At 32.5% G+C, this 115,343-nt stretch carries 83 protein-coding genes and 1 pseudogene (2 of these 84 cut by a window edge); 53 read left to right on the plus strand and 31 right to left on the minus strand.

The window, feature by feature from the left end:
* From QZV12_RS00220 to QZV12_RS00230, 3 genes are all read left to right on the plus strand, one after another.
* On the plus strand, positions 1–1,452 hold the 3' end of the coding sequence (locus QZV12_RS00220; RefSeq protein WP_295615663.1) for a hypothetical protein. The gene continues 1,500 nt to the left of window position 1, outside the view; only the last 1,452 of its 2,952 coding nucleotides appear in the window; its start codon lies off the left edge, out of view; it ends in the stop codon at positions 1,450–1,452.
* 323 nt (positions 1,453–1,775) lie between these two features.
* Positions 1,776–2,903, plus strand: a complete 1,128-nt coding sequence (locus QZV12_RS00225; RefSeq protein ID WP_295615459.1) for an oligosaccharide repeat unit polymerase family protein — start codon at positions 1,776–1,778, stop codon at positions 2,901–2,903.
* Positions 2,893–4,014, plus strand: coding sequence for a hypothetical protein (locus QZV12_RS00230; protein WP_295615461.1), 1,122 nt, complete (start codon positions 2,893–2,895; stop codon positions 4,012–4,014). The genes QZV12_RS00225 and QZV12_RS00230 overlap by 11 nt, the downstream gene beginning before the upstream one ends.
* 218 nt (positions 4,015–4,232) lie before the next feature.
* On the opposite strand, the gene QZV12_RS00235 is transcribed toward QZV12_RS00230, so the two are convergent.
* Entirely contained in the window at positions 4,233–4,547 is a 315-nt protein-coding gene (locus QZV12_RS00235; protein ID WP_295615463.1) for a TIGR04076 family protein, read from the minus strand.
* 170 nt (positions 4,548–4,717) lie between these two features.
* Here QZV12_RS00235 and QZV12_RS00240 point away from each other — a divergent pair, with 170 nt between their 5' ends.
* The gene (locus QZV12_RS00240; protein ID WP_295615465.1) at positions 4,718–5,359 is read left to right on the plus strand and encodes a YitT family protein; all 642 of its coding nucleotides are present in this window, start codon (positions 4,718–4,720) and stop codon (positions 5,357–5,359) included.
* 364 nt (positions 5,360–5,723) lie between these two features.
* Complete coding sequence (locus QZV12_RS00245) at positions 5,724–6,566, plus strand: F420-dependent methylenetetrahydromethanopterin dehydrogenase (RefSeq protein WP_295615467.1); 843 nt, start codon at positions 5,724–5,726, stop codon at positions 6,564–6,566.
* Positions 6,567–7,008: 442 nt separating this feature from the next.
* On the opposite strand, the gene hisB is transcribed toward QZV12_RS00245, so the two are convergent.
* The 5 genes from hisB to QZV12_RS00270 all read right to left on the minus strand — a co-directional run bounded on the left by hisB (position 7,009) and on the right by QZV12_RS00270 (position 11,822).
* Positions 7,009–7,587: an imidazoleglycerol-phosphate dehydratase HisB gene (gene hisB / locus QZV12_RS00250; protein ID WP_295615469.1), complete on the minus strand. Its 579-nt coding sequence runs from the start codon at positions 7,585–7,587 to the stop codon at positions 7,009–7,011.
* 99 nt (positions 7,588–7,686) lie between these two features.
* A complete protein-coding gene (locus QZV12_RS00255; RefSeq protein WP_366925511.1) occupies positions 7,687–7,908 on the minus strand; it encodes a 4Fe-4S binding protein in 222 nt (73 codons plus the stop codon).
* A gap of 279 nt (positions 7,909–8,187) precedes the next feature.
* A complete protein-coding gene (locus QZV12_RS00260; protein WP_295615471.1) occupies positions 8,188–8,880 on the minus strand; it encodes a TOBE domain-containing protein in 693 nt (230 codons plus the stop codon).
* 472 nt (positions 8,881–9,352) lie between these two features.
* Positions 9,353–10,915, minus strand: coding sequence for a flippase (locus QZV12_RS00265; RefSeq protein ID WP_295615473.1), 1,563 nt, complete (start codon positions 10,913–10,915; stop codon positions 9,353–9,355).
* A gap of 307 nt (positions 10,916–11,222) precedes the next feature.
* Positions 11,223–11,822 carry a flavodoxin family protein gene (locus QZV12_RS00270; protein ID WP_295615475.1) on the minus strand — a complete coding sequence of 200 codons (600 nt, stop codon included), beginning with the start codon at positions 11,820–11,822 and terminating at the stop codon, positions 11,223–11,225.
* Positions 11,823–12,829: 1,007 nt separating this feature from the next.
* On the opposite strand from QZV12_RS00270, the gene QZV12_RS00275 reads away from it, so the two are divergent.
* Both QZV12_RS00275 and QZV12_RS00280 read left to right on the plus strand, forming a co-directional pair.
* A complete protein-coding gene (locus tag QZV12_RS00275; RefSeq protein ID WP_295615477.1) occupies positions 12,830–21,901 on the plus strand; it encodes a Cna B-type domain-containing protein in 9,072 nt (3,023 codons plus the stop codon).
* Positions 21,902–22,779: 878 nt separating this feature from the next.
* Positions 22,780–23,562 carry a hypothetical protein gene (locus QZV12_RS00280; RefSeq protein WP_295615479.1) on the plus strand — a complete coding sequence of 261 codons (783 nt, stop codon included), beginning with the start codon at positions 22,780–22,782 and terminating at the stop codon, positions 23,560–23,562.
* A gap of 211 nt (positions 23,563–23,773) precedes the next feature.
* Here QZV12_RS00280 and QZV12_RS00285 read toward each other — a convergent pair whose 3' ends face one another.
* The 10 genes from QZV12_RS00285 to QZV12_RS00325 form a co-directional block, all read right to left on the minus strand.
* The gene (locus tag QZV12_RS00285; protein ID WP_295615481.1) at positions 23,774–24,364 is read right to left on the minus strand and encodes a hypothetical protein; all 591 of its coding nucleotides are present in this window, start codon (positions 24,362–24,364) and stop codon (positions 23,774–23,776) included.
* Positions 24,330–25,196: a hypothetical protein gene (locus QZV12_RS00290; protein WP_295615482.1), complete on the minus strand. Its 867-nt coding sequence runs from the start codon at positions 25,194–25,196 to the stop codon at positions 24,330–24,332. Before QZV12_RS00290 ends, QZV12_RS00285 begins: the two co-directional genes overlap by 35 nt.
* 107 nt (positions 25,197–25,303) lie before the next feature.
* Entirely contained in the window at positions 25,304–26,251 is a 948-nt protein-coding gene (locus QZV12_RS00295) for a hypothetical protein (RefSeq protein ID WP_366925512.1), read from the minus strand.
* A complete protein-coding gene (locus QZV12_RS00300; RefSeq protein ID WP_366925513.1) occupies positions 26,233–27,201 on the minus strand; it encodes a right-handed parallel beta-helix repeat-containing protein in 969 nt (322 codons plus the stop codon). The genes QZV12_RS00295 and QZV12_RS00300 overlap by 19 nt, the downstream gene beginning before the upstream one ends.
* Positions 27,158–27,322 carry a hypothetical protein gene (locus QZV12_RS13595; protein WP_366925514.1) on the minus strand — a complete coding sequence of 55 codons (165 nt, stop codon included), beginning with the start codon at positions 27,320–27,322 and terminating at the stop codon, positions 27,158–27,160. Before QZV12_RS13595 ends, QZV12_RS00300 begins: the two co-directional genes overlap by 44 nt.
* A gap of 10 nt (positions 27,323–27,332) precedes the next feature.
* Positions 27,333–27,689 (minus strand): hypothetical protein, encoded by a 357-nt coding sequence (locus tag QZV12_RS00305; RefSeq protein WP_295615486.1) that lies wholly within the window; start codon positions 27,687–27,689, stop codon positions 27,333–27,335.
* Between the two features lie 870 nt (positions 27,690–28,559).
* A complete protein-coding gene (locus tag QZV12_RS00310; RefSeq protein WP_295615488.1) occupies positions 28,560–28,886 on the minus strand; it encodes a zinc ribbon domain-containing protein in 327 nt (108 codons plus the stop codon).
* 174 nt (positions 28,887–29,060) lie between these two features.
* Complete coding sequence (locus tag QZV12_RS00315) at positions 29,061–30,191, minus strand: bifunctional 5,6,7,8-tetrahydromethanopterin hydro-lyase/3-hexulose-6-phosphate synthase (protein WP_394350708.1); 1,131 nt, start codon at positions 30,189–30,191, stop codon at positions 29,061–29,063.
* Between the two features lie 334 nt (positions 30,192–30,525).
* Positions 30,526–31,320 (minus strand): amino acid ABC transporter substrate-binding protein, encoded by a 795-nt coding sequence (locus QZV12_RS00320; RefSeq protein WP_295615490.1) that lies wholly within the window; start codon positions 31,318–31,320, stop codon positions 30,526–30,528.
* Between the two features lie 357 nt (positions 31,321–31,677).
* The gene (locus QZV12_RS00325; protein ID WP_295615492.1) at positions 31,678–33,507 is read right to left on the minus strand and encodes a threonine--tRNA ligase; all 1,830 of its coding nucleotides are present in this window, start codon (positions 33,505–33,507) and stop codon (positions 31,678–31,680) included.
* A 361-nt stretch (positions 33,508–33,868) separates the two neighbouring features.
* Between QZV12_RS00325 and QZV12_RS00330 the strand changes: the two genes are divergently transcribed.
* Complete coding sequence (locus QZV12_RS00330; RefSeq protein WP_295615495.1) at positions 33,869–35,371, plus strand: right-handed parallel beta-helix repeat-containing protein; 1,503 nt, start codon at positions 33,869–33,871, stop codon at positions 35,369–35,371.
* A 231-nt stretch (positions 35,372–35,602) separates the two neighbouring features.
* Here QZV12_RS00330 and QZV12_RS00335 read toward each other — a convergent pair whose 3' ends face one another.
* A complete protein-coding gene (locus QZV12_RS00335; protein ID WP_295615496.1) occupies positions 35,603–35,935 on the minus strand; it encodes a barstar family protein in 333 nt (110 codons plus the stop codon).
* A gap of 4 nt (positions 35,936–35,939) precedes the next feature.
* Positions 35,940–36,398: a ribonuclease domain-containing protein gene (locus QZV12_RS00340; protein WP_295615498.1), complete on the minus strand. Its 459-nt coding sequence runs from the start codon at positions 36,396–36,398 to the stop codon at positions 35,940–35,942.
* 295 nt (positions 36,399–36,693) lie between these two features.
* Between QZV12_RS00340 and QZV12_RS00345 the strand changes: the two genes are divergently transcribed.
* From QZV12_RS00345 to QZV12_RS00365, 5 genes are all read left to right on the plus strand, one after another.
* On the plus strand, positions 36,694–37,785 hold the full coding sequence (locus QZV12_RS00345; RefSeq protein WP_295615500.1) for a glycosyltransferase family 1 protein: 1,092 nt from the start codon (positions 36,694–36,696) through the stop codon (positions 37,783–37,785).
* A 1,067-nt stretch (positions 37,786–38,852) separates the two neighbouring features.
* The gene (locus QZV12_RS00350) at positions 38,853–40,457 is read left to right on the plus strand and encodes a hypothetical protein (RefSeq protein WP_295615502.1); all 1,605 of its coding nucleotides are present in this window, start codon (positions 38,853–38,855) and stop codon (positions 40,455–40,457) included.
* A 32-nt stretch (positions 40,458–40,489) separates the two neighbouring features.
* Positions 40,490–41,635, plus strand: coding sequence for a hypothetical protein (locus QZV12_RS00355; RefSeq protein WP_295615504.1), 1,146 nt, complete (start codon positions 40,490–40,492; stop codon positions 41,633–41,635).
* A gap of 90 nt (positions 41,636–41,725) precedes the next feature.
* Complete coding sequence (locus tag QZV12_RS00360; protein ID WP_295615506.1) at positions 41,726–43,441, plus strand: hypothetical protein; 1,716 nt, start codon at positions 41,726–41,728, stop codon at positions 43,439–43,441.
* 50 nt (positions 43,442–43,491) lie between these two features.
* A complete protein-coding gene (locus QZV12_RS00365) occupies positions 43,492–44,439 on the plus strand; it encodes a hypothetical protein (RefSeq protein ID WP_295615508.1) in 948 nt (315 codons plus the stop codon).
* A 209-nt stretch (positions 44,440–44,648) separates the two neighbouring features.
* On the opposite strand, the gene QZV12_RS00370 is transcribed toward QZV12_RS00365, so the two are convergent.
* Entirely contained in the window at positions 44,649–45,017 is a 369-nt protein-coding gene (locus QZV12_RS00370; RefSeq protein ID WP_295615510.1) for a helix-turn-helix domain-containing protein, read from the minus strand.
* 240 nt (positions 45,018–45,257) lie between these two features.
* Between QZV12_RS00370 and QZV12_RS00375 the strand changes: the two genes are divergently transcribed.
* Together QZV12_RS00375 and QZV12_RS00380 are read left to right on the plus strand one after the other, a co-directional pair.
* A complete protein-coding gene (locus tag QZV12_RS00375) occupies positions 45,258–45,446 on the plus strand; it encodes a tautomerase family protein (RefSeq protein WP_295615512.1) in 189 nt (62 codons plus the stop codon).
* 68 nt (positions 45,447–45,514) lie between these two features.
* Positions 45,515–46,720 (plus strand): MFS transporter, encoded by a 1,206-nt coding sequence (locus QZV12_RS00380; RefSeq protein WP_295615514.1) that lies wholly within the window; start codon positions 45,515–45,517, stop codon positions 46,718–46,720.
* A 63-nt stretch (positions 46,721–46,783) separates the two neighbouring features.
* Here the strand turns inward: QZV12_RS00380 and QZV12_RS00385 are convergent, their stop codons facing one another.
* Positions 46,784–47,605, minus strand: coding sequence for a TrmB family transcriptional regulator (locus QZV12_RS00385; protein WP_295615516.1), 822 nt, complete (start codon positions 47,603–47,605; stop codon positions 46,784–46,786).
* 426 nt (positions 47,606–48,031) lie between these two features.
* On the opposite strand from QZV12_RS00385, the gene hcp reads away from it, so the two are divergent.
* From hcp to QZV12_RS00470, 18 genes and pseudogenes are all read left to right on the plus strand, one after another.
* Positions 48,032–49,330, plus strand: a complete 1,299-nt coding sequence (gene hcp, locus QZV12_RS00390) for a hydroxylamine reductase (protein WP_295615518.1) — start codon at positions 48,032–48,034, stop codon at positions 49,328–49,330.
* Between the two features lie 121 nt (positions 49,331–49,451).
* Positions 49,452–49,781, plus strand: a complete 330-nt coding sequence (locus QZV12_RS00395) for a cupin domain-containing protein (RefSeq protein ID WP_292786388.1) — start codon at positions 49,452–49,454, stop codon at positions 49,779–49,781.
* A gap of 423 nt (positions 49,782–50,204) precedes the next feature.
* Complete coding sequence (locus QZV12_RS00400) at positions 50,205–50,435, plus strand: AbrB/MazE/SpoVT family DNA-binding domain-containing protein (RefSeq protein WP_295615520.1); 231 nt, start codon at positions 50,205–50,207, stop codon at positions 50,433–50,435.
* A complete protein-coding gene (locus tag QZV12_RS00405) occupies positions 50,432–50,848 on the plus strand; it encodes a type II toxin-antitoxin system VapC family toxin (RefSeq protein ID WP_295615522.1) in 417 nt (138 codons plus the stop codon). The genes QZV12_RS00400 and QZV12_RS00405 overlap by 4 nt, the downstream gene beginning before the upstream one ends.
* Before the next feature lie 98 nt (positions 50,849–50,946).
* Positions 50,947–52,602, plus strand: coding sequence for a dihydroxy-acid dehydratase (gene ilvD / locus QZV12_RS00410; RefSeq protein ID WP_295615524.1), 1,656 nt, complete (start codon positions 50,947–50,949; stop codon positions 52,600–52,602).
* A 137-nt stretch (positions 52,603–52,739) separates the two neighbouring features.
* Complete coding sequence (locus QZV12_RS00415; protein ID WP_295615526.1) at positions 52,740–53,888, plus strand: aldo/keto reductase; 1,149 nt, start codon at positions 52,740–52,742, stop codon at positions 53,886–53,888.
* Positions 53,889–54,290: 402 nt separating this feature from the next.
* A complete protein-coding gene (locus QZV12_RS00420) occupies positions 54,291–55,736 on the plus strand; it encodes a hypothetical protein (RefSeq protein WP_295615528.1) in 1,446 nt (481 codons plus the stop codon).
* Between the two features lie 427 nt (positions 55,737–56,163).
* Positions 56,164–56,547: a hypothetical protein gene (locus QZV12_RS00425; RefSeq protein ID WP_295615530.1), complete on the plus strand. Its 384-nt coding sequence runs from the start codon at positions 56,164–56,166 to the stop codon at positions 56,545–56,547.
* A 29-nt stretch (positions 56,548–56,576) separates the two neighbouring features.
* Positions 56,577–57,773, plus strand: a complete 1,197-nt coding sequence (locus QZV12_RS00430) for a hypothetical protein (protein WP_295615532.1) — start codon at positions 56,577–56,579, stop codon at positions 57,771–57,773.
* Between the two features lie 12 nt (positions 57,774–57,785).
* Positions 57,786–58,292 carry a hypothetical protein gene (locus QZV12_RS00435; protein ID WP_295615534.1) on the plus strand — a complete coding sequence of 169 codons (507 nt, stop codon included), beginning with the start codon at positions 57,786–57,788 and terminating at the stop codon, positions 58,290–58,292.
* Between the two features lie 494 nt (positions 58,293–58,786).
* Positions 58,787–59,365, plus strand: coding sequence for a hypothetical protein (locus QZV12_RS00440; RefSeq protein ID WP_295615535.1), 579 nt, complete (start codon positions 58,787–58,789; stop codon positions 59,363–59,365).
* 160 nt (positions 59,366–59,525) lie between these two features.
* Positions 59,526–59,798, plus strand: a complete 273-nt coding sequence (locus QZV12_RS00445; RefSeq protein ID WP_295615537.1) for a hypothetical protein — start codon at positions 59,526–59,528, stop codon at positions 59,796–59,798.
* A 74-nt stretch (positions 59,799–59,872) separates the two neighbouring features.
* The gene (locus QZV12_RS00450; RefSeq protein WP_295615539.1) at positions 59,873–61,021 is read left to right on the plus strand and encodes a hypothetical protein; all 1,149 of its coding nucleotides are present in this window, start codon (positions 59,873–59,875) and stop codon (positions 61,019–61,021) included.
* Positions 61,022–61,531: 510 nt separating this feature from the next.
* The gene (locus QZV12_RS00455; protein ID WP_295615541.1) at positions 61,532–62,626 is read left to right on the plus strand and encodes a hypothetical protein; all 1,095 of its coding nucleotides are present in this window, start codon (positions 61,532–61,534) and stop codon (positions 62,624–62,626) included.
* A gap of 3 nt (positions 62,627–62,629) precedes the next feature.
* Positions 62,630–62,833 (plus strand): annotated as a pseudogene (locus QZV12_RS13600) (hypothetical protein); the annotation flags it as partial.
* A 405-nt stretch (positions 62,834–63,238) separates the two neighbouring features.
* On the plus strand, positions 63,239–63,943 hold the full coding sequence (locus tag QZV12_RS00460) for a hypothetical protein (RefSeq protein ID WP_295615543.1): 705 nt from the start codon (positions 63,239–63,241) through the stop codon (positions 63,941–63,943).
* Positions 63,940–64,809, plus strand: a complete 870-nt coding sequence (locus QZV12_RS00465) for a hypothetical protein (protein ID WP_366925515.1) — start codon at positions 63,940–63,942, stop codon at positions 64,807–64,809. Before QZV12_RS00460 ends, QZV12_RS00465 begins: the two co-directional genes overlap by 4 nt.
* A complete protein-coding gene (locus QZV12_RS00470; protein ID WP_295615546.1) occupies positions 64,793–65,005 on the plus strand; it encodes a hypothetical protein in 213 nt (70 codons plus the stop codon). Before QZV12_RS00465 ends, QZV12_RS00470 begins: the two co-directional genes overlap by 17 nt.
* Before the next feature lie 515 nt (positions 65,006–65,520).
* On the opposite strand, the gene QZV12_RS00475 is transcribed toward QZV12_RS00470, so the two are convergent.
* From QZV12_RS00475 to QZV12_RS00485, 3 genes are read right to left on the minus strand one after another with little or no spacing between them, the layout of a single operon-like run.
* Positions 65,521–66,390 carry a hypothetical protein gene (locus tag QZV12_RS00475; RefSeq protein ID WP_295615548.1) on the minus strand — a complete coding sequence of 290 codons (870 nt, stop codon included), beginning with the start codon at positions 66,388–66,390 and terminating at the stop codon, positions 65,521–65,523.
* A 58-nt stretch (positions 66,391–66,448) separates the two neighbouring features.
* On the minus strand, positions 66,449–67,378 hold the full coding sequence (locus tag QZV12_RS00480) for a pectate lyase-like adhesive domain-containing protein (protein WP_295615550.1): 930 nt from the start codon (positions 67,376–67,378) through the stop codon (positions 66,449–66,451).
* Positions 67,371–69,320, minus strand: coding sequence for a hypothetical protein (locus QZV12_RS00485; protein ID WP_295615551.1), 1,950 nt, complete (start codon positions 69,318–69,320; stop codon positions 67,371–67,373). Before QZV12_RS00485 ends, QZV12_RS00480 begins: the two co-directional genes overlap by 8 nt.
* Before the next feature lie 615 nt (positions 69,321–69,935).
* Between QZV12_RS00485 and QZV12_RS00490 the strand changes: the two genes are divergently transcribed.
* The 5 genes from QZV12_RS00490 to QZV12_RS00510 all read left to right on the plus strand — a co-directional run bounded on the left by QZV12_RS00490 (position 69,936) and on the right by QZV12_RS00510 (position 76,477).
* Positions 69,936–71,591: a hypothetical protein gene (locus QZV12_RS00490; RefSeq protein ID WP_295615553.1), complete on the plus strand. Its 1,656-nt coding sequence runs from the start codon at positions 69,936–69,938 to the stop codon at positions 71,589–71,591.
* A gap of 307 nt (positions 71,592–71,898) precedes the next feature.
* The gene (locus QZV12_RS00495) at positions 71,899–72,324 is read left to right on the plus strand and encodes a signal peptidase I (RefSeq protein ID WP_295615555.1); all 426 of its coding nucleotides are present in this window, start codon (positions 71,899–71,901) and stop codon (positions 72,322–72,324) included.
* 273 nt (positions 72,325–72,597) lie between these two features.
* Positions 72,598–74,319, plus strand: a complete 1,722-nt coding sequence (argS, locus tag QZV12_RS00500) for an arginine--tRNA ligase (RefSeq protein ID WP_295615556.1) — start codon at positions 72,598–72,600, stop codon at positions 74,317–74,319.
* A 379-nt stretch (positions 74,320–74,698) separates the two neighbouring features.
* Entirely contained in the window at positions 74,699–74,884 is a 186-nt protein-coding gene (locus QZV12_RS00505) for a hypothetical protein (RefSeq protein WP_295615558.1), read from the plus strand.
* A gap of 3 nt (positions 74,885–74,887) precedes the next feature.
* Positions 74,888–76,477 carry a hypothetical protein gene (locus tag QZV12_RS00510; protein WP_295615560.1) on the plus strand — a complete coding sequence of 530 codons (1,590 nt, stop codon included), beginning with the start codon at positions 74,888–74,890 and terminating at the stop codon, positions 76,475–76,477.
* A 467-nt stretch (positions 76,478–76,944) separates the two neighbouring features.
* Here QZV12_RS00510 and QZV12_RS00515 read toward each other — a convergent pair whose 3' ends face one another.
* From QZV12_RS00515 to purD, 5 genes are all read right to left on the minus strand, one after another.
* Complete coding sequence (locus QZV12_RS00515) at positions 76,945–77,601, minus strand: queuosine precursor transporter (RefSeq protein ID WP_295615561.1); 657 nt, start codon at positions 77,599–77,601, stop codon at positions 76,945–76,947.
* Positions 77,602–77,926: 325 nt separating this feature from the next.
* Positions 77,927–78,934, minus strand: coding sequence for a tetratricopeptide repeat protein (locus QZV12_RS00520; protein WP_295615563.1), 1,008 nt, complete (start codon positions 78,932–78,934; stop codon positions 77,927–77,929).
* A 109-nt stretch (positions 78,935–79,043) separates the two neighbouring features.
* Entirely contained in the window at positions 79,044–79,955 is a 912-nt protein-coding gene (argF, locus tag QZV12_RS00525) for an ornithine carbamoyltransferase (protein ID WP_295615565.1), read from the minus strand.
* Positions 79,956–80,355: 400 nt separating this feature from the next.
* Positions 80,356–81,405 carry a hypothetical protein gene (locus tag QZV12_RS00530; protein ID WP_295615567.1) on the minus strand — a complete coding sequence of 350 codons (1,050 nt, stop codon included), beginning with the start codon at positions 81,403–81,405 and terminating at the stop codon, positions 80,356–80,358.
* A gap of 125 nt (positions 81,406–81,530) precedes the next feature.
* Entirely contained in the window at positions 81,531–82,844 is a 1,314-nt protein-coding gene (gene purD / locus QZV12_RS00535) for a phosphoribosylamine--glycine ligase (RefSeq protein ID WP_295615569.1), read from the minus strand.
* A 406-nt stretch (positions 82,845–83,250) separates the two neighbouring features.
* Here purD and QZV12_RS00540 point away from each other — a divergent pair, with 406 nt between their 5' ends.
* Both QZV12_RS00540 and ilvN read left to right on the plus strand, forming a co-directional pair.
* Positions 83,251–84,948 (plus strand): acetolactate synthase large subunit, encoded by a 1,698-nt coding sequence (locus QZV12_RS00540; RefSeq protein WP_295615571.1) that lies wholly within the window; start codon positions 83,251–83,253, stop codon positions 84,946–84,948.
* Position 84,949: 1 nt separating this feature from the next.
* On the plus strand, positions 84,950–85,441 hold the full coding sequence (ilvN, locus tag QZV12_RS00545; RefSeq protein ID WP_295615573.1) for an acetolactate synthase small subunit: 492 nt from the start codon (positions 84,950–84,952) through the stop codon (positions 85,439–85,441).
* Positions 85,442–85,763: 322 nt separating this feature from the next.
* On the opposite strand, the gene QZV12_RS00550 is transcribed toward ilvN, so the two are convergent.
* Both QZV12_RS00550 and QZV12_RS00555 read right to left on the minus strand, forming a co-directional pair.
* Positions 85,764–87,161: an MATE family efflux transporter gene (locus QZV12_RS00550; RefSeq protein WP_394350711.1), complete on the minus strand. Its 1,398-nt coding sequence runs from the start codon at positions 87,159–87,161 to the stop codon at positions 85,764–85,766.
* A 383-nt stretch (positions 87,162–87,544) separates the two neighbouring features.
* Positions 87,545–88,885 carry an MATE family efflux transporter gene (locus tag QZV12_RS00555; protein ID WP_295615577.1) on the minus strand — a complete coding sequence of 447 codons (1,341 nt, stop codon included), beginning with the start codon at positions 88,883–88,885 and terminating at the stop codon, positions 87,545–87,547.
* Positions 88,886–89,339: 454 nt separating this feature from the next.
* On the opposite strand from QZV12_RS00555, the gene ilvC reads away from it, so the two are divergent.
* The 13 genes from ilvC to QZV12_RS00620 all read left to right on the plus strand — a co-directional run bounded on the left by ilvC (position 89,340) and on the right by QZV12_RS00620 (position 114,431).
* Positions 89,340–90,332, plus strand: a complete 993-nt coding sequence (ilvC, locus tag QZV12_RS00560) for a ketol-acid reductoisomerase (RefSeq protein ID WP_295615579.1) — start codon at positions 89,340–89,342, stop codon at positions 90,330–90,332.
* A 410-nt stretch (positions 90,333–90,742) separates the two neighbouring features.
* A complete protein-coding gene (locus QZV12_RS00565; RefSeq protein WP_295615581.1) occupies positions 90,743–92,113 on the plus strand; it encodes a right-handed parallel beta-helix repeat-containing protein in 1,371 nt (456 codons plus the stop codon).
* Positions 92,114–92,361: 248 nt separating this feature from the next.
* On the plus strand, positions 92,362–93,183 hold the full coding sequence (locus tag QZV12_RS00570; protein ID WP_295615583.1) for a hypothetical protein: 822 nt from the start codon (positions 92,362–92,364) through the stop codon (positions 93,181–93,183).
* The gene (locus tag QZV12_RS00575; RefSeq protein ID WP_295615585.1) at positions 93,122–96,343 is read left to right on the plus strand and encodes an Ig-like domain-containing protein; all 3,222 of its coding nucleotides are present in this window, start codon (positions 93,122–93,124) and stop codon (positions 96,341–96,343) included. The genes QZV12_RS00570 and QZV12_RS00575 overlap by 62 nt, the downstream gene beginning before the upstream one ends.
* 395 nt (positions 96,344–96,738) lie before the next feature.
* On the plus strand, positions 96,739–98,514 hold the full coding sequence (locus QZV12_RS00580; RefSeq protein WP_295615587.1) for a hypothetical protein: 1,776 nt from the start codon (positions 96,739–96,741) through the stop codon (positions 98,512–98,514).
* A complete protein-coding gene (locus QZV12_RS00585; RefSeq protein ID WP_295615589.1) occupies positions 98,441–99,631 on the plus strand; it encodes an Ig-like domain-containing protein in 1,191 nt (396 codons plus the stop codon). The genes QZV12_RS00580 and QZV12_RS00585 overlap by 74 nt, the downstream gene beginning before the upstream one ends.
* 137 nt (positions 99,632–99,768) lie before the next feature.
* Entirely contained in the window at positions 99,769–103,170 is a 3,402-nt protein-coding gene (locus QZV12_RS00590; RefSeq protein WP_295615591.1) for a right-handed parallel beta-helix repeat-containing protein, read from the plus strand.
* Positions 103,121–104,041 carry a hypothetical protein gene (locus QZV12_RS00595; RefSeq protein WP_295615593.1) on the plus strand — a complete coding sequence of 307 codons (921 nt, stop codon included), beginning with the start codon at positions 103,121–103,123 and terminating at the stop codon, positions 104,039–104,041. Before QZV12_RS00590 ends, QZV12_RS00595 begins: the two co-directional genes overlap by 50 nt.
* A complete protein-coding gene (locus QZV12_RS00600; RefSeq protein ID WP_295615595.1) occupies positions 104,028–104,297 on the plus strand; it encodes an Ig-like domain-containing protein in 270 nt (89 codons plus the stop codon). The genes QZV12_RS00595 and QZV12_RS00600 overlap by 14 nt, the downstream gene beginning before the upstream one ends.
* 420 nt (positions 104,298–104,717) lie before the next feature.
* Positions 104,718–106,346 (plus strand): hypothetical protein, encoded by a 1,629-nt coding sequence (locus tag QZV12_RS00605; RefSeq protein WP_295615597.1) that lies wholly within the window; start codon positions 104,718–104,720, stop codon positions 106,344–106,346.
* Positions 106,306–109,635, plus strand: a complete 3,330-nt coding sequence (locus QZV12_RS00610) for a right-handed parallel beta-helix repeat-containing protein (RefSeq protein WP_295615599.1) — start codon at positions 106,306–106,308, stop codon at positions 109,633–109,635. The genes QZV12_RS00605 and QZV12_RS00610 overlap by 41 nt, the downstream gene beginning before the upstream one ends.
* A 94-nt stretch (positions 109,636–109,729) precedes the next feature.
* Entirely contained in the window at positions 109,730–111,625 is a 1,896-nt protein-coding gene (locus QZV12_RS00615; RefSeq protein WP_295615601.1) for a hypothetical protein, read from the plus strand.
* Positions 111,555–114,431, plus strand: a complete 2,877-nt coding sequence (locus tag QZV12_RS00620; protein WP_295615602.1) for a hypothetical protein — start codon at positions 111,555–111,557, stop codon at positions 114,429–114,431. The genes QZV12_RS00615 and QZV12_RS00620 overlap by 71 nt, the downstream gene beginning before the upstream one ends.
* A gap of 847 nt (positions 114,432–115,278) precedes the next feature.
* Here QZV12_RS00620 and QZV12_RS00625 read toward each other — a convergent pair.
* Positions 115,279–115,343 carry the final stretch of a hypothetical protein gene (locus QZV12_RS00625; protein ID WP_295615604.1) on the minus strand. 313 nt of this gene lie beyond the right edge of the window, so only the last 65 of its 378 coding nucleotides appear in the window; its start codon lies off the right edge, out of view; it ends in the stop codon at positions 115,279–115,281.

The following is a 115,343-nucleotide window of genomic DNA, read 5'->3' on the forward strand; positions in this document are numbered from 1 at the left end:
GGCTATGTCAACACTACTGGCAGTTGGGATAAGGAAGGAGATAAATGGACTTATGTTGGTACTTTATCTGCTGGTGATTCAGTAGCATTTGAAGTAATCTATAACACAACCGTATCCATGAACATTGATAACGTTGTTGTTGCTGGTTCTAATGAGACTGGTAATGAAACAACCAATAATAACACTACTAATGTATACACTCCTAAATTCGATATTGTCAAAGTGGCAAGCGATGAGATCGTTTATGCTGGTAACACTACTAGTTACACTATTGAGGTAACTAACACTGGTGATTGTGATCTTACTGGAATCTTTGTTGAAGAGCAAGCTCCTGAAGGTCTTGTATATGTTGGTTATGTGGACAGAATTGGCAGCTGGGACAATGAAGGTAATGTATGGACTTATGTCGGTACTTTAGCTCCTGGTGAATCTGGTTCATTCGTAGTAATCTATAACACTACCAAGTCCATGAACATTGATAACATTGTTGTTGCAGGTACTGATATTACTGGCAATGAAACTGCTAACAATAACACTACAAACGTATACAGTCCTAAATTCGAAATTGTCAAAGTAGCAAGCGGAGATGTTGTCTATGTTGGAAATGTAACCTCATACACTATCCGTGTAACAAACACTGGTGACTGTGACCTTACTGGAATATTTGTAGAAGAAAAGATTCCTGACGGAACCATTTACTTAAGATACACAAATAAAACAGGTGAATGGTCATTTGATGGTGAAAACAAATGGACTTTAGTAGGCAGCCTTGCTCCAGGTGAAAATGCAGAATTTGAAATATTCTTCAATACAACCAAATCCTGTAATATTGACAACGTAGTTGTTGCTGGTTCTGATGAAACCGGTAACGAAACTGCCTACAATAATACAACTAATGTTTACAGCCCAAGCTTAAAAGTAGAAAAGATCGCTTTAAACAAAACAGTATACTCCGGACAAAAAACACAATTCATAATTCGTGTAACCAATACTGGAGACTGTGGTCTTACTGGTGTTTATGTCATTGAAAAATCATTCCCAGGTCTTAAATATGCAAGCTATATTGCTAATGGTAAATGGTCATTTGATGGCGTAAATAAATGGACCTACAAAGGAACCTTAGGCATTGGTGAATCTGCTGAATTTAGAGTAATATTTGACACTGATAAAGTCGGCAACTTTACCAACACTGTTGAAGCAGGATCAAATGAAACAGGTTCAGATGAAGCTGTTAACTCAACTGAAGTAATTAAGAAACCTGTTCCTCCTGTAAAACCAGATTATAATGGTTCTGACATGTCTGATCTTGGATATGATGAATCCCATGGTTCTAATGGCAAAGGTGTAAACGCAAGTGATTTATCTGACATAAAAGCAGGTAATCCATTATTCGCTTTACTAGTTGTATTGGCAATTTTAGGATTAGTTCCTTTTGGAAGAAAAAGAGAATAATTGAATTCTAATCAATTCCTTCTTTTTCTTTTTCATTTTTAAAATTATTTTATTTTTATTTCTTTTTTTTCTCACATTTTCTCTATTTTTTTAATATTTCTTCACTATTTTTCTAATTGTTTTCATACTGGATTTAACTATTTTTTCTAATATTTTTCATACTAGATTTAAACTATTTTTTCTAATATTTTTCATACAAGAGTTAAACTGTTTTTTTCTGTTTGTTTTTACATTGGATTTAACTATTTTTTCTAATTGTTTTTATACTAGATTTAACAAACTTTTATATGATTATAAAGATAGTCTATAAAGGCAGTGATTTTATGAACTTAAAAAATATAAAATTTGATCTATTCCATCCATTGATTATTGTAGTTATGGTAATCCTATTTTTAGCTATTGCCATGCCTATGTGGTATTATTATGGCGAATTGCCAGCTCCTAATTTAGATTTATACCTTTATATTGGATTAGGTCTTTTATTTTTTATATGTGGAATCTATATAGCCAATCATTTATTGAAAAACAAGTTCCTATCTAACGATGGATTCTATTCAAACACTAAAAAGCTATCCTTGTTTGAGTCATATTCCAAAGATGAATTGATTATAGGCTCCCTTGTTTTGCTTGGAATTGTATTGCAAATAATAAACATAGCATTATTAGGTGGCATACCTCTTTTTTCAGCTACCTTAAAGGCTCAGGCAGCAAGCAAAATATGGCTTTTGTCTTATATTATATTCCTGCCTTCCATAAATGTGCTCCTTGCAAGATACAATAGAAAGTCTCATTATATCCTGCTATTGGCAGGTTTGGCTTTATTTGTCTTAACCGGCTATAGAACAACACCTATAGCAATCATGCTATCTGCATTGATAACTTTATATTATACAAGGGATGTGGATTTGAAATACATAGCTTTAGCTGTTTTAGCTATTGGATTGGTTCTTCTTGCTGTAGGGTTCATTGCTGTTCAGGTAATAAGCTGGCAGCACTGGCATTTGAACCCAATTGAACTTGTATCCTATAGGGCTGCATTTACATTGAATATACTGGCTGCAGCTATTGAAAAGCAGTTTTCCACTATGGGCAATCTGTTTTATGCCACACTTACAGGATTTTTCACACATACAGATCCAAGGGTTTTGGTTGGTGTTGCAACAATAAACAGAAACCATTCAATAACTTCAACCATATTCGGTCCGGCATTGCTCGACTTTGGAATTATCGGAATGATTGTGCAAATGTTTTTAATAGGAATTATACTCAAGACTTCACACACATTGCAAAATCACAAAAAAAGCATATTTGCAGCATTCTATGGCATATTGCTTGCACAAACCATTATATGGATTGAAACAGGTCCAACTGATGTTGTGGTTTGGCTGTTTTACCTGATTGCAATTATTCTCATGATACATTCATTAAGAGGTGAAGGGAATGGAATCTAAAAACATTGCCATTGCAGGGGAAATCACTCCATCAAAAACCATCATCCCAATCATTCAAAAGCTGAGGGAATATGAAAAGGAAGAGAAGCTAAGCTTTAAAATCAATAAGATAATAGGCCTTTATCATGGGGAATCTTCAAAGGATTTCCTGAAACCTTATTGTGATGAAGTCCATTCCATTGGAGAAGGCAGAAGAGGCAAAAAAAATTCCAAAGGAAAATTGGCATACCTTATTTCAAAGGATATCCTAAAGTCATTCAATGCACTTAAGGGAAAGGGCATTGATCTATTGATCACTGCAGGTAATGCAGGAGATGTTAGAAAAGCTATTGTAGCAGCAAATGTCTTAAGGATTCCTATCTTGCATATAGAACAGGACATTTATAATCCGATTGAAGTCATTTCACAAGCAAATCTGGTAACTGTTCCAACTGAGGAGTATAAGGAATATCTTGAAAAGAATTATGGTCTTCAGAATGTAGTTAACATTAATGGATATCCTATGGCCAAATATGTTGATAACCATATCAAAGAAGGCAATTTAATAGACAAGGATGAAATCTATGGCGAATATGGCATGAAGGAATTTGTTCTGGTTGTTCTTGGAGGAGACTTAAAGGATGAGGACATTGAGCCATTGATAAGGTCAGTAGAAGAGCTTAATCTTAAGGCATTGATTGCTCCTTATAGGTTTGACAGAAATATTGTTCAGGATTTGGTGCTGTCTCCAAACATTAAGGTTTTGCCACAGTATGTTGATCTGCTCAGCTTTATGGATGCAGCATCTCACTTGATTTATGCTGCAGGAATGGGAATGACCATTGAAGCAGGAGTGTTTAATATTCCGTCACTAAAGATAGAAGGGTTCCATAAGACTCATGGCAGTGTCGATTTGGCAAAATCATTGAACATTCCAATCGTAAAAATAGAAGAGATTCCAAAGGCATTTGAAAACCTTGAAGAGCAAAAGAGTACCGATCTTGTAAAAAACAGTGAAATTGCAATAGAAAAGGTAGTGGATTTGATAAATGAATTTGATGATATGGACCTTGATAAAAGCGGTCTTAAATCCACTAAAAAAATTTGGGACAGTCGTAAGGTATTTAGATAATTTCCGTATGTTTGATTAAATAGATTAATGATAAAATGGATTAATTGGATATTTAGCATCAATGGATTAAGTCAATAGATAAATAATAAACTATTTTTGAATATTTAGCATCAATGGATTAAGTCAATAGATAAATAATAAACTATTTTATACTATATACTAGAATGTTTATTTGGTTTGATTTTTGAAGCATGCAATGAATAGAATCATAATTGAACTTAATCAGCATCTTCATCCATGGTTTCAAGCAAAAAGCTTACTGGACGAAATCCATCATTGCAGGATATCATAGCAGATTTTTTGTTTTTCATCCATCCATCATAGAAGTCACTTGCACCATTTGCCAAAGCCATTACAAATGGGGACAAGCTTTCCCATGCGCTGTCACAGAAATTTTCAGGCTTTTCCCATCCGTTTGCTATAAAGACATCTCCACATTCAACATCACATTCATGCTCTAATGGATTTTCATACTTTTCAATAAGGTCATCATGTCTGACTTTTCTCATAACAGTAATTTTTACCTTTTTCATTTCTTCACCATATGAAAATTTGTTATCTTAATATTTTATTATTCATTCATATTAAAGTATTTTAACCTTTTTTCAAAAATATTCTCTTCAAAAAATTAATGCCATTATCAAAAAATTTTAAATACTAAAATTTATTTATATTTATATGGATTATTGAAGGAATGTTTTAAATGGATAAAAAATTAGTTATTAGATATTTTATGCTTATTGTTGGTGTATTTATAATGTCTTTAGGTATTTCCCTATCCATTAAAGCTACTTTAGGAACCTCTCCAATTTCATGTGTTCCAGCTGTTTTATCCATTGCTTTTCCATGGACTGTAGGTGAATTTACAATCCTTTTCAATGTTCTTCTTGTTTTGTTCCAAATGATTCTGCTTCGAAAGGTCACCTTATCTCAAATTGCACAAATGGCAATCTGCATTTTATTTGGATATATGACTGATTTCAATTTATATCTGCTTAATTTTTTAAATCCAACTGATTACATAAGTCAATGGATCTTGTGCATAATAAGCTGTTTTGTGCTTGCCTTCGGATTGACTATTGAGGTAAAGTCAGACATTGCCATGCTTCCAGGAGATGGTGCTGTGGTGGCAATTGCAGAAGTTTTGAATAAGGATTTCGGTAAAGTAAAGCCATTTTTTGATTTGACCATTGTATCCATAGGAGTCGTATTGGCATTGTTGTTTTTGGGTCACCTTGAAGGTGTTCGTGAAGGAACTATCTTTGCAGCTATTGTAGTCGGTTTCATAATTCAATTCTACAATAAGATATTCGGATATAAGATTGATGCATATTTGGTTGATTAGATTTTTGGGTATAAATTTGATGGGTATTTGGCTGTTTAGATTTTTGGGTATAAATTTGATGGGTATTTGGTTGATTAGATTTTTGGATATAAGTATGATGAGTATTTATAATTCATAAAAATTCATTCCTGGACCTTAAATTTTTTTAGTAATTTATTTTTCATAAAACATGAAAATTCTTGTTTTTCATAAATTTTCCTTATTTTTTTCTAATACTTTTTATTTGTTCTTTATTTATTTCCTATTATATTCAATAATTTTTTAAAATTTTGCAAAAAAATTATTCTATTATTTAAATGTTTTTATTTGATTTTTTACAATTAACTTTATAATAAGTAAAAACTATAAATATACATGTGATATTATGGTAGTTAAAATTGGTATCGTAAAAAGTGGTAATATTGGTACTTCACCAGTATTAGATTTATTATTAGACGAAAGAGCAGACAGACCAAACATCGATGTAAGAGTATTTGGATCTGGAGCAAAAATGAACCCTGAACAAGTTGAAGACGTCGTACCTAAACTCGACCAATTCGACCCAGACTTCTGTATTTTCATTAGCCCAAACCCAGGAGCACCTGGTCCAGCTAGAGCAAGAGAATTATTATCTGAAAAAGATCTCCCTGCTATTATCATTGGTGACGCACCTGGTAAAGGTAAAAAAGATGAAATGGATGAACAAGGTTTAGGTTACATTATTGTAATGTCCGACCCAATGATCGGTGCAAAAAGAGAATGGTTAGACCCAACGGAAATGGCTATCTTTAACGCTGACATCTTAAAAGTATTAGCAGAAACTGGTGCTTTAAGATTAGTACAAAAAACCATTGACGGTGTAATCGCAGCTGTTGACGAAGGAAAAGAAATCGAATTACCTAAACTCATTATTACTGCTGAAAAAGCTGTAGAAGCTGCTAAATTCCAAAACCCATACGCAAAAGCAAAAGCTATCGCTGCATACGAAATGGCTGGCGCTGTAGCAGGTTTAGACATGAAAGGATGTTTCATGACCAAAGGTTACGAAAACTTCATCCCATTAGTAGCTGCTGCTCACGAAATTGCTGCTGCTGCTGCAAAATTAGCTGCTGAAGCAAGAGAAATTGAAAAATCCAACGACACTGTATTAAGAACCCCTCACATGAAAGAAGGTAACGTTGGTTGCAAACTCGATTTAATCAGCAAACCCTCACATGAAAGAAGGTAACGTTGGTTGCAAACTCGATTTAATCAGCAAACCAGAATAAGTGTATTGGATTTAAGTAGCTTTTTAGCTACTTATTTTCTTTTTTCTTTTTTAAAACAAATCAAATCAAATCAAAAATAAATCAAATCTCAAATCAAAACAAAATTTACTTTTTTTCTATTTTTTATTATACTCCACTTTTAATTCTATAATGCAAATTTTATTTCGTTAAAATACAAACAATATATTGGGATATTATAATTTAGCTATTTTTAATATAATAAAAATAAATGAGAAATAGGAAAGTTAGATTATTTTTAAAAAACTTAATAAAAAAAAGAAAATGGTTAAGGCTTATTTCCTAACCAATGATAATTTGTATTCGATTTTGTTAAGGCATATTTCCTTAGCAATGATAATTTTTAGTCAACTTTTGCGAGCCAAAGGCGAGAAAAAGTTTGGGTTATAAAACGCCTTTTGTACTTAATATTTCATCATGCTCTATTTTACATGCATCATACATTGATTTTGCAAATGCCTTAAAGATGGCTTCTGCTTTGTGGTGATCATTTGCACCTTCGCATGTTCCATAGATATTGATTTTTCCACTGGAAGCAAATGATTCAAAGAAGTGAACAATAATATCAGAAGTCAAGTCACCGATTTTCTCATTCTTAAAATCAAGCTTCATATTGCAGTAGCTTCTGCCGCTGATGTCTATAGCTACAGTTGCAACTGAATCATCCATTGGGATAATTGCATGACCCATTCTTCTTATTCCTTTCTTATCTCCTATAGCTTCTGCAAAAGCTTCTCCCAACAATATTCCAACATCTTCTACAGTATGGTGATCATCTATTTCAACATCGCCTGTTGCCTTGATTTTCAAATCAATGAAACTGTGTTTGGAAAAGGATTCTAACATATGATTGAAGAAATTTACTCCTGTATCAATTTCATATTTTCCTGTTCCATCAATATTTAATTCTATTTCAATATCTGTTTCAGATGTTTTTCTGGAAACTTTAGCTATTCTAGTCATCGAATCACTCACTTGATTTAAGTATTAATAAGCATAATTTGGTTAACAAATTATGGAAAAAATTTTAACCATAATTTAATTAAAGAAACGATTAATTATTTATTCATCTGGTGCATTTCTCATAATTTTAATTGCATCTGGACCGCATTTCATAGCACATAAAGTACAAACATGACAATAATCTAGGTTTGATACATGTGCAACGGTATCGATAGTCCAAATATATCCACCTTTCGGACAAATTTCCTTACAATTTCCACATGCAGTACATTTGTCCTCGTCAACTATAATCTTTAAAATGATATCACCTATTGAATAAATCTGTAATTATTTTTTTTAATTTAGTTAAATTTAATTTTATAAAATTATTTTTTTTTTTTTAATTTAGTAAAATTTTATTTTATAAAATTATTTTTTTATTTTTTTATTTTCTTCTATGATTTGCAGATCATATCCTATTTTTTCACACGATTTGCATAATCTTAAATAACCTTAAATAATCTTATTTTATTCTTAATATATAAAACTATTTGATAAAATAGTGTAAAAAAATAGATTATTAAAATTAAATGATATTATTATTTTTTAAAAGAAATAATTCTATAATTTAAGTGTAGCTATTGACAATGCTTTAAAGCCAATGTAAACATCTTTGCCTAAACCTAAATCCAAGTCCTTTCCAGCAGATAAGGTAATGTCTGAGAAAATGTCCACTCCATTTACATCGATTCTGACACGAACCATTTCATCCTGAAGTTTCATTTCAGTAACCTTTCCCTTAAAGATATTTCTGATACTGGATGTTTGAGGCTCAAGCATTATAAAGATATTATCATAGCTTATCAAAGCAAGAATCTTATCACCAACAGCATATTCTTTTTTCAAAGGGATTGTCAAGATCAATTCATTCATTTTAATTTTCATGACTCCTTTTGATTTGTCTATTTCAAGAATCTCTGCCTCGAGTTCATTGGTTTCCCTATGAAGTTCCATAATTGCATTGATCTTCTTGCATTCCTTTAGGATTTGCAAACCCTCTTCAGTAAGGGTGGTGCTTCCTCCACCGCCGCTTCCTCCTTTTTTGGTGTTTACAATCGCTATGTCTAATGTGGATTCGATTTTATCAATATAGTTTAGAGCAGTTCTATAGGAAATTTTACAAGATTTAGCAGCTTCTGTAATGGATTCGCTTTCATTAATGAAAGTCAATAGATCGAATTTTTTCTTATCGAGCAGAAAGGAATTCCCATCAATATTAATTTTATATTCTACACCGGCATGTACTTCTGTCATTTTAATCGTCCCTTTTACCTTTTTTAACTTATTATTAAAAAAATTACCTATTCTGGTTTATAGTTTATACCTTTTATTAATTAAAATTTTTTGTTTTTCCTTTCGATGTAAATATGTTCAATTTTGAAAAATTTTTATGGTATATTTCCATGTAAAATTTCTTAAAATTAATTTTAAGCTATTTTTAATACGTTATGTATAATTTTTGTAATCGAAAAATATATGCAGATAAATCAATATTTTTCCTATCGATATGAAATAAAAAATAGCATGATCAATTCATCATTTTTTTTTAAATTTATTGCATAAAAAACATAAAAAACATGATAAATATGAAAAAAATTTTTAAAAAGAACTGTTAAAAAATTACTAAAAAAATTGTTTTTTAGGGAGAACCCTAACAAACATTGAAAATATTTTTGGTCAAGGTTTTTGAGCCGTAGGCTCAAAAAGCTTGGTCGTAAGCTTGGGATTAACTATGTTTCTCAACAAAGTCTAAGAACCTGTTTGCAATTTTTCTCATTGGTCCTAATTTACTTGCATATTTTCTGAATTGAACAATGTCTTCTGGTGCCAATGTCTTAAGAAGAACAATCATAGCTATGTATATGAATGGACAGATAATTATTCCTGTAATCAATCCGATAACATTGTTAGGAACGGCTATTGATGTTATTCCCATAACCAATGATGCTACAGTAACTTTTGTCAAGAAAGCATATGGAGCCTGTGTTTTTGTCATTCTGAATTGAATCAGGAACATAGGTATCATCATAATAAATGAGGATATTGTTGTAGCTAAAGCTCCACCTTCTATTCCAAAAAGCGGAATCAAGTACAATCCAAGTCCTAAAGTCACTATACATCCAAATATTAGAATATACATTGGAACTCTTGGATTTCCAATTCCTTGAACTATACTTGCTGAAATTGTATATACTGAATAAAAGGTCATTCCAATAACCAATATTGCAAGGGATACTGCCCCATTCATATATGCAGCATTTGTAAAGTATACAAGCCCCATCACTCCACGAGCGAATACAGCTATTCCAACACACATTGGAATAACGAAAAACATTCCATACTTATATGATGCAGTTACGTATTTTTCAAGCAATGCCTGATTTTTCAATGCATATGCTTCAGATGTTGCAGGCAGGATTGTTGTAGCAAGAGAGTTTGACACTACAAGAGGAAGCCTTGCTATAGGATCTGCAGCTGTAAAGTAACCGATTGCCATTGCAGGTAGGAATGCTCCCATAAGCAATGTGCAGATACTATAGATACCCATTTCAGCAAGTGCTGCAACAGTTACAGGAATTGAAAAGAAAATCAATGTCTTTGCAAGTCCAAGCTCCTGTCTGATTGAAAACTTAAAGTCAGGATTTGCAGGAGGTATGTATTTTCCCATATATCTCTTGAAGATGTATACAGCAGATATTGCTGATGCTACAAAACCTAAGACAGAACCTAAAACTGCACCTAATGTAGATAGGCCAAGAAGGACAAGTGTTGTTGCCATCAGAATCATGAATATCTGTTCAATGGCTCTGGTATACAAAATGTATTCCATTTTATATACTCCTTGGAAAGCACCTCTGAATGCACCTACAATTACACTGAAATGAGTTATAAGACCTACTGCTTGAAGTGGAAGCAATGCTTCAGGCTTATGATAATAGTTTGTAATAATAGGAGCTGCTACAAAGACCATTATGAATCCAAAAAAGAGTCCTAAAAAGACCATGATCTTCAAGGCCGTAAAGATGGTTTGTCTAGCAAGGTCATCTTCATTAAGGGCCTTGTATTCAGATACGTATTTAGCTATTGCCGGAGGAAGCCCTGCTGCAGACAATACTTGAAATATTCCTTGAAATGGAGTTGTCAAACCAAGAATTCCATATGCAGCTGGTCCGAGAAGAGAAGCCATAAGGAAACGATAGATATATCCTCCTACACGGAAGATAATATTTCCCACTAATATCACTACACTTCCTTTTGCTACTTTCGCACTTCCACTTTCCTCAGCCATCTTCACACCACTATAATAAAAAAGAGTAAGGGATTTAATTCAAAACATTATTTAAAAAGCTTGAATTAAATGTTTTAAGAATAGTTTTCTTATTTAATTTACTTTTATTATATAAATTTTCAGTTATATATCTTTTTGTAAAATTTAGACTTTTTTTGATATGCACTGAATTTTAAAGATTTTTTTAAAATTGCTTTTTCATAGTCTAATCCAATTGAAACTATTTATTATGATTTTTCTACTTGATTTGAATTCAATTGAAACTATTTGGATTTGAATTTCAATTGGGATTCTTTAGATTCTTTTTCTATTTGGATTTGAATTCCAATAGAAACTCTTTAAAATTTTCAATTGTCATATCCAATGTTTTAAGTCCATATTCATCATTTTTCACTCCTTCGGCACCACCATCCTGTGACCAAAGGCAGGCACCTAAATTAGCTCCAAATGATCCTCCGCTTAATGGAATTATCTTGTTCAATAAGTAGAAAGTATTGATTTGTTGTATGGCTAGCTCTTGACCTCCAGCACGATCTCCACCAACGACTATAGAGATTCCCACCTTGTTTTTAAAGATGTCTAAATCTTCCATGATCATTGCTTGGCATCTGTCTATGACGGCCTTTAATTGAGCGGATATGCTTCCAAAATGTATTGGACTTGCAAGTATTATTCCATCGGCCTCTTTAAGTGCATCATAAATCTCTTTCATGTCGTCATCGATTGCACATTTTCCTTTAGTTTTCACACAGGTATTGCAATGACGGCAAGGAGAAATGTCTTTTCCCATAACTGTAATGAATTTGGTTTCAAAGGATTCCTCTTTTTCAAGATCATTCAATGCCTTCCTTAATAAAAAATCACTTGCACCTTTTCGTGGACTTCCACAAATTCCAAGAATTTTCATACTTTTACCCCAGTTTAATTTTTTAGATATTTTTTAAAAATTTCTCATTTTTATAATATATTTTCTCACAATATTGATTATATTTTTTTGTGAAGTTTTCTTAATTTTTTGCAAAAATTTTGTAGATTTTCATGAAAAAAAACAATCATAATTTTTTTATGTATCCTATTACATTTTTTTTGCTTTATTTCGTTATATTTTTGTTAACTTCGTTATATATCAATTTTTATAAAAAATAATTTTTTTTATTATTTTATTCAGTTTTTTTTAAATATTTTTGTATTCTGATTAATAATTTTTTAATATTGTTGTTTATTTATTCATATATGGTAATTATTAATATACATTCATTTATCATCAAACAAAAATTGATATAACAATGTTTAAATATAAGATTTTTATTAATATATATTACTTGATAACGTTAAAGTTTTGAAGCTAATGTAAAATAATATCAATAAAAATATAAAATTTTGGTAACTAGTGATTTGATAATTTCTTATATTTCAATAATTCATATTTCATAATAATTTATGATTTTCTTATATTAATGTTGGGGATGAACATTCTTTATTTTTTTAAAGACCGGTCAAACTTTATTTAAATATGGTCCCCTCGCTCAATTTTTGAGCATTTTTATATAATTTAATATAAAAAACTCAATAAGATTTTATTACTTTCGCTATTTTCACAAAATTTTAATTGCTTAATTTAATCAATTTTTAACATTATCAAGCATTTTGGACTAGATTTAAACTAGATATAAATGTAATGGAGTGAAAAGCTTAGCTATTTGTCTTTATTGCATCTATATCTGGTTTTTAACTAGATACCACGGTATGATAAACTTTGTTTACCATATCGTTTTTAATATTAATTTATTAAAAAAAGGAGGACATTTTATCAATACTAAAATAATTAATTCGATCTTAATTATTTTGATATTATTCTGTTTAATATCTTTAGTTGGGACCGCTTCGGCGGAAGATATTTCAAATAATCAAATAATGAATTATGATGATACGATTGATATATCGACGGAAAGTTCTAATCTGCAAGAAGTTTCCAATTCTGCTTCAAATGATATATCAACTGAGATTTCGAACGCCGATGATTCTGCTGATGATTCATCTTTGGATGATGTCAATGGTAGTTCATCAAAAGATAAACTGGGTGCAAATAGGCTTTTTGCAAGCCATACTTTCACCGGTACAACCTTCGATGATCTTCAAACATTTTTGAATTCTGGTGAGATTCAAGATGGAGATACAGTTTATCTAGGAAATAGTACTCTTACAAGCAATTGGCAACAATGGGATAATCCAGAAAAAGCTATAGAAGTTAATATTCCTAACTTGATTATTTCTGGTGGAACCTCAGACAATCCAAATGCTTTCTCTACTTTAAGTGCTTCTGCAGGTATTTTTAATATCGTAGCTCCAGGAGTTACTTTATCTAATTTAATTTTGTTAAATGGAAAAGTAGGTAACAGTAGAGTTTCCCCTACTACAATTGACGCACAAGGTACAACCTTTGAGAATTGTATTTTTGAGGGTAATGGTGGTAAATCTGGTGCGGCTCTTTATGGAACCACACAAGCTTCAGGAACCACTTTTACTAATTGTAATTTTACAAATAACAGAGGTGATTGGGGTGGAGACGGTGGTGGTGCCGTTTATTTAGAAAGTTCTGGCAACATATTTACTGATTGTAATTTCAATGGTAATAATGCTGGAAATGCTATTGGTGCACTTCGTTCCGGTTCAAATACCTTAATTGAAAATTGTAATTTTACAGGTAACAGTGCTCAAAGTTCTGGTGCTGTATATTTAGATGGTGGAACATCAACTATCACTAATTGTAATTTCAACAACAACCAAGGTTCAAATGGTCCTGGAGGAGCTGTTTATTTCAATGGTGATGAGTTAAAAGTTTCTAATTCCATTTTTAATGGAAATCAAGGAAATTTCGCTGGTGCTATTTACAGTTCTGGAATTACTAATTTAGACAATTGTAATTTCACTCAAAATACTGCTGGCACAGTTTTCAGTGGTGCCGATACTAAAATGACTGACTGTAATTTTGACAATAACCTTAGTCAGAATACTGTTACTGTTGTTACCAACGGTGTTGCTACTGTGGATAATTGTAATTTCACCAATAATGAAGGTGCTGGAATTTACAGTGCTTCAAATACTGATATTAGCAACAGTAATTTCATAAATAACGGTGCTGGATTTTATAATAATGTTAATGTTTGTGCCGTTTACAGTGGTGGAACTACAAGAGCTGAAAATTCCAGATTTGAAAAGAACAATGCTTCAAACACTGGTCGTGGAGGTATTAACAGTGCAGGTGACATTACTGCAATTAACTGTAACTTTACAGAAAACCTTGGTGGAGCTATTTACGGTGATGCAAATGCAGAAATTACTAACTGTATCATTGAAAACCATGAAGGTGGAAATTATGCAGTAAATATTTATGGCACTGCAACTGTTTCTAACTCTAATTTCACTAATAACACCAAAACCGGATATTCTCATGGTGGTGCCCTATATGTTGGTGGTGATAATTCTCAAATAACCAATTCTAATTTTGAGGATAACCATGCCGGAAGTAGTGGTGCTATTTATACTAGCGGTGCAAACACTAAAATACAAAACTGTAATTTCACTGACAATAGTGCTACAACTGACTATGGTGTAGGTGGAGCTGTTGAAGTTATTGGTCAAAACGCTCAGATCATAGATTCTACCTTTAAAGGAAACAAAGCACCTAATGGTGGAGCAATTATGGATAGTGCTTCTGGATTAACCATTACAGACTGTGATTTTGAAGATAATACTGCTAATTATGGTGGTGCTGTTAACGTCTATGCTGATGACGCTAAAATATCTGGCTCTAATTTCACAAGTAATGATGCTTCCAGTCAAGGTGGAGCTATTTACATTGGTGCTGATTGTTACAATTGTGACATGACTGAATGTAATTTCACAGACAATACTGCAACAATTGGTACTGCAATTTATTGTGGAGAAGGTGGTAATGGTAAGGTTACCGATTGTAATTTCGGTATAGAACCTGATTTATCTGTTGATAACGCTTATCCATCATTAATCTTAACTTTAGCACGTGACTATTCAAATGTTGTAGTAGGTGATATTGAAGGAGCATCTGGTGGATCTACAGTTCCTGTAGTAGGTGAACCAATTACCATAGAAGTGTTTGATACTAACGGTCAATTAGTTGACACATTTAGCGGTGTAACTGATGCAAATGGTCAAGTTGTCTATGATTATGGCGATTTACCACGTGCAAATTACACATATAAGGCTCACTATTTGGATGATAAAACCAAAGAAGGCCCTATAACCATGGCTGAAGTTGAAGGTAATAATTTTTCATCTATTCAAGCTGCAATTGATAGTGCAGAACCAGGTGGAGTTATTTTCCTTAAAGGAATCACTTACCTTAATGATATTCAAGGTAATATGGTAATTGACAAACCTATAACAATTATCGGTTCCGAAGGCACCGTTTTAGATGCTGAAGGATTATCTAGAATATTTGCAGTAAATGATAATGTTAATAATGTAAATCTTGATAACATTACATTTATTAATGGTCGTGCTGATGAAGGTGGTGCTATTTATGGTGGTTACCATACCGAAAACCTAGTTATCACCAATTGTGATTTCATTAACAACACTGCAAATATTGCTGGTGGTGCTATTAAACACCATTCCAACTGGACATTTGTTGACAGTGCATTCATCAATAACTCTGCAAATCCAAATAATGATCCAGCATATGTAAGTGATGAAATTTCATATGGTGGAGGAGCACTTTGGTGTTGTGATGGTATTACTAATTTAGTCAATACCGATTTCATCCACAATAATGCAACCTTTGGTGGTGCTATCAGAGGTGCAGTAAATGCAAGAGAATGTTTAGTAGAAAACAATACCGCTTTCAATGGTAATGGTGGTGGTATTGACATGACTATTGATTCAGTTCTTTTTGATGATGTAACATTCATGACATCTGTAAGAGTGGAAAATTCCACTTTCATCAACAACAGTGCTCAAGGAAATTACCAACCTAGTGAAGAAGCTAAAGGTGGTAAAGCGCAAGGTGGTGCTATTCACATCTACAGAGTAGATGGTATGAATATTAACAATATTACATGTATTGACAACTCTGCTTACAGAGGAGGTGCTCTTGACCTCTATGTAATGAACTATACTACTATTGCTAACTCTACTATTTTAAACAACACAGCTACTTTAGGTGGTGGTGTTGCTGTAGTAGGTAACCACACTCGCTTTGACAACGTTACCATGACTGAAAATGATGCTGTCGTAAACGGTAGTCAAGACGGTCAAGGTGGTGGAATATGGGTTATTGGAGAAGACTGTAGAATCTTAAACTCTACCATTGACCATAACATTGCAGAAGGTCAAGGTGGTGGAGCATGGATTAACGGATCCGATGTTCAACTAAATAACACTGTTCTAGACTCAAATGTAGCTGAAGCAGAAATGCTAGCTATGGGTGGTGGATTGTTTGTAGAAGGTAATGGTTGTATCTTTAATAACAACACTATCATAAACAACAATTGTACCAGTGATGCTGGAACCGGTGGTGGAATATGTGTCACTGGTGAAAATTGTATTTTTACAAACAACACAGTCGACTATAATTTTGCTACTTATGGTGGTGGTGTATCTGTTGATGGTGTAAATACTAATTTCACCTATAACAATATGTCATACAATAGAGCAGAAACCGGTGGTGGATTCTTTGTACAAGGTGAAAATTTATATGTTGATGATTTATATGCATTTAACAACACTGCTGAAAATGGTGGTGCTGCAGCTACTATGATGGCTGATCATATAATATTTAAAAATTCCACTTTTGAGAACAACACTGTTGTCGGTAATATATCTAATGATAGAGGTGAAGGAGGAGCAATTCATATATCTGCTTCTTCAAATGTGCTAGTACAAGCAGATTTCATAAATAACACTGCTTGTAATGGTTCTGCTATTTATGTAGATAATTTCTGGGGTTTACCTTCAGATGTAAAAGTCATAAATAGTACTTTCTTTGAAAACCAAGCATGGTCTTACCTATTGAACATCACTCCGGAAAACAACACATATCTTGAGGAAAATCAAGAATTCAATATAAGTGTTAGCCACCAAGGTGGAGACAATATTATAAACGCAATCTACAACGATGAAGATTGTGAAACAATTTTAAACAATGTAACTTATCCATTCATGACATGGGATGGACAATTAATTAACAAAACTACCCCAACTGAAGATATTCGACCTGTAATGGGTGCGGAAAACAGTGATTATGGTAATTTATTATACCAAGATGATTTCGAAAATAATCAAATCATTAATGTTCTAGTTAAAGATAAAAATGGAAATGTAGTTGTCGACAAAAACGGAACAACCTTAAGTTTCGAAGGTTTAAAAACAGATATTTTCGGTGATATTTTCATTGTACAAGATGGAGAAATCATTAGATGCATACCTGTTGCTGGTTTAGAACCTGGAAGATACTATGTGGAAGCTACTCACCCTGAAGACAGATATTATAAACAAATTTATAATTTCACTGTTCTCAGAGTAGGCCCTACCGATTTAGAGATCAACAAAACTGTTAGCAACGCAAGCTGTGATGTTAACGATATTGTAGATTGGAATGTTACTACTGGAAACATTGGACCAATTGATGCTGAAAATGTTACTGTTAAGGATATCTTACCTGAAGGTCTTGATTTACTTGATTTAACTTTCAAATTCATTGATTCAATTAACGGAAACTGGTGTAATGGTAAACTTAATATAAGTACTAATACTTTAACTTATGAAGTTTACAATGCAACTGCAGGTACTTGGACCCAAGCTGAAGCAAGCTATGATGGATCTGGCACTTGGACTATCGTTATTCCAGACATTGATGGAAATGACGATATCTTAAAACCAGTTACAATAAAATTAAGCTTAAATAAAGCTTCAACCACTGCAGCTACTTTATTTGTCAGTGACTTATTAGAACAATCAAGTGTTGTAATGAACCTAGTTACTAAAGTAGCTACTGAAGGTGAATTCACTAACATTGCTAATGTAACTACTGACACTCCAGAAACCAATTACACTAACAACAATGCTAGTAACACTACCAGTACTTCTATTGAACTTATTAATATTACAGTAGTTAAGTTCTGGGATGATGAAAACAATCAAGATGGTATCAGACCTGATAATGTAACTATTTACCTGTTAGCTAATGGTGTAAAAGTCAATGAAACAGTTTTAACTCTGGAAAAAGACTGGAGATACACTTTCGAAGATTTACCTGTTAAATCTAATGGTCAAGTGATTAATTATACCATTGCTGAACTTAATATTACAGGTTATGATAGTGTAATTGAAAATCGTTCAGCTAATTATTGGGTTGTTACTAACAATCACACTCCTGAAGTGACTGAATTAAATGTTACTAAGGTTTGGGATGACAACAACAATCAAGATGGTTTAAGACCTGTTTCTGTAATTGTTGAATTATTCGCTGATGGTGTAAAAGTCAATGAAACCACTTTAAGTGCAGATAACAATTGGAAATTTACTTTCCCTAACTTACCTGTCAAGAAAGAAGGTAAAGTGATTGTATATACCATTAATGAACTCAGCATTGAAGCTTATGATGTCGTTGTTGCTAATGAGACTGCTTATGATTGGTATGTTACTAACAATCACACTCCTGAAGTAACTGAATTAAACGTTACTAAGGTTTGGGATGACAATGATGACCAAGATGGCATCAGACCTGTTTCTGTAATTGTTGAATTGTATGCTGATGGTGTAAAAGTCAATGAAACCACTTTAAGTGCAGATAATGATTGGAAATTCACTTTCCCTAACTTACCTGTCAATAAAGATGGTAAAGTGATTGTCTATACCATTGTTGAAGTTCCTGTAGAAGGATATACTGTGAATATCACAAATGCCACTGCTTATGATTGGACTGTTACAAATAATCATACTCATATTAACATACCTAATATGACTGTTCAGAAAATCGCTAACGATAATCTTGTTTATGTTGGAAATACTACCAGTTTCACTATTGTTGTTACTAACAACGGTGAATGTAACTTATCCAATGTAATAGTCAATGATACTGATTACAGTCAAGGTTTAGTATATGCTGATAAGTATGATAACAGTACTCGTGAATGGACTTATGATGGCAATAGTCATTGGACTTTAGTTGGTGACCTTGAAGTTGGTCAATCTGCAGAATTCACTGTTTACTTCAATGTAACCTTAAACGGTACTTTAGTAAACAATGTTACTGCTACTTCCAATTTAACCAATGAAACTAACAGTTCTAACAATACCACTGCATACTTACCTAACATGACTGTACAAAAAATCACTATTGATCAAGTGGTTTATGTTGGTAACACTACCAGCTTTAAAGTTGTTGTTACTAACACTGGTGACTGCAGCTTATCTGATGTTGTTGTTACTGATGTTGATTACAGTGAAGGTTTAGTATATGCTGACAAGTATGATAACAGTAGTCGTGAGTGGACTTATGATAATGGTAAATGGACTTTAGTTGGCGACCTTGCAGTTGGTGAATCTGCTGACTTTACAGTTTACTTCAATGTTACCAAAAACGGTACTTTAGTAAACAATGTTACTGCAGTTTCCAATTTAACCAACGAAACCAATGGTACCAATAAAACTAGAGCTTACTTACCTAACATGACTGTTCAAAAACTCATCTATGAAGATGTGGTTTATGTTGGTGAACAAGCAATATTTACCATATTTATTAAAAATACTGGTGACTGTGACTTGTCTAATTTGACTGTTACTGAAACTTGGTTTAGTGATGGTTTAGTATTTGATGATTGGGTTTCTAATGGTGACTGTCATTGGAATTATGATGAGGCTACAAGAACCTGGACTTTAGTTGATGATTTAACTGTAGGTCGCAGCGTTAGCTTTATTGTATACTTCAATGTAACTAAGAATGGTACCTTACATAACAATATAAGTGCCAAAACCAATTTAACAAATGAAACCAATGCTACAAATGAAACCAAAGTTTACTTGCCAAACATGACTGTTCAAAAGGTAACTCTCGATGAGGAAGTTTATGTCGGAGACACTACTAGATTTACTATTGTAGTAGAAAACACAGGTGACTGTGAATTAGATAAAGTTTATGTTGTTGATACAGATTATGATCATTCAGCATTATCTTATATCAAATACGAAAATGGTAGTCGTGACTGGAATTATGATGATAATGGCAATTGGACTTTAATAGGTACTCTTGCTGTAGGTGAAAAAGCTTACTTTACAGTATGGTTTGAAGTATTGACTAATGGTACTTTTGTAAACAATGTTACCTCTGGTTCTAATTTAACCAACGAAACAAACAATACCAATAACACTACTGGTAAACCTATTTGTGATTTAGCTATAACTAAAATTGTTAACACTACTGATTGTTTAGTCGGTGATCTTGTAGAATGGAATATTACCGTTGTTAATCGCGGCCCAAGCACTGCTTTAGACGTTATTGTAAAAGATGTTTTACCTGAAGGTCTTCAATTAGTGGATGTTAGAGGTGGAGAATTCATTAATGAAACCCATGAATGGATTGTTGGTGAATTAGGCAAAGATGCTATCGCATCTATTGTTTTAGTAACCAAAGTTCTTATTAATGGAACCATTAAAAACCCTGCTTCTGTTAACACTACTATAGAAGAATCTAACTACACAAATAATAACGCAAGCAATACAACTAACGCTAAATTACTCTGTGATTTAGTTATTACTAAAGTTGTCAATTGTACAAACTGCTATGTTTCAGACGTTGTGGAATGGAACATTACAGTTGTCAATGTTGGTCCACATAACGCAACTAATGTCATTGTAAAAGATATCTTACCGAAAGGTATGGAATTAATTGATTATAGAGTTAGTGTTGGTAATTTTAATGAGGTTATTAGTGAGTGGTCTATTGGTACTTTAGACAAGGATACTCCTGTATCTCTTATCTTAGTTACTAAAGTCCTTATTGATGGTACTTTTATTAATATTGCTACTGTTAATACAACTACTCCAGAGTCAAATTATACTAATAACAAAGCTAATAACACTACAAGAGCTGATCCAATTTGTGATTTAGTCATAAGTAAGTCTGTTAATGCTACTAAAGTTATTAAAGGTGACTATGTCAGATGGACCCTTAAAGTTGTGAATAAAGGTCCAAGTACAGCATTAAATGTAAAAGTTAAAGATATTTTACCTAAAGGCCTTAAATTAACTAGTTACAAGGCATCTATTGGTAAGTATCAAAACGGCGTATGGGCCATTGGTAAATTAGCCAAAGGTGCTAGCGCAACCATAACTTTCATTACAAAAACCACAAAAGCTGGAAAAATTACAAATATTGCATCTGTAAGTACTACAACCCATGAGTCTAATTATACTAATAATAAGGCTAATAATACTACAAATGTAATAGAAGAGCCAGCTTGTGACTTAGTGCTTTACAAATCTTCTGATAAACCTAAATATAATTTGAATGATACAATGCATTGGAGTATAAAAGTCGTTAACAAAGGACCTAATGGTGCAATTGATGCTTACGTAAAAGATGTATTGCCACACGCAACCAAATTTGTAAGTTACACTTCATCTAAAGGATCTTTCGATGTGACTAAAGGTGTATGGACTATTGGCGATTTAGCAAAAGGCGAAGAAGCATATCTTGACATATGCTGCAAAGTCCTTTCTACTGGAAGCATTACTAATGAAGCGGTAGTTAACAATAAAGTTAAAGACCTTAACACTTCAAATAATAGGGATAATGCTACCATAATTGTCGCTGAACCTCCGATGCCTAATCCACCTGAGCCTAACAAACCTAACCTTAGCTTGAAAACAGGTAACCCATTCGTGGTTCTTTTACTTGCTTTCATTTCTATGTGCGGTTGCCTCGGGCTCAGATGCAGGAAAGAATAATCAAAATAACAATAAATAACTAGAATTTTTCTAGTTATTACTTTGTTTTTGTTTTCGATAACTAGATTTTTATCTAGTTATTTTTTATTTTTTCTTATAAAACAATATCAAATCTGTATTAAAATTACTGAGCGCTTTTTATTGAGGATGTCGTCGTTATTTAATAAGTTTTTATATATTAAAAATCCATTTAATTTGGTTTATTAAAGCTTGAATTTAATAAATTGAATCTAAATAAGTTTTTATTAAATTTTTTAAAAAATTTTTATTCCTTTATTGGATCTTAAAGGTTTTTTAAAAAATTTTTATTTTCTTTATTTAGGGATTTTAAAGATTTTTTTAAATTTTTGTTTCCTTTATTGGTTCTTAAAGGTTTTTTAAAAAATTTTTATTTTCTTTATTTAGGGATTTTAAAGATTTTTTTAAATTTTTGTTTCCTTTATTTAGGGATTTTAAAGATTTTTTTAAATTTTTGTTTCCTTTAATGAATTTTAAAGATTTTTTTAATTTTTTTCATTTAAGAGGTCTTAAAGATTTCAAAAACTTATTTCCTTATCTTATCAGATAGTAAAGATTTTTTTAAAAAATTTATATAATATAAATCATATAAATAAAAATATAATGTTATTTTTTTGACAGTTTTTTTACTGTTCTTTAAAATAATGATGCGATTAATTGTTTAAATGATATTGAGGAGTGTCATTTAAATTTCTTTAGGAAAAATTCTATTATTGGGATTATTGTTTAAAATTTTTTAATATGATTTTTTAGATGATATTGAGGAAATTATCTAAGATCATTCATATTGTGCTTATTGATTCAGTTTTATCAATAAACTGTATTCTTATGGTTCATTCTTTAATTCAGATGGTGTTTTTATGGATTTCGTAAAAGGTATTGTTAAAAAATATTTTAGGTCTTATAACAGGACATTAAAAGATGGTACTAAAAAGACCTATAAGACAGAACAGGTTCAGGTCACCGTATCTAAATCTGACAATATCTTTGAAGATAAGGAAGAAGTCCTGATTTTACCATACTCTCAAGCTGAAGAATTAGAGAATATTGAAGAAATGCAATCTGCTTATGAGTTGTATAATGTCATGCTGGAAAATGACAAGAAAAAATTGACTCAAGATTTGAGTGATGTTAAAGCTGAATTAAATGAAAGCTTGGCTAAAGCAGAAGAACTTTCTAAAAAATTGGAAGAAAGTGAAGTTGAATTGGAGGAATCCAAGAAAAGATTGCATATCATAAAAGAAGATTGTTCAAACTTAAAAGGTCAACTTGAAGAAAACAAAAATACCATTTCCAGTTTGAGAAAACAGCTTGATGATAAGAACTTCATCATCTCCGATTTGAACGATGATTTAAATTTATTAAACGATAAATTAAATTCACAGAATAATGATAACTTTGTAAATAATGATAGCTTTGTTACAAATAATGATAGCAATAGTCAAGTTGGTGCTAATGATCAGTTCACACATACCTCATCTAACTATTCTTTTGATGATTATGTAAATTTACAAAAAGAATACATCTCATTACTTAAGAAATATGAAAGATCTCAAGAAGATTTATACAATGAAAAAGTTAAGGTCATTCACTATAAGAATCTCTTGGATAAATTCAAGAGTTTCATTTTAAGAATTCAATAAACTATTTTTTTCACCGATAATTATAGTGCTTTTTTTTTAATTAATTTTTTTTTTAAAAATAGTTTATTTAAGAGTTTTATTTTAATGGGCTGATTATCTGTTTTTTATATTTATAATTATAAATCCTCTTTTTTCAGTTAATTTTTTTTAAAAATGGTTTTTAGCTTTTTAATAATAAAAAATAAAAAATTAAGATAAGTTAATGTATAAATTAACTTATCCTAGTTTGGTTGAAATCCAAATCATTGAAGTCGTAAGGACAAGGGGTATTGAAATCGAAACGTGGAATAACTTCAGTTAATACTTCTCCTGTAAGTTCGAGACCTGAAGCGATTATAGGAAATACTTTAGAAACTTTAGATGCAGCTATAGTTCCAACTTTAAAGCATGCTTTACCTATAAAACTGCTTATTCCAGTACTTACTCCATCAAAAATACCTGCAATTACTGTCATTGCGATAAAATTGCCAAGGTGGAAATCATGGTCAAAATAAACGTTTTCTATAATCTCTTCTCCTCCTGCAAGAAGACCACCTGCAACAAAACCAATAAATCCTGCTGAAACTTCACTTAATCCAGTATATGATAGACCGACACATATTGCCATACAACAACAAACTTCAAGGAATCTAAAACTCCACCTAAGAACTTCATTAGGTTTATCTGATTTGATTTTAACAACTTTAAGGCTTGTTGCACCATCGACATTTTGAATTAGATAGGAATCACCAATCATGGCTATTTTTGCATCTTGAATTACATAGGAATCACCAATCATGGTTATTTTTTGCATCTTTACCATAGTTAAACACATAGTCCTTTTCACTTTTTGATCCTGTAAAGTTGCAGTTTTCCATAGATGCTTCACCAAAATCATTATAAATTGCATCACCATCATCTCCCTTATTGCCATTGAAGATGGAAGAGGTGATGTTCATCACTCCATAATGACAACAGATGGCTCCTCCATTGTCATCAGCCTTATTATTATTGAAATGGCAGTTATTATAAATTGCAAGACCCTTTTCATCATATACAGCGCCGCCGTCATCATCAGCATGATTTTGATTGAAATTACATCCAAAGCAACTTAAGGTTCCAATATAATTATAAATGGCACCACCGCTTTCATCTGCCTTATTTGATGTGAAATTGAGGAGGGGTAGTTTCACTTCTTCACCATTATCCAAGCTTTCATCTGCCTTATTTGATGTGAAATTGCAAAAATCACAGATTAGAATTCCTCTATGGTTATATATTGCACCTCCATTTTGCCCATAGCTGTCTTCAAAGCTTGAATGGGATATGTATACATATCCTCCTTCATTATATATTGCACCGACTTCATTTTTCCATGCAGCACTATCCCATTTACAGTGATTGAAAGTTAAATTCATCGCTGATATTGTTCCTTCATTGTGTATTGCCATATTAAATCCAACTAAATTTAAGTTGTTTATCACACAATATTGTTCAGGGGAAACTACTAAAAAATGAGCTTCGTAAGAACTGTCTCTATTTCTAACATTAACTGTTGCACCATTTCCATTAATGTATATGTTTTCCGCTTCAGTGCAATTAATGTAATTGGTGACATCATAAGTATCAATTGTTACTCCTTCTGCAAAATTCAAGATTAAAATTTTCACGTGATTTAAGGGGGATATCATTTGCATGCAAGATTTATAGCTTTCCAAATCTTTAATGCTCAAAGAGCTAATTATGTCATCATCATTAAAAACTAGACAGGATGCTCCAATGGATGTATGAATATTTTTCTCATCATTATTATCAAATCGCTTTTGCTTGATTTGGAAGCTTCATTGTCCTTAAATATGCAATAAAGCAAAGTGCTTTGACTTCCTTGTTCATTATATATTGCACCTCCACTTTTGGCACTATTTTTAATGAAGGAACAATTTACACAGTTAAGTCTAGCATTATTTGTTATTGCACCGCCTAATTTGTCCTTTGCCCTATTTTCTTCAAAGGTGACATTTGTAAATTGGCAGGATCCTTGATTGCATATGGCAGTATTAAAACCTTTTATGCTAATGTTGTTCATAGTTAGGCTAACGCCTTGGCTAATGTTAAATAAGTGTTTTTCACCATTATCAGATGCATTGATTGCTATTGTTGCTCCGTGTCCTCTAATGATAATGTTTTTGGTTTTATTAAGTGTTATCACTTCGCTTGCAGATGAATCAAGCTGAAGATATAGGTTGTCTTCAAAATCAAGAATCACTTCACTGTCATTTGGCAGTGATTCTTTTGAAATAATTCTTGTTGCATTTTTAAAGTTTTCCAAATCGGAAATAGGCAAAACATATACAGTTTGCTTGGTATTATTGAAGAATGTCACTATAAATTCGTTTTCTGATTTTTTTTCAATAGTGTAATTTGTTGCATTGATTATATCTTCCATGCTAATGTCATTTTCTCCGTTTATGACTTCACCATCATCATCTTTTGTTGCATTATCCTTTTCCTTATTGTCATTGCTTGAGCTTAGAGTCAAATCTCCAAGGGTGTAAACATCCACTCCAAAATACTTATTTCCATGTACAATATTATTTTCAAATCCGCAATTGCTTAAAGTCAATTTATCCTGTGAATAGATTGCAGCACCATTGCCGTCAGCTTCATTCCCTTCAAAATAACAGTTTTCGATTATTGCATTTTTCTTAATCCAATCGCTCCACCTGCATCATCACTTGCTTTATTATTAAGGAAATTTGAGTCTTTTACAGTAAGTGTCTTTCCATTTGTAACTGCTATTGCTCCTCCTTTATTTTCTGCCCAACAGTTTTCAAAGCTACAGTTGATTACTGTACATGGTGATGAACTTTTAAAGAGGATTGCTCCACCATCGTCGTCATATTTGTTGTATCCGTTTATGAATTTGATGTTTTTGAATGTTACTGCTCCATCAGTGACTTTGAAATAATGGTCATGCTTGCTGCTTCCAGCTAAATCGATGGTATGGCCATGGCCATCTATAATCAGGTCTTTAGAAACTTTGAGTATCATCTTATCCTTGATAGTTGCATAATCGGAAAAGAGGTCTATAGTTGAGCCTTCTGGAGCACTGTCAATTAAGAGTTTAAGCAGATATAGATTGGTAGGGCTGATGTCAGAGTTACTTAACTTCATGATTCCATTGCATACAATTGGACGTCTGTCTTCACAATCAGTGTAAGAAACAGAGGAGTCATTTAAAATCAAGTTTCCTCCAGCATATATTGCACCTGCAGAATCATCAGCACGGTTGTCTTGGATTATTGTGTTTTGGATGTTTGCATTGCCCTTGGCCCATAGTGCTCCTCCATCATCTTTTGCATGGTTATTTTCAAATGTGCAGCCGTATATTTCTGCTTTGGATCCTTCAACATCCATAGCTCCGCCGCAGTCTTCAGCGCTATTGTCTTTAAATACGGAATTCTTAGCAATAAGATTGTCCTTGGCCCATAGTGCTCCTTCATCGTCTTTTGCATGGTTATTTTCAAATGTGCAGCCGTATATTTCTGCTTTGGATCCTTCAACATCCACAGCTCCGCTGCAGTCATCAGCACTGTTGTCTTTAAGTGTTGAGTTTTCAAGAATCAAATTGCCTTCTGCATACACGGCTCCTCCAATCATCTTCAACACTGTTTTTTAAGAATGTAGAGTTATATATGCGTAATTCTCCAGTGGAATAAATTGCACCACCCTTCTTTTCTGCCCAACCGTTTTCAAAGCTACAATTGATTATTGTACAGATTCCTGAACTTTTAAAAGGATTGCGCCTCCCTCATCATCATCCTTATTGTATCCATTGAGGAATCTGATATTTTTAAAGGTGACAGACCATTTGTGATTTTGAAGTAGTGGTCATGCTTGCTGCTTCCAGTCAAATCAATTGTATGGCCATGGCCATCGATTATGATGTCTTTAGAAACTTTGATTATCAACTTATTATTGATGGTATAAAAATCATGAAAAAAATCAAAGGTTGACCCTGCAGATGTATCATCGATGTGCCCTTGAAGACCTTTCAAATCTGGGTCATAGACATGTATATTGATGTCAGTTTTCAAAAGATTTTTAGATTCAATTTTTGCTAGGTCATCGTCAATGTCATTTGTCATTTGATTGTTGCTACAGTCATCGCTAGCGATATTTTCACTGTTGATGTATTCATTCGCTTGATTAACATCATTAGCTGATGTTTCAACTTTTAAGTTTTCAGAATTATCTATTGAATCCGGACTATTATGTTGAATTAGGGTGTCATTATTCTCACTTGCACTGACACAACTTAAACTTAATATAATAATCCCAAATAATATTAAAAAAAATAAGCATATTTCGTTTCATATAGTCTTCCCCATAAAAATTCTTTTTTATTATTTGGGTATGCCTAATATATATTTTTAGAATATTTATATCTTTTTGCAAGTATGTGCTTGCTTACATAGGTTATTACTGTCTTTTAATGGATTAAAATTGTAATTATAAATAGATTAGGTCTAATTGAATTGATTAGGTATAGAATGGGCGAATAAAATTTGATATAATGCTAAAATAATTTTTCATCAAATTTTTTGTAAAATATGAAATTTTAAAAAAAGATTTTTAAAAAATGGTTTTATGAAGTTTTACTTTGTATTTTTTTTATGATTTTTTGATAAAAGGAGTTTTTAAAATGGTTTTATGAAGTTTTAGCTTATTAATTTTAAAAAATAGTAAATGTATTTTAGAAGTATAAGTTTTTGGCTTTTTTATGAGTTTTGAGAAGTAGTGGATGTGTTTTAGATGTATAAGTTTTTGGCTTTATTTTGAGTTTTGAGAAGTAGTGGATGTGTTTTAGATGTATAAGTTTTTGGCTTTATTTTGAGTTTTGAGAAGTAGTGGATGTGTTTTAGATGTATGACTTTTTGGCTTTATTTTGAGTTTTAAAAAATAGAAATTATAGAAGTAAAACTTTAAGAAAAACTTCTATAAAAAATTGCTTTTAATTAGAACATGTCTCTTGCATTTCCTCTGTAACCCATTACAGGTTCCTCATCCTCATCGATTTCATCATCAGGATTTGGATTCCATCTTTTCAAGTTAGGCAAGAAGTTACAAAGCAAACCAGTTGCTTCCTCTTCACGTAAGTCTGGGTTTCTCTTCATCATTCTTTTAGCATGTCTAATGATCATTTCATTTATGGTTATGTCCGGTTCTGTAAACTCTCCGTTTTGGAAACAGTCTTTACAGTAATCCATATTTGGACTTCCATCTTCATTGGTTCCATAATCGTTTCTTCCCATAGGTCTGCCGCAAGAATTGCAAAATGCCATATTTTCACCTAAATTAGATATTTATTTTCAAATCAATTTTTATTAAAATCAATTATCTTTTTAGTATTTTAAACAAAATTTATTGGTTTTTCAAAAATCATTTAAAAAAAATAGCTAATTAGAATTAATCTAATTAGCTTATCTTATGATTTTAATCAAACAGTTACTGACTGCTTAAATTTGTTCGTCATCTTCCATAACCACTCTCATGTGGTTTGGATCTACAGGCATGTGAGCTAAGAAGTCTTCTGCAGCTCTTCTTGGGTCACCAGAACCAATGATGTATCTACCTCCGATGATGATGTCTGCACCTTTATCAAATGCTTCTTCTGCTTTTTCTGGAGTTACTCCTCCAGCTACAGCAACTAATCCGCCAGTAATGTCTTTAATTTCTTTAATGTTACCCCAAGCACTTACGTCATCAAGGTTTTTGCCTTCTGCTCTAAGTTTACTTTCTAAGTCAACATTTCTGTGGAGAAGAACAATATTAGGCATGAACTCTGGATTGATTTGTTCGAGTTTTCCAGAGAAGTCATCTACGTTCATCATATCAAGGATGGAGTAGATACCTTGTTTTTGACATTCGTGGATTGCCTTTTCAATGGATTCAATAGTACCGAGTCCAGAAATTGCAATAGCATCAGCAGTTTCATCTGCTGCCATTTTAACTTCCACTCTTCCTACGTCCAAGGTTTTCAAGTCAGCAATAATGAATCCGCTTGGTGCCAATTCTCTGATTTTGCCTACTACGCCAACACCGAATTTTTTAACGAGAGGAGTTCCTGCTTCAAGGAGGATTCTTTCTCTGTTAGGGAGTTGTTTAATGATTCTTTCCATAACATCTAAGTTGTCAAGGTCAAGAGCAACTTGCAAGTAAGGTGGTTCGTAAAGCTTGATTGCTTTGAATCCCATAATTGCGTGGGTTCCACGATCTTTTTCGTATAATAATACGCTTGCATTGATTACCCATTCTTCTGCTTTGTCTTTAGGAATGATTCCTTCTTCTACTGCATCAGCTACTGCTCTACCTACAGCAGTTTGAGCTGGTCCAAAGATTTTGCTTGCATCATCTAAGTCACCAACGGTTACTTTAGGGATGATGATAGTAGCTGGTTTGGTTATTAAGTTAGGTCTGATTACACTGAGCAATGGAGTGTGTCCAACAGATAATTGGCTTAATCCATTAGCAAAAGCATTTCCTACAGGACCATCTTTTGAACCGATAAGTAAATCAACGTGTGCTAATTCGTCTCCGTCTCCAATGAGAGCTTCTCCTATATACATAGTATCATCTTTTTTTACCATTTCAAATCCTCCAAATTAAGGAAAAAACTGATTAAATTAATTATATAATTTTTTAAATATTACATTATTTTTTTGTGAAAAATTAAAAAATGCAATTGTTCTTATAATGTAATTATTTATACAATATAAGTTATGATTTTAATAGAATATATAGTTAAGTAATATATTTTTTTTTAATTATTGAAATTATATTGTTTAGAAAAACAGGATTTATTTTTTGCTTAATCATTTAAAAAATATTGTTTTTTTAATACGAATTTTATAAAAAAAGAGTAATTATGGATAAGTTGCCTGTTTAGGGATTCCATAATTTATATTATAAAAAAAAGAGTAATTATGGATAAATTATCCCTTCAGGGACTCCATAATCTTTATATTTTTTAGCAATCTTATCAATAGTTCCATCTTCATACATTTCATCCAATGTTTTTTGGACTTGGTCTCTCAATTCGGTCTTGTCTTGTGCAAATCCAATACCATATTCTTCAAAGGATAATGGAGGCTCTAATATTTTGTATTTGGTATTATTGAATTTTGTAGATATTTTATATTGCATAACTACACAATCACCAAGAACTGCATCACAAGTTCCAGATTCCAAGTCCATAAATGCTGTATCATATTCTTTCACTGCATTGACGTTTGCAAAGTTTTCATTTAAAGTTTTGTTTTTTGATATGGTATCAAGTGCACTGGTTCCCATTCCAACATCAATGGATTTTCCTTTCAAATCTTCAATTGATGAAATGTTGGAACTTTCTTTTACAACAAATACTTGTGAATTGTTGAAATATGGCTTGCTCCAAGCATAATTATCTTCTCTACCGTTGATTGATAAACCGCTCCAAATACAATCTATGGCACCATATTTAAGCTCAACTTCTTTAGTATCCCAATCAATCACTTGCTGTTTTACCAATGTCCAATTGTTTCTATCACAGACTTCCTGAGCTAAATCTATGTCAAAACCTGTTACTTCACCATTGTCATCTGTGTATTCGAATGGTGGAAATTCAAGATTAAATCCAACAACAAAATTTGTATCATTATTTTCAGTAAATGGATGGTCCAATAAAAAATCAAACCAGTCTGCACTAGCTGAACTTATTATTAAAAATGTAAAAAGCAAAGCAGCTAAAATTAAAAAGATTCTTTTAGTATTAATCTTAAGCCCTCCATAAAATATTTAAAAGTATCACTTAATTATTAACATTTTTAAGAATGGTTATATTTATTTTTTATGCAAATAAATATTTAAATTTAAGATGATTGCAATAATATGATGATATCATTTTACAATTGAAACAAGAGTGTGTATTTAAATTTTAAAAGAATCTCAAAAGTTCATTATTTTAAAAATTATCTAACAAAGTTGTTTATCAATTAAAATAGTTTTAAATTTTAAAAATAATCAAAAAAAGCAGTTTAAATTAAAAATCAATAATCTAATAAAATAAAAAAAGAAATATAAGTTGATTTAATCAACTTATTTAAAATTAATTCTATCTGCAGTTGTTCTTGGCAATGGAAGTCTTCTGAAAGGCATTCCTTCGGTTTCTTCCTTAATTGCGTTAATAAGTTCATCTGCAGTCATGTCAACCTTTTCACCAGTTTTTCTAACTGTTACAGAGTAGCTGTCGCTTTCCACTTCATTGTCACCAATTACAACAATGTATGGGACCCATTCCTTGGAAGCGTTTCTGATTTTCTTACCGACTCTGTCATCGCTGTTGTCTACATCTACACGGATGTTTGCTGCAGCAATCTTATCAGCTAATTCGTTAGAGTAATCTAAGTGCTTTTCACCGATAGGCAAGATTCTGACTTGTGATGGACTTAACCAAACTGGTAGCATTGGAGCTTTTCCATCTTCTTTTGCAGTGTTTTCAAGTAAGCTGCAGATAACCCTTTCTACACTTCCAGTTGGTGAACAGTGTAAAATGATTGGGTTTTGAGGGTTTTCATCTTCGTCAACATATTCAATGCCGAATCTTCTACCACTTTCTACATCAATTTGTACAGTAGGGTTTTCAATAGGTCTTCCTAAGTAGTCAATTGCTGCAAAGTCGATTTTACAGGACCAGTAGTGTTTTCTTTCAGGCAAGATTTCAAGCAATAATGGTTTGCCTATTCTTTTAGCGGTTGCTTCCATCCAGTCCTTATGTTCTTCGTAGAAGTCTTTTGTTGCTCTGAAGATTGCTTCATAGTTAACGTCAAGGTCTACACCGGTTTGCACACACATGTCAACTTGTGCATCAAATTCCTCTAAAGCTTGTGGCATGTCAGCACAGAAGCTGTGCATATCAGGCATGGTAAATGCTCTGAGTCTTTTAAGACCTACAACTTCTCCTCTTTTCTCAAATCTGAAACTGTAAGTGGATAATTCATAAACCTTTGCAGGTAAGTTTTTCCAGGTGAGGAAAGATCCACCAAGAACTCTGAATGCACCGAAACAGCATGCAAATCTAAGCATTATGTCCTTTTTGGTAGCAGTTTTGTATTGTCTTTCACCAAATTTAGCTGCATGCTCTCTGATTGCATCATTTGCAAGGTCATAGAAGATTGGAGTTTCAATAGGCATTGCACCTAAATCAACAACAAAGTTATAAACATAATCTGCAAGCAAGTCACGTACTAATCTACCTTTAGGATACCATTTAAGGTTACCGATATCTGAAGCAAGCTCATAATCACATAATTCCTTTTCTCTCATGATTTTTACATGTGGAGGTTCTCCTTCGTCACTTGCTCCTTCTCCTAATTCATATGCAACCAATTTTTCCAAGTCTTCGCTTTCATAGTTGTATTCCTTAGGATCAAAGGTTTCCCCATCTTTGAATATTAACCAGGTAGATGGTTTCTTTTCTTCTTTTTCTTCCTCTTCTTCAGAAGCTTCTGCAGTTATAGTTCTTGAAAGTTCAGATAATGGGTGTCCTTTACAGGAAATTTCAAATGCCTTATACCAACCGAATGGTACTCTAAATACGTCATAACCTTCTTCTTTAAGTGCTTCTTCTGCATCTTTCAATATTTGTACAGCTACTTTAGGAGCACCAAGGGATGAAGAAAGGTGAGCATATGGGTATAAAACGATTTTTTCTGCATTTACTTCTTCATTGGTTTTTTTAACTTCAGCAACTAAATTTTTAACAACAGCATTTGGGTTTGCTTCATCTTCTTTTTCAATAGATGAGAAAACAACCAATGCTTCATCAAAAGCTCCATCTTTTTGAGCTTCTTCAATTTCTTCAGCTACTGGAGTTTTATTTTTTACTTGATATTTTATATAATCAGAGTGAATAAGTAAAACGCTCATATTTTCACCGTTTTCATTTTAAAAATAATTTTTTTGATAAATATAATGAATCTTATTATGAATTTAAGATACAATATAATATTATAATTATATTTTTTATTATATTTAACAATTAGTAATTATAAAGTATTTATTTCGTATTTATTTAGTAATTTTTTTAATTTTTTATATTTTCTAAAATCGAAATTAGGTTTTTCATTATCATTTTTTTATATTTTTTATATTTTTTTAGATAGGAAAGGATTTCATTGAAATGGTGATAAATCAAAATGGAAATTGTTTAATATAGTTATTTATAAAATATTAATTAGGTTAACTTAATATATAGTTTAAACTACATTCTAATGTTATGAGGGATAATATGAAACTTGAAAATAAATTTACGATATTCATTATTTTTTTAATCTTATTCCTTTCCATTGGTTCAATATCGGCTAATGAAGATTCAGATAGCTATTCATTAGGCCTTAGCGAAAATGGAGATATTGGATTAAGCGATAATGGGGATACAGAAGATATTGCTTTGTTTGATTCAATTTCTGCTTCTGATGGAAATGATGATTTAAAGAGTTCAATTGAGGAAAGTGCAAGTTCAGATAAGCTTGAAGATTCCAGCAAAACTTTAGATGAAATACAATCTATGGTTGAGTCTGCAAATGATGGAGATACAATTTATTTAAGCGGTAATTATACCGGCTCTGAAAAATCCGTTAACATAAGCAAATCCATAACAATTGATGGTAATGGCTCAACTACAATAGATGGAAAAGCTGCAATGTCAAATAACCTATTTTACATTAATTTGAATGATGGCAATGTGACAATTAAAGGCATTACATTTGTAAATGCTAATTATCTAGCTATTTGTGCTATTTCCGCTAATTCCATATCAATTGAAAAGTGTGCTTTCAAAAACAACAATGCTGCTGTTTACATTGAGTCTGCTAATTCTACATTAATCAGGAATTGTGTCTTTAACAAGAACCAAGATAGCTTTATAGGTGCAGGAGGAGCTGCAATTTTTGTCCAATCAGTTAAGTCTAGAATATTGAATTGCAGGTTTGTGAACAATTCTGTAGACTTGTATATTGATTCATCATATAGCTGTGGTCAAGGAGGTGCAATATATTCCAATTGTAACTATTCTGAAATAAACAACTGTTCATTTACTTCCAATAGGGCTGTAGAATATGGTGGTGCAATTTATGAGGTTTCTAATCTATCTAAAATATTGAATTGCGTATTCAAAAACAATACTGTCAGATTCTTCCAGGAAGACTTTTATAATTATGGTCCTGGAGGAGCCATATACTGCACTTCTAAAAGATCTGCAATAGTAAATTGTTCCTTCACTTCAAATAGGGGAAGCCATGGTGGAGCTGTTTACTATAATGGAAAGAATTGCACAATCACCAATTGCGTTTTCAATAAGAATATTGCAACTAAAGGTGGAGCTATTTACAAACCTTCAAAAACCCTTGCACAAAAACAGCAATTAAGAATAAGCAGATCTAATTTCACTGATAATAAGGCATCTTTAGGTAGGGATGTATTTGGTGGAGTCTGTTCAAATTGCATTTTCAACTACGTAAAATTAACTGCAAACAATAGGACTATAAAGAAATCTGCTAAACACTTTGTCTTATCCGTAAAGCTTACAAAAGGAAAAACTTTACTTAAAGGTCAAAGAGTTAAAGTCATATTTAGAGGCAGAACATATATTGCAAAAACCAATTATAAGGGAATTGCAAGAGTCACTATTAAAAGGGCTGTTATTAAAAAGCTAAAAGCAGGTAAAAAATACGCAGTAAAATTTACTTACAGCAAGTATAGCATAAAAAGAGTTGTAAAAGTTAGACATTAGAGAGAATACTCTCTAACTTTTTATTATTTTTGTATTTCTATTTTTTTATCAAGTTTCTAAATCCAAGCAAAGTTGATTTTAGAAAGCTTTTTTTTTAAATTTTAAATTAAAAAGACATCTGTTTTTGAGTGATTTGACTCTTATTTTTAGATTAAGAAACATCTAATTTTTAAGCTATTGCTCTTATTTTTAATTAAAAAGACATCTAAAATTAAGTTTAATCAATCCTATTTAATCTAAAATTAATTTCAAATCAGGATTTTCAACAGATGCATCCTTAAAGGTGTCTATCATATCTTCTTCAAGAAGGGAACTGTCCTTAATAATGATTATTTTATTAGACAATTCAGTTAAGCAATCATACAATGCATCAAGATTTTCACCATAGTAATCTGGAAAATCCAATTTCTCTCTAATGTATTCATGGGGATTCTCTTTCATTTCCTCTCCATACAAGACTACTTCATTCATGTTATCTATCATCTTTCTCAGTTTTTTTCTAAGTCGTCTGTTTTCCAATAGTTTATTTGACATAATTTCTTTCCTTTCAATTAAGATTGCCAAGTCATTAAGTCAAGTGCTCAAAGCTTGCATAGTGATCTCCAGTATAATACACTTCATAATCATCTGTAGAGAAGACTATTCTTTTCGGACCTCTGCTGCTTGCACCTAAGGTGTCGATATCACATTCCTTGTACTCATGGTTAATAGGCAAGATTGATTGACGATTTGTAAAGATGTCTCCACCTATGCATTTTCCAGGAGCGTATTTTTCCACGCTACCTCCATGCCATCCAAGGGCTTTTGCCTCTTTTTTAGTGATATAGTTAGAAGGAAGCTTGTGATATGTGTCGATATATGCTGCAACCTCTTCCTTTGAGTCATAAGTGCCATTTTCGCTTATGCCAAGTTTATCAGCATCAAGTGTTGGAGCATCAGAGGATGAATCATCTCCAATGCATCCGCTTACTGCTACCACTGCAAGCAGAATGACCATTATTAATCCAATAATTTTCCAGTTTTTCATTTTAATCCCTTATTTAATTTATTGAAATAATTGATATTCTTACTTTATTTTTTATTTTTAATAAAATTTTTTAAGTTTTTTTAATTATTTTTTCAATGGCTTTTTAATCAGTTTAATTTTTCTTTTTTTTTTAATTATTTTTTCATTGACTTTTTAATCAGTTTAATTTTTCTTTTTTTAATTATTTTTTTTAAATCTTCTTAAGCAGTTTAATTCTTAAAGTATATAAAATATTATGAATATAAATTTAATAGTATAAATTTTATTTTTTATTATAATCTTTAGAGGAATCTTTGTGGATAAGAAAAAGATATTGATCATTGTAACAGGAAGAGGCATAGGAGGAGATGCTGGTACAGCATTGAATGTTTACAATGCACTTGAAAAAAGAGGATATGATTGTGAAATCGCTTTGGATGAGTCCGCTCCAGGCTTATTATTTAAAAAGAACAATATAGGATGGAATAAGGTAATCATACCACAAGCTGGAGGTCACTCTGCAACAATCATGACCACTATAAAGGCAGGTATCCGTGCTATTAGAGGTGTTTTCCAAACAAGAAGTCTTTTGAAATCCAAGAAATTCGATTTGGAATTAGGAATTCTTGGAGGAGGAGCTATTGTCGGTGCCCTTGGAGCAAAATTAGCAGGAATTCCTACTGTAAGTCTTTTGATTACTCCACTTGACACTAAAGTATGCAGCCATATTGGAACTCCAATCATACTCCCTGAAAACAACTTGTTTTTAGCTGAAGACATTCCAGAGAATATGGTAAAGTCTTTCTCCCCAGTTAACGATAACATTACCCATGGAGATAAGAACAAGGCGTTGGAAAAATTAATCCAACACTCTAAAGAAGCTAAAGAGAGAAATCCTGATGCGATTGAATTTGATGAAAACAAGCCTACAATCGTCTTTTCATCTGGCTCTTCATTATTTGAAAAGACCGCTCAGGCAATCAATCAATTCTCTAAATACTCTGATAAATACAATCTTGTTTTATGCGGTGATCCTTTAGACGATTCTATCATTCAGTATATTGATGAAAGCAAAATGATCAATGTCGGCTTTATCGATTGGGTAAATGATTTATTATGCCTTGCAGACCTTGCAGTACTCACAAATGACGGATTGATGCTTCATGAAGCTATGGTATGCAATTTGCCTGTTGTAATATTAAAAAGAGTAAAATGGGGCAGATACCACGATATGGTTTCAATCTTCAAAGGTGCAACTGTAGAATGTGACCTTGAAGACTTGGATGAAAAGATCTTTGAAGTCATGGACAACTATGATGAATTTGCAAAAAGAACAGATGAGTATAGAACAGCTATTTTAAATGTAGGAGACAACATTTGCGATATAGTTGATGGATATTTAAAATAAATGGTCTATTTTTTTAGCTTTTGTGTTACTTTATCAAAAACATGATTCTATTTTTTTCAAAACTTTTGCATCTAAAGTTGTTTCTATTTTTTTTCATAACTTTTGCATCTAAAGTTGTTTCTATTTTTTTTCATAACTTTTGCATCTAAAGTTGTTTCTCATAACTTTTGCATCTAAAGTTGTTTCTATTTTTTTTCATAACTTTTGCATCTAAAGTTGTTTCTATTTTTTTTCATAACTTTTTTCATTTTTGATTAATTTTTTCCTTTATTTACCTAATTCTTGGAGGGGATGACATTTTCTAATTATGCCTTGTTTATCATTATCTTTAGGAAATGAAATCCTGATGTATTTAGCTTGTATAACTATAAAACCTTTTTCCATTGAAATATAGTGCAAGTAAGCACTTACATTCGGAAATATATATAAGACAATTTATATACATTATATTGTAATTTGAATGAGAATAATATCTTTTCATTTAAAAAGTGGAAATTATTAAGATTTGGTTGAAATCTTTATTTTTGATTTAATTTATTCATAAGTAATGTTATGCATAAGATTTAAATTTTATTTCATTTAATAACTCAGGTTTCTAATTGAGTTTTTTCTAATGATTTGTTTTTTTGATTACTTATGGGGTTTTTTTTTTTAACATTGTAATGCCTTTAAGTTCTTGGGCTGAAACATATTTGTTTCTATTTTGATCTTTTTTGACATTTTTTTTTAGTTTGAAATCATGTCAAAATCATTTATGATTGTCTAATGCTTTAATGTTGGTAGATTTTAAATGAAATAAAGATTTCAATTAACCTTATTTAAATGAGTAAAATTATAAATTATTTTTTTGAGGAAAATGGTGGTAATGTGGTTATTAATAAACATACGGTTTATTCAAAACTTGTTGTATTGTTTATAGTTATTTTTATTTCTTTTTTAATTAGCATTTCTCCGACTTGTGCATATGAGATTGATGACAATTCAACTTGTTTGAGTAATGTGGTTGATGGCTCTGCGCATCAGGATGGTTTTGATATGCATCATAGACTTCCCATGGAACATAGAATGTGGTTGATGGCTCTGCGCATCAGGATATTGGTTTGAATAATGTTCAAGTCTCAAGTACACATAGCCAGGGTGCTTCATTTGCAAATGATGATGATTTTGGTCTTAATTTATCTGATGAACCTTCAGTAACACCTTATGTTAAAAAGAAAAGCAAGGATAAATTTAAGGAAGAGGATTATGTTGCTGTTGGCAATTTCAGTTTATTGAATAGTGAGCTTATGGATTTTATTGACAATAGGAATTATAATATAACCATTCTTGATGATAATGAGGTTCGTAAGGTTTTTGATCCTGAAAAAAGTCAGAAAGTCCAGACTTTTTATTTGACTAGGGATTATGTTTATGATGATGCTACTGATAAGGAGTTTATTCATGGTATTACCCTTTTAAAATCTCCGAATAAAAATACATTTCATAATATAATCATAAATGGTAATGGTCATTTTATTGATGGTGCTGGCCTTGCCAACATTTTTAGGGTTGGAGGTTCTAATATTCAGATTTGCAATTTGACTTTTAGGAATATGTCTTCCATTCATGATTATTATCTTAATGAGATTTTTGGAAATAAGTATCCAAGCAATACGTTAAGTGATAATGCGCCTATAGTTTGGACTGGAATTGATGGTTCACTTTTTAATTGTACTTTTACTGACAATATTGGTTATTCTGGCGGTTCAATCCTTTGGAGAGGAAATAATGGGTATATTGGTCATAATAAGTTCGTTAACAATTTTGCTCGGTATCTTGGCGGTTTTGCTTATGTTGAAGGTAAAAATGTTACAATCACTGACAATTTGGTTGCCAATTGTGAGGCGAGATTGGATGGGGATGCCTTATATGTCAAAGACTTGTCTTCCTGTATTGTGGAGAATATGAATTTCATTAAACTTAATCTTACTAATTCAAGTTTTGTTGCTCCGGATATTGTGGATGGTTCATTGATGGATGTTGATATTGATATATTGCGCGCTACCTATTTGCGATTTGCTAATACTCTCATTGATACATTCCCTATTGCATATGGCACTTTATTCTATGGTTATGATTTTTATAATTTAAGTGATGATATTGTTGCATTTACCAGTTATGATGATTCTGAGAATCTTTTGACTTTGACTTTAAGCAGGTATGTTTCACCTAGTCTTGAAATTCGTAAGATGTTGAATATTGAAATTGATAAGAATGATTTTTCAAGTTCCTTTATGAATCTTGTCTTTGAAGATGCTTCATTTCAGCTTATTAATCATTATACTGTAAATAATGCTGTGTATTATAGTAATGCTGTGGGCCTTGAGGCTTCTGTAGTGAAATCCATGTATAATCAGTTTAAGAATGAAATGGGATATAATGATACAGAGAGGCTTATGGTGATGTTGGATGTTAAATTCGATCATGCCATGTCCATATCCAGTGATTTGACTTGGACTCCTAATGGTTTTGATGTTATTAATATTGATGGAAATGGTTCTCTTATTTCTATTACAAATCATGAGCGTGATGAGAAGAAATTTGTTGATTGGAGTGGCGATGCCATTTTTGTTGCATCTAATTTAAGGGTTTCCGGTTTTAACAATGCTTTTATGAATGATCAGGGCAGATGATTTTAAGGAATCTTGAGATTTTTGGCAATAAGATGGAGTATATTGTTGATCGTGATTATGGTACTGGTATTTTGAATACTGGGGTTGTATATTCTATAAATTGCACATTCCATGATAATAAGGCTAAATATGGTGGTGCAATCTATAACCAAGGCTTATTGATTCTTACTAACAGTTCCTTTTATTCCAATAATGGATATAGCAAAGGTAAGGATATTGTTAATGTTGATAAGGGTGTTGTTTCTATTGATGGTGAGACTTTTGAGGCTTGCGGCGGCAAGAATATTGTGTATATAGAGAGTTTGAGTTCTGATTGGCAGACTGCTATCAAGATTACTTGTTATGCAGGGTCTTTTATTCTTGGTGCGGTTGCAGGCTTTTTCACTGCTAACCCTCTTATAGCTATGGCTGTGGGCGCTGCTATAGGTTCTGCTGTTGGTGGTGTTGGAAGTGCTGTTATTTGCAGTAATGTTTATGATATTAATTTTTGTAGGTGGTCTTGTGCTTTGACTTTGGTTCTTGGTTCTGCTGGTGCTGGTGCTGCTGGAGGAGGAATAGGAAGCCTCATTCGTTATTATGTTACTTATAGTGCAGCTCAAGCACAAATTCAAGCTGCAAGTCAAGCAACTGCTAGTAGTTCAGCGGCTACAGACACTCTTCCAGAAGCTACTTTTGAAGAGGCTGTTAATTTGAATAATCAACTCGCCCAACAACAAAATACGTTTCTATCTATGAATACTGCTCAACAACAGATTGAAGGTCTTAGAGCAGCGGTTTTTCAAACTTTTCGGACTTGTAAGCTTGCTCTTATTGATGCTAAAGTAGCTTTACATACTTTGATATTATCATCAGCCAAAGCTGTGATGATTTCTACTATTGCTACTACATTGATTTCTTATGGTCTTGTAGCTGCTGGAACTACTGTTCCTGGTGCGATATTAAGTTCTACTGTTGTTTATGTTGATTCGGATGATGTGGATAGGTTATTGCCTGCAGATTCCAATTCAATCCTAGTGGCTTCTGATTTGATTCATAGCATTAAATTTGATAAGGATGGGGATATTCAAGTAGTCAAAGCATTTATTAATTTGACTAAATCTTTTAGTGAAGATGAAGTATTGGATGCTATCTCCTCTATAGATTTAAAAAGAGAAGGACTTGACTCTATCTTATATTAATTGATTGGAAATTGAGGGGGTATGATTAATGGTCTTAATTCATATCCCAATATATATTTTTATAGGTTATAATGAAATGATTTAGGAAAAATGGTGGTAATGGCGGGTACTGACAATAAGTGCATTGTTTTTTTATTAGGTATTTTTATTTGTTTTTTATTGTGTGTTTCTCCTGTTTGTGCTAATGGAGATTTAGTTAATTCAACTGGTTTGGGTTATGTGGCTGATAATTCTGCATATCCGGATATTGATTTGAATCATGATCATATCTTAAGTGAGGGTAGTTCAGATGTCTCAAATGGGGATGATGATAAATCAAATATTAATTCATCCAATGAAAAGTTAGAAAAGAGTCCTATTAAAAATGAAAATAATGTTAAATTTGAGGTTGTAGATTCTGTTGAGGTAGGTAATTTCAGTTCTTTGAATAGGGAGCTTAATGTTTTTATTGATAATAAGGATTATAAAATTGTTGACTATGGGACTAAGGATGTTCGTAAGGTCATTGATGTTGAGAAGTCAGGTAAAGTTCAGACTTTTTATTTGAATCGGGATTATGTTTATGATGATGCTACAGATAGGGAGTTTATTCATGGTATTGTCCTTAAAAAATCTGAGAATAATAATGTGTTTAAGGATATTGTCATCAATGGTAATGGTCATTTCATTGATGGCTGTGGTCTTGCCAGCATTTTTAAAGTTCAAGGGCCTAATATTAAGATTTGCAATTTGATTTTTAGGAATATGTCTACCATTCATGATTTTTATCTTAATGATACCTTTGGTAATAAGTATCCTAAACGTGTTTCTGAAGATAATGCACCTATTGTTTTGACTGGTCTATATGGTTCAATTTTTAATTGTATTTTCATTAATAATATTGGTTATTCTGGTGGTTCAATCCTTTGGAGGGGAGATGACGGTTATATAGGGCATAATATGTTTGTTAACAATTTTGCTAGGTATCTTGGTGGATTTACTTATGTTGAAGGTCGAAATGTCACTATTGCACATAATCTGGTTGCCAACTGTGAAGCAAGACTGGATGCGGATGCTTTATATGTTAGGAACTTGTCTTCCTGCATTGTTGAGAATAATAATTTCATTAAAGTGAATCTCACCAATTCCTCCTTTGTTGCTCCTGATGTTGTGGATGGTTCATTAATGGATGTTGATAGCGCTGTATTGCGTGCCACCTACATGCCATTTGGTTACACTATCGTTGATACTTTTCCTATAGTGTATGGTACTTTATTCTATAATAAATGTTATTATAATCTTAGTGATGGCATTGTGGTTTTTACTAGTTATGATGATGTGGAGAATGTTTTGTCTTTGACTTTAAGCAAGTTTGTTTCACCAAGTCTTGAAATGCGTAAAGTGTTGAATATTAAAATTGATAAAAATGATTTTTCAGGGTCTTTCCTTAATCTTACCTTTGAAGAGGCTGCATTTCAGCTAATTAAGCATTACACTGTTTATGATGTAGTGGATTACAGAGATGCTATAGCTCTTCAATCTTCAACAGTGAAAGAGGAGTATGATCATTTTAAGGAGGAAATGGGATTAAAAGATTTGGAAAAGCTTATGGTTGTGCTGGATGTTAAATTTTATAGTGCATTGATTATTAAATTTGGTTTTATATGGAATCCTAATGGGTTTGATGTTATTAATATTAATGGTGCCGGTTCCAGTATTTCCACTTCTAATGATGAGCATGCTGAGAAGAAATTTGTTAATTGGAGTGGTGATGGGATTTTTGTTGCATCTAACTTAAAGATTTCGGATTTAACCATGCATTCATAAATAATATGGGGCAGATGATTTTAAGGAATATTGAGATTTTTGGAAATAAGATGGAGTATATTGTTGACTGTGATTATGGTGCTGGTATTTTGAATACTGGGGTTGTATATTGCATGAATTGCACATTCCATGATAATAAGGCTAAATATGGTGGTGCAATCTATAATCAAGGATTGTTGGTAGTTACCAACAGTTCTTTTTATTCCAATAATGGATATGGCAAAGGTGATGATATTGTTAATGTGGATCATGGTATTGTTTCTGTTGATGGTGAGAACTTTGAGGCTTGTGGCGGTAAGAACATTGTGTATCTTGAGGGTTTGAGTTCTGCATGGCAGACTGGTATTAAGATTGCTTGTTATGCTGGGTCTTTTGTATTAGGGGCGGTTGCAGGTATTTTCACTGCTAATCCTTTTGTAGGTATTGCTGTTGGTGCTGCTATTGGTTCTGCTGTTGGTGGTGTTGGCAGTTCTGTTATTTGTAGTAATGTTTATGATATTAACTTTTGCAGGTGGTCTTGTGCATTGACATTAACTCTTGGTTCTGCAGGTGCCGGTGCTATTGGAGGTCAAATTGGAGGAGTTTTAGGCTCATGTATGGCTCGTGCTGCTGCTTATAATAGCTTTTTGTGTGAATTGCAAATTGCAGATATACTTGATAGTCACTCAATTGAGGCTATGGTTCGTTCTACTGTTTTCAGTCTAGTGTTAGGAGAAAATATGGCGATTGCTGCGCATTCTATTCCTGATGCTATATTGACTCCTACTGTTGCTTATACTAATCCTGATGATTTAAAAAAGGTATTGTCTTCAGATTCCAATACTATCATTGTGTCTTCTGATTTGATTCATAGCATTAAATTGGATAAGGATAATGGTATTCAAGTAGTGAATGCTTTTATTAATGCGACTAAGTCTTCTTTTAGTGAAGATGAAGTATTGGATGTAATCTCCACAATAGATTCAAAGAAAGAAGGACTTGATTCTATCTTGTATTAGCTCCACAATAGATTCAAAGAAAGAAGGACTTGATTCTATCTTGTATTAGTTTGATTGGAATATTGGGGGTGAATAATAATCTTTTCATCATCCCCTATCTATTGTGATATCGTTGACAACTATTTAAAATAACAAATTTTCCTTTTTAAAAATTTTTCATTGCTTTTTTTTTATTTGATTTTCAGTATTTCCTTATACATTTCCTTTAATTAATTTTTAGCATGTTCTGAATAGTGCTCGTTGTCCTTATCGTTTTCTATTGCAAATAATAACAATTCATAAAAGACCTTATTGAATGATCTCCCTTTTTCTGTCAGGAAATATTCTGTATTTTTAGGCTCTTTTTCATTTATTTTCTTATAAATCAAGCCATTTGTTTCCAGGGTCTTAAGACATCTGGTTAATGATTTATTGTCTATGGTTTTTCTATTGGTTTTAAATTCATTGAAGTGACTTTTACCTAAAAACAAGTCTCGCAATATATGCAATGTCCATTTGTTGCTTAGATATTTGACTGCATCTTCAACTGGATTTCGTTCATATTTCCTTTCATAATAGCTTAGTTTTCTTTCATCCATATTTAACTATTGGTTTTTAAATGCTAATAAGTTTTTCATGAAGTTATAAAATCAAACATACATTATTTTAAAAGTTTTCATGAAGTTATAAAATCAAACATACATTATTTTAAACGAATCGGATTGTAAATTCATTTATTTTTAAAAAGTGGCATTGATGCCACATTAAAGATTTATATGTTGCATTTTAAATTTTTAATTGCAATTAACTTATATTGACTTATTTATGGAGATGAAAAAATGCCAGTAATTAGTTTTGATATTGTAGAATTAGAAAAAGAACAAAAAGAAATTTTAGCAAAAGAATTCTCAGAATCCGCTTCAAGAGTAACAGCTTTACCAGTTGACATGTTTTATGTGCTTTTTAATGAGAGAAAAGCAGATAATGTTGGTGTAGGCGGAGTTCTTTTAAGCAATCAAGAATTTTAATTTTTTTTTTTAAATGGATTTTACATAATCTAGCTTTAAAGATATATTTGAATTTAGGAGATTAGTTGATGAATAGTGAAAAAACAGTTCAGATGACAACATTCTTAGCAGGATTGTTTGCAATATGTTCAGGTCTTGCAATAGGCAATTTATATTGGGTTCAGCCATTGCTTGTGCAAATCACTAACGGATTTGGACTTTCTGCAGCAAGCGGTGGATTATTGGTTACTGCAACTCAAATAGGATATGCCTTAGGTATCTTATTCCTTGTGCCACTTGGGGACTTTGTACGCAGAAAAAGATTGATAAGCATCGTTATGACATTATCTGTTTTTGCATTGCTGTCCTGTGCTTTATCTCCTTCTTTCATAATATTGTCCTTATCCTTATTTAGTATGGGGATTGTAACAGTCTCTGGACAGATCATATTGCCTCTTGCCGGTGATTTGAGCAAAGAGGAGGAACGTGGACATATAGTTGGAATCGTTTCCTCTGGAATTACTGCAGGAATTCTGTTTTCAAGATTTGTAAGTGGTATCATTGCAGGATTTTGGGGATGGAGATCAGTATATATAATCGCAGCCATCCTAAACTTGATAATGGCATTGGTCATAATATATGTCTTGCCTGAAATTCCAAGGAAAAACAAGCTTGAATCATATAAGGGGCTCATATTCAGTGTATTCACTACATTTAAACGTCATAAGACATTAGTGAGAATCTTGTTGCACAGCGGTTTGATATTCGGTTTGGTCTTTAATATATTCTGGACTTCCTTTACATTCCTATTGTCTGATGCACCTTTCAATTACAACACATTTCAAATAGGCCTTGTCAGTTTGGCAGGTCTTGTTGCTGCAGTGGTAGGATTAGGTCTTGGAAAATTGCAGGATAAAGGTTTAAGCGTACCTGCATTAGGTGTGTTCATAATCTTAAGCATTATATCTATGGTTGGAGGATTGCTATTTTCCGATTCAATTATAGCTATTGTGATCATTGCAGCTGTATTTTCAATTGCTGTTCAGGGAATATCAGTTTTATCTCAGGCAAGATTATTTGCCTTATCCAATGAAGAGCGCAGTCGATTGAATACAGTATTTGTAGTTAACAATTTCCTCTTTGGTGCTGTGGGAAGTGCTTTGGCATCATTCCTATGGTCACAAGGTGGATGGTCTTATGTAATGATTGGTGCAATCGTGATTTCATTAATGGCTTTAATTGTATGGCTATCTTCACGAAATCCGTTTTATGAAATAGATAGGAATATTTTATAATCCATTAATAGTCCTTAATTAAGAATTAATTTATTTTTTATTTTAATTTCCATATTCATTTTCCTATTTTTTCTTATTTTCCTTATTTTCCTTATTTTCCTTATTTTCCTTATTTTTTAGTTTATTGAACTGATTCAAAAATCTCTCATCAAAGTTTTGACAAATGTTCGCATATCTGTTCTGCACTCCAACAGATGTTTCAGGAAGGACTGATTTCTCTTCTCCAGTAAATTTTACAATTGTACGGAAAAGCTCCTTTCCATCTCTTATAACTATCTTAACAAATTTGATGTCTGTTTCAATAATTTCCATATTGTCTAAATTGGCATCTCTAAACATTTTGATGATTTCCAGCTTTTCTCCATTGATGTAACATTCTGGGGTTGCAAGGATCCTTATTGGAATGCCTCTTGGAAGCTCTTTAAATGCTTTGATAAGTGCCTCCCCTTCCCCTTCAAGGAGGAATCCTATTCTCATATTGATTGATTTTCGAGCTCTTTTTATGATTTCAATCTCTTTATTGATAATATTCTCACTTGTTTTAATCAGCCAAACTGGAGCCTGGATTTCGGATATTTGATCATTATAGATTTCATCCAATTTCTCTTCGGAATTCTCCAGTTCCTTAATCAATTCCTCCTTTTTCATTTTGAATATTTCACTTGGAGGAACTACGTGATATTTAAGAGGCCTTGTATGGGTTATTGTAATGAATCCTTTCTTGTCCAACTGCCTTAAGGTATCGTAAATCTTAGAGCGAGGTATTTCAGATGCCTTAGCTATTTCTTCTGCCTTTCCTGAGATTATATTGGTCATTCCTATGTATGCCTTTGCCTCGTATCTTGTAAGGCCAAATTTCTCTAAAGATTCAATAATTGATTCCATTTTAATTGCCTCTTGAAGTTCAAATAAAGATTTAAATTAGGGATTTCTCTATTCTGTTAATTAATTATAATATTCTAATCAGAATTAGGGACTTCTCTATTCTGTTAATTATTTTATAATATTCTAATCGTTTTATAAATATATTTTGTTACTTTTTACCCTACAATAGTTACAAAATCTTTATATGTCTATAAAAAATATCTTTACTTACAATAAGAATAAAAATAGAAAAAAATTTCTTGTATAGTTCAAGCTATTTTATATAAAAAGCTTGATTATTAAAATTCTTATTTAGGCCTATTTATTGATTTTAATAAAACTATGTTGCAATTGGAATTTCTATTTTCTAGTCTTAGAGAGAAGTTAAATTATATCTAAAAATAAGATTTAAAATTTTATTTAATATTAGAAAAAGGATGTGTGTTTATGAGTGATTTCAACATGTTTTGTTATCAATGTTCCCAAACTGCAAGAGGCAGTGCATGTACAAATGCGGGGGTATGCGGTAAAAATGCTACAGTTGCAAGACTTCAAGACAATTTGATCTTTGCAATGAAAGGTATTTCTGCCTACAACTACCACTGCAATGAATTAGGAGTTCACGATGACTCTGTAGATGAATTTTTGACCAAAGGATTATACTCAACATTAACAAACGTAAACTTTGATGTTGGCGATTTGGTACAGTTAGGGCTTGATGCTGGTGAAGCTAACTTTAAGGTTATGAAGATGCTTAAGGAAGCTCATATCAAGAACTTTGGTGAACCGGTTCCTACTGAAGTAAAGGTAGGGGCTCAAGAAGGTCCAGCCATCATCGTAACCGGTCACGACTTAAAGGCTTTAGAAGAATTATTAAAGCAAACTGAAGGAACCGATGTAAAGGTTTACACCCACAGTGAAATGTTGCCTGCTCACGGATATCCTGAGTTAAGCAAATATGAATCCTTAGCTGGCCAAATAGGTGGAGCATGGATTGACCAAAAGAAAATATTTGCAGAATACAATGCAGCTATTTTAGGTACAACAAACTGTGTGCTCTTGCCAAAGCCGGAGTATGCTGAAAGATTATTCACTATGGATATTGTAAAGATTCCTGATGCACAAGTTATAGAAGATTACGATTTCAAGCCACTAATCGACAAAGCCATTGAATTAGGCGGATTAAAAGCTGAAGAAACTAGCACAATAACAACTGGTTTCGGACTAAGCACTATTTTATCTTTAGCACCTCAAATCAAGGAATTAGTCCTTGCTGGAAAAATAAAAAGATTCTTCCTTGTACCTGGTTGTGACACTCCAAACCCAAGAATGAGCTATTACAGAGAGTTTGTACAAGAATTGCCAGAAGACACAATTGTATTAACTCTTGCTTGTAACAAGTTTAGATTCAACGATCTTGACCTTGGAGACATTGAAGGAATTCCAAGACTATTGGACTTAGGTCAATGTAACGATGCTATCGTAGCTATTGATCTTGCTGTAGCATTGTGTGACTTGTTTGAAATGGAATTGAATGAATTGCCTCTTACAATTGTATTAAGCTGGATGGAACAAAAGGCAGCTGCTATCCTCTGGACCTTATTATATCTTGGAAAAACCGATATGTTCATTGGACCGATTCTTCCTGCATGGGCTAATGAGGATATCTTGAATGTCTTGGTTGAAAACTTCAACTTGACTCCAATATCCACTCCAAAAGAGGATATCAAAAAGATTATGGGATAAATCCCATAATTTTATTTTCAAAATTTGAAAAGATGTTAAAATCGTATAAATTCATTTTCAAAATTTAAAAAAAGGTTAAAATCATATAAAAAATTTAACATAATAATAATTAAAAGGAGAAATGACTATGGATTTAAAAGGAAAACCAATTGAAATGGAAAGCTTGATAGAATATCAGGAAGGCTCTGTTGTGAGCATGGAAGTAATCAAAAAGGAACTTGGTACTGTAACTGTCTTTGCATTTGATAAAGGACAAGGATTAAGTGAACATAGTGCTCCTTTTGATGCTATGGTTCAAATAATCGATGGTGAAGCGGAAATCACACTTGCAGGAGAACCTCACACAGTTAAAAAAGGGGAATTCCTTATAATGCCTGCAAATGTTCCACATGCTTTGCAAGCAGTTAATGGACCATATAAAATGGTTTTAACTATGATTAAATCAGATTAGATTTAATTTCTTTTTTATTTCTTTTTGGAAACTGTAAAATTTTATAGGCTTATTTTAATTTTATCAGATTTCTTTAAAAGTAAAAATCAGTATTCTGATTTTAAGCCTAAACTTTTTTACAAACTCTTTTTTTTGACTATTTTTTATTTTTACATTTTAATTATAATATTGCTTTAATTTCATTAAAACTCTTCTAATTTTTCTATAATGGTTATATAATAAAAATTAAATAGTTTTCTATAATCAATCAGTTTAATTTAGTTTTATGTTAAATCACTCTCCTTCTTTAATAATTTTTATTTATTTTTGATAGGTAATTATTAATTTGAAAGTTAATTTTAAATATAACTGTTAATACATATTTTAGTAGTTATAATATATTTAATAGTTAATAAAAATTAATGAATTGTATTTGGTGATATTATGATTTATGCAGATACAAAAATTTATAAGAATAATCAAACAGCTATCCCTGCTAAAATACGCAAAGAATGTAATATTGGTCCAGATGATATTATAGAGTGGATTTTAGATGATGATGGTAAAGTAACATTAAATTTTAGAAAAAAAGTAACTTTTAAAGAGATGAGAGGTTCTATTGATTTGGGATATAAAACTAATTCTGTAAATTTAGAAAAGGAGCTTTACAAATGAAAATATTATTTGATACAAATTTTATTGTAGCTTATATCTTAATATCTGATGAATCTCATCAAAGAGCTATTCTTTTAGAGGATGATAAAAATATATTTGATAATGAACGTTTTATTACAAATCATATTGTAGATGAAGTTGTCACTATTATTGGCCAAAAATCAAATCCTGAAGTCGCATTAAAAACTTATAGATTTTTAAAAGATAATTTCACTATAATCAATGAATATGATTGTTTTGATTTTAATGATAGGGTAATGGCAAGATATAATAAAATGAACAATTCCAATAACCAAAAGATTGGGTTTACAGATTCTTCGATTATTGAAACAGCAAAACTATTTGAATTAGATGGGATAGTGACATTTGATAAGGAATTTCAAAGAAATGATGAAGTGGATATAATAAGTTAAATAATTAAATAGGTATTGACGTATATTAGAATATTATAACAATTAGCAATAAAATATTTTTTTATGTATTAAATTTTAATTTTAATTGGATGATTATTATGAATAGTGATAAGGTAAAATCAGGAGTGCAAAGAGCACCACATAGATCATTGCTACGTGCTTGTGGATTAAAGGATGACGATTTTGATAAGCCATTCATTGGAATAGCAAACAGTTACACAGATATTGTACCTGGACATATTCACCTAAGGGAATTGGTGGAATATGTAAAGCAAGGTATAAGAGAAGCTGGAGGAATTCCATTTGAATTTGACACCATGGCTATCTGTGATGGTATTGCTATGAACCATGAAGGTATGAAATACTCTCTTGCTTCACGTGAAATTGTAGTAAGCACTGTAGAGAGCATGACAATGGGTCATTGCTTTGATGGTCTTGTAATGATTCCAAGCTGTGATAAGGTTGTTCCAGGTATGCTGATGGCAGCTGCAAGATTGGATGTTCCTTCCATATTTGTAACTGGGGGACCTATGGCACCTGGAAGCTATAAAGGTAAAAATGCAGATTTGATTACTGTATTTGAAGCGGTAGGAGAGTTGTCTTCAGGAAAAATCACTGAAGAGGAATTATATGAAATGGAATGCTCTGCATGTTCTGGAGCTGGAAGCTGTTCTGGATTATTTACAGCAAATACAATGGCTTGCATAACTGAAACCCTTGGTATGAGCTTACCTACCTGTGCCACTGCCCTTGCTTTAAGTGATGAAAAGAAGGAATTGGCTGTAGCAAGCGGTAAAAGAATTGTGGAAATGGTTAAGGAAGACTTAAAGCCATCTGAGATTATGACTCAAGAAGCCTTTGAAAATGCAATTGCAATGGATATGGCTCTTGGTGGTTCAAGCAATACTGCACTTCATATTCCAGCTATTGCATATGAGCTTGAAGAAAAGGGAGTTCATGCAGACTTAGACTTATTTGATGAAATCAGTGATAAGGTTGCTCACATTGCACTTTTATCCCCTGCAGGTGAAGACACTATGGCAGATTTGCATGCAGATGGTGGTATTCCTGCTGTATTAAAGACAATAGAGTCAAAATTAGACACAGGGGTTATGACCTGTACTGGAAAGACCTTGGAAGAAAACTTAAAAGATGCAAAAGTCACTGGAAATGGAGTTATTCACTCACTTGATGATCCTTTTCATGAAGCTGGTGGACTTACAGTCCTTAAAGGAAATCTTGCTCCAAATGGTTCCATTGTAAAATCTGCAGCAGTGCCTGAAGATATGATGCATCTTAAAGGACCTGCAAAAGTCTACAATAGTGAAGAGGATGCTGTAGAAGCTATTTTCAATCATGAACTTAATGAAGGAGACATTCTTGTAATCAGATGTGAAGGACCAAAAGGAGGTCCTGGAATGAGAGAGATGCTAAACCCAACTTCAGCTATTATGGGAATGGGCATTAAAAATGTAGGTCTCATTACAGACGGACGTTTCTCTGGTGGTACAAGAGGTCCTTGCATAGGTCACGTATCTCCTGAAGCCATGAGCGGTGGTCCAATAGCAGCATTGAAGGATGGAGACATTATTGAAATTGACATCACTAATGGAAAATTAAGTGTTGAATTGTCTGATGAGGAAATCAAGGAAAGAATTGCAAATGCAGATCTTCCTGAAAAGAAAGTCAAAGGATGGTTAAACATCTACAGACGTTCAGTATCTTCAGCTGATGAAGGAGCTATTTTAAGATAGCTCTTTTAATTTTTTATTTTTTCTTTATTTTTTTTATGAAATTTTCAATTATTCGTAATTAATAGAAAAGTATTATCGGTTAAGTTTAATCGATGGAACATATTCTTACTTTATAAAATGTATTGTGGAGTTAATTAATGAAATATAGAAAATTAGGTAAAACTGGCATTAAAGTCAGTGAAATAGGTCTAGGAGCTGAATGGCTTCAAGGAAAAACATTAGATGAATCAAAGGACATAATTGATTATTGTCACAAAGAGGGCATAAACTTCCTTGACTGCTGGATGAGCGAACCTAATGTCAGAACCAATATTGGAATATCAATTAAGGACACAAGAGAGGATTGGATTATTCAAGGCCATTTTGGTTCAACCTGGCAGGATGAGCAGTATGTTCGCACTCGTGAAATGGATAAGGTGATTCCTGCATTTGAAGACTTTATGGAACGCCTTCAATTAGATTATCTTGATTTTGGAATGATTCATTTTGTTGATGAAATCGAGGATTTTGAAGAAATAATGAATGGGGAATTCATCAAATATGTAAGACAGCAAAAGGAAAATGGTGTAATTAAACATATTGGATTAAGCACACACAGTCCAACTGTAGCCCTTTTGGCTACTGAAGTGGAAGATATTGAACTCATCATGTTTAGCATAAATCCCGCTTTTGACATGTTGGCATCCATTAATAATATAGAAGTTTATATTGAAGATGACACCTATAATGATAAGGAACTTGAAGGTTTAGCTCCTGAACGGGCAGAGCTATATCAAATCTGCAAGGAAAAGAACATTCCTCTTGTAGTGATGAAGGGATACTTTGGTGGAAGGCTTTTGTCTGCTGAAGATTCTCCATTTGGGGTGGCATTGACTCCTGTTCATTGTATTGAATATTGCCTTAGCCGACCTGCAGTTGCTTCAATCATGGTTGGTGTAAAGGATGTGGGAGAAGTGGAAGCGGCAATTGCATATGAAAGTGCAAGCCTTAAGGAAAAAGACTATGCTTCAGTCCTTGTAAATGCACCTAAAAACTCTTATGAAGGTCAATGCACTTACTGCGGTCATTGTGCACCATGCACTGCAAACATTGACATAGCAAAGGTAAACAAGTTTTATGATCTTGCAAAACACCATGATGAGGTTCCGGAATCAATCAGGGCTCATCATAATGATTTGGCTTACAATGCCTCTGATTGCATAGCATGTGGCAGTTGTGAAGACCGTTGTCCTTTCCATGTAGGAATTGTTGAAATCATGGAAAAGGCTAAAAAGCTATTTGAATGATATTTCATTCATTCAAACTTGTTAATCTTTAAACTCTTTCATGTCTATTTCTTTTTTATTTATTTTCATTTCTTCTTTTTAGCTTTTATTCTTTTTTTATTTTTTATTTTTTCCTTTTTTAGTTTTTATTCTTTTTTTATCTATCATTATTTTTTTATTTTTATTAAAATACTTTCAAATGTAAGTTTTAGTATTTAGTTTTTAAATCATTTGATGCCTTTAAATTTATTTTAAAGTTTATACATTGCTTAAACATATAAAACATATTTTTTATGCTCTATTATTAAAATTTAAGATGTATGTAAGCACTTACATGCGAAAATCTTTATATATTCTCTTTTTTAAATTAAAACATGTAGTATATGATTGTTAAAATCAAATTAAATAATGGTAGGGAGACTTATGAATAAAAAAATTATGCTTTTTTTAATTTTATTAGTTTCAATTGTAAGTATTCGCTGTGTTTCAGCAGCTAATATGACTGATGTTGATTTAACTGTTTTGTCTGATTCTGATGATTCTTTGGATATTGAGGATTCCATTTCAGTCTCAGACAATAGGAATGATGGTGGGGAAAGACCAATGATGGAACTTCCTAGAGATTATGATAAAAAGAAGAATAAGACTATAGAGATTATTGGTCCTAAGATTCCTGCTAATTATTCTAATACTGAAATTATAGCTCCTAAAATAAACAGATCAGGTACTTTTGAAGAACTTCAGTCTTTGATTGATAATGCCGAATCATGGGACACTGTAGTTTTAAACAAAGATTATTATGGAAAAAAGAAAGCTAAGATTATAGTGAACAAGAATTTAACCATTGATGGTAGAGGCCATACTATAGATTGTAAGTCTGCAGAAGACTGTATTGCATTTTATTCCACTATGGGACAGGTCACCTTAATGAATCTCTACATAACCAATGGTTATAATGACGACAATTATAAGGGCGGTGCAATATTCATTGGAAAAGAGGCTAAGTATTCTATCATAAACTGTAAGTTCATTAACAATTGGGCTGATGATTATGGTGGTGCAATATATAACGCGGGTCCTAACGCTTTATTCATAAGGGATAGCCTATTCAGTGGAAATGAAGCAGATGATGATGACGGTGGAGCAATCTTTTCAAATGGGGCTGTGGAAGCTATAAATACCACCTTTAAATATAATAATGCAAATGATTATTGTGGAGCAGTCTATATAAATTGCAACAAATACTCATCTTTCAAGGATTGTTTGTTCAAATTCAATGAAGCATGTGATGACAGTGGTGGTGCAATCTATTCAAAAGGCGAATTGTATCTTAAATATTGTACATTAGAGTCTAATGAGGCTAAAGTTGATGGTGGAGCGGTATATGCCGAAAATGTATGTATAAACAGATATTCCTCCAAATCAGAACCTTCAGTCTTTCTGTATAATGAGGCAGAAGATAATGATGGCGGGGCGGTGTATGCTGATAACACTGTAAAAGTATTTGGCACAGAATTTTGGCATAATAGTGCATATGAAAATGGTGGAGCAATGTACTGTGATAACGCTTATGTGTCTAATAGTAATTTTGGAAATAATAAAGCAATGGGAGCAAAAATCGAAGAATGTGAAGGTGGAGCAATATATGCAGATTCTGATGTATATTTATATGAAAATTGTAGTTTTATGAGTAATGAAGCTGAGCATCATGGAGGAATAGATGCTGAAGATTTATATTTATGTCACCCTAGTGTTAAATTTTTGGGCAATAGGGCGGTTAAGGATCTTCCTTATGGATATTTTTGGTATGGAAACAGTTCTTTAGCATTAAATCATGATGTTGATGCAGATATTCATATTAGATTTTAAATTTTAACTTTTTTATTTTTCTTTTTTATTTCTATCAGACTGTAAAGATTAATCACAATATGTCTATTTTCATTTAAAAAATCTTTATTTTTTTATTTTATTTATATTTAGTATTGATGATTAATTTTCTTTTTTTCTTTTTTAATTTAATTTATTTTTAAGGTTTGATTTTCTTTTTTTTTTGGCTTGTCAATATTCCATTTTTTTAAAATTTAAAATGCTAAACTGTTTTTTAACTTTATTTTTAAGATTAATCTTTTAAAAATTTAAATAAAGATTAATTTATCTTTTATTTAAAATTTAGAGATGTAAGTGAGTACTTACATGCGAAAATCTTTAAATATGGTCTTGTTTAAACATTTAATAAGATATTTAGTTATTAATTAAATAAATTGGGATAATTATGAATAAAATACTAATGCTTTTTTTGGTTTTATTAATTTCTATTGTAAGTGTCAGCTGTGTATCTGCAGCTGATATGAACAATGAGGGAACAGATTTTTCGGGATATGAAGAATCTTTGGATGTTGATGATTCAGTTTCTGAGGACTTAATTTCTCAAAATGCTGATTACGAAAAGCCGAAGATGGAACTTCCTAAGGATTATGATATAAAATCAGCAGAAATAAATGATGATGATACTGATTCTGATTCTTTTATTTCTGATGATGAGGATGTAAATGATTCTACCTCTTCTGATACTGGAAATGTGGAAATAGTTGAAGATTCTAATGCTATTATTCCAACCAGCTTATATGCAGAGGATAAAATTGCATACAGTATGGATTATGATTCTCTTGTAATCACATAAGGGATTGTAATGGCAATCCTTTAAGCGGTTTGCCATTAAATGTTCAATTGAATGGGGATGCTGTTTACATAACTGATGTGAAAGGCCAAGTAAAGGTTCCTATTATGGGACTTGGTTCAGGAGTACATTTTGCAATCATAACATTTTTAGGAAACAAGCAATATGGTGCATCTGTTACAACAGCAAGAGTTGAATTATTCAAAGTTCCATCTCTAATCATTGTATCTAATGTGACTGCTGACTGGAAGGATGATGATTATCTTGTGCTTAGTTTAATCGATTCTGATGCTAATCCTTTAACTGATGTCCTTGTGTCTGTTGACTTGAATGGTAAAGCAAATTATACAACAGACAAAAATGGTCAAATCAAAGTTCCTACCAAGGAACTTCACCCAGGAACCTATGATGCAAAAATCACATTTGGTGGAAATGAGAGATGCTATGGGTGCTCTGCAACAGCAAAAGTTAAGATTAACTCATTTGATGTAATCTGTGATGCCCAGAACCTTATGGCACTTAAATCATACATAGACGCTATGGGGGCAAAAATCGAAGAAGGCTATAATAATGTTCTTCACCTACAAAACGACATCCAAACAATTAATGATAAGCTTATCATAACCATCAATCAAAATAAAGACATTATCATTGACGGACAAGGACACACCATTGACTTGAATGGAAGCAACAAGCATGACCATTACTTTGTAGTCAAATCAGGACATCTGATCTTTAGAAACATAAACTTCATCAATGGATACAATAAGGCCGGCGACAAAGGAGGAGCAATATCCTTTGAAGACAATGCTATTGGTACAATAATCAACTGTACCTTCAGGAACTGCTGGGCTGAAGACCACGGTGGAGCAATAGCAGACAGAACTGGAAACACATTAACACTCATAAATTCTACTTTCATAGGCAATAAGGCAAGCGATGACAATGGTGGAGCAATCTTTTGTAAAGGCCCTTTATATGTTGAAGACTGTTTGTTTGAATCAAATAATGCTAAAGTGGATGGAGGAGCTATTTTCTGCGAAAACGATATGGATGTAATAAGATCTGTATTCAATTTCAATAAGGCATCTGGCGCTAAGGCTCATCAGTGTTATGGTGGTGCTATATGTGCTAAGGGAACTGTTTACATTGACAATTCCACCTTTGAAAACAACACTTCTAAGGATTATGGTGGGGCAGTATATGCTAAAAACATTTATGTAAACTAAAATTCATCTAATTTGACATCCGCGACTTCTTTATTCATAGGCAATGTTGCAAAGGATAATGATGGCGGTGCTTTGTATGCTGAGGATGATGTAAAAATATCATATGCTAATCTATTTTTAAATACTGCATATGAAGATGGTGGTGCAATATTCTGTAAAAATGCATTTTTAGACAACTGTGTTTGTGAGGATAATAGTGCATCTGGAGCAACATTTTCACAATGTGAAGGAGGGGGACTATATGCAAAAGATGATGTGTACTTATATAAAAATTGTCTATTTCATTTCAATTCGGCGGAGTATGGAGCAGGAATAGAATGTGGATGTGCATATATTTATGATATTTCTGTTGAATTCATAGTTAATGAGGCTCATGTTGGTCAAATGGGCGCTGTATACTATCGTGACGAGTCTTCAGGAATAGAAAAATCTTTTTGGACACAGGAAGATATTAGAGGTAGCATCGGTTTTAGAAATTCAAATCTTACTTATTGGGGAGGTTATGTTTCTTTTAAATAATTCTCAACCTTATTTTTTTTTAAAATTGGGACTGTCCAAAAGGTCTTTTAAAAACAAAATTTTTGTTTTATTTATAGAGAACTCGCCAAAAATATATTTTTATAAGAATCTCTTTCTTTATTCTTAAAATAAAGGGCTTTTTGAAGTTTTTTTTTTTTGAAATGATTTTTATTCTTTTGGTGAACACTCGTTCATTCTTTATTTTTATTTTTTTAAATTTTGCATCAATCTAAAATTTTAGGTTTTTGATTATTTTATTTTTCCAATGATTTTTGATTGAAAAGAATTCAATTTTTTTAAGTATTTAATCTGAATATATACTTTAATTCTTATTTTAAGATTAATTCATATGTAGTAATTTAAATAAAGACTAATTTAAACTCTTTTTGTTATTTAAAGGTGCAAGTGAGTACTTACATGCGAAAATCTTTAAATATGGTCTTGTTTAAATATTTGATAAGATAACTTAATTAATTTTTAAACGGGGATACTTTATGAATAAAATACTAATGCTTTTTTTGGTTTTATTAATTTCTATTGTAAGTGTTAGCTGTGTTTCTGCAGCTGATATGAGTGATGAAGGAACAGATTTTTCAGGATATGATGAATCAATGGATGTTGATGATTCAGTTTCTGAGGACTTAATTTCTCAAAATGATGATTCCAATAGGCCGATGATGGAACTTCCTAGAGATTATGATAAAAGATCAGCAGAAATAAATGGAAATGCTAATGATTCCGAGTCTTTAATTTCTGATGATGAGGTTGTAAATGATTCTGAGTCTTTTGTTTCTGATGATGGGGATGTTAATGATTCTGAGTCTTTTGTTTCTGATGATGAGGTTGTAAATGATTCTACCTCTTCTGATACTGGAAATGTGGAAATAGTTGAAGATTCTAAGTCTATGATTCCAACTCGCTTATATGCAGAGGATAAAAGTGCATACCTTATAGATGATGATTTTCTTGTAATCACTTTAAGGGATTGTGATGGAAATCCTTTAAGCGATTTGCCATTATATGTTCAATTGGAAGCAAAGACAACTAATAATTTGAACAGCAATGTAAAATAGATTTGCCATTATATGTTCAATTGGAAGGGGATGCTTATTACACTACTGATGTGAATGGCCAAGCAAAGGTTCCGATTAAGGAACTTGGTTCAGGCATACATTTTGCAGCCATCACATTTTAGGAAACGATAAATATTTGTCATCTTTTACAAGTGCAAGAGTGGAATTATTAAAATTTCCTGCCTTAATAATTGTATCTGATTTGACTTTAGACTGGAAGAATGATGCTTATCTTAGGATTACTTTAAGGGATGAGGATGGCAATCCTTTAGATGCTATGCCGATTTCTGTTGACTTGAAGGGCAAAGCAAATTATACAACAGACAAAAATGGTCAAATCAAAGTCCCTGTTAAGGGATTTCACCCAGAACCTATGATGCAAAAATCACATTTGAAGGAGATGAGAGATATTATGGGAACTCTGCTACAGTAAAAGTTAATGTTAACTCATATAATGTAATCTGTGATGCAGAGGATCTTAAGGGACTTAAATCATGTATAGATGGTATGGGGGCAAAAATCGATGAGGGATATTATAACGTTCTTTGTCTACAAAACGACATCCAAACAATTAAAGATAAGCTTATCATAACCATCAATCAAAAGAAAGACATTATCATTGACGGACAAGGACACACTATTGACTTGAAGGGAAGCGGCAGTCATGACCATTACTTTGTAGTCAAATCAGGACATGTGACCTTTAGAAACATAAACTTCATCAACGGTTACAATAAGGCCGGCGACAAAGGAGGAGCAATATCCTTTGAAGACAAAGCTGTTGGTACAATAATCAACTGTGGATTCAGGGATTGTTGGGCTGAAGACCACGGTGGTGCGGTGGCAGACAGAACCAAAAATAAATTAACTGTGATCAATTCCACTTTCATAGGCAATAAAGCAAAAGCTAACAATGGTGGGGCAATCTTTTGTAAAGGTCCATTGTATGTTGAAGGCTGTTTGTTTGATTCAAATAATGCTAAAGTAGATGGTGGAGCTATTTATTGTGAAAAAGGTGTGAATGTAATCGGATCTGTATTCAAATTCAATAAGGCATCTGGTATATTTTCCGCTCAATGTTACGGTGGTGCAATACGCACTAAAGAAAATGCTTACATTGACAATTCAACCTTTGAAAACAACACTTCTGAGGATTATGGTGGGGCTGTATATGCTAAAAACATTTATGTTAACCAAAAATCATCTAATTTAACAGACATGACCTCTTTCTTCCGCGGCAATAAGGCCGGGGATAATAATGGCGGTGCATTGTATGCAGAGAAGGATTTAAAGATATCAAATTCAAGGCTTTTAAACAATCATGCAAAAGAAGATGGTGGTGCAGCCTACTGTAATGATGCAACTGTAATGAGTTGTGATTTTTCATACAATAGTGCTACAGGAGCATTGGTAAATTGTTTTGGTGGGGCATTGCGTGCAAAAGCAGCTGCAAATTTATATAATTCCTCATTCTGTAATAATGTTGCAGATAATTATGGTGGAGCAGTTGCTTCACCAGAACTAAACATATGGGACGGTGCATACGTCTGCTTTTATAATAATACTATCAAAAAAGGTGATCATACCAAAATCTATGTAACAAGTAAATGGTGTGCTTATACTTATAATCTTGACGTTTATACAGAAGGTTTATGACTTCCTATGGATTTCTAAATTTTTCCTTTTCCTTCATTTTTTTTTAAATTTTGCATCAATCTAAATTCTTAGGGTTTCGATAATTTTATTTTTGCAATGATTTTTGATTGAAAAAATCCAATTTTTTTAAAAAATTTAAACTGTGTACTGTCTTTAATCGTTATTTTAAGATTAATTAATATGTAATAATTAAAATAAACGTTAATTTAATCTTTTTTTTAAAATTTAAAGATGTAAGTATGCACTTACATGCGAAAATCTTTATATATGGTCTTTTTCAAATATAATGTTGAGAACAATTTTTTTTTTAAAATCTAAAAAGGGACGATTATGAATAAATTTAATTAAATATTTTTAGCTTTAATATGTTTATCAATTGCTGTTGCAAGCATTGGCTTTGCCTCAGCAAGTGATATAAATGATGCTTATGTAACTGATTCTGATTTTAATGATGAATCTTTAGCTGTTGACGATTCTATTTCTGGAAATGATCATAAGGTAATTGCAAAGATGGAACTTCCTAGAAATTACAAAAATAAAAAGGCAGAATTAAAGAAACCTGAAATTGAAGAAGAGGAAAAATCTGTAAAAGTTTTTGATCTAAAAATGGAAGAGTCTACAGATGGATATGACTCAAGCAAGGAAAGCAAAACTTCCGGTACTTTTGATGATCTTCAAGTTGAAATAGACAATGCAACTGCCGGTTCTATTTTACATTTATATAGGGATTATAATGGAAATTATGGTTCCAGAATCCAATTCCATAAAGATTTGACAATTGATGGCCACGGCCATACATTAGATTGTTTATATCAAGGAGGATGTAGTGCATTTTACTCCAGCAGTGGAAATATAACATTGAAAAACCTTAGCATAATCCATGGTCACAATGATCACACAGATAAGGGTGGTGCAATCTATATCACTGGTTCAGCTCAATACACCCTTATTAACTGTAGCTTAATAGACAATTGGGCTGATGATTATGGTGGTGCAATCTATAATGAAGTAAATAAGCCATTAACCCTCATTAACTGTTTATTAAAAGGAAACACTGCAGATGACGACAGTGGTGGTGCAGTATTTTCTAATGGGGAAGTGATAATTAAAAATTCCATATTGGATAATAACAGAGCATGGCTTGATGGTGGAGCTGTATACTGCAATAAAAATGTGAAAGTATTTAATTCATCATTAACATCCAATGTTGCTAAAGGAGCTAGTAGCCAATGTTATGGTGGTGCAATATGCTCTAAGGAAGATGTGGTTATTGAGAACTGTACCATTTCAAATAATTTTGCTGCAGATTATGGTGGAGGAGTATATGCTAAAAACATATATGTAAACCAAGGTCAATCCCTATTGTCTTTATTTGCTGGAAATACTGCTGATGACAATGATTGCGGTGCATTGTATGCAGAAGAAACTTTAAAAATGTCATATGCAGATCTTAATGAGAATAAGGCTTATGAGGATGGTGGAGCAGTACTCTGTACTAATGCTTATTTGGATAATTGTCAGTTTCTTTCAAATCATGCAGAAGGATCATCATTTAAACAATGTGAAGGTGGAGCAATATTTGCAAAGGATGATGTACACATATAGGGAAATTGTACATTCAAGTATAATCAAGCAAGATATATTGGTGGAGCAATAGATTGTGATGATTTATATGTTTATGAACCTTCTCTTTCCTTTTGGTGTAATTGTATTGTAGAAATTCCTGATTGTGAGTGGAATTTTCTAAATATTCAAGGAATTGATTTTGTCACTAAACAAGATATTTATGCAAGTTTATATTGCAAGTATTAAGTTCTCTCTTTCCCTTTTCTTCTAAATTAATAGGGGATCTTATTACTTTTTATTTTTTTTAGTTTTTATTTTCATTTAATTTGCTTTTTCTATTTAATTTACTATTTCTATTCATTTACTATTTCTATTCATTTACTATTTCTATTCATTTACTATTTCTATTCATTTACTATTTCTATTTCATTTCTGTTATTTTATTTTTTTTAATTTTTATTTCCATTTAATTATTTTTTTTAGATTTAACCAATAATTATCGTTTTAAATTAGTTTATATTGGAGTATTATTCTTTATTTTCTATTTTAAGGTGCAGTAGGCACTTACATGCGAGAATCTTTATATATAGTCTTTTTCTAATATAATATTGAGAACAATTTTTTTTTAAAATATAAAAAAAAGGGACGATTATGAATAAGTTTAATAAAATATTTTTAGCTTTAATAGTTTTATCAATTGCTGTTGCAGGTCTTGGTCTTGTTTCAGCAAGTGATATAAATGATGATTATGTAACTGATTCTGATTTTAATGATGAGTCTTTAGCTGTTGATGATTCTATTTCTGAAAATGATCATAAGGCAATGCCAAGGATGGAACTTCCTAGAGGTTACGAAAACAAAAAGGCAGAAGTTTGTGATGAATCAGATGATATTGATTTGTCTGATGATGAAACTGATGTTGCCGTTAAAAACGATACTCATTCTATTGAGGATAATGGTACTGCAAGAAAAGCTGCTCCTTCTTCTTCTGATAAGATTATTGTTACAGTGAATAATGGGGTTTCTTCTATTGATGTTGGTAGAGTTCCAAAGGTTGGTACTGGTACTTTTAATTACCTTCAAACTTTGGTGAATATGACTAAAGAAGGTTCAACTCTACATTTGAATTCTGATTATTTCGGTGGGAAAAATTCCAAGATTACAGTCAACAAGAATTTAACCATTGATGGTCAGGGCCATACCATAGATTGTAAAAAGGCTGATAAGTGTTTTGCATTCTATTCCAAAAAAGGAAATATTATATTGAAGAACCTTAATATTAAAATGGTCATAATAATGACCTTAAGAAGGGTGGTGCAATTTATATTGGTGGATCTGCTTCATACACTCTCATAAACTGTAACTTAACTGACAATTGGGCTGAGGATTATGGTGGGGCAATCTACAATGATGTAAATAAAAAGTTGATCATTAAAAATTGTTTCTTTAGAAACAACAATGTTAGTGATGATCAGGGTGGTGCCATTTATTCAAAAGGCAAATTATATGCTGAAAGGTCTGATTTCACTTACAATAATGCTAAAGTTGATGGTGGAGCGATATTCTGTAAAAATAATGTTGAAGTAATCGGTTGTTTCTTTAAATACAATAAGGCAAAAGGTGCAAAAGTCAGCCAATGTTATGGTGGTGCAATTCGCTCTAAAGAAAATGTATCTATTGAAAACTCTTCATTTGACTATAATTATGCAGCGGATTATGGAGGAGCGGTATATGCTAAAAACATTTATGTTAACCAAAAAGCTGATAATTTAACAGATGTTACATCTTTCTTCACATATAATATTGCAAACGATGACTGTGGTGGTGCGTTGTATGCAGAGAAGGATTTAAGAATATCATATTCAAAGCTTACAAACAATCATGCAAATGAAGATGGTGGAGCTGCCTACTGTAATGATGCTATTGTACAATTCTGTGAATTTTCAGATAATTCCGCTATAGGAACAATGATAAAAGACAATTATGGTGGAGCATTGCTTGCATACGCGGCTGAAAATATATATGGTTCATCATTCCATCATAATTTTGTAGGCAATCTTGGTGGAGCAGTTGCTTCACCACAAGTAAACATGTGGGATGGAGCACATTCATCCTTTTATGATAATAAAGTCAATAAGGAATCCCTTGACTGTGGTGGATGCTATTCAGGTAAATGGTGGTCTTATCAGCAGGGATATGATGTTTTTGAGGGGTATATATGAGGCATTGATTAAAATCAACAAGGAATTCCTTGAGTGTGGTGGATGCTATTCAGGTCGATGGTGGTCTTATCAGCAGGATATGATGTTTTTGTTGGGATTTTATCAGGCATTGATGATTAAAGCAAGGCAAGAGACTAAGGAGGCACCGATATTTATATTGGGTCTTTATCTCTCTGTTGGAATGTGGACTGGATAATCCTTTCCACCTAGAGTTTTCATTATTATTAGGTGAATAATTTTAAATAAATTATTCATTATCCTTTCTTTTTTTATTTATAGGTTGATTTAATTTAGCTTATGGTTCTTTTTTTAAAAGAATTTTTTAGTTGATTAATTATTTCTATTTTATTTCTTTTTTTTAGTTTTAACCTATTAACCTTGTTTTTAATTAGTTTATATTGGAATATTATCATTTGTTTTCTATTTTAAGATGCAAATGAGCACTTATATACAAAAATCTTTATCTGTACTCTTTTTTAAATATACTATTGAGAACAATATTTTTTTAAAATCTAAAAAGGGACTATTATGATTAAAAGAAAATAAAAATGGAGAAAAAAGAGTTAAAAATTTTAATATAAAACCACAAGAAAATAAAAATGGAGAAAAAAGAGTTAAAAATTTTAATATAAAACCTTTTTTCATGATTTTAAATGGATAGGACTAATTCATATTAAAAAAGATCATCACTAGAGTGATTTTAAGGAATGGCTAGCTACTTATGTAAATTCCATCATCACCTGAAACTCTTCCAGTGTTATTTATAAAGGTACAGCCTATGTCAGATACAGGTGCAAAGATAAGGTAGAGGGCTCCTCCATAGTCTGCGGTGGTACTGTCGAAAATACATCTATATGGATTGCCTTTGGAGATTGCTCCACCATTATGTTTTGCATTGTTTCCAATGAATGTACAGTTGTCTGCATTTCCTTCAACCATTGCTCCTCTATTGTTTGCAAGGTTGTTTCTGAAAGTACAGTTGCTTGCATCACCATATCCTATTGCTCCACCATCTAGTTTTGCAGTGTTGTTATCGAAAGTACAATTTCTTGCGATACCATGGTACATAGCACCACCATTGGATTTTGCAGTGTTGAAGCTGAAGGTTGAGTTGCTTGCATCTACACAAAATGTTGCTCCACCATGTTCTGCTTCGTTGAAGTAAAAAATAGATTGGTTAGCAAAACCTCCGTTCATAGCTCCACCATATGTTTTTGCAGTGTTAGAGATAAAAGTACAGTTGCTTGCATTAGCATAGTGCATTGCACCTCCAAAGTTTGCAGTATTGCCATAGAATGTAGAGTTGCTTGCAAAACCACCTTCCATAGCACCTCCAGAGTTTGTAGAGTTTCCTGTGAAGGTACAATTATCTGCAACAGCATCATTCATTGCACCTCCAGAGTTTGCAGAGTTAGACATAAAGCTACAGTTGCTTGCAGTACCTCCATTCATTGCTCCACCGATGTTTGCATAGTTAAATATAAAGCTACAGTTGCTTGCAGTACCTCCATTCATTGCTCCACCACAATTCTTTGCAGTGTTGTCATTGAAGGTACAGTTGATAGCATTACCATCCTTCATTGCACCTCCATCACAATTTGCTTTGTTTCCACTGAAGATACAATTATTAGCAATGCACTTATATAAAGCACCACCCAGAATGGAACGAATTAGATATTAATGCTCGTAGGAGATTAGCAATGCACTTATATAAAGCACCACCATTGATATTTGCAGTGTTTCCAGAGAAAATACAATTGTATGCAGTGCATTCCGCCATTGCTCCTCCATAATCTGCTTTGTTGCCACTGAAAGTAATGTTTTTAGCACCAATATCTTTATAATTCAAAAATATAACTCCACCATCAGGTTTTTCATTGCCATCAATGAAAACAGAATTTTTTACAGTACATCCATACATCGCTCCACCAATATATGCTGTGTTGGCAATGAAAGTACAGTTTTCAACGAGACAAGAATCATTATAAAGAGAATTTACAGCCCCTCCATCATATTTTGCATTGTTGTTAATGAAAACAGAATTTTTTACAGTACATCCATACATCGCTCCACCAAAATTTGCTGTGTTGGCAATGAAAGTACAGTTTTCAACAAGACAACAATCATTATAAAGAGAATATATGGCTCCACCATTAACTCTAAAATCCCTATCTGCATTTCCGTTTATGAAGTTTATGTTTAGGAACTTCACATGAACATCAGAAGATATATTGAATATCCGTGCCTTATGTGAACCGTCTATAGTAAATCCATTTCCATTTATAGTCAATGAACGATTAATTTTGATTCCAGGAGTAAAAAGGTAATCATCAACAAATGTGCTATTGAAAGTATAGTTGCGGTTTAAGCTAATTTCAGTGTCATCATTGTCATTAATCAGATCACTTAATGAATTAAATGAACCATTTGAAGAGTATTCGTGAATTTTCCCCTTGACTGAATTACCATTAACAAACACACAATCATATATATTCACTGGACTATAACTAAAATCACCGTGTGTATAAATTGCATCACCTTCATCCTCTGCCTTGTTTCCTCTAAACAATGCATTTTACATTGACAGCATGTAAAGCTTTTATAGCACCTCCATCTTCATCGCAAGCCTCGTTTTCAATTAAGAAGGAATTAGTTGGTTGAATTTCATTTTGATTCATATTTATATAGACATATCCAGCAAAAATTGCTCCACCTTCTTCTGCATAATTATGTATAAATGTAGAGTTATCGATATGGGCCTTTTTCTCAACAAATATAGCACCACCAACGCAATCCTCAACTGTTGCACCAGATACCTTATTGGATTCAAATAAACAATTGCTAACTGACATATCCTCACAAGTGCAAATTGCACCACCTCTTGCCTCTGCCTTGTTTCCTCTAAACAATGCATTTTTGAATAAAACATCATCAAGAGCCTGAAATGCACCACCATCATTGTCTCCAGCTTCGTTTTCAATGAAAAAGGAGTTAAATGATTGTTTGCCTTGATTTTGATTTACCTTAATCTTTTTTGCATAAACAGCACCACCCTTATCTGCAGAATAATTCTTTCTAAAGGTGGAATTATCGATATAGACATTTCCCTCAGCACGTATAGCACCACCATAACACTGATGGGCTAATGCACCAGATGCCTTATTGGAATCAAATACACATCCACTCACATTCACATCATTTTTACAGAAAATTGCACCGCCATAAGTTTCTGCCTTACTTCCTCTAAACAATGCGTTATTGGCCAAAACACAACCCTCACTATAAAGTGCTCCACCATCGTTGTCTTCAGCCTCGCTATTAATGAAAAATGTGTTAATGGATTGTTTACCCTGATTTTGGTTAATCTTGATGTCTTTTGCATAGATTGCCCCGCCATAATCTTCAGAAGTATTGTTTTCAAAGGTGGAATTATCGATATAGACATTTCCCTTAGCACGTATAGCACCACCATAACACTGATGGGCTAATGCACCAGATGCCTTATTGCAATTGAATACAGATCTTATCACATTCACATCCTTTTCGCAGAAAATAGCTCCACCATCTACTTCCGCCTTATTTGATTCAAACAAACAGCCTTCAACATACAAAGGACCTTTACAAAAGATTGCTCCACCATTGTCATCACTTGCCTTATTTCCTATGAAAGTGGAGTTTATCACTGTTAATTTGTTTCCGGTTCTGTCTGCTATAGCTCCACCGTGATCTTCTGCCCAGCAGTTCTTGAATGTACAGTTGATTATTGTACCTATAGCTTTATCTTCAAAGGAGATTGCTCCTCCCTTGTCGCCGTCCTTATTGTAACCGTTGATAAAGTTTATGTTTTTAAAGATCACATTGCCTGATTTGACTACAAAGTAATGGTCATGCTTGCTGCTTCCCTTCAAATCAATTGTATGGCCTTGACCATCAATGATGATATCCTTGCCATTAGTGATTTTGATTATAATCTTTTTATCTATTGGACGAATATCCTGCTTTAAAACAAGAGTGTTGGAATGCTCCTTTGGTATGATTACCTGATACCTTTCACTTAACTTTTCACGTATAATCTCAGCTGAATCTGTACCGCTTTTGTCCATAAATGTCACATATAAGTTAAAATCTTCAAGTTCATAAGCTTCACAGGTCACATCAGGAAGTGACTCCTTAGCATTTAACTTTTCCTTTAGTGCATCTTTGTCCTGTCTTAAATCAATTGGAATAGTCTGTTCCCTTATTATTTTTCCAGAATACTCAGGATTTACTTTCCAAGATTCTTCATCATCTAAAGAATCGTCATTAGTTTCCATAGCATCCAATAAACGTCCTTTGTCACTGTCAACAGAATTGCCAGATTTTTGTAAAATAAGATTATCTTCATCAGCTAAATCTGTGCTTTCAGAAAGATCTTCAACATCTAAAGATTCATCTCCAAATCCAGATGAATCTATTACATCAATTTGATTCGTATCAGCTGATGAAACAGCACCTGCTGATAAAATAAGCAAAATTATAGAAAAAAATAAAATTATTTTCAAGTTCATAATATCATCCTAAAGTATAGTATGCTGATATTATTCTAAAAAAATGAATATATAAAGTTTTTCTAATGTAAACACTTGCTAACATACTTTAAAACTTAAATAAACCACATGTAGAAAGTATTATGAATGCAAGCACTTGCAAACATTATAAAAACCATAATAAACTATAATAAAACCTTTTTCTATATTCAACAAAACAAAATTTTAAAAATAATATAAATTTAGAAAAAAATATCAATAAATGGTTTAAAGAAATAAATAAATTATTTTAAAAAAGGCATATCCAATAGACAATTGATTTAAAGAAATAAATAAACTTATTTTAAAAAAGGCATGTCCACTTCAAATTGGCTGTCGTCCTTAAAGAATTTTTTAGTTTATTAATTATATCTATTTTATTTCTTTTTTTAGTATTTGCCGATAATTTTTGTTTTAAATTACTTTATATTAGTTAATTTTACTTTATTTTCTATTTTGAGGTGCAAGTGAGCACTTACATGCGAGAATCTTTATATGTACTCTTTTTCAAATAATAATATAAGTGATTTTAATATAAAAAATAGATAAAATGGGATAATTATGAATAACAAATTAATGCTTTTTGTAGTTTTTTTAATTTCTATCTTAAGTGTTGGCTGCGTTTGTGCAGCTGATATGGCTGTAACTGATTCATCTGATATTGGTGGATCTTTAGATATTGATGATTCTATTTCTCAAGACTTAGCTTCTGAACCTTCTAGTGGCGAAAGGCCATTAATGGAACTTCCTAGAGGTTATGAAAATAAAACAGGGGATGTTGATGTTCCTGATGATGAAGAGCAGGACAACACCGATGGGCCTGTTGTTAATAAGCAGAATAATACCGACTTAAACATTACTGGTCCGAAAATAGTTGTGAAAATTGATTCTGATAACTCTACTAAAACCCCAACTGATAACTCTACTAAAACCCCAAAGATTGGACCTATTATAGATGATGGGATTAAAGAAATTCCTGAAGTTTCTATTAGTAGCCCTGGAACTTTTAAAGATCTTCAAGCTGAAATAGACGATGCAGAAGAAGGCTCTACTTTATATTTGACTAGGGATTACTATGGCCAAAATGACATTTGTATTTTTATCAACAAAGATTTAATCATCAATGGTTTAGGTCATACCATAGATTGTTTAGGTGCTGAAAATTGTTTTGCATTTTTTTCAATCTTTGGAAAGGTGACCTTAAAGAATCTTAACATAATCAATGGACGCAATGATAAGACTTATATCGGCGGTGCAATATATATTGGTGGATTAGCTCAATACACTATCGAAAACTGTATGTTTATTAATAACTGGGCAGATGATTATGGTGGAGCAATCTGCAATGATGGTTATAGGCAATTGACAATCAAAAACTGTTTATTCAAAGAAAACACTGCTGATGATGACGATGGTGGTGCAATATTTTCTAATGGTGAAGTTATAATTAAAAATTCCATATTTGATAATAACAAGGCATGTGTTGATGGTGGAGCTGTATGGTGCAAAAATAATGTTAGGGTATTTAATTCAACATTCACATCCAATGCTGCTAAAGGTTTTTCTAGACAATGTTATGGTGGTGCAATATGCTCTGAAGAAGATGTGTTTATAGACGACTGTAACTTTACAAGTAATTATGCTAATGATTATGGTGGAGCAGTATATGCAAAAAACATATATATAAACCAAGATCAAATCGGAACCGAAGCTTACAGCTTGAAGCATAAGAAACCAATTTGGTATCAAGACTCTGGCTTCGACACCACCACCTACTTCGGAGAAAATGTAGCAGATGATAATGATGGTGGTGCATTGTATGCAGAAGGCACAGTAAAATTATCATTTGCAAGATTTAGCTGTAATCATGCACATGAAGATGGTGGAGCAGTATTCTGTGAGAATATTGAAATTAACAATACTATATTTGGTGGTAATGAAGCAATTGGAGCAAAACTTTCAGATGCTGAAGGTGGAGCCATATTTGCTGAAGAAAATGTAAAAATATATGAAAATGTAATCTTGAATTATAATACCGCTAGGGATCATGGTGGAGCAATATCCTGTAAAGATGTATACTTTTATGATCCGAAAGTACATTTTATGTCTAATGATGCTGAGACTTTTCCTGACTATGAAGCTCGTATAATTACTCATAAGGGGATAAGTTATAGTTATGAATGGGATATTAGAGGTAATGAACATTTTGAATATTAAGTTTTAATCTTTTACTTTATTATTTTTTTTATTTATCTGAGGTTTAAGTTTTAGGCTTTTACTTTTTTATTTGATTTTCTGAGGTTTAAGTTTTAGGCTTTTACTTTTTTATTTTTTTTAAATTTTTAGTTTTTTGCTATTGTTTTGCTTTTCTTTTTTAAATTTTGGATTAAATTTAAATATTTTATAAAAGATACTATTTATATTATAATCTATTAAGAATTTTATCAAAAAAACTTACTTTATGAAATTCTTAATTTTTATAATTCTAATCAATTTATTCTAAAAAAAATTAAAAGGTGTTATTTTGAATTTAGATTTAAAAGAAATAGTAGTTTATATTATCCTTATTGCAGTTGTTCTTATTGCTGCACAACACTTGAATGTAGTTGTTTCAGGTAGTATGGAACCTGTAATGTATAGGGGAGATATAGTTGTGCTTGAAAAAGCTAATTTGTTAGGCTTGCAAGAATTTAATCCAGAAGATGTTCAAGTTGGAGATATTGTAGTTTATAATGCTGCCTGGCATAAGGAACCTGTTATTCATAGGGTGATAAAAATTGGTCAAATAAACGGCACTACTGTGTATGAAATAAAAGGGGATAACAACAATGCTCCTGATCCTTATTATGTTACACCAAGTCAAATTACCTCAAGGGTAGTAACCATTAATGGTCAACCATTGATTATTCCAAAAATAGGATACATCTCTATATGGATAAGAGGACTTTAAGATAAATGATTTTTTCTGTCTGTGATTCTATAAAATGATAGGCTTTTGAATATTGTCCTACTCACATATATATCTATCATATTATTATAGATTGCAGACACAATTATGATTAATTATATTGATTTAATCATCATTTTAATTAATAGTTTCATGTCATAAATCAATTTAATTAATCGTATTTTTAATTATTTTAATGATAACTTTTTTACTAAAAATAGCTTTAACATATTGAATTGGTGAAAGCTATTTAACTTATATTTATTTGGTGTTTATATGTACTTTAAAATAAAATCAGAAGCTCAAGAAGCTTTGAAAAAAGCAGTTGATCAATTTGACTGTGATTTTGATGATGAAATTAAATTGGAGTTTCCACCTAATCCTGAATTAGGTGATTTAGCCAGCACTGTTTCATTCCAATTGGCTAAACATTTAAGGAAGGCTCCAAATTTAATTGCTCCTGAAGTTGTAGAGAAAATTGACCTTCCTGAAATATTTGAAAAGGTTGAAGCAACAGGACCTTATGTAAACTTCTTCATCAATCATGATATCTTTGCAAAGCAATTGATGGATTCAGTGGATGAGGATTATGGTACCCTTAATAAGGTTGATGAGAAAATCATATTGGAACACACTTCCGCTAACCCTAATGGTCCTTTGCATATTGGTCACATTAGAAACTCCATTTTAGGAGATTCATTAAGAAGACTCTTAACCACAGCAGGAAGAGAAGTTGATACCCAATACTATGTAAACGATATGGGAAGACAATTGGCTATGATTGTTTTCGGTATGGAAGAGCTTGGCTTAAAGCTTGAAGATCAGCCATCTGCAAAAATCGACCACAAAGTTGGGGAACTATACTTTAAGGTTAATCAAATGCTAAAAGAGGATGAGTCCTTAGGTGAAGGTGTAGATGCAACCATTAGAAAATATGAAGGAGGACCATCTGAACTTGATGAAAAGTTCGAATATGCAGTCAACAGCTGTCTTGAAGGTGTAAAGGAAACCTTGAAAAGAATGAATGTAAAGCATGATGCATTTGTCTGGGAAGGACAGTTTGTAAGAACAGGCATTGTAGATAAAATCACTCAGGAATTATATGATATTGGCTATGCAAGAAAAGAGGATGTATTATACCTTGACTTGACTGAGTATGGAATCGACAAGCATCTTGTCTTAAGAAGGGCAGACGGCACTTCACTTTACTCTACAAGAGATATTGCATATCACATTTACAAATGCAAGAAATGCGACAAGGTCTTGGATATCTTTGGATCTGACCATAAGTTAGCTGCAAAGCAAGTCTCCCTTGCACTTGAAATCCTTGAAGTCACTGAACCGAATGATGATAAGATGGAAGTCATCTTCTATGAATTCATCACCTTACCTGAAGGTTCCATGTCTACAAGAAGAGGAGTCTTCATCTCTGTAGATGAGCTAATGGATGAAGCTGTTAAAAGGGCTAAAGAGGAAATCAGCTCTAGGAGACCTGACCTTGATGAAGCAACAGCAGATGAAATCGCTGAAGAAATTGGTATCGGTGCAATCAGATACTATATTGCAAGATTATCCCCTGAAAAACACATAACATTCAAATGGGATGAAGCATTAAGCTTTGAGCGAGGATGTGCATCAATTCAATATGCTCACGCAAGAGCTTGCAAATTACTTAAAAAAGCTAAAGAGGAAAAAGGAATCGATATAAATACTATTCAGGCAGAAGACAATTGGTCATTGGATGACAATAAAAAAGAATTGGTGAAATTGATTGCTAAATTCCCAAGCTTGATTGAAGATTCTGCTAATATAAAAAGAGTCCATCCAATTGCACAGTACTGTCAAGATTTAGCTGGTGCATTCAATAGGTTCTATAAGGCTGAACAGGTAATAGGATCTGATGTGGAAAATGCAAGATTGATTTTAGTTGAAAAGGCTAGAATCACCTTAAGAAATGCATTGGACATTTTAGGAGTAAGCGCTCCTGAACGTATGTAACTCAAGCTTTTCCGCCCCTTCGGGGCGCAAAACCTTGACCAAAATATTTTCTTTGGTTGGAAGTAATTTCCCTTACTGGTTGGGAGCAATTATCTATTTCTTCCTTTTCTTTTTTTAACAACTCCTATTTCATTTTTTTTAGTTTTTTTATTTAATATTTGTCCCTATTAAAAACCAATTTAAAATTCTATTAAATGGATTTAAATTTATTTTAAAGTTTAAATATTACTTTAATGTTTAAATAAATGTAAATATTATCTTTATTTCGTATTTTAAGGTGCAAGTGAGCACTTACATGCGAGAATCTTTATATATTGTCTTTTTCATAATATAATATAGATATATTTAATTATAAAAAACGGAATAAAAAGGGACAATTATGAATAAAATTTTAATGCTTTTTGTAGTTTTGCTAATTTCGATAGTAGGTGTTGGCTGTGTTTGTGCAGCTGATGCTGATAACGGTCATGTGACTGATTCTTCTGCTATAGCAGATGGATCTTTAGATGCTGCTCATTCTATTTCTGAACATGTGGATTCCAGTACTGATGGTATCAAAAGATAAAAGATGGAATTGCCTAGAGATTACGATAAGAAAACAAAAGAAATTGATGTTGATGGTAAGGATCTTTTAGACTTTAAATCTTCAGAGTCTAATGATACTGATGTAAAAGTTGGGGAAGGGAATAAGACAAAATCAGATCTTCCTGGTCCTAAGACTCCTGAAAATTCCACAATTCTTTCTATAGAGATTTCCAGAGCTGGTCTTTCAGATAATAAGTTTATACCTAAGGCAATTGTTAATATTTATGATCCTAGAAAGGAATCAAGCATTTTTGGTACTTTTGATGAGCTTCAATCAGAGATAGACAATACTGCCACGGGTTTTGTTTTAAATTTATATAAAGATTATAAAGGCCAATCCGGTTCCAGAGTTCATTTGAATAAGGATTTGACAATCAATGGTCATGGTCACACTATAGATTGCTTGGGAAAAAAGGGCTGCAGTGCATTTTACTCTAACAGCGGTAATATCGTCTTGAAAATTCTTATCATTATCAATGGTCATAATGATTATACTAATAAAGGTGGTGCAATATTTATCGAAGGAACTGCTAAATACACTTTAATAAACTGTAGTCTTATCGATAACTGGGCAGATGATTTCGCTGGTGCAATCTATAATGATGGAGGTCATACTTTAACCCTTAAAAATTGTCTATTCAGAGGAAATACTGCAGATGATGACGATGGTGGTGCAATCTTCACAAATGATGCAATAGATGCTGAAAACACAATATTTGAAGACAATAAGGCAGATGATTATGCTGGAGCAGTCTATATAAATTGCAACAAATACTCACAATTCAAAAACTGTGTGTTCAAATACAATGTGGCCGGTGATGATAATGGTGGTGCAATAAATTCAAAAGCAAAATTATATCTTAAAAATTGTACATTTGATTCAAATAAGGCAAAAGTTGATGGCGGTGCAATATGCTGTGATGAAGATGTCCAAGCATATGGATGCTTGTTTAAAAACAATCAGGCAACAGGTGCAAAAAGCCACCAATGCTATGGAGGAGCAATCCGTTCCAAGAAAGATGTATATGTTGAGGCTTGTGACTTTATAGAGAATTCTGCTGAGGATTATGGTGGAGCAATATATGCCAAAAACATATACATAAATTTACTAATGAAATCAAAATCCCTCTTTAGGGCTAATTCTGCAAATGATGATGATGGTGGTGCATTATATGCTGAAGGTGATGTTGATGCTGATAATGTCACTTTAGAAAAGAATAAAGCATATGAAGATGGTGGAGCAATTTTCTGTAAAAATGCAAAATTAAGAAATGCAGATTTAGCTTATAATAGAGCTGAAGGAGCTAGTGCTTGTTGGGCTGAAGGTGGAGCGATATATGCAAGGGATGATGTAAACTTATATGAAAATTGCTATATTTACGAAAATTTTGCACATGATATTGGTGGTGCAATTACATGTGATAATATAAATTTCTATCACCCTTCCATTGGTTTTTGGGAAAGTACTACTGATAGAGATGGTGGCATGTATAGTTGTCCTGTATATATTGGCGACATCAAATATGATGGGGAATTTGAGGTTAATGCTAGTCATGCTAACTGTTACTTTTAACAAATCCTCTTTTAACCTTCAGGTCTATATTTCAATTGCATATCAATGAATATTCCTTTTTTGATATTCAATAGTTTTATAGGAATCTGTAAGATGAATTAGTTCTCTTATTTTTCCTTTTTTTATTTTTTTAAGGTATAAATTTTTTATTAATTTTATTTTTCCGCTTTGTTTATTTTTTAAATTCTTTTTTTATACTGTTCGGATATTTTTTTCTTAGATCTATAGAAAGCCCTAAATTATTTCAAGATGGTCTGCATATGTACTAGTCAATATGGATAAGTCTATATTAAAATTATATGGTTAATTAAATTACATCTATGCTATTTTTAAACAATAGTTACATATAGTAAATCAATTTAATCAATCGTTATTTTCATTATTTCAATTAATAAAATTTTTTTATTGGAAAATAGGTGATGTTTAGTCGTGTATTTCATTATCAGATTTATGGTGGTTTATATTTTTTAATCTATTTTTGCAAAAGGCTTATCATCAAGTGATTTCATCCAATTGATTACGCATTTTGTAATTGGATAGACAATGATTTCATAAAGTATTTTAAATGTTCCTTGGCATAGGATCATTGTGATTAAGACTTCATTAGGCATTTGTCCTGCAAAAGCTATTGTGATAAAGATGATTGCATCCAAACCTTCACCAAATAAGGTACTGATTGAACATCTTGCAAATAGGTAATCGGTATATTTTTCCTTTAGGATTTTCATAAAATAAGCGTTTACATAAGATCCAATAAGATATGAAATGAAGCTTGCTATCAATATTCTTGGTGTGTTTCCTAAAATGATGCTGAATGCATTTGAAATTGTCAAATCTGTTCCAGGCAGCATAATTGCTATTTGATATGCTGCGACAGCTATTACATTAATAACAAATCCTAAATAAATGGTTCTTTTTGCAAGGGTAAATCCGTAGATTTCTGTTAGCACATCCCCTACAATGTATACAAGAGGAAAAATAACCACTCCGCATGGCAATATGATATCATATACTGAAAATGTTTTTGCAGCAAGAATATTAGATATTATAAGGCATCCGCAGAAGAATCCAGTAACGATTGGATACAATTCCATTTGGCTAGGTTTGTTTTTTAGAAAACTCATTTTATCACAGCTGTTTTAATTCAGTTTTTTTATTATTTTTATTTTTTATAAGTTATTGTTTATAAAAATTTATAAAGTGGATTGATACTGTCCTTAAATAGGAATCAAAATTAAAAATAAAAAATGAATTCATGTGATTGTTTTTATTATAACGAATGAATTATTTTCTCATAAAAAAAGAATTATTATAAATATTTTAGAATATTCATAATAATTTTAATAATTTAAATTAAATCTAATTGTTTTTCATTTCAAATAATTTTAATAATTTAAATTAAATCTAATTGTTTTTCATTTCAAATAATTTTAATAATTTAAATTAGGTCTAATTGTTTTTCAATATTTCTTCAACTCTTTCTTTAGCTTCCACTACTTCAGAGTCAGTATTATCGAATTCCAAGAATCTTTCATAATTCTTTAATGCACTTTCGTATTTCTCTCTGTCTTCTTGGATGATTCCTATTTCATAATAAGTGTAATGATAGTTTGGATTGATTCCAAGTGCAAGGCTAAATGCTTCAAGTGCTTCATCATCCTCTTCTATTGCATGCAATGCAACACCTTTGTTGTGATAAGCGTTTTCCAAATCAAAAATGGTTTCATAAGAATTGTCATTGTATCTTTCAATGCATTCATCTAAAGTTTCAACAGCTTCTTCATGTTTTTGAAGCTTGATTAGACAACTTCCTTTTAAAAAGAGAATGTTAGAATTGTTTTTATCAGTTTTCAATGCCTTATTATAGGTTTTTAAGGCATCATCAAATCTTTGATGGTTTTCAAGGACATAACCTTTGCTCATTAAGTCATAAATGTCGCTTACTTCAGTTTCTATAACTACATCATAGACTTTTGAAGCCTCTTGGTAGTTTTCCATAAGCTCATAGGTGTTTCCTTTTGAAATCAATGCAGAAAGGTTATTTGGATCCAAGTCAAGTGCCTTGTTAAAGCAGTCAATGGCATCTTCGTACTGCTCTGTAATTGTTAATACTGTTCCTTTTTGAACATATTCCTGAGCGCTTTCAGGTTCAACATCTAACATTGCATTCATATCATTGATGATTCTCTCTTCATCAAGTTCCATTGCATTTCCTGGCTTGATTATGTCTTCATCGCTAAGGGCTTGTGACTCTCCCTCTGTTGCAGCATTTGCCATTTCCTCATTTTCAGCCATTAATGTTTGGAATTCTATTGAATTCATTAGGATATTTGCAACTTCAGGATACTCTTCTAAGATGATATCCATGTATCTTGCAGCTTCTTCTCTGTTGTTTTCCTGTAATGCAACTGTTATTTTATTCACTAAGTGTTCTAATGCAGGGTCATTAAAGTCCATGTTTTCATCCTTTTAAAGCTTTAATTTGAGAGTTTTAATGATAAGTGGAGTCGTAAAATTGTTTTCAAGTATTTATTTAAGATTTTTAATGTTAATGAGATGTCACTAATTATTGCAATTCCTTTAGGAAGTAGTATAAAACTCCTTTTTGAGCATGCATTCTGTTTTCCGCTTGGTCATATATTACAGAATGAGGACCGTCAATCACTTCTGCACTTACTTCTTCCCCTCTGATTGCAGGTAGGCAGTGCATAAAGATTACGTCATCTTTTGCCAAATCAATAAGTTCCTGATTGACTTGATATTCCTTAAAGTCAGCTCTTCTTTTTTCACTTTCAGCTTCATCACCCATACTTACCCACACATCAGTATAGATAACATCTGCATCAGTTGCAGCAGCTTTCACATCATTTGTAATGGTTATTGTGGAATTGTTCTTTGCTGCATACTCTTCAGCTTTAGCTACAATTTCAGCATTTGGCTTGTATTCATCTGGACAAGCAATAGCCATATCCATTCCTAAGCATCCACAGATTAATAAGAGAGAGTTGCATACATTGTTTCCATCACCGATATAAACGAATTTTCCATCAAATCCGCCTTTATGTTCCTTAATGGTTAACATGTCTGCCAATGCTTGACATGGGTGTTCTAAATTAGTCAATCCGTTTATGATATGAACATCTGCTTCATCTCTAAGCTCTACAACATCATCGTGTTCAATTGCCCTTATAATAATTGCATCTACAAATCTGGATAATACTTTTGCTGTATCCTTGATTGGCTCTCCTCTTCCCAATTGAATGTCATTGGTAGATAGGAACAATGCAGTTCCACCTAATTCATACATTCCAACTTCAAATGAAACTCTTGTTCTTGTAGATGATTTTTGGAAAACCATTGCTAGCTTTTGATCTTTTAGAGGCTTTTCCTCTATTTTTCCTGCTTTAAAGTCACTTGCTATATCCAATATTTTTGTGACTTCATCTTTAATATCGCTTATAGATAATAGACTTCTCATTTTTGACTCCTTCTAAAAAAGTTATTTTAAATACTTGTTTTAACTATAATAAAAATAAATATATATTTGTTTAATTATTAAAACTTTACTTTTAAATATATTATATATTAGGCAATTTCTATAGTATACTTCATTAAATCTACTGTATAATGATGGTTTATTGTTGGATACTTGCATTAAATGGCAGTAGATAATCTTGTATATGATTGATGTGTCTGTTAAAATAAGTGAAAAAATAGGGAGTTAATTTAAAAAAAGGAGTTTGTAAAAAAGTTTAGGCTTAAAATCATAATATTGATTTTTACTTATAAAGAAATCTAATAAAATTAAAATAAGCCTATAAAATTTTACAGTCTCAAAAAAAAGCAATTATCAATAATTATTTGATTCAGTAGATTATTTAAAAATCGGAAAGTATTTTTTGTTCTGAATCCACTTCCTCTTTAGCTTTAATATTTTTGTCTCTTGCTAATTTAACAAGTTTTCTTTGATATGTTAAAGCTTTTTTAAACTCATTTTTATCATTCAAATCGGAAACAATATCTTTAAGTCCTTGAATCTCTTCATCATCACTATATGCATTAGATATTTCCGTATTGTCTTCAATTTCCAAAATATCTGTTTCATCGTTTTCTTCTGGATTGACTATTTCAGCTAAAGTCACTACACTTTTTTCTTCAAGTTCAGATATTTCCTCTTCTTCGATTTGGCCTTCATCAGTTAAATCGAAATTGTCTTCTTCTAGTTCAGATATTTCATTTGAATCATTTATGATTTCTTCAGATTCAACAGGGGTTGCTGCTTCAATTTCCTCTGCAGCATTAATAGATTCAGTTTCATCCTCTTCATTTTTAGGTTCCAAGAACTTTCTTATTTTTATCAGAATCCTTTTTAAATCAAAGTTGGCATTGGCTATTTGCTCTTTAGGGTTTTCAAGGATGAGCTCCAAATATTGATATGAAGTTTTCATTACATTATCTACAAATCCTTCAAGCTCATGAGGAGTTCTGTTTTCAATATATTCAGCATCACTCTTTATGCTTTCGTAATTGTCCTTGACCATTTCATTCAATACTAAAATGGTTTCCATATTATCTATCAGCAATCCTCCAGCAATATATGATTGGACTATTCCTTCATTTGCCAAGTTTTGGGTTTTCAGTTCAAGATAATTGTCAAGTGTATTGCAGATCTTTAAAAGCTCTATCTCTTGATTTTCTTCTAAAAAATGAGTTAATTTGATTTTATATTCATTAATCAATGCAATGAATTCATCAGTGTTATAGTATTCAACCAAGATGTCGATTTTCATTAAAATTAGAATTTCTTCAGCGAGGGCATTGTCTAAATATTCATCACAAACCCTTAATGCCTTAAGGTACTTTCCTTGTCTTACTAGTTTTTTCACCTTTTTTAATGTTGCATTTTTAGATTTAGCTGATTTAGACATTTCATCACCAAATTCATTTTATAAAGTATTAGTGGTTAATTAGCATGAAGCTAATTAACATGGATTTGAAATCCAATAGATTTGGAAAAATATATTAGACAATTAAATTTTATATTCGGATTTTTTTATCTGTTTCTGATTTCTTCCATATGATCGATACGTTTTTGGATTAAGCTTTCAGTTCCAACGTCTCTTCTATGGTAAACATTTCCTTTTACTAAACCGCAAGCTTCTTCAGCTATTTTTTCAGCTTCAGCTATGGTTTTTCCTTGAGCAACGATTCCTAAAGCTCTTGAGCCAGATAAGCGGATTCCATCATCCTCTTGGCTTACAGCTGCATAGAATACTTTAGCGCCAAGTGCTTCAATAGCTTCCTCATCCACTTCAATGATTTCTCCAGCATGAGGAGTGTCTGGGTATCCATCTGGTACGATGTATTTGCATACGGAAGCTAAGTCTTCGAATTCAACTTCTCCAAGTTTTCCATCAACGATAGCTTGACATACATCAACCATTGGAGTCTTTAAAAGTGGAAGCACATTCATTGCTTCAGGGTCTCCAAATCTTGCATTGTATTCAATGAGTTTTGGACCTTCATTGGATAACATGAATTGACCATAAAGGATTCCTTTGTACGGAGTGGTTTCCTTAGCTATTGCCTTTAAGGTTTCTTTCATAATGTCAACAGATTCATCATAGTCTTCCTGAGTGAGGAATGGCAATAATCCACCTACATCAGAGTAGGAACCCATTCCACCAGTGATTAATCCTTGGTCATTTTCAAAAGCGTGAGGGTGGTCTTGTGCTGCTGGCATTGGAGCTAAGTTTTCTCCATCACAGAATGCTTGGATTGTAAATTCTTCACCAACAACCTTTTCTTCTATGATTACTTGTGCAAATCCACCCATTGCATTGTCCATAACTTCTTTTGCATATAATTTTGCATCTTGATTGTCTTTAAGGTGGTCTCCTACAATCTTTACACCTTTACCTCCAGTCAATCCTACAGGTTTTACTACAACTTCCTTTTCATATTCATCTAAAAATGCGCTGATGTCTTCGAAGTTGTCAAATACCTTGTAGGTTAAGGATCCTTTGATGTCATACTTTTCAAATAGGTTTCTCATAAATGACTTGTCAGTTTCAATTCTTGCAGATTCTTGTGCTGGTCCAACACAAGGGACTCCAACTGCTTCCAAAGCATTTACAATTCCTTTTCCAAGAGGAGCTTCAGGTCCGATGACAGCTAATTCGATTTCGTTTTCCTTTGCGAATTTAGCAACTTCATCAACTTCACCTTCATCTCCCTTTTTAAAGGTGGAAATTTTGCTTATTCCAGGATTGTTCTTGCTCATGTAAGCATATAATTCTACATCATCTTTTAATGCATCACAGATTGCATGTTCTCTTGCACCGGTTCCAACAACTAATACTTTCATTTTTAATCTCCCATTTTAGAGTTTTAATAATTTGGAATTAAGATTATTTTCTTGCTTTTCATTTAGAAAATATTCATTAATAATTTAGATTATTTCCTTGCTTTACTTTAGAAAATATTCATTAATAATTATTATGTATGTGATTATATATTAAGTTTCAATTTTAATATGTTAATATTTATATCTATCTTAGGATATATATTATTACATTACAAATCAAAAGGCAAAATAAATAATGCTTGATTTTTCTAGAAAAGTTTATTTGCCATTAAGTGAAATGTTAATTTACATTTTAAAAATAATTGATTTATCATATTTTTCCATTTAAGTGAAATGTTGATTTGCATTTTAAAATAATTGATTTATCAAACTTATTGAAATTATTAAATTAAAAGGACGGTTGAAAATGAGAGGCGGAGACGCTATAATAAAAGCTTTAATGGACAAAGGTGTTGACACCATATTCGGGTATCCTGGCGGTACCGTCATTCCATTCTATGACATGTTATATGACTCAGACTTAAGGCATATACTTGTTAGACATGAACAATGCGCAGCACATGCTGCAGAAGGTTATGCAAGAGCTTCTGGTAAAGTTGGTGTCTGTTTAGCTACTTCTGGCCCTGGTGCAACCAATTTAGTTACAGGTATTGCAAACGCATATATGGATTCATCTCCACTACTTGCAATTACCGGACAGGTAGTCAGTAATTTAATTGGTAATGATGCTTTTCAGGAAGTGGATATTTTAGGTATTACAAAGCCTATAACAAAGCATTCATACCAGCCAAAAGATGCTAATGACATTCCAAGCATTATAAATACCAGTTTTGAGATTGCTTCAACAGGCAGAAACGGACCTGTTTTAATTGATGTTCCTAAAGAAGTGCAAGAGCAAGAATTAGATGAATATGTATTGGGAACAATTCCTACTCCTGGTTATAAGCCTACTGTGAAAGGTAATAATAAACAGATTGCAAAAGCAGCAGAAATGCTTAAAAATGCAGAAAGGCCATTTATCTTAGCAGGTGGAGGTACAATATTAGCTGGAGCTTCAGAGGAAGTTAAAAAACTTGCAGACTTAATTAAGGCTCCTGTAGCCACAACCTTAATGGGTAAAGCCATAATTGATGAAGAGGATGACTTCTCTATAGGCATGCTGGGTATGCATGGAAAACAGGTTGCTAATCAAAACGTAAATAAAACTGATTGCCTACTTGCAGTTGGTTGCAGATTCTCTGATAGAACAACTGGTAAATTAGAGGAATTCCTCCCAGATGCTAAAGTGATTCACATTGATATTGATCCTGCTGAAATTGGTAAAAATGTAGCTGTAGACTTGCCGATTGTAGGTGATGCAAAGATTGTATTGAATCAGTTGATTAATGACTTGGAAGGTTCTAAAATTGATGAGAGTGCTTGGTTCAATTCTATTGTAGACTTTAAGAAATCTACAATACCAAGAGTAAGCTATACTGATATTCCTTTAAAGCCTCAGCAAGTTATCAAAGAAATCGCTGGTGCCATTACAGAAGATACAATCGTAACCACTGATGTAGGTCTTCACCAAATGTGGGCTGCACATTTCCTTGACATTTCAAAACCTCGCAAGTTCATTTCTTCAGGTGGTCTTGGAACTATGGGATTCGGTTTCCCTGCAGCTATTGGTGCTAAAGTGGCATGTCCTGATGATGCGGTACTTGCTATTGTAGGTGATGGAGGATTCCTAATGGTTTGCCAAGAACTTACTACAATCAAGGAAAATGACATTCCTGTAGTTATTGCTATGTTAAACAACAGAAAATTAGGTATGGTTTACCAATGGCAGAACAAGATGTATGATAAGAGATACTCTGAAACTGATTTGGGAACTACTCCTGACTTTGTTAAATTAGCAGAAAGCTTTGGAATCAATGCAGAAAGAGTTGAAGAAGTTGATAAGACTCAAGAAGCCTTATCCAAAGCATTGAAAGATAATGAATCCATTCTTTTAGAAATAACAGTTGAAAAGGATGAGTTTATACCTATGTTCCCACCAGGTGGAGGCATAAACGAGCTTCTTGGTGAGTACAAATATGAAAAAGACGTCCAAGGAGGAAAATAAAATGAGCGAAAAATCTCATGTTATTAGTACTTTAGTTGAACACAAGCCAGGTGTACTTCAGAATGTTGCAGGTTTATTGAATAGGCGTGGATTCAATATTGACAGCATTACTGTAGGGGCATCTGAAGTTGAAGGCTTAGCAAGAATGGTCTTTGTTATACAAGGGGATGAAAAGGTCTTGGAACAAGTAATTAAACAATTGCACAAGCTTGTTGATGTTGTAAAAATCAAGGACCTTGATCCGGATTATGTATTAAAAAGAGAGCTTTGTTTAGTTAAAGTTAAGACAACTAAGGAAAAATCAAGATCTGAGATTATAGAATATGCAGACATATTCAAAGCTAAAATCATTGATGTATTGGATGATACCATTACAATGGAAGTCACTGGCCATCCAGATAAGATTGATTCTTTCTTAAGATTGCTTAAGCCATTTGGAATTAAAAAGATAGCTCGTACTGGTCCTACTGCAATTGCAAGAGGACATCATTAATCCACGCTTTACGCCCAAGCTTTTCCGCCCCTTCGGGGTGCAAAACCTTGACCAAAAATCTTTTCATTAGTTATATGGGTTTAAAGTATGAGGGTTATTATTGGGAATTTATTTAATTTCCATTTCTTTTTTTATTTTTTTTTTAAAATCAAATCAAAATTTTTTAGATTTTTTAAAACTCTTTTTTTCTTTTTTTTTTTAAAAATAGTTGTTGAATAAGGTTTATTTCTTTTTTTTTTCTGATTTTTTTTTTATAAATAGTTTATGTAAAAGAATAATTTCTTTTACTTTTTAATGTTTTATGTTTTTTTTACTTTTTTTTTTATTCATTATGCCCATAGAGATCTTGGGATATTCTTTTGAATCTTCTTATGAAGAATTTTGCCCAAATGTATCCAAATGTTCCACCTAGGAAACAGCCGAATATCACTCCAGAATAAATTCCAACAAGTTCCCATCCAAATATGAAGCAGAAAATGTATGCACATAGTGTTTCTAAAATAAGGGACCTGAGAAGGGTAATGATAAGTGAGTAAGTTCCTTTACCAACTCCTTGGAACATCATTGATGACATCATTCCGTGAGGCACACATATATTGAAAAAGCTTAAGACACTAATGGCTGTTGCAATTTCAGGTGCCAAAGAGGAACTTGCACTTGTATAACTGAATGCAGTTGCTATCTGATTGGAGAATATGACCATCAATGCTGAAATGATTATGGCTATTATCAATCCTATTTTAATGGAATAACTATGTCCTATTTGAAGATTCTTATAGTTATGGGCTCCATATGCAACACCGGCTACAGTAAGAACTGCTGTTCCAATACCAATCAATGGGATAATACCTAATTGTATAATTCTTAAAGAAGATGTATAGACTGCTACAGCACTTGTTCCAGCAACTATCACAAGCATGGAATTGATCAAGATTCCAAGAGCTGAAAATATGACATTTTCCAAGGTTGAAGGGATAGACACTTCAAAGATTTCAAGGAGTATTTTAGTTTTATATTTGAAGTTTTTCGGTGTCAAGTCAAGGAAAAGGTCTTTTTTACCCCAAATCCAATAGCTCATCACAAGGACTGATACAGTACATGATATAATGGTTGCCCAAGCTGCTCCCGCCATTCCAAGGTTAAGATAATAGATGAATATTGGATCTAAAATAATGTTTAATATTGCAGTAACAGCAATGGCTAGTGTAGCTCTTCTCATATCTCCTTCAGATCTGAAGATTGCTGATAAAACCCCTGAAAAAACAAAAATAAACAAGAATCCAAAAATGATGTAACCATAGCTTGAAGCATAACTTATTGATTCTCCTGCTCCCATAATTTCAAGAATAGGGACCATCAATACAATCATCACTACTGTAAATATTGCAGATACAACTATAGAAAGTAAGATTGCATGCAATCCTGCATTATTTGCTTCCTGGTAATTTTGACTTCCGATGCTTCTTGCAATGAGTGAGTTTGCTCCTGCACCGATTCCTCCTCCAAGTCCTACTAAAACCATAAAGAGAGGAGTGATAAATCCTATTGCAGCTAATGCATCTGCACCAAGTCCTGCTACCCATATGCTGTCTGCAAGGTTATATAAAGTAATTAATAGCATGGAAAGCATCATAGGGAGGCTAAGTTTTCTAATAGCCCTTTTAGGGTCTCCGGTAATAATTTCAATATTCTTGTTTGTTTCTTTGGTTTCTGACATTATCATTCTCCAAATTAAGGGTTTTGTTTATTAATTTTTATACACTATTTATATATTCTTTCTTTATATTTAAAATCTCTTAATTAAATAAAGTTTAGAATTGGGTTAATTGGCATTTTATTGACAAATTTTAAAGAGCAGAAAATAATGTATATTAATAAATTTTAGCAAAAACAGTTTTTTAAAGTAAAAAAAAATAAAACAAAAAGAATGTTTAAGAATAAGATTAGTTTAAATCAATAAAGAAAAGAAAAGGTTTCAGTAATGGGGTAGTTTTAATCAAAAAATTTAAGAAAAGAATATTTCAGTAATAATATTAGTTTAAATCAAAAAATAAAAGAAAAATAAAAAACAGCAATGCTATTTTTTAAATTATTTAAATTGGCCTATTTGGCTCCTGTATTTTCATATCTATCCTTGGATAAGATTTGGAACTTATCGATAAAGAGTTTAGACCAAATGAATCCAACTGTTCCTCCAAGGAAACAGCCTAATATTATACCTGCATAAATTCCAATAAGTCCGAATCCCAATACGAATCCAAATAGATATGCCAATATGGATTCAAATGCAAGTGATCTAAGAAGTGTGACCTTAAGGGCTTTAGGACCTTTTCCAACTCCTTGGAACATCATGGAAGACATGATACCATGAGGTATTGCAACTACAAAGAGACTTAATATTCTAATTGAATATGCTATTTGAGGACCAAGGCTTGCACTTGCACTTGTATAGCTGAATATTGAAGCGATTTGGTTGCAGAAAACAATCATTAGGATAGCAAGAACGATAGAGATTATAAATCCTTGCTTTACTGCATAATTGTACCCTGTCTTTAGGTTTTTATAGTTGTGGGCTCCATATGCAACTCCAGATATTGTAAGCAATGCTGTACCGATTCCCATCATTGGAATCATACACATTTGAACAATTCTCATTGCTGCAGTATAAGCAGCTACTGCATCTGTTCCGCTTACCATAACAAGCATAGTATTGACTATAACTGCAAGGGTTGAAAATATTATGTTCTCAAGAGTTGAAGATAAGTCAAGGGATAGGTCTTTTTTTATCCAAATCCAATATGACATAATGAGGATGGATACTGCAGAAGAGATAACAGTTGCCCATGCAGCTCCCTCTATTCCAAGGTTAAGGTAATAGATGAATATTGGATCTAAGATGATATTGAGTATGGAAGTTGCGGCAATTGGTATGACTGCCCTTTTCATGTCTCCTTCAGATCGGAACACTGCAGACAAAACTGCAGAGAATACAAATACGATTAGAAATCCAAAAACAATGTTTCCATATCTGTAAGCGTATGACATGGTTTTTCCTGCTCCCCTTGCAATAAGGATAGGCTTCATTGCCAAAAGCATAAGGATTGTAAACACTATTGATACGATGATGGAAAGCACTATTCCATGCAATCCTGCATTGTTGGCTTTAGCAGGGTCTTCCCCACCGATGTATCTTGCAATAAGGGAATTAGCTCCTGCACCGATACCATGCCCAAGGCCTATAAGCACCATAAACAAAGGTGTGATAAAACCGATAGCAGCTAATGCATCTGAGCCAAGTCCTGCTACCCATATGCTGTCTGCAAGGTTATACATCATTATCAAAACCATAGAAAGCATCATAGGTATACTGAGCTTTCGTATAGCAACTTTCGGATCTCCTGTAATGATTTCAATATTCTTGTTTTTATCTTTATTATCGAACATACTCCTCCCTAACCTAAAATCTAATGATTTGAACTTCTTTAAATATGTAACCTAATTAATTATTAATTAAATTAATTAAGTTTATATACAATATAATTTTATTCATGTTAAATAAATAAAGTTTTCTAAATGACTTTTCAATTTGATTCAAGATTTAAAATTAGTGAATGGAATTTCTAGATAATCAAGATATTTAAGAAATCTTCTGTTGGAAATGGTTTATGGCCCATAGAATTTTGCTTTGGAATTCTTTTTTAAAATATCAGTATTGATAAGTTTTATAAACTATTAAATCAAAATATATAAATATTATATTTAATATTGGTGAATTGGCTGAATATAAAATGGCTAATTTATCTATTGGATATATTGATTTATCGCTTTAAAATCAAGGCAATGAATCATTAACTATTAAATTTATAAAATTATTAAAAAATTTAAAGGAGTCTTTAAAATGAAAATGTATTATGATGACGATGTTGACGCAGAAGTAGTTGCAGATAAGACTATTGCTGTAATTGGATACGGAAGTCAAGGACGTGGTCAATCTAGAAATATGGCTGACAGTGGATTAAATGTTATTGTCGGTCTTAGAGAAGGAGGTTCATCCTGGCAAAAAGCTGTAGATGATGGAATGAATGTAAAAACTATTGAAGAAGCTGCTGAAGCTGCTGACATCATCCACATATTATTACCTGATGAAACCCAAGAAAAAGTTTACAAAGAACAAATCGCTCCTTATGTTGAAGCTGGAAACACTATTTCATTCTCTCACGGTTACAACATTCACTTTGGATTAATCCAACCTGGAGAAGATGTAAACATTGTAATGTTTGCACCTAAAGGACCTGGTTCAAGAGTTAGAACCACTTACTTAGATGGTTTCGGTATTCCTGGACTTGTCGCTATTGAACAAGACGCTACTGGAGACGCATTACAAATTGCATTAGGTATGGCAAAAGCTGTAGGTCTTACTAGAGCTGGTGTAATTGAAACCACTTTCCAAGAAGAAACTGAAACTGACTTATTCGGTGAACAAGCTGTATTATGTGGTGGACTCAGTGCACTCATCAAAGCAGGATTTGAAACTTTAGTTGAAGCAGGATACCAACCTGAAATCGCTTACTTTGAAACCTGTCACGAAGTAAAGCTCATTGTAGATGACATCTACGAAAACGGTATGGATGGAATGTGGCACGATGTAAGTAACACTGCTGAATACGGTGGATTAACTAGAGGTAATAGGATCATTACCGATGCAACCAAAGCAGAAATGAAAGCAATCTTAGGAGAAATCCAAGACGGCACATTCAAAAAACAATTTGCAGATGAAAACGCAACTGATGCAGCAAACTTAAAAGAAATGAGAGCTGCTGAAGAAAAAGAAGACATCGAAATTGTTGGTAAAAGATTAAGAATTGCTTGTGGATTACAAAAAGAAGAATAAGTTAATTTAACTTATTTTCTTTACTTTTTCTTTTTTTTAGGGACTGTTCTAAACTTAAATATTCAAAATTAAAGTTACTTTTTCTTTTTTTTTTAGGGACTGTTCTAAACTTTAAAATTCAGAAATAAAATTTTTTATTTTTTCCTACATTTTAAAAACAAATTAAAAATTTTTTCACTTATTTTGTTTAAATTTTTTCTATTTATATTAAATTTAAATATCATATTTCACTTATTTTGTTTAAATATCTATGTTTGTGGATTATTTTAATAAGGTTTTCTACAGACCCGAAAATTATATATGTCTTTATAGATATAAAGTACTTACATATATAATGTAAAAATTATAATCTTATTATTAATGCTAATCTATTAATAATGCCTTGGGGAAAATAATTTTGGGGGAAAACAATGAAAAATTATAAACGTGGAATTATCAGTATGAGCATTATTTTAATGCTTTCATTGATATGCCTTAATTCCACATTTGCTTTTGAAATAAATGATGATTTGAATCTTCCTGATGGGAACATTAATGATGATTTGAATCTTCAAAACGAAGATGATCTGTTATCTGAGGATGCTAAAACATTTGCAATGTTAAATGAAGACATCAATGGAAATTCTGATGAGGAAATTAATTTAACCAGCGACTATACTTTTAACAACCAAACTGATAAGCAAGATGTTGGACTGCTTATTAGAGGAATTACCATTTCACGTAAGCTGACAATTAACGGTAATGGTCACACATTGGATGGTTCTGATGTTGCAAGATTTTTCCTAATTACAGACAGTAGCTTAAATGTTGTATTTAAAGATCTTATTTTTATAAATGGACATGCACACGATGGTGGTGCAATATCCGGTAATTCTATTTCTTATAATTGCACTTTCATCAATAACCGTGCACAATTTTTCGGTGGAGCCATATATAAGGGGTCTGCTGTAAACTGTACCTTTGAAGGCAATAACGCAAGTGAAGGTGGTGCAATTTACGTTAACACCAATCATGCAGTTATTGAAGACTGTACCTTTGAATGGAATATTGCAGATGAATCTGGTGGAGCCATATCTATCGACTCAACAGTGAACACCACTTTAGCAAACTGTACTTTTCACAAGAACCGTGCAAAAACAGGTGGTGCAATATCCTTGTCTTATTCAAGGTATGCCTCCATTTCAAATTCCACTTTCAATGAAAACAACGTTACAGAAAATGGTGGTGCCATCTATTCTGATTTCGCTGTCAATTGTCTGATTGACAATTGTGGCTTTGAAGGTAATCAGACGCTATTGAATGGTGGTGCATTTGCATGGGTCTACAGCTATGGAAATATTACAAACAATAATTTTAAACGCAATAAAGCAACAGGAAATGGTGGTGCATTATTCATCAATATAGCCAATACCACCACTATGGTCCATAATCAGGTGCTTTCAAATTGTAACTTCACAAGTAACCATGCAACCGGAGACGGTGGTGCAATCTATAACAATGACTTTTACATAATCCGTGATGCGTTTTTTTATTTTGAGAATAATGGTGCAGAAGGAAACGGTGGTGCAATATACTGTAAGGATTCCTGTAAAATATCAAATTTCACATTCATTGATAATCGTGCAGGGGAAAACGGTGGTGCAGTATATTGTCATGACTATTGTAACTTCTCCTATTCAACCTTCACCGACAATCATGTAGAGGAAACGGTGGTGCAGTTTATGCCAATGATAATTCTTCTTTCTATAGTGTTGACTTTGAGAATAATTTCGCACATGTAGGTGGTGCAGTTTACTGTAATGGTGGTGGTTTCATATCAAAAGGTAATTTCACCAACAATTCCGCTTATGATGCCGGTGCAGTCTATTCCAATGCTAATTCTGATTTCTATAATTTAAAATTCCATAACAACACTGCCGAAAACGATGGTGGTGCTGTTGTATGTCATAGGGAGTGTGATTTTTCCGATACAGAGTTCATAGGCAATTTTGCTCATCGAGGTTCTGCCATTTATGATAATGACCCTTTTATGTACATTAGTGATTCTACCTTCTTTCTTAATAAGGCAAATCCTAATTATGAATTAATAAATGAATATTTAACAGCAAATCTTGCTTTTTCAGGTTACAATAATTATTTAAATGCCATTTATTCCTGGTTTGATGTTAGTTTTGAGAATGTTGTTTATTGGAATGGTACAATCACAAACACAGACATTGCGCCTCCTGTTCATCATTCCAACCCTGGACAGAATTTAACCATTGAAATCTATGATTCTGATAATAATCTGATTGATAGCTTCAATCAATTAACCGATAATGAAGGAAACCTCATTTTAGACTATTCCTATTTGGATGTTGGAAACTACACTATTAAAATCAGTCACGATGATGACGATTACTACACTGGATTTAATGAGAGTTTTGATGTAACAATCGGAGAATTTGCAAAGTTAGAACGCATATTGCATTTTGCAAGTGAAAACAGTACAATAAATCTTACACAAAACTACACTTATTCCATTGGATATGATACCATTGATTCTTTACATATACGCTATTCCAATCTAACAATTAATGGTAATGGCTATACCATCAATCCATTGAATCAATCATTTGGAATATTCATGTCTCATTTGAATGATATCACCATTCATGACTGTAATTTTGAAGGTGAAATATACTTAAATGGTATGGAAATCACAGGTTTTGACATAATCAATTGTACCTTTACAAATGTCTCTACAGCTATTGAATGCCAATTTTCAAAGGACATTCATATTGTAGGTTGTGATTTTTGCAATAACAGTCCTGAAGGAAAATGTTGCTTTATGCAAACTTCAACAAAATGAAAATATAATTATTGAAGATTGTAATTTCACAAACAATCATGCTTATTTTGGATCAGTTAACTTAATTGACAATAATGAAACCTTAATTTCCAGGTGTATTTTCTTTAACAATAGTGCTGATTCCGGTGGGGCAGTAAATGGAAACTTGGTTAATCATACCAGAATAATCAATTCCAGATTCTTCAATAATTCTGCAGAGTATGGGGGAGCAATTTCACTTACAGGAAATAATTTCACTGTAGACAATTCTATATTTGAAAACAATTTCGCTGACCACGGTGCAGCGATCTATTGTCCTGATGAAGATATTCTCATGTCCAATTCAAAATTCTTAAATAATAAGGCATCATCATATGTCCGTGGAGAAATAACTGATGATTCACAGATTATCATTACATTATTGGGTGGAAACGAGTATATAAATGCAATTTCCGCAGCTTCTGGCATAAGATTCAACAATGTCATCTATTGGAATGGTACAGTTGCAAATACTGATCTGATGCCTCCTAGATATAATACAAATCCTGGACAAAATGTCACTTTGGAATTCTATGACGAGGATGGCAATCTGGTTGAAAACATTACTTTGGTAACTGATGGCCAAAGTAAGGTCTATTATGCCACATACAATTTGGATAGCGGAAAATATTCATATAAGGCATATCATATGGATGATGAGTACTACACATATTCCGGCTTTGTAAATGGAAGCTTTGAGGTTAACTCTTCTCCAAGTTCCGTCACCATCAATATTTATGATGGGGCAGAATTTAATTATCTGGATTGTAACATCTCATTTGATATAGTCAACAAGACTGTTCCAATAGTTGTCATAACCAGTATGGATGGAAGTCAGGTTTATATTAATCAAACAGTTGATGAGGATTATTTCGTTGTGGAATTGGAACCTAATGATGATTATTACAATATCACTGTTTATAATTCTCCAACCATTGATTATTCAAAAAGTCAGGATTCTAAATTATTCAAAATATTGAAGTTAAATTCCTCTATTGTCATCAATCCAATTCCTGATGTGGCCTATGGTGATGAGTTTAACATTACATTTGATGGTGAAAATCTCACAACAGTCAATGTTACAATCTTTGATAGCAATAACACTATTGTATGGTCTCAAAATACCACAAACAAATCTGTAACTGTTCCTGTTTTACCTGAAGGTACATATCAAGTAACTTTAATCAATTATGGGGATAACATTCACAAAGAGAGCAGCGATTCAACCATTTTCAATATTGTCGATTTATATAATGATGTTCTTGTCAGTGTTGATGATGTTGTTTTTGGTGAGGATGTTGTGATTAATGTTTTTGCTGAGGTTGATGGTGATTATTCTGTTGATGTCAATGGCACTGTTTTGTCAGTTAATGTTTCTGGTGGTAAGGGCAGGGTTAGTTTGTCTTTGCCTGTTGGTGCTTATTATGCTAATGCAACCTTTGATAATGATGATTATTCCTCTGTTATTACAAATGCGACATTTAACGTTACTCCAGCTTCTAATAATGTTATTGTAAGTGTTGATGATGTTGTTTTTGGTGAGGATGTTGTGATTAATGTTTTTGCTGATGTTGATGGTATTTATTCTGTTGATGTCAATGGCACTGTTTTGTCAGTTAATGTTTCTGGTGGTAAGGGCAGGGTTAGTTTGTCTTTGCCTGTTGGTGCTTATTATGCAAATGCAACCTTTGATAATGGAAATTACAGTTCTGCCATTACCAATGCAACATTCAATGTCATTAAATGTGGCACTGTTTTAGTTGCTAATAATACTACAGTAGGTCATGGTTCAGGTCAATTGTCAGCTATTTTGGCTGCTGGAGACACTCCTCTTGAAGGAAAGACAATTAAGGTCAATGTCGGAACTATAGATGTTGCTCCAGTTACTGGTGCTGATGGTCTTGTACTTATTGATTTAAGCAGTTTGGTTGTAGGTAATTACACTGCATACATTGTATTTGACGGTGATGATGAATATGACGGTGCAAGTATTGAGGTTACCGTTTCCGTTGTCAATAACAAAAGGGCTGCCAAGGATCTTCAGGATTTAATTGATAATGCTGAAGTTGGGTCAGTTATTGATTTAGGTAACTATGAGTATGAAAATGTTTCAAATGTAAACATTACCAAAAGCATTATCCTCAAGGGTGATGATACCATCATTACTGGACTTGGTGATGGAAGCCCTATGTTCAACATCATTCCTAAATCTAAGAATGGGCCTAATGAGCTAAACATCACAAATATCTCATTTAAGCTGAATAATGGAGATATTGTCTTTAAGGCTATAGCAGATAATGATACAAACGTCTATTTAATTGATGTGGCAAGCATCAATATAAAAGGAAACACATTTTCTGCAATTGACGATGATGTAATTCCTGAATCTGCCACAATATTATTGCTTGAGTCTGAAAGAGGCATTCTATCACCTACTGGCACAATAAACATTTCTGCAAACACAATCGATGCAGGTGTAAAGCCATTTAAATTCCATGTTACTGAAATAGCCTCTGGTGGTGATGTCCACATTCTTCCTCAAAACATCACTCCTCCAAGAAAAGCAACTGTAATAGAATATCATGACATGAACACAACAACAGTTGATGAGAGTGCAGATGGCAGAATAGGCGAATACTTCAAAGTGACTCTTAAGGATTCAGAAGGCAATGCATTGGCGACTAAAGATGTTCAAATAGGATTCAATGGAGTTGTATACGATGTAAAAACCGATGAAGAGGGTGTAGCTCAACTTCAAATCAACCTTAAATATAAAGGAGCATACACCTTTGCAATATGCTTCTTAGGTGATGGAGACTACAATGCATCATTTGTAGTTGCAAAAATCACTGTCAAAGAGCAAACTCCTAGATTGACCGTTCCTGACAAATCCTATGCTGCAAGCGACAATACTAAAACATTAACCGCAACATTCAAATCTGAAAATGGAGGTCTAATCGCTAATAAATGGATCACTTTCACAGTCAATGGCAAAACCTACAAAACAAAAACTGATGGGAATGGTGTTGCCAGTGTTAATGTAAGTCTAAACAAAAAAGGAACATACAGTTTCACAGCAAAATACGGTGGAGACAGTACATATGTTGCAATCAGCAAAACTGCAAATTTAATCATTAAATAATTTTTTATTTCAAATTTATTATTTATGGTTTGTTTTAAAATTAAAAATTTAATATTTATTTCAAATTTATTATTTATAGTTTCAAAACTGAAAATTTAATTATTAAATAATTTTTTAATTCAAATTTATTATCTGTGGTTTGATTTAAATTTAAAAATTAAAGAGTTATTTCAAATTTATCATTGTAATTTAATTCAAAATTAAAAATTAAAGAGTTATTTCAAATTTATCATTGTAATTTAATTCAAAATTAACATTAAATATTTAAATTCAAAATTAACATTAAATATTCAATTAAAACAACAAAAATGTTTTTAAAAGATAAAGAAGGAGTTGTGAAATAAAAAAATATGTCTTTATAAAATGAGGATTTTTTTATTCATGGGGGGACAATGTTGAAAAATAAGATAATATTTATATCAATATTAATATTTCTAATGATTGGATTGTCAAGCATCAGTGCAGCTGATGTTGATGGTTTAAATACTGATGATTCAAGCGATGGAAATGTTGATAATTTTGCTGTTGATGCCGATGCATTAACAACTGCAGAAGATACTAGTGTAATCGAAAATGATGATAATGTAGTTGAATATGATGAGCCTACTGCTGTTGAAAAGAGAAAATCTATTTCTGATGGTGGTTTAAAGTATGTAAATGAGGGAAATGTTTTATCTGATGATGATTATACCATTAAAACCTATTTGGAGTTAAATACATATAATCTTTCTTCTGATAATCCTCACTCCGTTAATATTTATAATGACTCTGATTATGTGGCTAAGCTTTATACTTATACTGAAGCTGGAGGTAGTGTATCTCTTTTTATTGGTAAGAATGAGGATGATGCCGAAGAAATTTTCACTAGCCCTATCCAAGAGTTGGATAAGGAAATTGATTCTAATGACACCAATTACTCTTATTACTATATAAGACCAACTGACATTTCCATAGCTGAGGTTCCTGATATTTATTATGTTCTGTTTAAATATGACATTGGATGGTTTTCATTCGATTCCGTTGAGGGGTATGTGCATTTTGTTGAGGATTCAAGGCATGTAAGGGTTGAAGCCCCTTATGAAATAGTTATTGGGGATGATCTTAACAGTTTTATCAATGTCTATGTTGAAGGTACCCGAGGATATCTTCGTGTTTTGGTAGATGGTATTGAGATAATAAACGATTCAGTCTATAACTTAAGATATATAAATGAAACAGATGAATTCAGGTATTACATTCCTGTCTTTTTGGATTATTTGTCTGTAGGTACACACACATATAACGTTTCCTATTATAATGGCAATTGGGATAATGTAACAATTTCCGATACTATTGATGTAACATATCTCTTTGAGGTTTACCCAAATTCAGATGAGGTTTATTGTGGTGATAATGTTACTTTTACTATTATATTGCCTTTTGATGCAATTGGTGATGAAATAAAAGTCAATAACAAGACCTATGACATTAATCTTGAATATGGATTAGCACACTTGACATTGTCTGATTTTGAATTAGGTGAGAATATTTTAGTCTTTAGCTATAAGGACCAGTTTTATGATGAAAAGTCATGCTTGGTGGTAGTGGATGTGGAACCTTACCTATATATTCCAGAATTGGTCCTGTGTAAAGGTGATGAAAAGATAGTGTTAAGAGTGCCAAGTGACGCCCAAGGCAAATTGAACATCTCAACTTTGGATGAATATGACTGGTATTTTGTAGACAGTGTAGATGTCGTTGATGGTGAAGCGGTCTATTCATTTGATGATTATCCTTGGATAATCGGTTCACATGATGTTTTGGTTGAGTTTGATGGAGATTATAATTTAAGTGAAGAAACCGTCATAAAGATTATTCCTAATGTATTACTCGATGAAAGGGTCATTGATGAAAAACTTTATGTCCTTGCTGATATCATTGGAGTATTAGGCAATGTCACCATTTTTGTCAATGATGTAAATTGGACAACTGTGGATGTAGGTTTTGATGGAAAAATCAATGTTGCAGTTCCATTTTCAGAACTGGAGGAAGGTATAAATTCCATCACTCTGCGTCATGACGGTGATGATATAGACAATGATCCTTTCTATTATTATGATGAATGGGGAGAACGTGTTCCATATGTCTATGAATATGAATATGTCCATAAAGAAAAAAAAGACTGCAACTGACCTTCAGGATTTAATAGATAATGCTGAAGAAGGTTCTGTTGTTGATTTAGGCAACTTTGATTATGTAAATGTTTCAAATGTAAACATTACCAAAAACATTACTCTTAAGGGTGATGGCACTACAATTACAAGTGCTGGAGATGGCAGCCCTATATTCAACATTGTTCCAAAGTCTCAGAATGGACCTGATGATGTAAACATCACAGGTATTCTTTTCAATCTTCAAAATGGGGATGTAATTGTAAATGCGATTGCGGATAATGCCACAGACAACAATACCCTTGATGTTGCAAACATAAATATTTCAAACAATGCTTTCTCTGCAGTTGATGATAATGTTGTCACTGAATCAGTAGTTATTTTGAATCTTCAATCTGAAAAGGGAGTGCTTTCACCTAATGGTGAAATCAGCATTTCAAACAATCTTATCGAAGCAGGTACAATTCCATTTAGTTTTGATGTGACTAGCGTTAGTTCAGGTGAGGGAATCAACATTGTTCCTCTAAATATTACTCCTGAAAAGAAGGCTACTGTAATTGAATACAGTGATATGGCTACTACTGCTTTTGATTATAATGTTGATGATAGGGTAGGAGAATATTTCAGGGTTGTTTTGAAGGATAGTGAAGGAAACGCATTAGTGAACAAGCCTGTTCAGATTGGTTTCAATGGTGTAGTCTATAATGAGAAAAATGGATTGGTCACTGATGAAAATGGGTCTGTAAAACTCCAAATCAACCTTGGATACAAGGGCACATATACCTTTGCTATTTGTTTCTTAGGTGATTATGACTACAATGCATCATTTGTTGTTGCAAAAATCACAGTAAATCTCCAAAAACCAACTCTGTCTGTTCCTAACAAGTCTTATGCTGCAAGTGCAAAGACAAAAACATTAACTGCTACTTTCAAGTCATCTAGAGGAAATGCGATTGCAGGTAAAAAGGTAACTTTCAAACTTAACGGCAAAACCTATTCTGCAACTACAAATGCTAATGGTGTTGCAGCTGTTAATGTAAGTCTAAACACTAAGGGAACATACAGTTTTACAGTCAAATTTGCTGGAAGTTCTACATATGCAGCAGTCAACAAATCTGCAAAATTAACAATAAAATAATTATTTGAGAGGATATGGAAAATATAATTTTTATGCAGCAGTCAACAAATCTGCAAAATTAACGATAAAATAATTTTTTGATAGGATATGGAAAATATAATTTTAACAGATGTTTTTTAGGTCTTAAGGTGAAGAAAATGAGGAAATATGAAGTCTTTATAATGGCATTTGTTCTACTGTTTTTAATGGCAGGTGCTGTTAGTGCATCTGAAGTGGAGGATAGTTCAGACAGCACAATGTTAAAGGACAACAGCTATGACTTAAATGTTGGAAATGTTGTTTCAGACTCTGATAGTGATGTGTTGGATTCTGAAAAATCTGGCTTAAGTTCTAATGATGATATTCAATCTTCAGAAAATGATGTATTGGAAGTGGCTAATGATTCACAGGTTTTGGAAACAGAAAGAGAATATGGTGGAAATTCATTTTCTGGATTACAGGATGAAATCAACAATTGCCATGAAAATGACACTATAATTTTAAAGAATGATATTTACCAAGAGGGTTTGAACCAAATTTCAATTTCAAAATCATTGATAATAGATGGAAATGGGTATATCATTGATGCACAGCAAAAATCAGGAATTTTTACCATCAGATCATCAAATGTAATATTGAGGAACATTAACTTTAGGAATGCCGGTGGCGAAACTTCCGGTGCAATTGAAATTTATCAAAGTGATTGTGTAATAGAAAACTGTAATTTTGAAAATAATTCCGGCAGATTCAATGGTGCAGCTATTCTATTAGGTGGAGGAAGCTTATACGTATCCAACAGTACTTTTAAAAATAATTCAGCAAATGCTAGTAAATCTGGAGGTGCAGTCTATTCATTGGCTGATATCCATATGGACAACTGTACTTTCATTGACAACAGTGCATATGCAGGTGGTGCAATCTATTCCTCAGATTGTTATTTAACCAATTGTATTTTTATTAATAACAATGCTACCACCGCTGGAGGTTCAGTATATTCATCCAAAGGAGAAATTTCCAACTGTACTTTTATAAATGGGTCTTCAAATTTAGGTGCAGCTGTTCTTCTGATGAGCAATGAAGGAAGAATTGAATCCTCTAGATTCATAAACAATTCTGCAGATACTGGTGGAGCAATATTTCTAACAGGTCGGGTTGAAAGCCAATCCAAAAACATTACCATTGAAACTTGTACATTTGAGGATAATTATGCGAATAATCTTGGAGGAGCAATCTATTCAGATGGTGAAAACTATACTGTAGACAATTCCACCTTCAAAAACAATTCTGCAAAAAATGATGGTGGTGCAATATATAACAACTATATAGGTTTCATAACCAATTGTAATTTATCAAACAACTCTGCAAAAAATGGTGGAGCTCTTTACAATAATTTCAATGTCACTTTAATCAATGATACTTTTGAAAGCAACAACGCTACTCTTGGTGGTGCAATCTATTCAAATAATTGTAATTTAACTTCATGCGCTTTAATATCCAATTCTGCAACTGAAGCAGGAGGTGCAATATATTCAACAACCAACATAAGCACTATGTACCTATGTAATTTCACAGGCAACAGTGCAAATAATGGGGGTGCCATTTATCTCCTAAACAATAATTGTACTATAGACTTTTGTGATTTTGTTAACAATACTGCAAAGGATGGGGGAGCTATTTATTCCATTGGTGCTGCAGTAACAATGGAGTTTTTAAAATTCATAAGTAACAATGCAAGTAATAATGGAGGAGCATTCTTTTTAGATTCATCTAATCAATATGTTCTCTCCTATTCTTCTTTCTTGGAAAATGGTGCTTCAAATGAAGGAGGTGCAATATATTGTAATGATTCCAATCTGACTGCTTATTCCACTTTCTTTATAAACAATTCTGCATCAAGAGCAGGAGCAATGCATTTTATCAATTCCACTGCTTTGATCGACTTTTGTGATTTTGATTACAATCTTGCTACTGGAGATGGAGGTGGAATAATCTTCAATGATTCCAACAGTACCATAATATATTCCACTTTCGTATTTAATGTTGCAGGGAAAAAAGGTGCTGCAATTTATTGTACTCAATCAGATAACTCATCCCAGTGTAACATATCATCTTCCACATTCCTGAACAATAAGGCGGAATCCTACTCATTAAGCTCTAATTTAAGCAATGGCGTTTTGAGTTTCCTCTTAACCGGATGGAACAATTATGTTAATGCAATCTATGCGGAATATACAATTAACATATCTAATATTACCTATTGGAATGGAGATATAGTCAACAGTGATTATGAAATCTACAATAATGGTGCAAGTGGCCAGAACATTACATTAGAGATATATGATTCCCAGAACAATCTCTTAACTAACACTACATTAATTACAAATTCATTTGGTGAACAGTATTTTACCATAGTAAACTTTGATGATGGGAATTATACATATAATGCTTATCATTTGGATGGTGATTATTACACCTATGTAAATAATGAAGGTAATTTTACTTTGAATAGGTCCGGCAGTTCCATTAGTCTAAACATTGAGGATAATGCAGAATTTGATTATATGAATTGTACCATACCTTTTGACATTGTTAACCGTACTGAAGTTAAAGTTCTAATTACAAGTGAAGATGAATCCCTTATCTATGTCAATGGTACCGTTGATCAATACAGTAGACGGATAGCCGTTAATTTACCTATCAATGATGACTATTATAAGATTACCGTCTTCAATCTTCCTAGTAGCGTTTATAGGGGAAGCCAGGATTCCAAACTTTTCAAAATCAAGGGTGTCGGTTCCAGCATATCCATCAATCCTATAGATGATGTTGCTTATGGGGAAACCATCAATGTAACTTTCGATGTTGAAAACAGGACCGTCATTGAGGTATACGTTTTTGATGAAAACAATGAAAGCGTATACAGGACCTACACAATCAACGATACAATCAGACTTCCAATATTGCCTGCAGGTCAATACAATCTCACAGCAATAAATCTTCCAGATCTCGGCATATCAGAAAGCAATGCTTCCATAACCTTCAATGTTTTAAAGGGAACTAATCATCTAAATATTACTGCAAATGATGTTGTTTATGGAAATTGGACAACTATAATCTTTTCTGCAGATGTGGATGGTAATTATACCATTGATTTCAATGGAACCCTCACTGATATTGAGATAGAAGATGGTGTAGAAATATGGAATCTTCGTCTGGCTGCTGGGGATTACTATATCAATGCAACATTTGATGATGCAAATTATGATACTATTGTAACCAATGCTACTTTCACCGTTTCAAAAGCAAATAATACAGCTGTAGTTGTTGTAGATGATATAATTTATGGAAATAATGTCAGTATACAAATCTTTGCAAAAGTTAAAGGCAGTTATGTTCTTGATGTTAATGGTACATTGGTGGATGTAAGAGTATTCAATGGTCAAGGAAAAGCTATTTTAGAGCTTCCTGCTGGACAGTATTATGCAAATGCAATTTTTGATGATGCAAATTATGATTCCATTATTAACCAATGCTACTTTCACTGTTTTAGATCCAGGTAAAACTTCTAAAGATCTTCAAGATTTAATTGATAATGTTGTAGATGGTTCAGTTGTAGATTTAGGCAATTTCAATTACTTTAATATTTCAAATGTAAATATTACTAAAGACATTACTCTTAAGGGAAATGGCGCTATTATTTATGGTGCTGATGATGGTAGCCCTATATTCAATGTCGTTACCAAATCTCAGGGAGGACCTGATGAAGTGAATATCACTAATGTCGCATTTGTGCTTAATAATGGGAATACAGTCATTAGGGCTGTTGCTGATAATGCTACTGATGGCACTTCCATTGATGTTGCAAGCATAAACATTTCAGGTAATAATTTCACTGCAGCGGGTGGTGCTGTTGCCGAGTCTACTGCTGTTTTAGAGATTGTCTCTGAAAGGGGAATACTTTCACCAACTGGTGAAATCAGCATTTCAAACAATGTCCTTGATGCAGGTATAAAGCCATTTGACTTTGTTGTATCCAGCGTTTCATCTGATGATGGAATTAATATTGTTCCGCAAATTATTCCTACTGAAAGAATTGTGACTGTTATTGAGTATGAGGATATGGTCACTACTGCTTTTGACTATAAGGTTGATGGCAGAATAGGTGATGATTTCAAAGTTGTACTGAAAGACATTGATGGAAATCCATTGGTTGACAAACCTGTTCAGATTGGTTTCAATGATGTAGTCTATAATGAGAAAAATGGATTGGTCACTGATGAAAATGGGTCTGTAAAACTCCAAATCAACCTTGGTTACAAAGGTACATACACATTTGCTATTTTGTTTCTTAGGGGATTATGTCTACAATGCATCATTTGTTGTTGCAAAAATCACAGTAAATCTCCAAAAACCAACTTTGTCTGTTACTAACAAGTCTTATGCTGCAAGTGCAAAGACAAAAGCATTAACTGCTACATTTAAAACAGCTAAAGGAAATCCGATTGCAGGCAAAAAAGTAACTTTCTCACTAGATGGCAAAAAGTATACTGCAACCACAAATGCCAATGGTGTTGCAACTGTCAATGTAAGCCTAAACAAAAAAGGAACATATAATTTCACAGTAAAATACGGTGGAGACAGCACATATGCTGCAATCAACAAGACTGCAAAATTAACAATAAAATAAGTTTTGAAAAATTGATATATTGAATGAAAGGTGATATTTAGTAAAATATATTTAAATGTAAATTAATATTGTATTATATATTAGGGGAAAGTGATATGTTAGATGATATTGAAAAAATATTGATCTTTCATATCCTATTATTTATATTAAATGAATAATTAGTTGATATTAATCAAATTAATTGAATATCAATTTCATATCAATTTAATATCAATTAAATATTTAATAAATTAAAATAATAACAAATTTTAATTGATATTAAACGAATTTTAATTTAATATTTTAATCATTATAAATTGTGCCGTTAATTCATGAGGAAAAAATATTTAGTTAAAAATAACGGTGAATCGATGAATTATATACTATTACAAGTTTAAAATAATGGGGAATTAATGTACTTGTGATATGGGGGGAATTTGTTTGAAGACTGTTAATAAGTTTTTCGTTGTATTTTTAATATTATTATTGGGTGTAGGTTTTGTTTCTGCATCTGATGATGTTGCATCATATGATGATTCCAATGCTTTAGGTGTTGCCGACGCTTATGGAAATGGGGATGTAAGTGTTGTTGATGCCTATGATGGTGAAGATTTGGGTTCTGATGATTCCCATGCAAATGCTAATGTTTTAGGTGCTGATGGGGATAGTCCTAATTCTTATGATTCCCATGCAAATGCTAATGTTTTAGGTGCTGATGGGGATAGTCCTGATTCTGATGGGGATATTGTCGATTATGATGATAATTATAATGATAGTTATTATGATAGCTATTATGATGAGTATGGGAATTTTGATTGGGATGCTTACTGGGATGCATATTGGAATAAATATATGACTAATTCCAGTAATATGTCCTCCTGGTCTGATTTAACTTGTGGTAACGCTTCTGCGATTGTTACCAGCAATGTTACTAAGTATGATTTTCATGATGCTTATCGCGTTAGGGTAGTTGATGATAAGGGTAAGCCTGTTTTTGTTGGTAAGGTTGATTTCTTTGTTAATCATGAGTTAGTTGGTTCTTCTTTCGTTGATTATGATGGTATTGCTTATTTTAATCTTGATTCCCACATTACTGCAAGTGGTACTTATGATATCGTTTCCATGTATTCCTGTGAGGGTATGGATGATACTGATTCTATTTTGGCTCGTCAGCGTATAGAGGTTGATGATGTTCCTATGAATGAGCGTGACATTCAAATCATTAACGAAGGAATTAAATTGTATGATTTAGGTGAGTTTTATAATGTTAGGATAGTGGACCATAATGGAAATCCTGTCAATAAGGGGTATGTTTGTTTTGTTGTTTATGATAGGGTTTTCTATAGTGATTTGAGTGATGATGGTCTTGCTTCCTGTTTCATGCCTTTGGATTTGAATTTTACAGGTAACCTTCTTGTATGGAGCATATATTCAGATGGAGACCTCTATAATTTGGCTTCCAATGAACAAATCACTATAGGTACCCGTACTTTTGTTTCCTTGGATAAGACAAGCATCGGATCCCGTATGGTCAATAGTTGGAATGGTTATGATTTTGTTTATTATTATGATGAGCTTACTGGGGTTGGAAAATATATTGCCCAATTAGATGATGGGGTTTCTCTTGTTATTGAGTTGAATGGTGATACTTATCTTCTTTATGAGGCTACTGTTCATAATGGTTCTGAGTTGATGTCCATTTTCCGTTCTATAGGTTCTGATAATTCTGTGAATAAGTATGATGTTGTTCGTTTGAATCTTTTGGAAAATGTTACCTATGTATTGAATGGCCATGTCTACAGTGATCAGGAGTGGGATTATGTTTCCCGTTTTGCTTATGGTCAGTTGGTTGTTAATGGTAATGGTGCTATCATTAAGGGTAATTATGATCTTAACTTCATGTATGTTGGTGCTGATGCCAATGTTAACTTCCTGAATGTCAATATTACTAATTTTGATCATGTTTTTGTTAATCATGGTAGTGTGATGTGTAGGGATTGTGTGTTCTGTGAAAATGAGGCATTTAAGAGTGATATTAAGGTTTGGGGGGTCTGGTACTGTTATTCATAACTACAATACTGCCTTCTTTGATCACTGTGGATTTTTCAATAACACTGCCTATTTCCAGGCTTTCAATAAGATGCATATGGATGCTTCCATATTGTATGCTGAACCTTATTCTATGAATATTTTCCGTAATCTGTATGGTCAGAATATTTCTTCTGATTCATTCTATTGTGATTCCTATTCCACTACTATTATTTATAGTTATGATGCAACTCAGTTTTCCAAGCTTTTCCGTCATTCTTGGATTATGCAGGATGCCTATTTTGCTCTTGTAAACAGTACTGTTTCCGCTCCTTATAATGATGATACCAAGTGGGTTGTTAGTGTTTCCAATAAGTTTGAGCTCATTAACGTTTTATATACCTTGAATACATACATCAATGCCACTGAAGTTGTCATTGATTTGGCTCCTGGTGATTATGTTTTCACTCCTGATGATTATGAGCTTGTTAGAGGTTATGAGTGGAGAGGTCGTGCTTATGAACCTGATTCCACTACTATTGTTCCTATAAAGGATCGTTACCTCTTGGATGTGGGTTTTGCCCAAGTTACAATCAATGGTCATAATGCCACTATCCGTATAAGTGGCAATGCAGTTAATAAGGATTATCATTTGGCTTTTGTTGGTACTTATGGTTCTTTGACTTTGAATGATTTGAATATTGGGAATTTCAATACTGCCTTGTATGTTACTGGTAGTCTTTATGCCAATAACACTACTTTTACTGGTAATGCAATTCATTATTCTGTTGTTGGTGGTGATGTTGGAGGGGCTATTCGGTCTTTTTGCGGTTCCGTTGTATGTCATTACTGTAATTTCTTAGGTAATGCTGCTGGAGGTAATCTTAATGATATTTATGCTGAGCTTTCTTCCTATGTTGAGATTAAGCATTGTTTGCAGCCTTATGTTCAGATGAAGGATTCCTATCTCAAATGCAGTTTGTATGATAAGGAGAATATCGAGTATACCAATTGCTTTTATGAAGATGCCTTTGAGGATGATTTTTCAACCAGTGATTTTGAGGTTTTCAATGTTAGTGATGACGTTTCCTATAATGCTGTTTTGACTTATTTGAATAATCATACAGTCTCATGTCTAATGATTAACTTTACCAATATTTATACTTTTAATTTTACTGGTGCCTTTGATCGTAGTATGTCTGTTGTTTTCCAGAATAATGGTTTTGATGTTGGTTTTAATAGGTTGAATATTGGTCGTTCCTCTACCATGACTTTCATCAATTTTGATTTTGGTGGCAAAAGTGTTATTAATAAGGGTTCTGTTACTTTCATCAACTGTAGTTTCCATAATTATAATGGTGGTTCCTTTTTGGTGAATGAGGGTTCCTGTTCCATGGTTAATTGTAGTGTGTTTAGTGTTGGTGGTGGTAAGCAGCTTATTAACAATACTGGTTCCTTGACAATTTATGATTCTGTCTTTGCTAATAATAATCCTGGTGAGTATGGTGTAGTTTATAATTATGGAGGGTCTGTTACCTGTATGAATGTCACTTTTGGTGATGGTGGTTATGCTGTTTATAATTTTAATAGTGGTGATTGTTCCATTGCTGGTTTTGGTGCTCAATCTGCTAGTGTGAAGTTTGATAAGCCTTGGTCTAATTTCAAGACTGGTTTGGTTAAGGGTGCCTTTATGTTAGGTACTGCTGTTTTGACTTTTGGTACTGGTGCGGTTATTGGTGCTTTTGTTCCTACTGTTGCTGGTATGATTGTTGCTTCTGTTGCTGGTGCTGGTATTGGTTTTGCTTCTGGTCTTGGTTATGGTTTCCTTGAGGGTAGTGTTTATCATGATTACAGTAATCTTTGGGGAAATGCCTTGTCTTTTACCATGTTAGGTTTCAGTATGGGTAATCTTGGTTGGACTCAGGGAAGTGATCTTGTCAAACGTATTTTTGAAGAGCTTCATGGTGATGCTCAAGCTCCTGGTCAAGCTGGCCCAGGTGGTGCAGGAAGTCAAGGTGGCCAAGGTAGTCAGGCTCCTGGTGGTCAGGCTTCTAGTCAGATTCCTGGCAAAGGTAATGATCCTTTCAGTGAAATCTATAAGGATCCTATATTTAAGGAGGCTTTGGACAATTGTCTTAAGGATGGTATGAACAGTATGGAGACTTTGCGTAACGCTTATCCTGATCTTGTCAATTATTGGTACAAGTCTGTTGATGCATTGTTTTCCAATCCTCAGGCCAGTGCTCAGGATGTGGTGAATCTTTTTGATACTCTTAATCTTATCACATCCACCACTGCTGTGAATGGTAATAGGCCTGTTAATAATCCTGTCAATATTGCAAACAGAATGCATGCCAATACAGAGAATAATAATATTATTGAGGACCATCCGGAAAATCTTCTTAATGTAGAGGCAAATAATGCTATAATTAGTAATTACCTTGGTCCGCTCAATTATTTGGATAGTAGGGTTCGTGGAAATAATAATCTTTCTTATCTGCAGAATCGGCTTACTTTGGATGCTTATAATTTTGCTGAGGGTAATAGGCTTCATGCCGATAGGGTTTTGAGGTTGCTTAATGATTTCAGTGTGTTGGATCGTCGTGCTCGTAATTTGGGTATTATGTATATGTCTAACAGTATGGTTTCCTATTTGAGTTTGTATAGGGAGAATATTGGGGCTCGTGGTCTTTCCCGTACCATTAGTAGTTTGTTTGATAGTAGTCACCCTAATAGGATTGTTGTTTGGGAAAATATTTATAATAGTGCTCAGGCGGAGTTAAATAGGATTTTGGTGAATGCAGGCCTTGACGATTCCTATGTTAATAATCCGGAATTAAACACTGCTCAAATTATTACTGATCGTATTGATAGTTTTATACATGAACTGGATGCCAGGTTTAGTGAAAGTAGTGTGTTTTATGATAAATACGTTACTTTGAAGCAGAAGTATACTCAAAACTTTGTTGACAAGAAGCAGGACAATATTGATCTTCTATTGAGCATTTGTCATGAATTGGAAGCGTTGAATAATACTATTAATATTGATGTGGATGAGTATAACAAGGCATTGTCCTTTAATCTTATTGAATTATTTAAATCAAATCCATATAATGGTATTTTCAACAGGCCCGCTTATGTGGGATCTATGTATGTCTGGGATTTGAAGGATGTAATACTTAGGGATATGAATGCATTAAAATCATTCAATCCATTGCTTTATGAGTTTGTAATAAGTTCTGAATTTGATGAGATTTCGAAAAATGGATGGCAGATGCAGAAAAAATACAAAATTATAATGAAAAAAAGCTGTACTTTTAGAAAAGTATAAGAATCTTAATCAATTTTTCAAGAATCATAGAAGCTCTGATATGGAAGAAAGATACATTAATCTTTATCATATTAAATATTTGGGCCCAGAATATTTGTCAGTATATGGTGTACTTAGTGACAGTGATAAGGTGATGATTAACAAGTATTTCTATGACCAATGTTGTGAATTGATTAAAACATTTAATGGTATTGTTAATGTCGCCGGTGACGATTATAGTGATTGTGCTAAAATTTTAACCACTCTAACGAATATTAATAACCTGACTAAAAGGTATTTTGAAAAATTGTCCAAGATATATTCTATTTTGGTGAATTCAAGAGCTTGGGAACATATTACTTTTAATGAGGATGTATCTAATTTAAATTCAGGGCAAATTGCAGATATTCTGCTGAATGGCTTACCTCAATTTATCTTAATAAATAATGAAATTTCCAATACCATTTTAAATGTGAACTCTTATATTGGAAATTCTTCATTTATTGGGTATCTAAGTGACATTGTTATTTTATCAAAATCTAACTCTAAAGAGAGCTTAATTGAGATATATAATAAATGGCGTTATTTTGATGAACAGGTAAACATTTACTATACGTTTGAATATAATTTAAATAAACGCTTGCCTATAGATGTGGAATTGTATCGTAAGTTTACCCATGATGACTTGAATCGTAAGTTATGGTCTTTTGAGTTGTCACTTGAGTTGTCTCGTATATTCAATGTTGACGAGGAGGTTTCTAGGCAGATCATATATCAAATTTTAGAAATGTATAGTGATATAAAGATTCCGCCAAATAGTCCCCAAGAGCTAGTTGATAAAAATCAAGTGGATTTTCATAATCGTGGAGATATTCTATTAACCCATATCTACAATATGTATCTTATAAATCCTGACATAATCAATAAGGTTAGTTATTTTGATATGTTGGTGGTTGAAGGTTCTCACTATCTTCCTATAAATGAGAAATATCCTGAAGAGTATTATAATAATATTACAGCAGAGATAGCATCTCGAGAGGAGATTATAGGTTTAGAAAGAGAAATAAATCCACAAGGAACCAAATCATTTAAACAGATTGATGTTGCGAAATTACAATCCCGATTGCAGATGTTGCAAATTTCATCTCCAGTGGAATATTTCTTTTTAATGGAATACCTCTATGAAAATTATGGCCTGACCTCAATTTATGATTCCAAATGGGAATTTAATAAAAATAGCAAAGAGTTTTGCATTAGGAACAGTAAAGGTCAGTTGGTAACATATTATAATTTCGCCAATGCCCTTAGAACTGAGGTGGTTGATATTATTACTTTTTTAGGTGTCTCTGCTGATGATTCCAATATCATATTCAAAAGCCCAAATTATGATGTCTATCATTTCGACAAGTATTATAATATTTTCAACAAACCTGATCTTTATTCAAGTACGGTAAGTTTATTTACTTTGTCAGGTGGTGTGGATTTAGGAATTCTGATTGATGACATGCAGGCGGATTTGGATTATTTGAAAATTATAGATAAAGAACTGTATGACCAAGTGATTAGGGAATTTTTAAGTGGTTCCGAGGACCTTTCCTCTATGAGAGATCGTTTTGAACGTGCCCCTAATGACCTTTCTATGACATATCTGGCAATTTTCCAAAAGTTAGGAAATTTCAGAAATAACACTATTGTATATAACAATGAATATAATGTTCTAATCAGTCAGCTGTATGATGATAAACTTGCAGATTTAATTGGTATCTCTATGGGCAATGTGATAAGAAATGATTTATTATACTATATCGGTTTCTGGGATATGACTCATAAACTCCGAAATGATGTTGTGGGGAAGGATAGGTCTGCTTTGTTGCATGGTTCTTTTAATGATATTTATAAAGTCTATGTTGATATAAGGGCTCGTGCGACATATCATGCTTTTGAGGAACTATTCATCATCATTCCAGTCTTCCAATGCTTTGTACGCTCGTGCGACATATCATGCTTTTGAGGAGGTCGATATTGCTTCTTTCAGCATTGATGATATAAAAAGGATTTTCATAAATGATTTGTATAAGGCTTATATTAGTAATACCAGATTTGGTGACGCTTTTGATTTCTTAAGTGGTAAGGGGGTTCATTTTGATAGTTTTAGAGGATATGAGAATTATATTGCTGCCATTACCGATAAAAATCAATTGATTGAGTGGTATGAGGCTATTCGCAAAGCTATTTATCCGTCCATAGTTGATGGAGACTCTAATCAAGTTGGCCCTAATCCTAATCCAGTTCCAGCTAATCCTGAAATTCCTCAAATTAAGATTAATCGGGATATTTTTTATGATATTGTGGGTGTTATGCAGAATAAAGAAATTCCTGATCCTAGTAGTATCTATGCAGATTCAAATGACTTATTAGGTTATATAAGAGGGTCTTGTATGACACTGAGTGAGAAATATCCTGATTTGTTCAAATATATTGAAGAAAGGGCTTTTAATGGTAATTTCGTTAAATATGCAGGTAAACATAAAACCACTGTTCGTAATGATGTAATTGAATTTGCCAGAAAGATTTTAAATGGTGTACCGATCAATCCTATTCATGAATCTTCTGATATTCCTATTAATCTGAGGGTATTTCAGGATATTGAAATGGTTATGAACAATAGAAACATTGAAAATTTAAACATTATTTTCACTGGTTCTGATGAAGAGGAAAATCTTGTGATTGGATCATGGAATACATTGGTGGATAGATATGGTGGTTTGATGGCAATTCTTGAAGACAAGTATTTAGATGGCGACTTTATTAATTATGTGAAAACTCATAAGGATACTGCTCGTGATGATGTTATCAGATTTGCTAGAGATTATCTGGAGAATAATCCATTAGATCCTAATATGATTAAGTCTAATGAGATTAATCCTAATTCCAATCCTAATCAAGGCCAGATTAACCCTAATCCCGGTCAAGTTAATCCTAATCAGGGTCAGATTATTCATAATCCTCTTCCGTTAGCTCAAGGTATTCGCATTACTCAAGTGGTATTGGATGATGTTATTAAAATTATGAAGGATGAGAATATTCCTCTTGATCCCCATAATGATAATTATATTCCTGAGCAGGTGGACCTGGCTGTTGTGATGAGTTCCTGGTTTACATTGTATGAAAAGTATGAGGATTTGTGCAAGTATATTGAAAGCTATTTCGGTGTAGAAAAATTTGAAAATCATGTACTGAAAAAACCTTGGGAACGTATGGTTGAGGCTCGTGATGAGGTTATTGAAGTTGCCCGAAAACTTTTTGAATTCAATCAAGCTGTTAAAGAGGGGATATTTTTAACCGAAGACCAGTTCAATGAGATTAGAATGATTTTTGAGAATACTGCCATTTATTCTAAAAATGCTCATAAAGTGGTTTCAGATTCCCTTTTGAGATTGTATGGTTCTTGGGATCTCTTTGAAGAGAGGTATCCTAATGTTGCTGGAAGGGTTATTCAGTTTTTATTTGCCGAGTCTGGTGACTTGTTTAATTATGCCATTTCTGTTGGTGATAATTCAAATGGATTTATGCCTGTTCGTCAAAACATCATTGACTTTATCCGTACTAATTTCTACAAGGGATCTGTTGAGGTTAAGGAATCATTAAAAATCAACGGCAAGGATGTTTCTGAGTGCAGTGTCGATGAGGTTGAGGCTTATGTTTTAAATAGAATTCTCACATCAAAATTGAGTCCTCAAGATAGTCAAAGGCTTATTAATGAGGTGGATACTGTTTATAGGGCTTATATCCAGTTTATTAATTTGATGGTGAGTTCCAACATCCCTGAGGATAAGTATTTGCCTAAGTATGATCAATTCAAGAACAGCCTTCTGAAGGTATTGGATGCTATTGGAGGTCCTAATCCAGTTTTCATTGGTATCAAGAGCATTATGGAGAATAAAAATTTACCTTGTGATATGACAAATGTAATATCTGCAAATAGTAAGTATATAGTATTTTTAGGTTCTATGCAGAAATTTGAAAAGGATTATCCTCAATTTGCTAAAGTGGTTATGGAAAAGATTTTCAAAAATAATCCGGATAATATTGACCGTATGTTTTATAGGGAATGTGACGATGCATTACGTCAAAGGATCATTGACTTTGTCAGCAGGTATATTTCAGAGAATAATATTGCTCAAGGTCAAGGGGCTGTTCCTGGAACCGGTTCCAATTCACAGGCGAATCCAATTCCTAATAAGTTTAAGGTTTTTCAGGAACCGGTTACCGGTGCGGACATAAACAAAATCAAGGAATTTATGGCGGATGCAGTTGTCATTGCAAATACTTTTGTTGAGCAAATCAGAGTTAAGGACAATGATTTTGCCACAAAGTTGTCTAATCAAATCGATGCATTGTATAAAAAGTATCTGGTTCATGTTGAGAGTTCAAATCACCAGTATCAGTACATGGATTTTATCAAGCATTTAAATGAAGTGTTTGATAAGATTAGTCCTGCCGATTATTTGGATAATACTAACCACCTTAAAACATTCCTTGTTAAAAAGGTTTCTACAAGTAATTTTAATTTAGAAAAATTCACCAAGTCCATGAGTTCTGCTCTTGCCGATTCCTACGAGCTTGCTGATGAAATAGGCAAAAAGAATAAATTTTTAGCTAAAAGAATTTGTGATCAGGCTTTTGCTTTGTATGAAAAGTATATGTCTGATACTCTGTCCGATGGGGATACTCTTGATGTGAATTATGAATTGTTTGTCAAGGATTTAAATAAATTGATGATTGTTTCTATCGAGATGAATAAAGCTCCTAAATGAGTTGAAAATTCTGGTACTGGTTCATTGTCCAATGAAGAAATTTAGGTCAGATTTCTCGTAAATTATCTCAAAATATTACTTATCCTATCCTGCAGGATAGGTATAATGCATTAAAGAATGGGAATGAGATTAATAGGCAAGAGTTGATGGATTTATACAAAGATGTTAATGATTTATTTAGTACCTTATTGGGTAAAAAGACTCATTTGGACTTTGTTCAAGAAAAACGTATATTAATTAAATATTGCCCATATCTAAAATTATTCATTTTAAAAAGGAAATTTTATTTTCCTTTCTTTTTTTTATCATGTATTGGAGATTAATTTTATTTTTTTATCATTTTATTTAATATGTTCTCAACATAAGGATACATGCTAAAGACATAAAATATGATTTTTATTTAATATGTTCTCAATATAAGATACATGCTAAAGACATAAAATATGATTTTTATTTAATATTCTCAACATAGATGCTAAAGACATAAAATATGATTTTTATTTTATGGATGCATTATATTCAATGGAGCTTAAATTAAATTAACTATTTTTTCATTGATTCCTTAAAAATTATGTCTACTTTTCATTAAATTATATGTAGTTCTGCTTCGTTATATGGGTAAAGATATAATTTAATGAAAATAAGTTAAGAAAAAAAGTGAGGGATGGTCATAATCGTGAGACGCCCTCAAAAATAGTTTTATGCATATTTATTTTATTTAAAAATAGTTTTTTTGGAGTTTTAGCAATTGATGTAAATGCTAATTAAATTATTGGAATTAAATCTTTAAAAAGAAAATAAAAGTTAAAGATAATGATTTGCCATTCATTATCTTTTATTTTTTAGTTTAAATATGTCTTTGAATTGTGACGGTACTGTTTGTAGTTCCTGGTTCTAGGATTTTGTTTCCAT

This window comes from uncultured Methanobrevibacter sp., from assembly GCF_902769175.1.
In the GTDB taxonomy this organism is placed as follows: Archaea; Methanobacteriota; Methanobacteria; order Methanobacteriales; family Methanobacteriaceae; genus Methanobrevibacter.

Bases quoted from the DNA above. Each gene is read 5' to 3' on its own strand.
- QZV12_RS00225 (WP_295615459.1), top strand. From the start codon at position 1,776: ATGAACTTAAAAAATATAAAATTTGATCTATTCCATCCATTGATTATT.
- QZV12_RS00230 (WP_295615461.1), top strand. From the start codon at position 2,893: ATGGAATCTAAAAACATTGCCATTGCAGGGGAAATCACTCCATCAAAA.
- QZV12_RS00235 (WP_295615463.1), bottom strand. From the start codon at position 4,547: ATGAAAAAGGTAAAAATTACTGTTATGAGAAAAGTCAGACATGATGAC.
- QZV12_RS00240 (WP_295615465.1), top strand. From the start codon at position 4,718: ATGGATAAAAAATTAGTTATTAGATATTTTATGCTTATTGTTGGTGTA.
- QZV12_RS00245 (WP_295615467.1), top strand. From the start codon at position 5,724: ATGGTAGTTAAAATTGGTATCGTAAAAAGTGGTAATATTGGTACTTCA.
- hisB (WP_295615469.1), bottom strand. From the start codon at position 7,587: ATGACTAGAATAGCTAAAGTTTCCAGAAAAACATCTGAAACAGATATT.
- QZV12_RS00260 (WP_295615471.1), bottom strand. From the start codon at position 8,880: ATGACAGAAGTACATGCCGGTGTAGAATATAAAATTAATATTGATGGG.
- QZV12_RS00265 (WP_295615473.1), bottom strand. From the start codon at position 10,915: ATGGCTGAGGAAAGTGGAAGTGCGAAAGTAGCAAAAGGAAGTGTAGTG.
- QZV12_RS00270 (WP_295615475.1), bottom strand. From the start codon at position 11,822: ATGAAAATTCTTGGAATTTGTGGAAGTCCACGAAAAGGTGCAAGTGAT.
- QZV12_RS00275 (WP_295615477.1), top strand. From the start codon at position 12,830: ATGAATTATGATGATACGATTGATATATCGACGGAAAGTTCTAATCTG.
- QZV12_RS00280 (WP_295615479.1), top strand. From the start codon at position 22,780: ATGGATTTCGTAAAAGGTATTGTTAAAAAATATTTTAGGTCTTATAAC.
- QZV12_RS00285 (WP_295615481.1), bottom strand. From the start codon at position 24,364: ATGGTAAAGATGCAAAAAATAACCATGATTGGTGATTCCTATGTAATT.
- QZV12_RS00300 (WP_366925513.1), bottom strand. From the start codon at position 27,201: ATGATTGGAGGAGCCGTGTATGCAGAAGGCAATTTGATTCTTGAAAAC.
- QZV12_RS00305 (WP_295615486.1), bottom strand. From the start codon at position 27,689: ATGACAAATGACATTGACGATGACCTAGCAAAAATTGAATCTAAAAAT.
- QZV12_RS00310 (WP_295615488.1), bottom strand. From the start codon at position 28,886: ATGGCATTTTGCAATTCTTGCGGCAGACCTATGGGAAGAAACGATTAT.
- QZV12_RS00315 (WP_394350708.1), bottom strand. From the start codon at position 30,191: ATGGTAAAAAAAGATGATACTATGTATATAGGAGAAGCTCTCATTGGA.
- QZV12_RS00325 (WP_295615492.1), bottom strand. From the start codon at position 33,507: ATGAGCGTTTTACTTATTCACTCTGATTATATAAAATATCAAGTAAAA.
- QZV12_RS00330 (WP_295615495.1), top strand. From the start codon at position 33,869: ATGAAACTTGAAAATAAATTTACGATATTCATTATTTTTTTAATCTTA.
- QZV12_RS00340 (WP_295615498.1), bottom strand. From the start codon at position 36,398: ATGAAAAACTGGAAAATTATTGGATTAATAATGGTCATTCTGCTTGCA.
- QZV12_RS00355 (WP_295615504.1), top strand. From the start codon at position 40,490: ATGGAGTATATTGTTGATCGTGATTATGGTACTGGTATTTTGAATACT.
- QZV12_RS00360 (WP_295615506.1), top strand. From the start codon at position 41,726: ATGGTGGTAATGGCGGGTACTGACAATAAGTGCATTGTTTTTTTATTA.
- QZV12_RS00365 (WP_295615508.1), top strand. From the start codon at position 43,492: ATGGAGTATATTGTTGACTGTGATTATGGTGCTGGTATTTTGAATACT.
- QZV12_RS00370 (WP_295615510.1), bottom strand. From the start codon at position 45,017: ATGGATGAAAGAAAACTAAGCTATTATGAAAGGAAATATGAACGAAAT.
- QZV12_RS00375 (WP_295615512.1), top strand. From the start codon at position 45,258: ATGCCAGTAATTAGTTTTGATATTGTAGAATTAGAAAAAGAACAAAAA.
- QZV12_RS00380 (WP_295615514.1), top strand. From the start codon at position 45,515: ATGAATAGTGAAAAAACAGTTCAGATGACAACATTCTTAGCAGGATTG.
- QZV12_RS00385 (WP_295615516.1), bottom strand. From the start codon at position 47,605: ATGGAATCAATTATTGAATCTTTAGAGAAATTTGGCCTTACAAGATAC.
- hcp (WP_295615518.1), top strand. From the start codon at position 48,032: ATGAGTGATTTCAACATGTTTTGTTATCAATGTTCCCAAACTGCAAGA.
- QZV12_RS00395 (WP_292786388.1), top strand. From the start codon at position 49,452: ATGACTATGGATTTAAAAGGAAAACCAATTGAAATGGAAAGCTTGATA.
- QZV12_RS00400 (WP_295615520.1), top strand. From the start codon at position 50,205: ATGATTTATGCAGATACAAAAATTTATAAGAATAATCAAACAGCTATC.
- QZV12_RS00405 (WP_295615522.1), top strand. From the start codon at position 50,432: ATGAAAATATTATTTGATACAAATTTTATTGTAGCTTATATCTTAATA.
- ilvD (WP_295615524.1), top strand. From the start codon at position 50,947: ATGAATAGTGATAAGGTAAAATCAGGAGTGCAAAGAGCACCACATAGA.
- QZV12_RS00415 (WP_295615526.1), top strand. From the start codon at position 52,740: ATGAAATATAGAAAATTAGGTAAAACTGGCATTAAAGTCAGTGAAATA.
- QZV12_RS00420 (WP_295615528.1), top strand. From the start codon at position 54,291: ATGAATAAAAAAATTATGCTTTTTTTAATTTTATTAGTTTCAATTGTA.
- QZV12_RS00440 (WP_295615535.1), top strand. From the start codon at position 58,787: ATGAATAAAATACTAATGCTTTTTTTGGTTTTATTAATTTCTATTGTA.
- QZV12_RS00450 (WP_295615539.1), top strand. From the start codon at position 59,873: ATGGGGGCAAAAATCGATGAGGGATATTATAACGTTCTTTGTCTACAA.
- QZV12_RS00455 (WP_295615541.1), top strand. From the start codon at position 61,532: ATGGAACTTCCTAGAAATTACAAAAATAAAAAGGCAGAATTAAAGAAA.
- QZV12_RS00460 (WP_295615543.1), top strand. From the start codon at position 63,239: ATGAATAAGTTTAATAAAATATTTTTAGCTTTAATAGTTTTATCAATT.
- QZV12_RS00475 (WP_295615548.1), bottom strand. From the start codon at position 66,390: ATGAAGGATGGTAATGCTATCAACTGTACCTTCAATGACAACACTGCA.
- QZV12_RS00490 (WP_295615553.1), top strand. From the start codon at position 69,936: ATGAATAACAAATTAATGCTTTTTGTAGTTTTTTTAATTTCTATCTTA.
- argS (WP_295615556.1), top strand. From the start codon at position 72,598: ATGTACTTTAAAATAAAATCAGAAGCTCAAGAAGCTTTGAAAAAAGCA.
- QZV12_RS00505 (WP_295615558.1), top strand. From the start codon at position 74,699: ATGAATAAAATTTTAATGCTTTTTGTAGTTTTGCTAATTTCGATAGTA.
- QZV12_RS00510 (WP_295615560.1), top strand. From the start codon at position 74,888: ATGGAATTGCCTAGAGATTACGATAAGAAAACAAAAGAAATTGATGTT.
- QZV12_RS00515 (WP_295615561.1), bottom strand. From the start codon at position 77,601: ATGAGTTTTCTAAAAAACAAACCTAGCCAAATGGAATTGTATCCAATC.
- QZV12_RS00520 (WP_295615563.1), bottom strand. From the start codon at position 78,934: ATGGACTTTAATGACCCTGCATTAGAACACTTAGTGAATAAAATAACA.
- argF (WP_295615565.1), bottom strand. From the start codon at position 79,955: ATGAGAAGTCTATTATCTATAAGCGATATTAAAGATGAAGTCACAAAA.
- QZV12_RS00530 (WP_295615567.1), bottom strand. From the start codon at position 81,405: ATGTCTAAATCAGCTAAATCTAAAAATGCAACATTAAAAAAGGTGAAA.
- purD (WP_295615569.1), bottom strand. From the start codon at position 82,844: ATGAAAGTATTAGTTGTTGGAACCGGTGCAAGAGAACATGCAATCTGT.
- QZV12_RS00540 (WP_295615571.1), top strand. From the start codon at position 83,251: ATGAGAGGCGGAGACGCTATAATAAAAGCTTTAATGGACAAAGGTGTT.
- ilvN (WP_295615573.1), top strand. From the start codon at position 84,950: ATGAGCGAAAAATCTCATGTTATTAGTACTTTAGTTGAACACAAGCCA.
- QZV12_RS00555 (WP_295615577.1), bottom strand. From the start codon at position 88,885: ATGTTCGATAATAAAGATAAAAACAAGAATATTGAAATCATTACAGGA.
- ilvC (WP_295615579.1), top strand. From the start codon at position 89,340: ATGAAAATGTATTATGATGACGATGTTGACGCAGAAGTAGTTGCAGAT.
- QZV12_RS00565 (WP_295615581.1), top strand. From the start codon at position 90,743: ATGAAAAATTATAAACGTGGAATTATCAGTATGAGCATTATTTTAATG.
- QZV12_RS00570 (WP_295615583.1), top strand. From the start codon at position 92,362: ATGTACATTAGTGATTCTACCTTCTTTCTTAATAAGGCAAATCCTAAT.
- QZV12_RS00585 (WP_295615589.1), top strand. From the start codon at position 98,441: ATGAATGGGGAGAACGTGTTCCATATGTCTATGAATATGAATATGTCC.
- QZV12_RS00590 (WP_295615591.1), top strand. From the start codon at position 99,769: ATGAGGAAATATGAAGTCTTTATAATGGCATTTGTTCTACTGTTTTTA.
- QZV12_RS00595 (WP_295615593.1), top strand. From the start codon at position 103,121: ATGATTCCATTATTAACCAATGCTACTTTCACTGTTTTAGATCCAGGT.